Raw genomic sequence first — 114,575 nt, forward strand, 5'->3', positions numbered from 1 at the left:
GCTAAAACCGAATTCCGGCACCGCGGCAGCAGGCCGAATCGAGCGTGTATAAGCTGGCGGCGGACTAATTGTTTTTGGGCCGCGTTTTATTAATTAATAATCGTCTGTCATCGTGAGCGCAGCGAAGGACCTTATCACCGCGGAACAGCTGGCAGTATATCAATGAGTGCAAACGTGATAAGGTCCTTCGCTGCGCTCAGGATGACAGATTTCTGTGGTGCCGCCTACCGCTCCCACCAGCGCGAGTTGAACGGCCCGGTGGCCACGTCTACGCGCTGGCCGGGGGCAGGCAGGAGCAGCGGCACATCCGGTGCGGCCGCTTCGAGGAGGCGCTCCACGGGCTGGCGCCAGGCGTGGAAGGCCAGGTTGAACGTGCCCCAGTGCAAGGGCAGCAGCGGGCCGCCGCCGAGCAGCCGGTGCGCCAGCAGCGCTTGGTCGGGGCCGAGGTGAATGTTAGCCCACTCCGGGTCGGAGGCGCCAATTTCCAGCATCACCAAATCGAAGGGCCCGTAGGCTTCTCCTATCTGCCGGAAGCCTTCTTCGAAGGGGCCCGAGTCGCCGCCGAAAAACACCTTGTGCTGCGGCCCCAACAGGCACCACGAGGCCCAAAGCGTGTTGTTGCGGGTAAGGCCCCGGCCCGAAAAGTGCCGGGCCGGCGTGGCCACCAACGTAAAATCGGGCGCCAGCGCGGCCGACTCCCACCAGTTCATCTCAGTGATGCGGGCGGCGGGCACGCCCCAGCGGCGCAGGTGCGCCCCCACACCCAACGGGCAGAAAAACGGCACGTCGGTTTTCGCCAGAAAGCGAATAGCTCCGGCGTCGAGGTGGTCGTAATGGTCGTGCGAGAGGATGACGGCATCCAACTTGGGCAGCTTGTCCAGCGGCAGCGGCGCGGCGAAAAACCGCTTCGGCCCCATTAGCTGCGAGGGCGAGGCCCGCTCGCTCCACACCGGGTCGGTGAGGATGCGGCGGCCGTCGATTTCGAGCAGCGTGGTGCTGTGGCCCAGCCAGGTGGCGCGCAGGGCATCGGCCGGCACGGGCGCGGCCAGGGTGGCGGCATCGGCCCGGAAAGGGCCGAGCGGGGCCCGGGGCTCCCGCTCGGCTTTCTCAAACAGGTAGCGTTTCAGCAGAGCGCCGTAGCCCGAGGGCGGGCTGACGGACGTGGGCAGGGTGTTGTGATAGATTTTACCGTCGAAGCGGGCCTGAACTTGCATGGAATAGCGGCTGAGCAGAACCTGATTTTAGGGTTCCGTGCGCCCGCAGACGCACGAGCCGGCCGCATATTTTGCCGCCGCTACCGCAGGCGGTAGGCCACTCCCAGCCGCAGCATGCGGGAGTACACCTTCGGGCTGGCCCCTAGCAGGCCGCTCTGGTAGTTCCAGAAACCGTGGGAGTAGCTGGCGTTGAAGCCCAGGCGCTGGTACCACAGCGTGGCATCGGCGCGCAGGCGGGGGTCGATGTGGCCGGCCAGGTGACGGTCCCGGTCGGTGCTCCAGGCGGTGCGGCCGTTGTAGTCGAACGTGCCGCTGCCCTTTTCATGCAGGCCAAAAACGTACGCCACCTCGGGCCCCACCAGGGCGTCTATGCTCAGTGGGCCAGCCGCAAAGCGGTGGCCAAAGCCCACAAAAACCGTCAGGTTCTGGGTTCGCAGGGCCGTGCTGCCGTCGGCGTTGTACAGGCCCCGGTAGGAGCTATAAGCAGGAAATGCCGCCGACAAGCCCGTGATGTTGGTGCGGCTTTGCAGCCACTCATACCCAAGGTCGAAGGCTAGCAGGCCGTTGCGGGCGCCCACCCGCACAGCCCGGGCCCCCAGGGCCAGGCCCGCGCCCCAGCGGCTGCCGTAAGGGCTGTTGGTGTAGCTGGCGCCCGGAAAATCGGAGTAATTGATGAAAGAGGCATTTTGCGCGTCGGCCCCGCCAAAGCGAAACAAGCCGGTGCCGGCCCGGGCCTGCAGCTCAATGTGCTGGGCGGCCACCGGCGCCGCAAAGGTCAGGAGGGGCAGAAGGAGGAGTTTTTTCATGTGCGAGACAACGAGAACCCGGGTTTAAAATAGCCAGCAGGCTACGCACGCCCTGACCGGGTGCCCGGCGCAAAGGTTGCGTAGCCCGCCCGCAGTTTCTCGATGGCTTATTTCAGCAGCCCGCGCACTACGGGCAGGGCTTGCTCGGCCCAGCCGCTCATGTGCGGGCCGGAGTAGTGCAGCCCGTCGCGGGTGAACTGGCGGGCATCGCCGGCTGCGGCCCGGGTGCGGGGTGTGATGTCGACGTAGGCCACGCCGGCCTGGCGGCACTCGTCCTGCGCCACGGCGTTGAACAGGTCGATTTCGGCCCCGATGCGGCCCGGGTCGCGGCCGTCGCGTTGGCCATAGGGCGACTGGCTCCAGTCCGGAATGGAAAGCACCACCACCCGGCCGGGCCGCCCGCCGGCAAAGCCAATGGCCTGCTGCAGCAGCCCCCGAAACTCGGACCGGTACAGGGCCACCGTCTGGCCCCGGTATTGGTTGTTCACGCCAATGAGCAGGGAAACCAGGCCGTAGGTAGCAGGCAGCCGGGCATCGGCAATGGCCGCCTGCAGCTCGGCCGTGGTCCAGCCGGTGCGGGCAATGTAGGTGGGCGCCGCCACCGGCACGCCCTCCGCCGTGAGCCGCGCGGCCAGCTGCGTGGGCCACCGGTCGGCCGCGGCCGCGCCTTCGCCAATGGTGTAAGAATCGCCCAGCGCCAGGTAGGTGAACCCGCCAGAACCAGCGGGCGGCACCGGGGCCACCTCCGGCGTAGTGCACGCTACAGCGCCCAGCAACAAAACCAACAACCAACAAAACCGACGAAACATGAGCGTATTTTTAAGCCACAACCGCGGCATCTACGCCAAGAGTGCCCGCGCCAGATTCCGCAAAGCCCCGGCCCCGAAGCATAAACTCGGAACCGGGGCTTTGCAGATGGAGGGAGGCGCGGGTGGTTAAAAATCGGCTTTTACGCCCAGCGCCAGCGTCAGCAGCTGGCCGAAGCCGAGGCCGCCTTTCTGGTTGTTGAGCCAGCTGGCCAGGTACAAGTCGTTGCTGCCCAGCTCATAATACACCGAAATCTTGCGCGGCTGGCCCGTGGCGGCCACCGGCGGCGCCAAGAACGTGAGCCGGCTGCCCAGCAACGGCCCGTAGCGTGTGTCGGTCGAAAACCAGTAGTAGTCGCTCGAATACTGGCCTTTCAGTTCGTCGTTGAGGGTGCCGTGGGTATAGCTGAAATAAGCCCCCACCGTGAGGGGCACCACCTGAAACTTCTCCCCCACCGGCAGCCGGAACGGCGAATACATGAACTTGAGCGAGGCCAGGCTGAGCGTGGAGCCGCCATATTTCTTGGGCACGTAGCCGATGAGGATATCGGTTTCGAGGCGGTCTTTGGCGAATTCGTAGCCGGCGCCGGCCGCCACCATGCCCAGGCCGCCCCCGGTTTGCAGCACCAGGTGCTTGGGCCGGAACCATTTGCGCTCGGGAGTGCCGGCGGGCGGCGCGTCGGCCGCAGTGGCAGTCGTGGTATCGATGGGTGCGGGGGTTGCCTGGGCTCCCAGAGAGGCCAGCAGCAGGGTCAGGAAGAGAAGCTTTTTCATTAGAACTTGACCCGTTTGATGCGAAACTGCTTGTCGCCCCACACTGTCACCACCATGTAGTGCCGCTCCGAGAAGGCGTCGGAATTCACGTAGGTCACGCCGTCGTTGTAGGGCTGGGTGATGCTGGACGAGTGGTTGTGGCCGTTCATCTCAAACACCAGGTTGGGGGCCTCGGCCAGGGCCCGCACGTAGGGCGTGCGCAGGGCGGGGTCGAAGTCGTCGTTGGTGGGCGGCACGTGGCTGATGACCACCTGGCGGCGGGCGCCGTCGCGGTTGGCCAGTTGCGGGCGCAGCCAGCCCATGTCCGGCGCCGTGCCGTCGAAGTTGTACTCGCGGCCGTTGGTGTCCACCATGATGAACTTGGTGTCGCCGTACACAAAAGAGTAGTTGAAGGCGCCAAAAATGTGGGCGTAGGTGGGCCGGCCATTGCCCACCAGGTCGTGGTTGCCGATGACCGTGACGTAGGGCACGTTCAGGCGGCGCAGGTGCTCGTCGACCCACTGCATCTCGCGGGCCAGGCCGAAGTCGGAAATGTCGCCGGCCACAATCAGAAAGGAGATGCCCTTTTGCTGATTCACACTGGCCACCAGGTCCTTAGCCTCGTCGTAAAACTGTTGCGAGTCGCCGGTGAAGATGAAACGTAGCGTGTCGCCGGCCGCCAGGGGCCGGGCCTGCAGCCGGGCCAGGTTTTTCTCGGTGAGGCTGGTAAATTCTTCGGGGACGCGGTGGTCGTTGGGGCTGAACTCGATGAGGTTGCAGCCCGCCAAGCCCAGCAGCGCCGCCACGGGCGCCACCCGGGCCCGGCGATACAACTTGGAGAGGTAAAGCATAAGCAGGAGGCCTTTCAATGAAAAGCCGATAAAAACCAGAATGAAAACAGAATCAGGACTTGTACCCCCGCCGCCCTGCCAGGGTTCTGGTTTTAATTCTGTTTTAATTTGATTTCAAGCTGATAATTCGCCGCTAAAGCCCAGCCTCGAAGCCCAGAATCACCCCATCACGGCCACCAGGCCCAGGGCGGCCTGCGCCATCCGCTCCTCCCCTGCCAGGCGCACCAGCGGCGCAGCCTCGGCAGCGCTCAGCCCTTTGGTGAAGAGCCGCCACGCCACCTCGGGCGAAAGCGCGATTTCGGCCGTAGGCGCCTCGGCCATGGGCGGCGCCAGCAGCCAGGCGTTGGCGGTTTTCAGCAGCTCCCACGTGCCGCCGGCTTCCGTTTCGATATGCACCCGCACCCGCGTGCCCACCGGTGCTTCCACCGCGCGGTAGGCGTGCGGCAGCCCGCGCAGCAGCGTATCGATGAACGGCCGAAACAGGGCCGGCGTCATCAGTGGCGCGGTCTGGCCCACAGCTTCGCGGATTTGCTGCTGGTGGTGCCACTTCTCGGTGTAGTCGCGGGCGATGTGAAACCAGTTCGGCGACTCCATTTCGCCGGCCCAAGCCACCGACCACGCTGCCGGCGCCCACGGGTCCAGCGTGTGCAGGTAGGCCGTGTATTCGACGCCCGACTGGGCCAGCCACTCCATGAGCACGGCTGGGCTGAGGCGGCGCATGGCCCGCACCCACTCTGCATTCAGGCGGTTGAGGTAGGCCACCATGCCGGCGTAGGAGAAGTCGTCGGGCGTTTCGCCGAAGTAGCCGTCGCGCAGCATCGACAGCGTGCGCAGGTTGCCGTCGAGCAGGTGCGCGGCCACGTCTTTCACCGTCCAGAGCCGGGCCAGGGTGGGGCGCTGCCAGTCCTCGGGCGGCAGACTGCGCAGCAGTTCCAGCAGCAGGCGGTCGAGTTCGGCGAAGAGCGGCAGGGTCTCGATGGGGGCGGGCGGGGACGTCATGCCCAAGTATATCAAAAAGCTGTTAACTGACCAAAACCCGGTCTTACCTACAAGCTCAGCAGCTCGCGGAAGCGCTGCGACTGCTGGCGCGACACCTCCACTACCTCGCCACCGCCGCGCAAGGTCAGGCGCAGGCTGTGGCTGAACCAGGGCTCGACGCCGGCCACAAAGTTCAGGTTGATAATTTGCTGGCGGTTGGCCCGAAAGAATGTTTTCGGGTCGAGGCGGGCTTCGAGCTGGGCCAGCGTGCGCGGGATGAGCGGGCGGTGCTGGTCGAAGTAAATCTGGGTGTAGCTGCCGTTGATTTCGAACAGCCGCACCTCGGCCAACCGCACAAACCAGCACCGCTCGCCGTCTTTCACAAACACCTGGTCTTGCTCGGTGAGGGGTGTGGCGGGCGCGGCCGTTGGCGCGGGCTCCGGGGCCGGGCGGGGCGTCGGGGCCGGCAACTGGGCCCGCACTTTATCGAGGGCGGCGCCCAGGCGCGCTTCCTGCACGGGCTTGAGCAGGTAGTCGAGGGCGTTGACCTCAAAGGCGCGCAGGGCATGGGCGTCGTAGGCGGTGGTGAACACCACGGGGGGCGCCGCCTCCAGCGTGGCCAGCAGCTCAAAGCCCGTTTCGCCGGGCATGTGGATGTCGAGCAGCAGCAAATCGGGCCGCTGGGCGGCGATTTGGGCACGGGCCTCGTCGGCGTCGCGGGCCTCGCCGGCCACTTCCACATCGGGAAAGGCTTCGAGCAGGCGGCGCAGCTCGGCGCGGGCCAGCCGCGAATCATCAACCAACAGCACTCGCATCATGAAGCAGAAAAAAGAGGAGAAAAGTCAGCAACGGATGCCGCACCGGCCACGGATGCAGCTGCGGCAGCAGCTACCGGCAGGCGCAGCGTCGCCAGCACGGCGTCGGCCGCGGCGGGGTCGTTGCCTAAATTGAATTCGGCCGCTGTGCCGAACGCCTGCGCCAGCCGCTCGCGCAGCCCACGCAGCCCCAGCCCCCCACCAGCCGCCGTGGGGGCATCCGGCGCGTAGCGGCCGGTGCTGCGCACCGTGAGGCAAAGCCAGCCGGCGGCATCAAGCTGGGCCGCCACGGCCACAAAGCCGCCCGCCGGCCGCGGGGCCACGCCGTGCTTGATGGCGTTTTCGACCAGCAGCTGCACCGAGAGCGGCGGCAGCTGGGCGGCCCGGGCGGCGGGGTCCACGTCGAGGGTGTAGCGCAGGCGGTCTTCCAGCTGCAGGGCTTCGAGGGCCAGGTAGTCGGCCACGATTTCCAGCTCCTGGCCCAGCGGCACCAGCGGCGTGGCGCTGTGCTGCATCACGTAGCGCAGCAGGTCGGCGAGGTGGGCCAGGGCCTGGCGGGCACGGCCGGGGTCTTCGCTCACCAGGCCGCGGATGTTGTTGAGGCCGTTGAACAGGAAGTGCGGGTTGAGTTGGGCGCGTAGCGTGTTGAGTTCGGCCTCGCGCACGGCGGCCGTCAGGCGCCACTTCTCAATTTCGGCCCGGCGCGAGCGTTGCAGGTAGTGCCAGCCCACGTAAGCCGCCGCCCATAGCGAGAGCAGGATGTTGATGTTTACCACATATATCATCTGCGCACCCCAGCCCTGCGGCCCCTTCCCTGCTGCCTGCGTGGGCAGGAATAAGGTTGACACCAACCCAATCACCAACACGCTGCCCCCAGCTAGCCCCGCGTTGGCTAGCAGCAGCCGGCCCAGCAGGCCCAGAGGCGGCCGGGCCAGCCAGTCGCCGCGCCATATCAATTGGCGCAGTAGGTGCGAGGCGCCCAGGGCCGTGCCCGCAATCAGAAAGCTCATCACGCTGAACACCCAGCTTGGCATGCCGGCCGTGGCGGGCACGAACGCCCGGTAGATAATCAGGTTGAAAAGGGCGTAGAGCGTCCAAGCCAGCGCCTGGGTGCGCCAGTAGTATCGGCTGGGCTGGGGAGCGGAAAGCAGGAGCATGGGTGGTAATGGGAACAGTTAGCGCCGCGTGGCACGAGTACCCCGAAGCTCCTGCTTCGGCTCGCGCCTGCCTCGTTCAACGAACCGAAGCAGGAGCTTCGGGGTACTCGTGCCACATGGCGCTAATAGCCGGGCTACTTCTTCGCCGCGTAGTTGGCCTGCAAAAATGCGTCGGCTTGCTGAAAGAACCAGTCCCGGTCATCGTACATCACGAAGTGCTTGCCGGCCTGCGACATCTCGATGCGGTGCTGCGGCAGCTTGGCGTACTGCGCCTCGAAAATGCCCTTCGTCGAGGCCAGGGTAGCGCCGTAGGGCTGGTAGGCGGCCCAGGTGCCGAGCACCAGCGCGGGCTGCCGCACGGCCCCGAGGTCGGCGCGCAGGTCGGTGGTGTAGAGCTCGTACATGGCCTGGGCCACGCTGGCGGGGTTCGAGGCCTGGCCCCAGCGTGTCACCAGGGCTTGGTGGGCGGTGTCGGTTACCATGGTGGTCACCATCTGGCGCTGCTGGGCCAGGGGCAGCTTACCGGCGCCCATCTGCTGGCGCATGCCCGCGGCCATGGGACGGGCGGCTTCGGCAGTGAGGGCCGGGTTTTGCACGGCAGCCAGGAAGGGCAGCGAATCGAGGATGAGGAGCGGGCCCACAGCGTCGGGCTGCGTGGTGCTCAGCCACAGGCCCATGAAGCCGCCCAGGCTGTGGCCGATGACGGCCGGGCGGTCCAGCTTCTGAGTTTTGATGTAGGTAAGCAGCTGCTCGCGCACGGCGGGCAGGAAATCGGCCGTGGGGGCGCCGGCCGCCGGGGCCGTGCCGCCGAAGCCGGCCAAACTCAGCACGTGGCACTGGTAGCGGCCCTGGTAGCGGGCCACGGTTTCGTCCCACACCGCGCCGGGGCAGGTCAGGCCCGGAATCAGTAGCACGGGCCGGCCCTTGCCCACCACGCGCACCGTGAAGCTGGGGTGGGCGGCGGGGTTATCAGCTACGGCGACACTGGCCGTGCGGGGGGCAGACAGCGCGGCGGCCAAAGCGGGCTGGGCGAAGGAAACGCCGAGCAGCAAGGCGGCGAAAGAGTGGCGGAGGGCAGCGTAAGTCATGGCGTTGGGGAAGTGTTTGGGTTGATTGATGACTCAAACTTCCGCCACCCCTCCCCCACCCCAAAGGCAATTTGGGCGAACGGTGATTTTGCCCCGCGAACGGGCGCAAACCCAGCCGAGCCGCACGCCCCAAAACCAAAATGCCCCGGAGAATGGCTCCGGGGCATTTGTGCGTTTCTCAGGCTAGGCCACCGCCTCACCACGGCATCTTCAGCGCATCTTCCCACTTTGTGAAGGCCCCGAACGGCACCTTGGCCCGGCCGTAGCTCAGCGTGCCGGCCGGAATGGCGCGGGCGGCGGCTTCCACCTGCCGGAAGGCCACTTTGGCCGGCGCATCCGTAAGACCGGAGAACGTGGCGGGAAAAGCCGTAAAGCTGTTTTTCAGCGGGCCACCCATGAGGTAGCGGCCGGTAAGTCGCCAGCCGTCGGCCCCGCGCACAGCCCGGATTTTCATTTGCTCGGGCAAGGTTTCGCCCTCTGCCAGCACACGCGTGGTGAGCAGCCCCCGAGACAGGTCCACCGTGTCGAGCAAGAAGCCGTTGCTTTTCAAATAGGTACTCAGCCCGGCCAGCACCGCGGCCGGCTCGGCCGCGGTTTTCACCAGTATCAGGTTGGCCCGGCTGGTGGGCTCGGCCACCTGCTGAGCGGCGGCCGAGCCCACCAGTATGCCGCTCAGGGCAACGGCCATCGAATAGCTGCGCATTAGCCGATGGCCTGGGCCAGGTCCTCAATCAGGTCTTCGGCGTCTTCAATGCCCACGCTCAGGCGAATGAGCGAATCGCTCAGGCCCGACTTGCGGCGCTGCTCGGCCGGAATGCTGGCGTGCGTCATGGTGGCGGGGTGGCCCGAGAGGCTTTCCACGCCGCCCAGGCTTTCGGCCAGGGTGAAGTACTTGAACTTCTCGAGCACGGCAATGGCATCTTCCTGCTTATCACCCTTCAGCACAAAGGAAATCATGCCGCCGAAGTCGCGCATCTGCTTGGCCGCCACGGCGTGGTTGGGGTGGTTTTCGAAACCGGGCCAGTACACTTTTTCCACTTTGGGGTGCTGGCGCAGGTACTCGGCCACGGCGCGGCCGTTTTCGCAGTGCCGCTGCATGCGGATGTGCAGCGTTTTCAGCCCGCGCAGCACCAGGAAGCAGTCCTGCGGCCCGGGCGTGCCGCCGCAGGCGTTCTGGTAGAAGCTCAGGCGCTGGTGCAGCTCGTCGTCGTTCACCACCAGGGCGCCCATCACGGTGTCGGAGTGGCCGGCCATGTACTTCGTGAGCGAGTACATCACGATGTCGGCCCCCAGGTCCATCGGCGTTTGCAGGTAGGGCGTGCTAAAGGTATTGTCGACGGCCAGCAGGGCGCCGCACTCCTTGGCCACGGCCGCGGCGGCGGCAATGTCAATGACGTTGAGCAGCGGGTTGGTGGGCGTTTCTACCCAAATCAGCTTGGTTTTCTCGCCGGCCACGGCGCGCACGGCTTCCATGTCGTGCATGGGCACGAAGTGGAATTTGATGCCGAAGGGCTCGTACACTTTCGTGAAGAGGCGGTAGCTGCCGCCGTAGAGGTCGTTGGTCGAAATCACCTCGTCGCCGGGCTGCAGCAGCTTCATCACGCAGTCCATGGCGGCCATGCCCGAGGCGAAAGCCAAGCCGTGCTGGCCGTTGTCGAGGGCGGCGAGGGCGTCCTGCAGCTGCGAGCGGGTGGGGTTGTGGGTGCGCGAGTACTCGAAGCCCTGGTTTTTACCGGGCGAGGTCTGCACGTAGGTTGAGGTCTGGTAAATGGGCGTCATGATGGCCCCGGTGGCGGGGTCCGGATGCACGCCGGCGTGGATGGCTTTGGTGGCGAATTTCATGGATGGGATTTTATACACTGATTAACAGTAACTTGTATTTTAATTTTCTGGAAAGTGGGACTAAATTAGGACTAACCAAGTGGGACTAATAACTTGATATTGAATCAACTACTTAACCCCTACGACAATCCCGAAAATGTTCTATAAAGTCAAAGGTATCAGCAAGAAAACAGGGTTAGGAACGGTGTATTGCGTCTTGCGCACGAAAACGGGTGACCGGGTAAGCGAAACAGTGAAAACCACTGGCGTAACTGTTAATCCAGCCCACTTCAATACGAAGACGGGCAAAGTTAGCCAACGTGACACGCTGTATATTGAAAAGAACGAACGGATTCACACCGTTGGCGCTGGCATGGAAGCGGTGGCAAGGGATTTGGATTGGTCTGGCATTGTGCCAACCAAGCAAACAGTGGAACGCGGCATACAGCAAAACGCGGAATTGCCTGCTGTGTTTGATGCTGTGCGCGCTGCAAGGATACGCATTCACGAAGACCAACGCGCCACGCTATTGCTGGATATTCAGGAACTGGAAGCACAGCTTAGCGCTAAGCGCACTACCTTGGAAAAGCTTGAAATTGGTCTTGGCATTCGTGCCAAACCGTTGCAGTTGTCCAAGTTGATTGACCAATACAAAGCAATGAAGGCAGCGCAAGACGTGAAGCCCGGCACGTTGAAAAACTTCACGGTACTGAACAACATCGTAGCGCGGTATGATTCGCAAGCGTTGCTGACAGATATGGGTTTAGACTGGTTCAACGCGTTTCAGACGCATCTTGTGAAGCGCGGGGTTACTAACAAGTCAATCTTGGAAGTAATGGGCAAGTTGAAGACGGTGTTTCGTCACTACGCTAACAAGCATAACATCAGCACTGGATTCCTTGCCGACTTCGTGCCTGTCAAAGACGGTGCCGCCAACGATGTGCTTTTCTTGACCGCTGACCAATTGGCTGAACTGGAAGCGCTGGACATTCCCGCCGCCAACGTTGGTCAAATAGATGTGCGTCGTCAATTCCTATTCGCCGTGGAAACGGGTTTACGACGGTCCGACTACCAAGTAAGCGAATCCAATATCAAAGGGGACGAATTGGTAGTCATTACCACGAAGACGGGCAAGGTGGCGTCTATTCCCTTCACCCAAAAAGCCCGGCAATTGTTTGCAGACGCTAACCACAACTTCCGGCTAATCAAGGAAACACAGTTCAACCAAACGCTGCGGATAATCTGCAAGAAACTGGCTTCCATGCAAGACGATGTTACGAACTACAGCTATGTTGGCGGTGCGACCAAGGAAGAAACGTTGCCCCGCTGGCAATGGATGACAAGCCACGTAGCCCGCAAGACCTACGCCCACAATGCCCTTAGCCGTGGCGCATCAGCTACGGCGGTTGCTGAATGGTTGGCGCACAAGTCCACTGCCATGCTGGACAAGCACTATTCCAATCGGAAGGAACTAGCCCGGCAAGAAGCCTACAAGGTTTTGTAAACCGATAGCCCGCCCACTTCGGGCTTTTTCGTGCCTAATCCAATCAAGCATAATGTAAGAATAAAAAATGTGAAATAATTCTGTCTAATAAGGGCAAACCAAAAACCACTTTGAATATATAATAGTGAAAACCAACCACTATTATGTCCCCAATCACAAAAGCCCCTATTTTAAATTATGTCCTTTGCTTGGACCGCCTTGAAATCATGTTGAAACCCGCCCATGAAGTATTCGCGCCCATGCCGGTCAACTTCAATGCCATTAGCCGTTTAACTGCACTACCGTCTTACAACGTGAACGGTGTTGCTTTAGAAATTGCTTCTAAATGTGAAAATAGTAATTACCACGTTGCCTATAACATTATTATTGATAAGCAACGATTCGGCACCTTACTTCTTGACCGCACCAAATTTTATCACTGCGACAATAACTTATTCAAATTGCAACTAACGAACCATACCTGCTATACGGCATGGCTGCCTAAGCTTCACTTGTTCCTTACGTCATTTCACCTTGAAGTTAATAACATTACTGCGCTTGAAATCAGCATGGACACGAATACGGATATACTGTCCGACTTTTTCCACTACTTCAATCAGCCCGATGTATTTCACTTGGTATCGGGCTTAAAGCCTGCCAGTAATATTGAACGATACGGTGAACTTTACCGTGATGGTTCTACGGTTGATACTTTCTACTTGGGCAAGACCAGCAAGAAAGTCAAGATTTACAATAAGTCACTAGATATTGTCAAGAAAGGCAAGCATTACATTACCGATTATCACAAAGCCAATGGCTTGGACATTGATAGTCAGATATTCCGTTTAGAACTGGCATTGACCAACAACGCATTAAAGCGTTCAACCACTGTTTACAAGCACAAATACAATGGCGAAGAACTATCAGTTTACCAATATGAAAAACTATCTAATAAGGGTGAACCAAAAACCAGCCAATACAATAAACACACCCGAAAAACCAGTATTAATATAACGATTGACGACCTTGCCGATAGCAACAAGCTGTCAGGACTATTGGAATTGTTAATGCCGACCGTGTTGCAATTCAAAATCATGGACAACAAACGCATAAGCCGTTGTACTGATGTTCAATTTGTTAAGTTTAAAACTTTGTCCAACATTCAATATATACATACAACTGATAAAACTAAAAACCGTGATACCAATATGAATAAAAATGCTATTCACCAAAACCTTAAATGCTTTGTAAAGACGAAAGCGCCAGAAATGCAAAAGGCAGCCTTACGCCTTGCCACCGATGCCAACCTTGTTGAATATTATGACCAACTATTAAAGCAACTGCACATTGAATCTAAGCCTGTAGCGCCCATTTTTAAACATAGCCTTTCGTTCTAATAAGGGTAGACCAAAAACCATTAACAAGCAAACAGAAACCAATGATAGGGACCGTTGTGATTGGGGAATTACACCCCTGTCATTGGTATTCTGATTCTGAATAACATTTACCCAAACACTTACCGCAAAGGATGCACCGTAGGTGTAGCAGCCTGTAGCGGGTGGCGACAAGTAACAGAATCTTAGCTTAATTTAGCTACAATGGGCTATTAAGCCACCCAACACCCTAAATATTAAATGTGGGAATATAAAATCCAACTAACCACGGTTCATGGTTTTCCCCGTTGAAATAATTTAGGGGTTAACCTTTCAACCGCTTGACCGCCGTGGGCGTAAAGGCACAGCCCCGCCGTGTTTTGTAGCCACTGGCGTTCAACTTATCGGCAATGACAGCCAGTGTAGCCCCGCCCGATGCCAACAAGTCTATCAGTTGCTTTGCCTGAACATTCGCCTTGTTTGTTTGGGCGTTGATTTGGCGCGTCTGCTGCCCTTTCACCCGCCCTTCGTTAGTCAGGTTGGCAACGTTCCCGAGCGCTTCGCCACGGGCACGTTTTGCGGCTAGTGCGTCCTTTGTCCGTTTGGCAATGGTTTCCCGTTCGTGCTGTGCAATGCTGGCGAATATGCCAATCGTTAACCCATTGGCGTCGGGCATGTCGGCACAGACGAAGTTTACCCCGCTGTCCCGCAAGGTGAAGATGAACGCAGCATTGCGGGACAACCTATCCAACTTGGCAATCAGCAGAACGGCGTTGTTCTTTTTGGCGTGGGTAATGGCAGCGGCTAGTTGTTCGCGGGTGTTGTTCTTCCCGCTTTCCACTTCCACAAATTCCGCCAAGATGTTATCAGCCGACTTGGCATAGGTCAGCACAGCGGCGCGTTGTGCTTCCAGACCTAGCCCGCTGCTTCCTTGTTTGTCCGTTGATACGCGCAAGTAAGTAACATAGCCTTTCATAGATGCTTCGTTGCCCATAGTGCGACAACTGAAACAAAGGTAACAGGATTTATCATTACTGCAACGGTCGTTACTGAAATGATAAATAACCAAGTGACCTACTTCAACGAAGCTAAATCCTTGAATCAATCATGCCTTCAAGTTCTTTAATCCTTCTTTTTAGTTCTTTAGCCCGACGTGAATAATGGTCTGCTTCGCCTTGATTGACTGATTGCGGCACTTTTTGCGCAAGTGAATCAAGGTCTTTGCATATATCAAGAATTTCCTGACCTAGTGGCGTTACGGGTTTCATATATGGGACTTATCAGCGTTCACAGGCAAGGTAAGGGAAAATCCTATTGCCGCCGATTCTATCCGCACGAAGCTTAGTCCACTTATAGTCCCACCATTTTACTAATTTTAGTGGGACTAATACTAACACACCCTAACATTACTTTATGCATTATGCTATAATTCAAGAAATTAACAATTGACAAATTACCACTTTACGCAATTGGTGGCGAATTTCATGGTGGGAGTTTTAAGAGGAATTAGGCCGCGCAGGCCTGCGGCAAAGTTCGGCGTTTAATCGGAAACCAACGGGCCGCCGGAACCGGCCGGCGTGCTTATCTTGCTACGATGTTTTCATTCACCGTTTTACCCTCTTTTCTACTTTTTACTTCCTTTCTATGAAGAAAGCTTTACTCGTGCTGGCTACCCTGGCGGTGCACTTCACCGCCCAGGCGGCCCCCAAACCCCCGATGACGGCTGCCGACTCGGCCGCCCGCCGCACCTTCGTCATCGACTCGCTCAATAATTCGCTGCACTACCAGCAGGGCCACATCACGCTGCCCGGCGGCATCAGTGAACTGCAAGTTCCCCGCGGCTTCCGCTACCTCGACTCGGCCCAGAGCCGCACCGTGCTCACGCGCTACTGGGGCAACCCCGACGGTCGCTCGCTCGGCATGCTCTTCCCCGAGAAAAGCAACCCGCTCGACGACGGCGCCTGGGCCTACGTCATTGAGTACGACGCCTCGGGCCACGTGAAAGACGACGACGCCGACGACATCAACTACGACGACCTGCTGAAGGACATGCGCGAGGACATGGCCGAAGGCAACAAGGAGCGCACTGAGGCCGGCTACCCGGCCGTGACACTGGTGGGCTGGGCCTCGCCCCCCTACTACGACAAAACCAACCACACCCTGCACTGGGCCAAAACCCTGCAATTCGGCGAAGGCGCCGACAACACGCTCAACTACAACGTGCGCATCCTGGGCCGCAAGGGCGTGCTCATCCTCAACGCCGTGGGCGCCTCCAAAGACCTGGCCGCCATCAAGGCCAGCATCCCCGGCCTGCTCAGCGCCGTCACGTTCAACAAAGGCCAGCAGTACACCGACTTCAACCCCGGCCTTGATGAAGTGGCCGCCTACGGCATCGGCGGGCTCATTGCGGGCAAGGTGCTGGCCAAAGTGGGCCTGTTTGCCGTGCTGCTCAAGTTCTGGAAGCTGGGCCTGCTGGCCCTGAGCGGAGCCTGGGCGGCCATCAAGCGCTTCTTCGGCGGCAAGGGCAAGCAGGAAGAGCTGGCGCCCGCCGGCGGCCCCGCCCCCGACCCCGAAACCCCCGGCGAAACACCGGAAGCCTAATCTTCTCGGCGCGGCCGCGCTTTTCACCGTACTTGCAGGGCGAATCCTCGCCGCCACTGGGCGGGGGTTCGCCCTCTTTTATGTTCCGAGTGCTGCGCGAGCTTTTCCAAAAGAATTTTTCCACCCTGCTGCCCATGCTGCTGCTGGTGGTGGTGCCGCTGGTGGGCAGTTCGTCGCTCACCTGGGTGCTGGCCCGCAACCAGCAGCTGCTCGAAAACCTCACCACCGCCCAAAGCCTGCTCTACTTCGCGCTGGTGGGCGTGGCCATGGCCTTTTCGCTGGTCAACACCACGGCCGTGGTGCTCATCACGGGCTTTTACCTGGGCTGGAGCGGCTTTCCGGGCATGGTGGTGGCCTATGCGCTGTCGGCGCTGGTGGGCTACCAGATTGCCACCACCCTCGACCATGGCAAGATGACGGCTTTCATCAGCCACTTCCCCAAGGCCGACGCCGTGATGAAAGAGCTGAAAACCGACAGCTGGCAGCTGATTTTCCTCACCCGGGTGTCGCCCGTCACGCCGTTTGCCCTCATGACGTTCGTGCTGGCCATCATGCGGGTGCGGCTGAAGCCGTTTCTGCTGGCCTCCATTGCCGGCATGCTGCCGCGCAGCCTGTTTTTCTATTGGCTCGGCACCAAAGCCAACGACGTTTTCACGCTGCTGAAGGACCCCGGCACCGGCTCGGCGGGCAAGCTGCTGCTGCTGGCGCTGGTGGCCGCCTCGTTTTTCGGCCTCTACTACCTCTTCAACCAGGCTCTGAAACGCGCTCTGCACAAAAGCGCCGCCGCCAGCATCGAAAAATCTTCGACTGATTCTTAGCCACTTGCTGCCCCAGCTGCAACTTTATTTCTGAAAAATGTGCGCACAGCTTGTGTAGCCGCTTTTTTTCATCCTACCTTTGTGCTCCCAACACGGGAAAAGGGTTGCATAGCTCAATTGGATAGAGCATCTGACTACGAATCAGAAGGTTTAAGGTTCGACTCCTTATGCGACCACAGGAAAGGCCCTCAGCTCAGTGCAGAGGGCCTTTTTGTTTTCATGGGGTACAATCTTGGGTACAAACACTAGCTTTCGACAACCGCCTTACGCATGAGGATGGCCTCCTGGGCAGTTCCACCAGTACCGCCTGCCGGTGGAGTTTGCCCGGGCCGAACCCGACGAGGCGCACGAACGCTCGCCGGAAGGCCGGCCGTTTGGCGGCAGCTCGACTTCCTGCATCTGCGCACCCAGCGCATCCGCTACGCCGTGAAAGACTACTACCGGGCGTTTAGCCAGCGCACTAAGTGGGGCCTCGACGGCCTGCTCTTTGTGGGGGAGCTGAGCGCCTACGAGGCCGACGGGAAAGAACAGTACGCGGTACGTGACCGGCTGACGTACATGGCAGAGGTTGCAGGCAAGCTGGAAGAAGACGTGGCCTGCGTCCAGTATGGACGGCGCGTGCTGGACTGGGTCGAAACAGCCGGCTTTCCCATTCGGACCGCCATGCCCCCCAAAGCCGAGTACATCACCCAGGCCACCTTCCACCTCCCGGCAAATGAGGAACTGCCGGCCGTGCACGGGCACCCGAAGTTTCTGGACAAGCGAGCCGAAATTGCCACCCAGGCCACGGCCTAACTCCTGCCGTCCCGTTCAGTACAGAATGGCTAATTTTTTTAGGCATTATTGCAAATATATTTAGTTTGCTTCTTGCTTTCTTAAAGCCTTTTGGCATCTTTGCCAAGCAGCACAATCCATCGGGTATGTGCTAATCAATCTTCTTCTTTTCCAATGCGACTGAATCTCTACCTGAGCTCGAAGGTCTTGGTGCCTTTCGACTATTTACCAACACTGAAGGGCGCTTTCCATCGTTGGCTGGGTTACGACGATAACCTGCATGATAGCCTCTCCCTTTACTCGCTGTCGTGGTTGCACGGCGGTCGGGCAGAGCGAGGCGGCATTCGTTTTCCAGAAGGGGCTAGTTGGGCCATAAGCGCCCCCGGTCAGGAACTGGTGCACGCGGTAGTAGCCGGAGTAGTGCGCGCTCCCGAAGTTGGCTTGGGCCTGACGGTGCGCGACGTGCGCTTGCAACAGGCACCCGGTTTCGCGTCTGGAGAACAGCCCTTCCGCGTGAGCAGCCCCGTTTTCATTAAACATGAACCCGACAAGGGCCAGCCCGCCGACCACCTCCTCCCCGGCCATCCGTTGGCCGATGAGTTGCTCACCGCTACCCTGCGCCACAAGCTCCGCCAGGCCGGCCTCGACGATGCCGGGGCCGCCGTGCGCTTCGACCCCGCCCACCTTGCCACCGCCAAGTCCAAGCTCTTCCGCTACAAGCAGGTGCAGTGCCGCGGCAGCATCTGCCCAGTGCTGGTATCTGGTTCGGGCGAGCAGATTCAGTTTGCTTGGGAGGTCGGCGTGGGCCACTCAACGGGGATTGGGTGTGGGGCGCTAGTGTAATAATTCTACTTCACCTATTGGCTTTGCATTATGCTTTATATCGTAAAGTACACGGGCCCTTTTGGCTACCTCAAGCCGTGGACAGCGGTGCGCGACGGAGAAACCTACTCGCAGCAGTTTCTCACACCTTCCGTGCTTGAGGGAATGCAGCAGAAGCTAGGGGTAACTAAGATTTTGCGCCATAAGCTCACTTACACCGGCTTGAGTATGCAGCAGGAGCAAACGCACCCGCGCGGGTGGATACACGAGAAGAAAAAGCAGCAGATGACCCGTCCCCGCGCCATCCTGGTACGCGGGGTGATGCTGGCGCCAGAACTGCATTTGGCATTTGCCTCGGCTGAGGAAGCAGAGGTAGCGGCCAGTCAGCACCTGTGCCTCTGCCGCAACGAAGACATCGTGCTGCCCGTGGAGCAACTGACGCTCACAGAAGCAGCGTTTGACCAACTGCCGGGCTTTGAGTTGCGGCCCACGGTGGCGAGTGCACCGGGCGCGTTTCTGGTGGGTTTCAACCGCTTTGCGCAAGGCGCGGCCATGCACGGGCGGCTGGAAATCGTGGGTAATCCCATTCGCCCGGTGGGGCTCATGCAATGAGTACGCGCCCGGAATTGCTGGCCAAAAGCGCCAGCCACGGCGGCGAATTGAGTTTGCTGGCCCACACGCAGCATGTCGTGGCCGTGGCCGAAGCCGTGGCCCGCGCCGTGGGGTTCGATGAACGGTTGGCCCGATTGGGAGCCGCCTTGCACGACTTGGGTAAAGCGCATCCGGCCTTCCAACGCAAGCTGCGACTGAATACGGGGCAGGCCGACCCCAACCCCACTATGCATCGGCACGAGCTGTCTTCGCTGGGATTTTTGCCGCTGCTGCCCCGCGCCGACTGGCCGGCCGTGATTGACATGGTCGTGGCCCACCACAAGCCCATGCAGCAGAAAGATGACTTGTTTGCCAAAGGCATCTTGGACCTGAACGACCGCAGCCGCACCTGGCAGGCCGACCACCTGGCCGGCTGGGAAGAATGGGCGCCGGGGGCGCTGGACGTGCTGGATGCGCTGGATGCGCTGGGCATCGCGACCCGGCCAGTGAGTCGCGCTGAGGCCGAAGAAGCTTTGGCATTCGCGGTGGCGCACTGCGAGGGCAAGCGTAAGAACTGGGCGCCGGGACGGGGCTTGCTGCAAGCGGCCGACCACTTTGCCTCGGCGCTGCAGCACGATGCGGCCGGGCAGTTGAACACGTTGTTTGCCAAGCCGGATTTAAGCTATTTCAACCGCTCCTCGGCGTTGTATCCGCTGTCGCTGCTGGCGGCCGACCAGCCGCAAGCGCACACGCTGGTAGTGGCGCCCACGGGCGCGGGCAAAACGGATTATTTGCTGAGGCGCTGCCGAGGGCGAGTATTTTATACACTGCCTTTCCAGGCCAGCATCAATTCGATGTTTGACCGAATGCGCAAAGCCGATGAAAAATTGCCGTTTGGCGGCTCCATCCGTTTGCAGCACGCCGCCTCGCAGTTAGTCGAAAACCGGGGCGCGGTCGAGAAGCAACTGCAGTCGTTGGTTGGGGCTTCGGTGAAAGTGCTGACACCGCATCAGCTGGCGGCCGTCGTATTCGGCACGCCGGGCTACGAGGCGGTGATGCTGGACGTGCGTGGGGCCGATATTATTCTGGACGAGGTGCATACGTATTCGGCTCAGGCGCAGAGCATGGTGCTGGAAATTGTGGATGCGCTGCGGCGACTGGGCTGTCGGCTGCACATCGGCACCGCCACCATGCCTACGGTGCTCTACCAGGAATTGCTGCACCGCTTAGGCGGACCGGAAGCTGTGGCCGAAGTAGCCCTGCCGCTGCCGACGCTGGATGCATTTGACCGGCACGCCGTGCACAAGATTCCGCGCGATGCCGACGACCCGGCTGCCTGGCCCGCCGCGGCCGATGCGGTGCTGGCTGCTGCAATGGCCGCCGGGGAGAAAGTGCTGGTTATCTGCAACACCGTGCAGGGCGCGCAGCAACGCTATAAAGACTTGCACGAGCTGTTTCCCGACGTCAAGATGCTGTTGCTGCATAGCCGTTTCCGACGCGGCGACCGGGCGGCCCGCGAAAAACGGCTGGAAAAAGAATTCAACTCGCCGAAAGAGCCCGGTCCCTGCCTGGTTGTTTCTACGCAAGTGGTAGAGGTAAGCCTCGACATCAGCTTCGACCGCATGATTACGGAAGCCGCGCCGCTCGATGCGCTGGTGCAGCGCTTCGGGCGCGTAAACCGGCGGCGCACCCCCGAAACCATTGGCCGGCTCAAGCCCGTGCACGTGCTGGCGCCCGGCCCCAGCTGCCTGCCTTACAGCCGGGAAGTGGTGGAAGCCAGCTTCGCGCAGCTGCCCGACCACGGCGAGGTGCTGCGCGAGCGCGACGCGCAAACCAAAATCGACGCCGTGTACCCGGCGCTGCAAATTTCCAGCATCAGCACCCACGTCATCTGGGACGGCGAGCGGTGCAAGCTGCGCGAGCTGTGCAACAACCCGCGGGCCGTGCTGGTCGAGACGCTGGAAATTGAGTCCACGGCCTGCATTCTGGCGGCCGACCGCGCCGCCTACCTCGAAGGCCGCTGGGAAGCGCGCACCCAGCTGGAAATCCCGGTGAGCTGGCGCAGCATGTACGCCCGCAAAAACACCTACGAGCGCCTCGACGTGGGCATGATGCCCTTCGTGGTGCCCGGCAACAAGCACTACGAGGAGCTGGGCCTGCAATTCGAGGAGTACGACATGTTTCTGGAAAACTAACCCCCGCTTCGCTTATGTACACCAGCCACATCGGCCGCCGCTTGCTCAGCCTCTACCACCAGCGCACGGGCGAAGAACTCTCGGCTCGGCAGTTTTTTGAGCAGCGGCTGTACCCGCTGTTTTATGCGCACAAGCGTTTTTTGCAATGGGTGCCCAGTTCGCCGTTTGCTCAAGACTTCAACAAGGACGAAAAAGCTCTCGTAGCACTTGGGGACAGTCCTTATGAGATTAAACTGGGCAAACTTCACAATAAGATTGACAGCGGCTTAGCGCCTGATGCCAGTTTCGTTATCGGCTTTCCGGCGGCGGGCGCGGAAGGCACCACCTCCGGGCAGGTTTCGGGCGTGGGGCCGAAGGTGAGCAGCGAGGAAATCTACTGCTCCTGGATTGGCGGGGCGCTGGGCGTGGGCGTGAGCGGCGGCCTCTCGCTGCTGCTAGATGAAGACGATGTGCTCTGGGCGCTCTACGAAGGCTGGGCGCACTACCGCACCTTTCTGGAGCAGCGGCCGACCATGAAAGGCAATCAGATTGAAACCTGGAACGGCCACTGGCTGGCGCACGCTTTCAGCCCAGAATTCGACCCGGCTTATCCGCTGGATGAGTTCAAAATCGACCTGACCGATACGGCCGGCACGCTGGCCATGCCCACGCGCGAATGGGTGCAGGTGTTGTTTGCCCTCACCCGCCACTACCCGACCCGCGACCTGATGGCCTACGTGTACAGCCTGGCCCAGACCAACCGCACCATCGGCTTCGTGCCGTTGCAATTGCGAGGCATCAATAAGGTGTACGACCTTACGGAGAAGCTTTTCCTCTTTCCAGAAGCCGTGCGCAGCGCCGGGCAAGCCGAGTTGCTACGCCTCTACACCGTGCAGTACGGCTTTGCCCGCGCTTGCCAGATGGGCGCCATTGGGCTGGCCGCCATCGAGCCGGCCAAGCTGCGCGACTACCTGCCCAGCGCCTACGGCCCGGCCAAACCGCCCGCCACGAAGACCGAAGCCGCCGCCATTCAATTTGCTTTTCATCAACTCTGGATTCTCGCCATGCTCAACAACCAGGAACTCTACGATACCGCCGACCGACTGGCAGGCGCGCTCCACCAATTTGCCATCCGCGACATAGGCAAGAATGCGGGCCGAGGCAAAAACAATGTCAATCAGCAAGTTGAACAGGTTTTTGTCAAGCACCGGCCGCTCTTCATCGATAAGCTGAGTGACATGCTGGCGGCCGTGAACGCCGCCTCGCCCTACCGCGATGCCTTCGACGAGGCCGTGCGCCAGGTCATGCTGATGCCGGTGGACAATTTTCCGCTGTTCATCATCCTCACTCGCTTCCGCTACATCGCCCGGCAGAACGAGGGCGTCTTGCCAGCAGGCAACGCCAAAGCAGATACAGCAGCCCCGGCTTTTAAAGATTCGGCTGCTGCCGCCGAGCAAACGCAACTCAACCTTCAGTAATCTTTCAACCTCATTTCCCAGTCCATGAATCCGTACCTCTACTTGCGCGGCCTGCGCCATGCCGAGCACACCGTTTTTGCCGTGCAGGACGGCCAGAAATTCTACACCGACCCGCAGTTCAACGTGCGCCAAGCCTATTCGAGCGGGCAGCAGGTGAAGCGCAGCATCATGGACGCGCTGACCACCGGAATGAACGTGGCCCCGGCGCCCATCACCTTCAACTGGCAAACCAAGAAGGGCAAGAACAACGAAACCCAGTTCGAGCAAAAGGAGCCGTGGTCGCCCTGCGACCCTACGCATATCGACCAGTTGCTGGGCGGCTACATGCGCGCCGAAACGGGCGAGTTCACCATCAAGCGACGCTCGCCGCTCTCAATTTCGGCTATGCGCCCACTGCACCCGCTGCTCGGCGGCCTGGAGCAACAGAAGGAAAACCTGACTTTCGACCGCACCTCGCATCCCGCCAATCACCCCGTGCGGGTGCGTGACGAGAAGGGGAATGAGTTGAGCACGGAGGAAGTAGATGCATTGCTGCTCAGCACCAAGCGCAACCTCCCCAACCGTATCTGGATACCTGACCACACCCGCGCCTCTGGCCTGTTCGTGTACGATGTGGCCGTGGATTTACGCACGCTGTTCTGCGTCTCGACCAACACCTTGGAACCGGAGCTGCACCCCACCAAAATAGCCGAGCTAAAGGAACAAGGCTGGACGGAAAGCCGCAACGTATTCGGTCCCTGCCTGCTGGCCCCGAAGAAAATGCGCGACGACAGCATTCCCGCGCTGGCTCATGCTTTGCTCAACTGGCGCATCACCAGCAACCAAGCCCGCACTTTCAGCCTAATGGAAACCCTAGCCGTAGCCATTTCCGACAACGCCAACCACTTGGCTGGTGCCATTCGCGGCCAACTCCGAGAAGACACCGAGCGTCCCGCTGCTAAGCCCGTGCTCGATGAAACGGCCGGCGCCAAGCTGTACGTTTCGCTGCCCGCTTCGGGCTACATCGCCGGGGCCTACGGGGCCCCTAATTCCCTGGAGCAAGCCAAGCAGGACATTGCTCAGCGGCTCCGCGAATTTAATTACGAAAACCAGACCGTACCTGCTACGTTGTAAAGCAAAAGAGCCGCCCACTGGGCGGCTCTTTTATGCTTCTACCCAATTTCATAGCCGAAGCCAGAGGAGTTATTGGGCCTTACAGCACAAATATACGTCAAAATTGTATAAGATGTTTTCTGATTACGAAAATTTATTTTCGGTTGAGCGAATGAGTCGGTATTTGACAGCAGCCAATGGACAGCAAGAATCGGCCGTGCAGCTGTACCACGCTAACCTGAAGTTATCGGAGGCGCTTTATTCTCCGCTGGCAATGCTTGAAGTGGCACTTCGCAACCAACTTAATCATGCTTTACAGGCACATTTTCAACAGCCTAACTGGTTGATAACTCAACAAGCCGGCTTTATGCGTGACCCTGGATTTCGGTTTCGCAATCCGCGAACGGGGCAGTTGGTGACGAATGATTTTTTGCTGCGCTCAGTGCAGACCGCCGAGAAAAAGCTGCGTGGCCGCGTTACTCAAAGTGCCTTGCTTTCGGAATTAATGTTTGGGTTCTGGACGGAGTTGTTTGACCCGACTCCTTTCCGCATTTTGCAAGGAAAGCCGTTGACCGTATTCGGTCAAAAGCCGCCTTCTATTAAACGAGTTGACATTTTTACCAAACTTACGGAAGTTCGGAAGCTTCGCAACCGGGTGTACCATTATGAGCCCATCTGTCTTCGCCAGCAATTGGCCTGCCTGACCGATTTGCGAATAATTCATGGGTATGTACGAGAATTGAGCAGTTGGCTTGATGCTAATCTGCCAGCTATTATGAATCCGCTCGACCGCTTCGATAGCGTCTGCCAAGTAGTATGCCAGGAGTTGCATTTTGTTCAGCCCTGACCCATGCGCATCACCGGCAAGCACGTCAACTACTACCACATCTGCCACCGCAAGCTGTGGCTGTTTCACAGCGGCATCAGCTTCCAGCAGACGCACGACCACGTGGCAGATGGCACGCTACTGCACGAGACCGCCTACCCACAGCGCGCCCAGCGCTACCGCGAGATTCAGATTGAGGGCATCAAGATTGATTTTTACGACCCGCACGACCGGGTGGTACACGAAATCAAGCGCAGCAACAAGATGGAGCAGGCCAGCATCGCACAGTTGCAATACTACCTGCTGGTGCTGGAGCGCCACGGCGTGGACGGCCCCACCGGCCTGCTGGAATACCCCAAAATCCGCCGCACCGAAACCGTCGTGCTCACCGATGCCGACCGCTTCGCCATCGGGCAGTGGGAAATCGGCATCGAAGCCTTAGTTGCTCAGCCGGTGTGCCTGCCCGTCATCAACAAGCCTTTTTGTAAAAATTGCAGCTACTACGATTTCTGCTATTCCGGTGAGTAGCCGCAGGGCCACCAAGGCTGGAGGCTGCGCCAGTGGTGTAATCTGCTTTTTTTAAGCCATCGCTTATGAAAAAGACCTTCTACCTCTTCAACCCCGGCCGCATGAGTCGGCAGGACAATACTCTCAAGTACACCGCCTACGACGAAGACGGCGCAGATGGCCAAACCCGCTTTCTGCCCATCGAAGACGTAGCCGACCTGTACGTATTTGGTTCGCTCGATGCCAACTCGGCGCTGTATAACTTCCTGGGCAAGCACGGCGTGTCGGTGCATTTCTTCGACTACTACGAGCACTACACGGGCTCCTTCATGGCCAAGGAATACCTGCTGGCCGGCAAGCTGCAAGTGGCCCAGACGGGGCACTACACCAGCCCGAAAAAACGCCTGGTGCTGGCTCGTAAGCTGGTGGAGGGCGCGGCCTTCAACCTGCTCAAAAACCTGCGCTACTACCAGAGCCGGGGCCGACAGGTGGGTGAAGAAATTGCGCAGATTGAGCTGTATGTGGCGGTCCTACCCCACGCTACAAGCGTGGCCGAAATCATGGGCTACGAGGGCAACATCCGCCAGACTTACTACCGCTGCTACGAGCAGCTGGTGAGCGTACCTGGTTTTGGCTTCGGCACGCGCAGCACCCAGCCGCCGCAAAACGAGTTGAATGCGCTGCTCAGCTTTGGTAACATGCTGTGCTACGCGGCCTGCCTGTCCCAGATTTACCACACGCAGCTCAACCCCACCATCAGCTTTTTGCACGAGCCGGGCACGCGCCGCTTTTCGCTGGCTCTGGATTTGGCCGAAATTTTCAAGCCGCTGCTCGTGGACCGCACCATCTTCCGGCTACTCAACAAAAAGGAAATCCAGCCCCGTGACTTCGTGCGCGAGCTCGACGGTTGCTTGCTCAAGGAAACGGGCCGCAAAACCTTTGTGCGTGTGTTTGAAGAACGCCTGAAGGAAACCATCCAGCACCGCCGCCTCAACCGCGCCGTCAGCTACCAGCACCTCATCAAGCTCGAATGCTACAAGCTCACCAAGCACTTGCTGAGCATCGAGGAGTTCCAACCTTTTAAGGCTTGGTGGTAATCCCTTCTTGGCATGTACATTATCCTTGTATACGACGTGAAACAGCAGCGGGTAGGCCGCATGTTAAAACTCTGCCGTCGCTACCTGCACTGGATTCAAAACTCGGTGTTTGAAGGCGAAATCAGTGAGGTCAAGCTCGCGGAGTTGCTGAGCAAGGCCCGTGCCCTACTTGATGAGGAAGAGGACAGCGTCATCCTCTTCAAAAGTCGCACCCAGCAATGGCTGGAAAAGCAAGTTCTGGGCCGCGAACGCAGTCGGTTGGATAATATCTTGTAAGGATGCGCTGGTCGTCGGTCATTCTGCGCTCAGCCATTAAATACCGTGTATATACAGTCCTTCTTCGCAACTCACTGATTATAAAAGTCGTCTAAATACACGGTAAATCAAATAATTGATGAGCGACGACTTATATGTTTTTGTAGAGTTACAAAAAGTGCTTTCTTGGCTTTGTAAGGCGTATAATTATGTGTTAATCGGCGGGCCTCAATCGGACCAGGAGGAATTGAAATGAGGCCGCAGCACCCGCAAGGGGCGCAAGGATAAGAGCCTCAATCGGACCAGGAGGAATTGAAATATCCTGAGCAGCATTTTTTCGGTCGGGGGCTCCGTGGCCTCAATCGGACCAGGAGGAATTGAAATACGGCCAGGGTCGTTGCACTGGTGGCCGTGCCGCCGGCCTCAATCGGACCAGGAGGAATTGAAATAAGTATGAGCTAAAGCAACTGCGCAACGGCTTCTTGCCTCAATCGGACCAGGAGGAATTGAAATAGGCGCAAGCCGACGCGCTGGCCGCCAAAGCCGATGGCCTCAATCGGACCAGGAGGAATTGAAATACGCGGGGCATCTTCGCCGGGGCGCTGGCCCTGCGCGCCTCAATCGGACCAGGAGGAATTGAAATACGGCGGCCGTGCCGGGCGCGATGCCGGTGATAGTGGCCTCAATCGGACCAGGAGGAATTGAAATTGCGGCACAATGGCGAACGTGGCCGCCACGCTCAGGGCCTCAATCGGACCAGGAGGAATTGAAATCCAGTAGCCGGCCTCGCTGGCGGCGGCCGTCACCACGCCTCAATCAGACCAGGAGGAATTGAAATCTGAACCTAACCGAACTCATTGCCAACTGGAAAGCCGCCTCAATCGGACCAGGAGGAATTGAAATCGCACCAACGCCTACGAGCCGGTGCAAATCGGCGTCAGCCTCAATCGGACCAGGAGGAATTGAAATACGGTGTCAATCAATCCCGAGGCCCTGTCCACGCTGGCCTCAATCGGACCAGGAGGAATTGAAATGCGCCCTGAAGCTGGCGCTGAAGGTAGTGCCAGAGGGCCTCAATCGGACCAGGAGGAATTGAAATCCGTTCTGCTTCTTCCGCCCTGGTCCGCACCGGCTAGCCTCAATCGGACCAGGAGGAATTGAAATTGCGCCGCCACGGCTTCAAGGTGGTCATCATGGCCAGCCTCAATCGGACCAGGAGGAATTGAAATGCTGCCCCGGGCCGGCGGTCTACCACGACGATGCCGCCTCAATCGGACCAGGAGGAATTGAAATACGGTCAGGGCCGTTGCGCTGGTGGCCGTGCCGCCGGCCTCAATCGGACCAGGAGGAATTGAAATTACGAAGCCCGCCGTGGTGCGGGCAAACACCGGCGACCTCAATCGGACCAGGAGGAATTGAAATAGCCTTTCCTCTTCCCCGCCTACGAAAAGAACCGGGGCCTCAATCGGACCAGGAGGAATTGAAATACGGTCAGGCCCGTTGCGCTGGTGGCCGTGCCGCCGGCCTCAATCGGACCAGGAGGAATTGAAATGAAGGAGAGCGAGGCTGCATTGTGACGCTGGCCATGCCTCAATCGGACCAGGAGGAATTGAAATCTGGGGCAACTCGCTAAATCTTGATTTAGCTGTTGGCCTCAATCGGACCAGGAGGAATTGAAATTTCATCGAGTTCGGGCGCCGCGGGTCGGTTGCCCAACGCCTCAATCGGACCAGGAGGAATTGAAATCACCTGCCAGGGTTCCGGCAAGCAAAAGGTTTGGGTGCCTCAATCGGACCAGGAGGAATTGAAATCTGACCTACGCCCGCTACCTGGCCGACGGCACCCGCGAGCCTCAATCGGACCAGGAGGAATTGAAATGCAGGCGCGGGGGCCACGGCATTGTCCGGCCCGATGGCCTCAATCGGACCAGGAGGAATTGAAATGGGGCGGACACCCTCGCCCCCTACATCAGCGCCACCGCCTCAATCGGACCAGGAGGAATTGAAATTCGATTACGGACTGGCAGCTCAACGAAACCGGCAAAGCCTCAATCGGACCAGGAGGAATTGAAATGACATCGAGCACCGTCCTCGGCGCTCAGGAAAGGGGCCAGAAACGTGGTGCCTTCTTCCCGGAACGGGCGCAGGATGCGGCACACCACCGGCCACGGCAGGGCCTCGTCGTTGAGAATGGCCGTGAGCTGGGCGCCCGTCAGGCGGTTGCGCACCACGCGCTTGCCGTCGGTGCGCGTCAGCACCCGAAAGGTTTGCTCGATGACCCGTTCGGCGGTGCCCGGCGGCAAGGGCGGCTGGAAGTCCCGGTTGTAGCGGTCGTTGGCTTCGAAGTACAGCTGGTTGGCGTGGGCATCCAGTACGTTGCGCAGGCCGGGGGTGCCGAGCAAAAACTGCTGCTGGTGGGCCGGCAGCGTGGCCCGCCACGCGTCGAACCGCGGCTGGTCGGCCACGGGCAGCGCGTCGCTCAGCCCGCCCACCATGGCGTAGTGCAGCAGGTCCATCTCCTCGCGGCCGTGGTTGGCGGCCAGCCAGATGCGGCGCAGCGCGTGCTGCAGCACCGGCAGCTGGTCCTGGCCCTGCCCAATGTCATACAGCAGGCGCTGCACCAGCCGCTCGCTGATGCGGTTGCCGCTGAGCAGCGCCGGCCCCTTGATGACTTCCTCAAACTCGTGGCGCAGCAGCCGGGGCACAAAGTACTGGCTGGCTCCCACCTGCTCTATCAGCCCCCGAAACTCGGCGCACTGCCCCACAAAGTCGGAGCGCATGGTGCACACTATGTAAATGGGCAGGTTTTGGGCCTGGGCCAGCCGGGCGGTTTCCAGCAGCAGGTTCACCACGGTTTGGGCGGCGGTGTTGGGCTGGTCGCCGTCGTAGTTTTCGGGGTTGGTGAAAAACTCCTCAAACTGGTCCACCACCAGCAGCAGGTTGGCGGCCTGCCGCTGGCGCTGGCGCTGCTTGTCCGTCAGCGGGCCCGCGGGGTGGGTGGCCGGGGGGCACAGCTTCGAGGCCTGGTAGAGCTGCACCAGCGCGGAAAAGCCCTGTTCCAACTCGGTTTCCACAGAGCTGCTGCTGTCCGGCAGCCCGAGCGCCGGGGCCAACGCCTGGGCCAGGTTGCGCAGGGGGCTGCGCTCGGGGCGGAAAGTGGCCACGGCCCAGCGGCTGTAGCGGGCCGGCACAAAGCCGGCCCGCACCTCGGGCAGCATCCCGGCAAACACGAGCGACGACTTGCCGTCGCCCGAGGCGCCGGTTATCATCACAAACCGCTGCTCCATCAGCAGGGCCAGGCACTTGGCGATGTGGCTCTCGCGGCCCCGGAAGTAGATGGCCTCGTCTTCGGTGAAGGTGCGCAGGCCGGTATAGGGACAAATGGGTTCGTCGAGCCCAAACAAAGTCGACGTGGCAGCGGTAAAAACATCCATCGGAGCAGGCATTCAGCGTGTTTGAGAAGCTGTTTGAGGCAGCAGGATTTGAGGATTCGGCAGATGTTGGACGTTGGTTCAAGCTATTCAGGCATTGGCTGCCGTCAGTAGCCGGTCATGTTCCTGGTTGCCCGGTACCCCGGGCCCCACCGCGGCAAATGGCGCTACAGGCTCCCCTTTTTAAGCACGTCTGGCAAGGCATTAACCGCTTCTGCCAACCGCCATTTTCGACGCCGACGTGCTCGCAGCAGCGGCTTCACCTGGCGCCGCTCACGAACGATAAAGTCGGAACTGTACCGCTTCCGTGCCGGAAACGAGGCAGTACCTTCCATGCCCCGCGTTTGCTTTTAACACCTGCTGAAACACGCGTTGTACTTCTTCGCTCACCCCCAAATGAGGCTTGATAATCGTATCGATTTTCGGCCCCTTGTAGCGGTGCATGTGGTTTTGTGCCGGGTCTTCTTCGCCCATCAACAAAATGGGTGTGGGAGAAGCCGACCCACCCACCAACTGATACACCTGTTTCGCGAAGGGCAGGGCCCAGTCGGCGCTGTGCTTGAAATACACCACGGCCAGCTTGCTTTTGGGAATGGCGAGCACCGTCTTCGCCTTGTAGTTTTCTCGGCTGCCGGGCTCAATAGCGACCATGTTTACTTCAAACTTGTCCCTCAGGCGGCCCGCAATGGCGTGCGCCTCCTCGTAATCCAAGGCATTGTAAATGAAGCATAGCCCTGTTTTGTCTGCTACCGTCACGGGCGGCGGGGCGGGCTGCGCGAGGGCATGGCGCAGCTCCTGCACCAGCTGCGGAGCATCGGGCGCGCTGCTGAAGGTGCACTGCGCCGTTAGCTCGTTGCGAATGTGGCCCACGAAAGCGGCCTGCGCTTCGTTGACTGCCACCGACGCGTCGGGGCAGTACCACACAAACTGCCGAAAACCGGGCCGCCTGGCGGCTTGGCGGCAGGCCTCCTGGTAGGCAAACATGGAAAACGACGTAGCCGTTTCTTTCAGGGTTCGGCCAAACTCGTTGCCCAGCAACAGCAGGGAGCAATCGGCCTCGGCCAGGGCGGCCCGGGTTTCGCGCTGGAAAGCGGCCTCGTCGGTGGGGCAGTCGGTGATGGGCACCACGTTCAGCCCGGCGTTGGCACACACCTGCGCCAGTTGCTCGCGGCCGGCCTTTAGAGTCGGCGCCGTCCAGGGCAGAAACACCTTCGGGCCCGTGGGCGCGGCATCGGGCAGGGCAGCGGGCTGCTCAGCCGCCGGCGCAGGCCCGGCCGCCACGGCCGGTATCGGAATGCTCGGTGCTGCAACGCTCGGTGCCGTAACCTCCGGCGCCGCAACGGCCGGCGCAACCTTACTAACCGCAAGCTTCGCAGCCCCCATCAGGTCCTTGACCGAGCGGGCTACCTTGTTGAGCTGGTTGCGGTACAGCAACTTATTGGCGGTGGGAAACGCCGAGTCGTCGTCCCGGACCTGGAGGGGACGGATGACGTCCTGCGCGATATACACGAAATCGATGGAGCGCAGGAAGCCTTCGAGGGTTTGGTACAGCAGCTGTGATTGTTCGTCCTCCAGCTCGTAGGTGCGCAGCGGCAACACCCGGCTGACCTGGCCGCCGCCAGGCAAGTTCAGTTTCAGCCCCAGCGGGCTGCGCTTGGCTTGCTCCAGAAACGGCAGAAACTCGTGCTTCCACGAGTACATGTCCGTTTCACAATACGTTGCTGAAATCAGCGGCATCAGAATCACGGAACTGGCCACGCGGTGGTCGAGGCTGGCCCTGACTTCGTGCGTATCGCTCAGCCCGCCGCTCAAGCTGCGGTCGTAGAAGATGCTGAGCGGCTTGCCGATGTTGGTTATCAGCTCCCGCTGCAGCTTGGGCATGAATTCGGCCATCCACTCCTCGTCGTTGTGCCGGTAGCTGATGAAAATGTCGTATTCAAAACCGGGAATCAGGGAAGCCATGCGGGCGGTAGTAGAACGTGGGTAAATGGTGGGCCGAAACAGTTGCGAGGCGAGTCGCTCTTATCCAGAGCGTAACCAGACAATGCCTATTCATTGAAGCAGTGCCACGTTGCTTCGGGGGCGTCCGGCCCAGAACTGCCGGGGGCGGGGCGTCGGCGGCATGGCGGGCACAGGCCGTCGCAGCACTCGGCATAACCGTTAGCTGCGGCTTGCTTTCCTCCAGCACCGCGGCGCGGCGGGTGGCTTGATTGGGATGCACGGTCAGCTTACCCTGGCACAGGCCGCGCCCTTACGCCAAAGCAGAAGGACGCGGCGGTAAGTGGGCGACTAGCTCACCAGGTCGGCTTCGTGCAGCAGCGTGTAGGCGAATCTATTACCGTTCTTCTTTCTAAAATGCTCGCAAATGCTCAATAATTCGGCATGCTCGGCGGTATAATGAAAAACTTGACAGCCAGCCGACCAATCATTTACATTGGCAGAGATATCCTTGGCATGGTGAATGTTTATTCCAAAGCCACTACCTGTTATCTCTTTTCCACTTTCTTCGGCAGTTACGTTACCATTGTGGTCGCGGTAAATAGTCAACGGGCCTATTTGATGTAATGCCGGGTGATTGTATCCATTTCTTTCAATGAGATGAAAACCGAGTTCATAGGCCTTTGGATACTGCCCCGCTTTTAGAACCGCGCATCCACCTTTGGCTATGGTCTTCTTATCCTGCAACCAGTATGTGCCGGGGCGGGTGGTCACGGGCCAGTGCATTACCCGGTCGTGGCCCGCATCTTTCTTTAGCTGGGCCAGCGCAAACTCGGTATTGGGACCGGGACTGCCATCGGCCACGATGAGCTTGCCATTTTTGTCTTTGTATAGCCACTTCGCTAAGAACTGCTGCTGTTGCATCAGCGGCAAGCCGGGCGGGCAGTCGGGCTGTTTCCAGCAGCAGAAGATTCGGTCTCCGAACGTATTATCCTTATACACAGTGGACCGAATGCCGATGATGTTCACGTCGTCCTCAAACCAGGTATAGTTCTTGATTTTTATTGTGTCTTTCAGAACCGCGGCCGTTATTTCTCTTGAATCCCATATCGGTCCATGAGTATGGAGAGCGCCGTTTGTTGCCAAGCCATTCACTTTGACCTCGACGTTCAAAGCCGCAGGCACGGCAGCGGCGGCTTCCGGCCTCTTCTCGGCCGGCTGCACCGTGGCGGTAACTTCCACCTTCGCGGCCGGAGCGCCATTGGTGTCAGTAGTGGCGGCTGACGCACTCGGCGCTACGGCGGCTGGCGTGCTGGGCTGCGTAGCGGGGGGCTGTGCTGCCGGGGCGGGCGTCGCGGGGCGCTGGGTTTCCGCAGCCTTAGCAGCTTGGGCTGCGGTTTCGGCTTCTTCCGTCGCTTTTTTCTTAGCAGCAGCGGCGGCAATTGCTGCCTTTTCCTCGGCAGTGTAGCTTTTGTACTCGACGTTGGGCTTCCACGCCTGCGCCTCCTGGGTCGTCGCGTCGAAGCGCTTTTCCAGGTCGGCCAGCGCGTTCTTCATTTGCTGCACCCAGCCGTCGAGTTCGGTTTGCAGCACTTTTTCGGTGCTGTCCACCAACAGGTCGATGTTGCGCTGGCGGGCCTTTCCGGCGGGGGGCAGCGCCCGCCACCAGCTCTTGATGTTGTCGAGGTCGGCGGCGGCCTGGTTGAATTTCAGCAGGTTGGACTCCGTTTGCCGGTAATTCAGGAACGTGCCCAGGGCCGTGGCCAGCGGCACCGTCACGGCAATCCAAATCTGCTGATTAATGGCCCCCAGCAGCGTGGTAATGCCGCCAATGACCAGCGTCAGCCAATACAGAATTCGAAACTGACGGTCCAGCTTGTGGGTGCGCTTGCGGAAATACCGCAGCTGGTCTTCCAGGCGCACTTCCACGTAGCGCTCGGGCGGCAGGTACCCAAAGCCGTCGTCGGAACCGGCGGCCCCGTCCATGTAGGGCGGAAACGTGAGGGCTTTGTCGTACTCCCGCAGGTGGGCGCTGTTGGCTTCGCTTTGCATGGTCCGCTTCACGATTTCGCCCATGCGCACGGCCAGCTGCTGCGCCGCATTCCGTTTGTAATCCAGCGCCCGGGACCGGTAAGCGTAAATTTCGCTCTTGAGGGCCTCGGCCCCGGCGCGCAGCACAAACCACTTCGAGCTGGTCTTGAACTTGTAGGCGGCCGCCACCAGCATGGTCAGCACGATGGGCAGGACCACTAGTGTGCAGTATAGCAGCCATTTCCAGTAATCAACCGACGTTTCTCCCTTGGCAATATCCGCCTGCGTTAAGTGGTCGAAGGCCAGATTAAAGGGCTCGGGCTTGTCGCCGTACAGCACGCGCTGCAGCACGGCCAAACCGGCGCCAATCACGCCCAGCACGATGATGCTTATCGTCATGCGGTCGGATTGGCGCTGCTGGCGGTTGGCGTTGAGGTCGTATACCGCAAAATTTTCCCACGCCTGCCGCAGCACATCGTCCGCCGTGCGGTCCGGGCCAACGAGGCTGCCCACCACTTCCGGGAAATTGCTTTGCGAAAGCACGGTAATCTGCCCTTCGGTAATGATTTCCTTGACCGCTTCGCTGCTCGACCCGATTTGGCCGGAGGCCAGCGCATTGGCAATCTCGTCGGCCAAGCCGCCGCTGCCTTGCATCACGGCAAGTGGGATGCCGTTGCGCACGACGGCCAGGGCTTCCTCGGCCATGCACAGCCCCTGGCCCGCGAGCAGGGCCAGCACCGGCACCTGCTCCGTGCGGCCGGACAGGGCCGTGACCACAGCGTGCAGCATGGGCAGCTGGCTGCCCCACTTGTCGCCCGACGGCACCAAAATGAAGTCGGAATGCCAGCCGTCAAGCTGGCGGGGCGGCTCCGGCGTAGCCGCCTGGGCCAGGTGGCCGGGGTAAGAGACCAGGGCTTCGGGGGCCACCCCCAGCAACGATACCTGCGGGGCTTTTTCGGCTTTTCGCTGGTGGAGGGGCACAGTTAGCCAGTTTCGGGTGCCGGTGCTTATCACCACGCTACGGCCCTTGCTGGCCAGCAACGCAAGCAACGGGCGCGCCAGCTGCTCCAGCGCCGGGTCGGCCACCGAGGCTGACTCCGGGGCAGCCCCTATCAGGAGCAAAACAAAATCGCAGGGCTTGACATCCAGAGTATCCAACAGCGCTTCGGCCTGCGCTGGCTCATTGCCAGTGACGAGATTGGCCACATTGCCGTTGGAAAATCTTACTTGCCGAAATGAATCATCCTGGGTAGACGGCATTGAAGTAACTGGTGAAATTTTATAAATAAGCAGTTACAAGATTACAACTATTTAGCTGTTTTTATACAAGCGGTGCTTTTTTTACAAAACACCTGTCATATTAATTCATCCACAATTTATTGACCTTTTAAAACAAAAGCTGACCAACGCGCATCCTATTACAGCAGGGCTTTACGGTGCGCTTTCTGTACTCAAAGCTGAGTGGCCAATGCGCCGGCCGCTGCCCCGTCAGGGCCACCGTGCGAACGGGCGAGTAGCTGAAGGTGTCATCTTGGTCCACCTGTCGCAGGCGGTAGTAAAGCAATGGCGCACCAGCTGGCGATTGGTTGTCAGACAGTTGGCAGCTACGCGGGGGTACTGCTGGTGCCCGCGGCAGCTACCTTGCCAATGGCGGCAAATGCTACTCCACCCACATTGCGCTCTACCTCAAACGAGGCGCTATTTCGCTCCGAGGCTGTGGTTCAGGCCAGCTGCACGGCGGCTTGTTTAGGGGCGGCCGGGGCAGCAAAGGCGGTGAGCTGCACAGGCAGGGGCTGGTGCCTGTCAGGTAGAACTCCGAGAAATGGTCGACCAGAATTACAAGCCGGGCAAGGCCTTAGACTTTGGCCTGGCTGCACATTTCAATCATACATGAAAATAGTTTGCTATTCAATACTAGGCAAGGAGCGTCCGGCGTTGGAGCCCGGCCCCGCATTCCTATGCTTATGAGACCTTACTTATTGTTCGCCGTGTTGCTGCTGACGCACCGCAGCCTTCAGGCAGCCCCTCGGCCGTACCTGGACGTAGTTCCCGCCCTCGCCCAGCGCTTGGTGACCGCCCAGGCCCGGTCCCACGGGCTCGGCGCCGAAGACCTGTTTTTCACGCTTCGTAACCAAACCAGCCAGGAGCTGCGCCTGCGGGTGCCCCCCGGGCTGCACTTTGGCGCCGGCGACCCCGAAGCCCAGGACCTGTTCACGTTTCAGGAACGGCTGCTGGTGCTGGCGCCGGGCGCCAGCGGCACGGTGCGGCTGTGGGGGTTTTGCATGGAGCAGCACGACCACGCCCCGGCGGCCAATTCGGTGTACAGCCTGCGCGGGCTGGCCCCGAACGGGCTGCAACAACTGGGCGACTCATTGCAGAAATACCCGAAGCTGGCCGAACTGTACGGGCAAATGTTCGTGTGGTCGCTCACCGACCACGAACCCCTGCGCGACATCCGGGTGCCGCCCGCCCTGCTGCGCGGCGCCACCAACGTGCTGCGCTACCTGGCCGCCGTGAGCGGGCAGCTAGCCGTGCACGCCCGCAGCGCTACCGACAACCGTCCTTCGGTCAAAGTCTTCTCCAAACGGCTGTTTATCAACTACCACAGCCCCACCCGGCAGGTCACCTCGCTGCGGGTGTATGGGCCCGATGACTGCGAGCGCTACGTGGTGGCCCGCAGCTGGCAGCTGACGCCCGGCGTGATGCGCTACCGCCTGGGGCTGAATACCATTTTGGGCATCGATGAGCTTCCGGAATTTACGGTGCGCCTGCTCGATGCGCAAGGCCACGTGCTGCAGGAAACGAAGGTAAACCAGGCGACGGCGGAGGTTGACATCCCCCCCGTGCAGCTGCCGTTTGCCTTCGCGTTCAGCCTGGCCAAGCCGGTGAAAAACGCGCACCTGCGCGTGCGCCTGACCGACGGCACGTTGGTGGAGGAGCTCAGGCAGCTGCCCTACCTGCCGGCCGGCAACCATCGGTACAACTGGACCTTCTACCACTTGCGGGCAGCCGGCACGTCCTTTGTGGCCCGGCTGGAAGGCGAGGACGGCAAGGTATTCGGCCAACAGCTTATTTCCGCAGCCACGACGCCCTGAGCGCGGGCCGGCCTTTCAGTGGCTTGGAGAAGACCACACCGGCCCGCCGGGACTGCCGTACCCAATTGGAGCTTTTTAACTCTCCCGGCTGCTACTTTAGGGCGGGCTCCCAGCCCTGCGAACCGCCGAAAATGGCTTTCAGCGTGTATTGCCTGGCCCGTTTGGCCGTGAGCTGGTGCGCCCATTTTACCCGGTCTTTGGTATTGGCGCCGGGGCCGCGGGAGTTGAATTCGGCATAGTAGGCCGTCTGCTCGTTGCTGGGGGCGTGCCAGTTGTCCCAGCCGGCGGCAGTGATGTGGGCGCCCATGTCGGTATTGAGAAAAACCGCGTTGGAATGGGGGCGCCAGGGCCGGCCGAGGTAGACCTTGGTGGCTTCAGGCGCGGCCGTGAGGGTGCAGTCGAGGAACACAAAGCCGAACTTCTGGCGCGGCGAGGTGGAAGCCGCGGTGATGTAGGAATTCGTTTTGCTGAAGATGGCGCAATGGTCGAACACGGCCGTGCTGCCGCCGAAAATAAAATCGGTGGTGCCCTCGATGTAGCAGTCCTGGTAGTATTGCCGACTGTTCTCCACGGCCGGAAACAGCGTGTCCTGGTTGCCGAGCATGCGGCAGTGGCGGAAGGTGGCACGGTCGCCTTCCACGTGCAGGGCCACGGCCTGCCCCACCCGCCCGGCCGAGTTCTCGAAGGTGATGTTTTCGGCCGTGAAGTCGTTGGCCTGCACGCGCACCGTGGAGGAACTGTAGGTGCTGTGCTTCTCGGCATCGCCGGAATAGTCGTCAAAGGTGAGGACGACGCCCTCACGGCTTTCGCCCAGCAGCGTAATGTTGGTTTTCTGGGAGGGAATCAGCAGCTTTTCCTTGTAGGTGCCGTTTTTGATGAAAATGGTAGCCGTCACCTGCATAAAATCGCGCACGGCCAGCACGGCCTCCTGCACGGTGCGGTAGTCACCCGAGCCGTCGGCCGCCACCGTCAGGCGGATGGGCACTAGGAAGGTTTCCACCTTGGCAGGCGTTGCCGGGGCGGGCGGGGCCGTTTGGGCAAATGAGTTTTGGCTGGCCAGAAGCAGGCTACCAGCCAATAGAAAGCGGCGAAAATTCATAGCAAAAAATGGGGCAGCCGCTGCCGTGAAGCCGCAGCTAATGAAACGGAGCAGCAAGTAGCGCAACGTGGCGCGAACCAGCCGCGCGGGCCCGGCCAAAAACCTAACTTTGCGCAACGGCCATTGCAGCCGGCTTCCACCAATCCTCCTCCGCTCCCACCCATGACGCCCACCCTCGAAAATTACACCCTCGGCCGCTGGACGCCCGGCGCCACCGCCCCGCAGGAACTCCTCGACGCCAGCACCGGCGAAGTCATTGCCCTGGCCAACACCGGCGGCTTCGATTACGAAGCCATCCTCGACTACGGCCGCCGCGTGGGCAACCCCAAGCTGCGCAAGATGACTTTTCATGAGCGCGGCCGCATGCTCAAGGCCCTGGCCTTCCACCTGCTGGAGAAAAAGGAAATTTTCTACGAGCTGAGCTACCGCTCCGGCGCTACCCGGGCCGATTCGTGGGTCGACATTGAGGGCGGCATCGGCAACCTGTTTGCCAACGCCTCGCTTCGCCGCAAATTCCCCGACAAGCCGTTCTACGTGGAGGGCGAGCCGGTGGGGCTGAGCAAGGGTGGCACCTTCATGGCCCAGCACCTGATGGTGCCGCGCGAGGGCGTGGCCGTGCACATCAACGCCTACAACTTCCCGGTGTGGGGCATGCTCGAAAAAATTGCCGTGAACCTGCTGGCCGGCATGCCCGCCGTGGTGAAGCCCGCCGTGCCCTCGGCCTACCTCACCGAGGCCGTGGTGCGCGAAATCATTGGCTCCGGCATCCTGCCCGAGGGCGCGTTGCAGTTGGTGGTAGGCACCGGCGAGGGCCTGCTCGACCACGTGACCTACCAGGACGTGGTGACCTTCACCGGCTCGGCCGCCACCGGCCGCAAGCTGCGCGCCCACCCGCGCATCCTCGCCGAAGCCGTGCCCTTCACCATGGAAGCCGACTCGCTGAACGCCGCCGTGCTGGGCCTCGACGCCAAGCCCGGCACGCTGGAGTTTGACTTGTTTGTGAAGGAGGTGCGCAAGGAAATGACCGGTAAGTCGGGCCAGAAATGCACGGCCATCCGCCGCATTCTGGTGCCCGAAGACGTGCTAGAAGATGTGCAGATTGCGCTGGGCAAGCTGCTGAAGCAAACCACCATTGGCCACCCGCTGGCCGAGGGCGTGCGCATGGGCGCGCTGGCTGGCCGCGAGCAGCTACAGCGCCTGCGCGAGCAAGTGACGCACCTCGCCAAAAACACGCCCATTGTGTACGGTGACCTCGAAAACGTGGAAATCCTGGGCCAGGACCGCGGCGCCCACGCCGAAAAAGGCGCCTTCTGCTCCCCCATTCTGCTGCTCAACAAGGAGCCGTTCAAGCACCTCGACTCGCACGAAATCGAAGCCTTCGGCCCCGTGGCCACCCTCATGCCCTACCACGACACCGAGGAAGCCGTGCAGCTGGTGAACATGGGCCGCGGCTCGCTGGTGTGCTCCATTGCCACCAATGACCCGCGTACGGCTCAGGATTTCGTGCTGGGCGCGGCCACCAACCACGGCCGCATTCTGGTCATCAACGAGGAAATGGCCAAGGAAAGCACCGGGCACGGCTCGCCCCTGCCCCTGCTCATCCACGGCGGCCCCGGCCGGGCCGGCGGCGGCCAGGAAATGGGCGGCATGCGCGGCGTGGAGCACTTCATGCAGCGCGTGGCCCTACAAGGGTCGCCCAGCATGATTACGGCCATCACGGAGGTGTATCAGCCCAAGGCCAGGCAGATTGAGAAGGACAAGCACCCCTTCATGCACTACTTCGAGGAGTTGGAAATCGGCCAGACTTACACCACGCACAAGCACACCGTGACGGAGGCCGACATCAGCGCCTTCGCCCAGGTGTCGGGCGACAACTTCTACGCCCACGTGGATGCTACCTCGCTGGAAGGCACGCTCTTCACGGGACGCGTGGCCCACGGCTACTACATTCTGAGCAAGGCCGCCGGCATGTTCGTGGACCCGCGCAAAGGCCCCGTGCTGCTCAACTACGGCCTCGACGAGTGCCGCTTCACCAAGCCCGTGTACCCCGGCACCACCATCGGTGTGACCTTGACGGTGAAGGAAAAAATCGGCCAGGAAAAGCGCGACGAAACCGATGTGGCCAAAGGCATCGTGCGCTGGTACGTGGAAGTGACCGACCAAACCAACGAAACCGTGGCCGTGGCCACGATTCTGACGATGGTCAAAAAGAAAAATCAGGAGTAAAGAAGAATAACGTAGGGGCGGGGCTCGCCCCGCCCGTCGTTGAACGGCCAACGTGGGTTTCGTTCAACGACGGGCGGGGGCGAGCCCCGCCCCTACCTCGTTCTAGTTGGCCGCTTCCTGCTTTCGGGCTTTCTTGGCCGAGCCGGCCGCCCGGCGCACCGACGACTGGCGCACCACCAGCGTGGGATGCAACACCAGCTGCTGCAGGGGGCGCGGCGATTCGCTGGCGCGCTGTTTCAGCTCTTCGAGCAGGATGTCGATGACGTTTTTGGCGATGTCTTCCACGGGTTGCGCTATTACTGTGATAGCCGGCGTGTAGAGCCGGAACAGGTCGTGGTCGTCGTAGGAAACCAGGGCCAGGTCGTCGGGGATGCGCAGGCCGAGGCGGGTAATGGCCTCTAGGCCGTAGATGCAGAGGTAGTTGGTAGAGAATATCAGCGCATCACATTGGCGGTGGCCCTCAATGAAAGTCATGAGGTCGGCAATGACGGCTTCGCGGTCTTTGCTCACGGCTACACGCTTCACGGTTTGGGGCACCTGGTGCTCCTGCAGGGCGCGCACGTAGCCGTCGAGGCGGTCCTGCATCTGGGTTTGCTCCGAGTCGGTGGTGACGAAGGCGATGTTGGCGAAGCCCTGCGCCAGCAGGTGCGTGGCGGCCGCGTAGGTGCCTTGAGCGCCGTTTACGACCACGTGATGGGTGGGCAGAGCCGGCAGGTAGCGGTCGAAAAGTACCGTGGGCGTGTGCTCGCGCAGTATCTCGCCCACCTGCTCCTCAATGCCGGCGGCGGGCACCACAATGTAGCCGTCGACGTGCTGCTCCCGAAACATGGAAATGAGCTGCTTGCTGCGTTCGGTGTCGTTGTTGGTGCTGCAGTAGATGATGCGGTAGCCGCGCTCGAACGCCTGCCGCTCGATGAGCGAAGCCACCGTGGAGAAGAAGGGGTTGGCAATGTCTTCCACCACCAGCCCGATGACGTGGGTTTTGCCCGTGCGAAGGCTTTTGGCCAGCTGGTTGGGCTTGTAGCCCACTTCCTGCACGTAGGCCAGCACGCGTTCGGCCACGGCGTCGCTGATGCGGCTCTGCTTGGCTTTGCCGTTTAGCACCAGCGACACCGTGGCAATGGACACTTCCAGGTGGGCGGCGATGTCGCTAATCAGCGTGCGTTTTTTCACCTTTTCGCTCATTTTGGCTTGGGAATAAAGGGCAAAGGTAAAGTTCCTAAAACGATTTGGCCGGCCCACTGGATTTCCGAGCATCTTTGCGAAGCCCCGCGCCGCACCCATGCGCTTACGCAAAACCGGGGCGTAAATGTCGCCTTATTCTGCCGTTTCCTTTGCCCCATCCGCGCCCATCTTCCCCATGGCTTCCATCTCCCCCACCTTCCCCAGCCCGGCCGCTGCCGACTCGGGCACGCCGCGCTACACCACGGCCCTGAGCGCCGTTACTACCCTGTTTTTCCTGTGGGGCTTCATCACCTGCCTCAACGACATCCTCATTCCCTACCTGAAAGCCATTTTCCAGCTGAGCTTCGCCCAGGCCAACCTCATCAACCTGTGCTTTTTCGGGGCTTATTTTTTCATGAGCATCCCGGCCGGGTGGCTGGTGGCGCGCGTGGGCTACAAGCGGGGCATGCTCCTGGGGTTTGCGGTGGCCGCGCTGGGGGCGTATTTGTTTTATCCGGCGGCGGCGCAGCGGGTGTACGGGCTGTTTCTGGGGGCGCTGTTCGTGCTGGCCTCGGGCATCACGGTGCTGCAGGTGGCGGCCAACCCGTACGTGGCCATTCTGGGGCCGGCACGGTCGGCGTCGGCCCGGCTCACGCTCACGCAGGCGTTCAACTCGCTGGGCACCACGCTGGCGCCGCTGCTGGGCAGCGCCCTTATCCTGAGCCATTTGCCCAAGCTGACAACAGCCGCCAGCGCGGCCGCCATCGACGTGACGGCCGTGCAGGTTCCCTACCTCGCCATCGGCACTGCGCTGCTGCTCATCAGCCTGCTGCTGAGCCGCGTGCACCTGCCCCAGATTGAGCCGCCCACCGAGCCGGTGGCCGATGTGGCCGCCGATTCGGTGCGGGCCTGGCACTACCGGCACCTGGTGCTGGGCGTGGTGGGCATTTTTGTGTACGTGGGCGCCGAGGTGGCCATTGGCTCGCACATCGCCAACTACCTGACCCTGCCCGACGTGATGGGCCTCAGCCTGGCCGACGCGGGCCCGCGCGTGTCGCTGTACTGGGGCGGGGCCATGGTGGGGCGCTTTGTGGGCGCCTACGTGCTCAATAAGTTCACGCCGGCCAAAGCACTTGCCTTCAATGCGGTAATGGCGGTGGTGCTGCTACTTATTTCGGTGAATACCACCGGGGCGGTGGCCATGTGGAGCCTGCTGGCCGTGGGTTTGATGAACTCCATTATGTGGCCGGTGATATTCCCGCTGGCCCTGGCCGGCCTGGGGCGCCACACCGAGGCCGGCTCGGGGCTGTTGTGCACGGCCGTGGTGGGTGGGGCGCTGGTTCCCATGCTGTTCGGCGTGGTGGCCGACCACCACGGCCTGCGCGTGGCCCTGCTGCTGCCGGTGCTGTGCTACGCCTACATCGTGTGGTATGGGCTGCGCGGCAGCCGCCGCAATGCCGTGGTATAACCCGGCTGACGCTTGTCCGCTCAGGTTTTGGGGCTATTTTGGGCAAAGTACGCCCGTTGGCCATTGCCGGCAGCGCTGCCTCTCCTTGCGTTTCTAATGCCCTGACCCATGCCTGCAAAAAAACAACAGACGTCCATCCGCGACCTCGCCCAGCAGCTTAACCTTTCCATCTCAACAGTTTCGCGGGCGCTGGCCGACCACAAAGACATCAGCGAAAGCACCAAGCAGCGGGTGCGCGAGCTGGCCCAGCAGCTCAGCTACCGCCCCAATCAGCTGGCCGCCGCCCTGCGCAAAGGCCACAGCAAAACGCTGGGCGTGGTGGTGCCCCACATCAAAGGCTACTTTTTTCCGGCTGTCCTGAACGGCATCGAGAAAGTGGCCACCCGCGAAGGCTTCAACGTGCTCATGTGCCAGAGCAACGAAGACGTGCGGCGCGAGCAGCGCAACATCGAAACCTTCCTCGATGCGCAGGTGGAAGGCATCCTCATCTCGGTATCGGCTACCACGCACGGCGAGGTCCAGCACTTCGAGCAGGTGCGGCGCCAGGGCATTCCATTGGTTTTTTTCGACCGCGTGCCCGAGCTGCCCCAGAGCATGGCCGTCATTCTCGACGATTTTCAGGGCGCCTACCGGGCCGTGGCCCACCTCATTGCGCAGGGCTGCACGCGCATTGCCCACCTGGCCGGCCCCCAGCACCTCAACACCAGCCGCAACCGCTACCTGGGCTACCGCGAAGCCCTGCGCGCCCACGGCCTCGACTACCAGGAAGAATGGACCTACTCGCTGCCCGCTCTCACCCACGAGGCCGGCCGCCTGGGCATGCAGCACCTGCTGGCTCTTGATGCTGGCCTCGACGCCGTGTTTGCCGCCTACGCCATTCCCACGGTGGGCGCCATGGAGGTGCTGCGCGACCAGGGCCGCCGCGTGCCGCAGGACCTGGCCGTGGCCTGTTTCAGCAACGACCCTTTCACGGCCATGACGCAGCCGCAAATCACCGTCATCGACCAGCGCCCTGAGCAAATGGGTGAAACCGCCGTGCGCCTGTTTCTGCAGCTGCTCAAGCGCGGCCCGGCCTACACCCCACCCCACCTCATGCTCAAGCCCGAGCTGGTGATTCGCACCTCCTCGCTGCACCGCTCGCAGGAAAGTCTGGTGCGGTAACGTCGTTTGCCCCGGTCGGACCGGTTGAAGACCCAACGATTTCGTTCGTGCTACGACCGGTCGGACCGCCTAGGGCGGTCGGACCGGAGCAAACGGCAACTTATACTATACCAACTCCTTGCGCAAGCACACACTATTCTCCACGCCGATGTATTGGCCGTAGTTGGGCGTGAATGCATAGCCGCTCTTCTCATAGAGCCGAATGGCTTCGGGCTGCTTTTTGCCGGTTTCAAGCACGCAGGCGGCGTAGCCCAGCTCCCCGGCCCAGCGTTCCAGCTCGGCCAGCACGGCGGGCGCCACGCCGGCGCCACGGTGCGCCGGCTGCACAAACATGCGCTTCACTTCCATCTGATTGGCATCAAATTCTTTGATGGCACCGCAGCCCACGGGGTCGTCGCCCTCGTAGGCCACCACCACGTGGTTGATTTTGTCAATTTTGTTGAATTGGGCATAGAAAGCGTGCTCGGCTCCGTCGCGGCGGGCCAGGTCCTGGTCGAGCAGTTGCACGAGGGCGCGGAAATCAGGGGTTTCGGAGGTGGTGCGAACGAGGCGCAGCATGGCTTTTACTCTGGTAACTGGCGGTTGAAGTGGTTTTTCAGCACGTCGTTCAGCTTTTCCCTGGTCAGCGGCTTGTTCAGGAAGCCGCCGATGTTAAGGCGCTGCACGCGGTCCACGTCCTGCGGGTGCAGCGAGGTGGTGAGCATGACGATGATAATGGCGTCTTTTTCGGGCAGCGGCAATTCGTTGTAGGCTTCGAGGAACTGGAAGCCGTCCATCACCGGCATTTTCACGTCGAGCAGAATCAGGGCCGGGCAGTCGGGCGTGGCCTCGTGGCAATGGGTTTTCACCAGTTCCAGCGCTTCCTGGCCATTCAAAGCCACCAGCAGCTTGTCGGTGATTTCCAGCCGGCTGATGAGCAGCTTGTTGAGGTAGTTGGTCGTTTGGTCGTCGTCGACGAGCAGCGCGCACGAGAGCTTTTGCATGGGTAAATCAGCCGAAAAACGGACGTAGCAAACCGCCCGAAACGGCACGGACTACCGGCTAAAGTACACCCAAAAAGTAGTGCCGCGCCCCAACTCGCTTTGCACCGTGATGCGCCCCCCGGCGTTTTCCACCATCTTCTTCACCATATAAAGCCCAATACCCGAGCCCTCCACGTGGTCGTGGAAGCGCTGGAACATGCCGAACAGCTTCTGCTCGCTCGTGGCGTCGAGGCCCAGGCCGTTGTCCTGCACTTCGAGCACCACGGCCCCGCCCTCGGGGCGGGCGCGCAGGCGCACTTGCGGCACCCGGTCGGGGGCGCGGTACTTGAGGGCGTTCGAGAGCAGGTTGAACACCACCGAGCGCAGGTTTTTTTCCGAAAACATCACCGAAGGGGCGGCCTGCACGTCCACTTCCAGTTCCGCACCAGTGCTTTGCAACAGGGGCTCCAGGTCGAGGCGCACGTCGCGCACCACGGCGGCCAGGTCCACGGGCTCGGTGGGCAGGCCGTGTTCTTTTTGCAGCTTGCTCACGTCGGTGAGCTGCCCGATGGTGCGCTTGAAGCGGTTCACCGATTCCTGCATGAGGTGCAGAATGGGCTGCACGGGCTCGCGCTCGATGATATCGGGCGGCAGCTCCGTCAGCAGCGCATCAAGCAGGCCCTCGATGTTGCTGATGGGCGCCTTGAGGTCGTGGCTGGCGGTGTAGATGAAGTTGTCCAAATCCACGTTCACGCGGGTGAGCTGGGCATTGTAGTCGCGCAGCTCGCGCTGGCCCTGGTCGATGCGCTCCAGGGCCAGCTTGTGTTCGTGAATGTCGGTGTAGGTGCCAATCCACTGCATAATCTCGCCCTGCTCGTTGCGAGAGGGCTGGGCCCGGCCCAGCATCCAGCGGTAGTCGCCGGCGCCGTTGCGGATGCGGCACTCCACCTCGAAGGGCGCGCCGGTGCGCAGGCTTTCGTCCCAGCGGGCCAGGGTGGCGGGGGCGTCGTCGGGGTGCAGGCGCTCGCGCCAGGCCCTCCCGATGCTGGGCCCCTCGCCGGGCGCCTGGCCGATGTAGTCGTACCAGCGGCGGTTGCGGTAGGTGTTGGCGCCGGTGGGGCTCACCGTCCAGGCAATCTGCGAAATGCCTTCCAGCATGCGGCTGGCTTCGGCGGCGGCGCGCTCGCCGGCCAGGCGGGCGGCTTCCTCGCGCTTTAGCTCGGCGTTGGTGCGGTCGAGCAGCTCGTTTTGCTCCTCCACCTGCGCCCGAATGGCCGTGATTTCGCGCTGGGCCGAGAGGTCGGTCACAATCACGGCCAGCGTGGGTGTCTCGTTGAAGCTCAACACGTTCATGCTCACCGAAAACGGCACCAGCGCGCCGTTGCGGGTTTGCAGCGGCAGTTCGCCCTTGCTCTTGCCTTCGGCCCAGCCCTTGAGCAGCAGCCCGGCCCAGTACTCCTGAAACGCCAAGGGCACAAAGGTTTCGAAGGCGCTGCCCATCACCTCGCTCAGGGCGCACTCCAGCAGGCCGGCCAGGCTGGCGTTGCAGTAGAGCACGGTGGCGTCGTCGCTGAGCAGCAGGGCGCCCTCGTTCATCTGTTCGATGAGGGTGCGGTAGCCCTGGTCGGCGCCCTGCAGCGTAAAAATGCGCGGCCCCTCGACACCCTGCACGGCTAGCGCGTCCACGGCCCCGGTCCGGATGGCGTGAATGAGGTCCTGGGCTTCTTCCAGCTGGTAGCGCAGCTCCTCGTTGGCCCGGGCCAGCTCGGCGGCCGTGAGCGGAGTACTACTCATGGTGGGGCGCGTCGTCGGGAGGGGGCGTCAGGCCCAAGGCCTTGAGCACCCGTTCGCGGTCGGAGAGGTCGCCCACCAGCCGGCGCACCAGGCCGGGTTTCAGCTTGATGAGGGTGGGCACGCCGATGAGGTCTTCCTGCTGGGCCAGCGCGGGCTGCTGAAAAATATCCACAATCAGCAGCTCGTAGCGCCCTTTCAGGTACTGCTCGCAGATGTCCTTGATGTTGCGCACGGCGCGCGTCGAGTTCAGTGTGGCCCCCGTGATGTAGAGGTGCAGCACGTATTCGGGGCCGGCCGGCGCGGCGGAAGCGTCCGGAAATTCCGGAAATGGTTCAGGTTCCATCGGCCGTTACTTGCTCAGCATGGGGCGCACGTCGAGGCCCACCAACACCTTTTCTTCGTTCGAGAGGTCGCCGATGATTTTGCGAATGGGCTCGGGCACCTTGCGCACCAGCGTGGGGATGGCCAGAATCTGGTCGCCCTCGGCCAGCTGCGGATTCACCAGCAAGTCAATGACCTCCAGCTTGTAGCGGCCCTTGAGGTGCTGCTCGCAGTAGCGGCGCAGGTTGGCCACGGCCGTCACCGACTTGGGCGTTTGGCCGGCCACGTACAGGCGCAATTCCCAGGTTTCTTCGTCGAGGGGGTCGTTAAAATCTTCAGCCATGGAAAAGGGAATGAAAGCGGAGGCCGGAGGCACCTCCTTCATACGGGTTACTTGCCGGTTTCGCCGGGATTCGGCGCTTTCGGCGCGGGCGGGTTGGCGGAGGCAATGCGCTGCTTGCCGCTGCTGAGGGCTTCGTTGCGGGTTTGCTCGTGGGTGCTGATTTGGCGCAGCTCTTCCTCCACGCTCTCAAACTCGGTGCGCAGGTTGGCAATGTTGGCTTCGAGCATGCGGCGGCGGCGCTCCAGTTCCCGGTCGCGGCGCTCGGCTTCCTGCTGGGCGGCCAGGGTCTGGGCGTGCTCTTCCAGCTGCTGGGTGAGGCGGCTGGCGCCGGTCACGATGCCCGTCGGGCCGAGCACCACGTCGAGCAGCTCAATGCCGCGTTCGGTCACGATGAACTCGCGCACTTGGTTGGAATGGGCCATGCCGCGCGATTTGAGGATGCTCAGGCCGCGGTTGCGCTCGCCCACGCCTTCGAGGTCGCGCACCGAAATCCAGGTATCGACCAGCGACGACACGCCTTCGTCGGTCATTTCCTGCTGCAGGCCGCGCCCGCTCACCAGGGCCGTAAACAGGGCCGTGATGCCATTCACCTTCAGAAAATCGATGAGGCGCGTGAGCATGCTTCGCACCTCCGAAATGTTGCCGACGGTGATGAGGTTGGTGATGGGGTCGATGACCACGGCGTCGGGCTTGAACTCCTTCACCAGGCGGTGCAGGGTCACGAGGTGCTGTTCCAGGCCGTTAAGCGTGGGGCGCGAGGCCTCGATGCGCAGGCGCCCTTCGGCCACATGGTGGTGCAGGTCGATGCCCACCGACGCCATGTTGCGGGTGAGCTGCTGCGGCGATTCTTCGAACGCGAAAAACAGGCAGCGCTGGCCTTTCTGGCAGATTTTGCCGGCAAAGGCGGCGGCCAGCGTGGTTTTGGCCGTGCCGGCGGTGCCGGTGATGAGCACGCTGCTGCCCTGGTAAAAGCCGCGCAGTCCGAACATGTCGTCCAAAGCCGGAATGCCCGACGACACGATGTTGTTCGACACCTCGTGCTCGAGGCGCAGGGAGGTGACGGGCAGCACCGAAATACCGTCCTCGGTTATCAGATAAGGGTATTCGTTGGTGCCGTGGGTGCTGCCGCGGTACTTCACAATGCGCAGCCGCCGGGTGGTAATCTGGTCTATGACGCGGTTGTCGAGCAGAATCACGCAGTCCGATACGTACTCTTCAAGCCCCTGGCGGGTGAGCGAGCCGTCGCCGCGCTCGGCGGTGATGACGGTGGTCACGCCCCGGTCCTTGAGCCAGCGGAACAGGCGGCGGATTTCGGAGCGCAGCACGGCTTGGTTGGGAAAGCCCGAAAACAGCGACTCGATGGTGTCGAGCACCACGCGCTTGGCCCCGATGGAGTCGATGGCGTAGCCCAGCCGGATGAACAGGCCCTCCAGGTCGTACTCGCCGGTTTCTTCAATCTCGGAGCGGTCGACGTGCACGTGGTCGACGCGCAGCAGCTTGCGTTCCTGCAGGTCCTTCAGGTCGAAGCCCAGGGAAGTCACGTTGGCAGCCAGCTCTTCGCCGGTTTCCTCGAAGGCCATGAGCACGCCTGGCTCGTCGAATTCCTGAATGCCGCGCACCAGGAATTCAATGCCCATCAGCGTTTTACCACAGCCCGCGCTGCCGCAAATGAGCGTGGGCCGGCCCTTCGGCAAGCCCCCTTCGGTTATTTCGTCGAGGCCCTCAATGCCGGTGGGCGACTTGGGGAGCTGGGGCAGCGCGGTAGGCTTGGAGAAGGTATTTTCCTGCATGAAAAAAGGGATAACCTAGCAAAGGTAATCGGTGCGGCATGCATAATGGTTTAAGCCGGTGAGACCTCACTACCGTTTCACCTGACGTGACGCCTCACCCCCGGCCCCTCTCCGAAGGGAGAGGGGAGCCAGCCGGTTCATAACCATGCAAGACCGGTGCCCCCTCTCCCCATGGAGAGGGGGTCAGGGGGTGAGGCGTCACGCCTGCGCCGTAATAATATTACCCTACCGGCTGCCCGCCTCGAAATCCATCCAGCCGGCGCGGTGCTCGTCCATCTCCTCGGCGCTGATGCCGTAGGCCGTGCGGGCTTCTTCGGCATTCATCAGGCCCTGGTCCACGGCGTTGAGCACGGCCCACACCTTAAGCTTGCGCTCGGCGTCGGCGTTGCCCTCCGGCTCGGGGCGGCCGTCGGTGTCGAAGTAGTTGGGCTCAAGCTCGCTCATAGACAATGCAAGATAGTTGGATATTCATTAAGCCAGAGTGAAATTTTTGCAATTTCGTTGCGCCGCTTGCCATTATTTCCAGCGGCTGAAAAACCGGTCGAAGGCCGCGCGGCAACCGTCGCTCACGGGCAGGGAACAGCCTGGGCGCGATGAGCGGGTCGGGCCGCTCGAAGTGTACCTGCCGTTTGGCGGCGAGGCGCAAGTGCACGAGACCGATGCAGGCCTGCAGGAAGCAGATTTCTTGGCTCAGGCGCGTAGCCGGCTACTCATATACAGCGCGCAGTGCATCATGCGCAAGAGGTAGTACAGGGCAGCGCCCCGATGGGGCCATCCTAAAAAACGCCACGCAACTCAATTTTTTAAAGCCAGAATAAATGCTTTTACCGACACTTTAAACCAAGTCATCGATAAATAGTCTAAGCGCCACCAGACGCGGCCCATATTTGCTTTCAAGAGGGCTCTTAGATAATTTCGCTGCGAAGTCTACCGGTTCTTGTTCTGATTTTTGCCTTTTGCTTATTCGGTATGTCCGGCTCCAACCGCACTTCTTTTTTTGGCTTTGATGTGGTAAGCAGCGGCTGCGCTGTCTCGCCCGAGGTGACACCCAATGGCCCCGGCCCGCAGCACCACGACCGCGAAACCGGTGGGCAGTTCACCCTCGGCCAGAACTACCCCAATCCTTTTGTGAGCGAAACCACCGTGCCGTTCACACTGCACGCCAACGCCGACGTGCGCCTCGACCTTTTCGACATGATGGGCCGCAAAATGGCCGGCGTGGTGCGCAAGGGCCGCAGCGCCGGCGCCCAAAGCATCAAGCTCAACCTCGACGGCATGGGCCTCGCGGCTGGCGACTACAGCTACCAGCTCGAAGTCACCACCCGCCACGGCGTGTACCGCCAGCGCAAACTCATGACGGCGGAATAGCGCCGGGGTTTGGCAAGTGAAGCCCCCGGAGGCTGGCCGCTGCAGCGGCCAGCCTCTTTTTTTGGGGATTGCATGGGGCGCCACACCAACTCCGGGCGGCCGGTTCTTTTGGGTTAGGCGGCGGCCGGCGTACTTTCGCTGCCGGAGCCGCCGCTCGCGGCGCCCGCTCGCTTTAGCTGCTTTCACTTCCCACCGCGGCCCCGCCGCACATTTCCTTTTTATGGCTGACCAAACCCTTACCGGCCTGCGGGCCGGCGTGCTGCACGGCGACGAAGTGCAGGCGCTTTTCGCCCACGCCAAGGCCAACGCCTACGCCCTGCCCGCCGTGAACGTGACCGGCACCAACACCGTGAACGGCGTGCTCGAAACCGCCAAGGCGGTGAACTCGCCCGTGATGATTCAATTCTCGAACGGCGGCGCCCAGTTCTACGCCGGCAAGTCCTTGCCCAACGACAAGCAGCAGGCCAGCATCGCCGGCGCCATTTCGGGGGCCTACCACGTGCACCAGATGGCTGCCCTCTACGACGTGCCCGTGGTGCTGCACACCGACCACGCCGCCAAAAAGCTCCTGCCCTGGATTGACGGCCTGCTCGACGCCGGCGAGAAATACTACCAGCAGCACGGCCAGCCGCTCTACAGCTCGCACATGCTCGACCTGTCAGAAGAGCCGATTGAGGAGAACATCGAAGTCTGCAAGCGCTACCTCGAGCGCATGGCCAAAATTGGCATGACGCTGGAAATTGAGCTCGGCGTGACCGGCGGCGAGGAAGACGGCGTCGACAACTCCGACGTGGACAGCTCCAAGCTCTACACCCAGCCCGAAGAAGTGGCCTACGCCTACGAGCAGCTGAGCGCCATCAGCCCGCGCTTCACCATTGCGGCGGCTTTCGGCAACGTGCACGGCGTGTACAAGCCCGGCAACGTGAAGCTGCAACCCAAGATTCTGCACAACTCGCAGGAGTTCCTGCGCCAGAAGCACAACATTGAGGAGGCCATGCCCATCAGCTTCGTGTTCCACGGCGGCTCGGGCTCCAGCCGCGAGGAAATCCGCGAGGCCATCAGCTACGGCGCCATCAAGATGAACCTCGACACCGACCTGCAGTGGGCCTTCTGGCAGGGCATCAAGGACAACTACGTGAAGAACGAAGGCTTCCTGCAGGGCCAAATTGGCAACCCCAGCGGCGCCGACTCGCCCAACAAGAAGTACTACGACCCGCGCGTGTGGCTGCGCAAAGGCGAAGAAACCTTCGTGGCGCGCCTGAAAGAAGCCTTCGAGGACCTGAACTGCGTGAACCGCCGCTACTAAGGCGCGGGGCAAGGACGCCTGTCATTGCGAGGCCGTAGGCCGTGGCAATCCGTCCTCTCAGAACCAGACAGGCTCTTTTACCAGAAAGCCCTGGTGCCGCAATGGTGCCGGGGCTTTTTGTTTAACTTATCACATTAGAAGGCTGGTCGCAAAGAGAGGACGGATTGCCACGGCCTGCGGCCTCGCAATGACAGACGCTACGTCGCCTGCCCGCTACTTCCCAATCGAGCCAATCTTGGGCTGAATTTGAATGATGAAGCGCTTGTTGAGCGCCTCCTGGCTGCCGGTGTAGCGCCCGGCGCCGCGGAAGCCGCTACCGGCGGCCACCACTTCCAGGTTGCCGGGGAAGCGCAGGCCGGCCTGCTCCCAGAGGCGAATCACGCTCAGGGCGCGGCTGTAGCTGAGCTGGCGCACGGCGGGCCCGTCAAGGTTGTGCGGGTCGTTCGCGGGGTAGCGCAGGTCTTTGGCAGCGCGTCCCTCCACCACAATGAGGTACTGTACGTTGTCGTCGTTTTTAATCGACTGCATTTCGCGCAGCAGGAAGCGGCCGGCTTTGATGAGCGGCGCCTCGGCATTGCCGGGCAGCACCGCACTCTGGGGCGAAAACGTGACCGGAAATTTCAGCTCGTAGCGCTTGTAGGTGGCGTTGTACTCAAAGTAGTCGCTTTCCAGGCGTTTGAGCGCGGCCTTGATTTCGTCGAGCTTGCGCTTTTCCTGCACCTGCACTTTCAGCTCGGAAATCAGGTGTTCGTTGTCGCGTTGTTTGTCGTTGGCCCGCTTGAAACCGAGCACAAACAGCACGAGCATGATGAGGAACAAGGCCGTCATGAGGTCCACGTAGCTGGGCCAGAAGAAGTCCTTGTCTTTGCTCATAATAGGTTTGGGTAGTAAATAAATTGATTTAGAACGTCATGCCGAGGCGTAGCCGAGGCATCTCGCCCGCGTCGTTGCAACGATTGATTTGCTTAAACGAGCGAGATGCCTCGGCTACGCTCGGCATGACGTTCTATTACGGTCTGTTCCCGCGCTATTTCTTCCCCAGAAAATTCCGCTGGAACCAGTTTGGCTTGGTGAGTTCCTCCAGCACCTTATTAGTCCGGTCCACCTGCTTCAAGAGCTCCTGCTGCACCTGCGAGTCGACCACCAAGCGGCCTTCGAGGCGCTGCATGGCTTGGGCGGTTTGCTGGGCCTGGCGCTCCTGCAGGAGGTTGAGGTCCTTTTGCTGGGCCGGGAGCTGCGTGAATGGGTTGAGGTACTCGGTGATTTTCTGGTAGATGTTGTCCTGGTTGAGGCGGCGGAAGTGCTGCTGCCATTGCTCGTGGGCAGCGCTGGCTTCCTTTTGCAGCTCCTGCAGGCGGCCGTCGAGCTCGGCGTCCATGCGGTGCACGCCCTCGCTCACGCCTTGGCGAATTTGGGCGCCCAGGTCGGCCAGCAGCTTGCCGTGCTGGCTGAAGAAAGCCACCTGTTGGCGCAAGGCATCGTCGTGCTGCTGCAAATACTGTGGCACGCTGGCCAGGCCTTGCTCCAGGGCCGTGAGGCGGTTGAGCAGCGCGCCAATGGTTTGGGCGGCCTCGGTGCTGTGCACCACGGTGGTGTTCAGCGCCTGCTGGTAGCCCAGGAATTTCTCGAAGGTCTGGGCGCTTTCGTCCACCCTATCAAACACCTTGACGGTGGCATTGGCCAACTCCGAGTAGCCAATTTTCTCCAGCTGCTCCAGGAAGCGCTTCTGCACGCTCACGTTCTCAGTGATGCTGGCAATGAGCGGCGTAAACTCGTGAATCTTGCTGAAAAAGTCGTTCTGAATCTGGCTGAAGAATTCGGCGTTGAACGAATCCAGCACCGATTTCAGGTTGCTCATGCCGGCCTGCATGTCCGAGTTCAGCTTGGGCAGCAGCGCTTTTTGCAGGAAGGTGTAGTAGGCGTTTTTCTGCCGGTCGCGCACGGCGCGGGCCTGCTTCAGCAGCTGGTTGCCAGCCAGCGTGAAGGCCAAGCCGAACAAGCTGCCAATCATGGCAATGAGCACCCCGCCCAGGAAGTGCTGCACGTCGCCGTTGCTAAACGAGGTATCCGTGTTCGGATTGGCCGCGACGTCGGCAAACGGGTTGCCCACCAGCGACACCAGGCCGATGATGGCCCCGGTAAAGGTGCCCAGCAAACCTAGGTAGAGCGGCGTGGTTATCTGCGCCTGAATCTCGTCATCCAGAGCCTCAGCGTGGCGTTCGGAAATGTCTTTCAGAATGCCAAAATCGGCCGCCGCGCCGCGGTTGTTCAGCAGGTACTCGTTGGTGTCGGTGATGATTTGGCCAAACTCCGGCGATGTGTTGTTGGCGATGAGGGCGTCGTACTGCACCTCAAAGTTCTTCTCGGGCTGCGCGGCGGTGTAAGGAATGGGTTGCACGCCCACCGCCCCCGCCGCCGGATACATGCCTTGGATGCGCCCGATGAGCAGGCGGTTGCGGAGGAACACCACCGCCTGCCACGCCACCAGGGCCAGGATTAACAGGATTTCGACTAAGAACATAGCTGATATTTACAGCGAAGGTAGAGACGCAATATTTTGCGTCTCGTCGTTGAACGGCCGATGCCACACCGCTCGCAGCATCCAGGCGTCATTGTTCAACGACGAGACGCAAAATACAGCGTCTCTACACCATTTAAAGCTCGTTTTAGCTCAGCGCAATGCCCGCCTTCTGCACCACGTGCCAGGCGTCGTCGCGCTTTTCCAGCTTGCCGGCGGTCAGGTTGGTGATGCTCGTGAACTGCTCCGTGGGCGGCAATTCAAACTGGAAAAACTCCTTCAGCTCGCGCACACCGTTGCCAATGATGCGCGACTGGTCGGCCTGCGGGCTGAAAGAGAATTGCGCCGTAGTAGCTTCCGAGTGCGGCAGCGTGATGAGCAGCGGCATCTGCGGCAGCGGATTGGGGCTGAGCTTGCGGTGCTCGATGCTGGGCACATCGGGGGCCGGGGCGTAGTAGTGCAGCGGACCGTTGCTGGGCGCAACAGCAGCAGCGTCAGCAATAGCCGACGCTTCGGCGGGCGCGGCGGCAGCCTCCGGTGCACTGGCTGCAATCAGCTCCTGAATAGCGGGCGGCGTCGACGTAGGGGCCGCCCACTCAATGGTTTGGCCGGGTTCCAGGGGCTCTTCGCCGGGGTTGGGGGTAGTTGGATTCATAGCGGCGGAGCGGGGGGCAATGGTGGGCCAGGAAGACGCGCGTTCGGCGGAAGGCGCGGTTCTGGAATTGATATTGGGCTTTTTCTTTTTGTCGTTGCGAGCCTGCTTTTCCGGCGTTCGGGAAACCGGCGGCGTGCCCTGCGCCTGGCGCATCGACTGCACCTTGGGCACCTTGCCGCTCGGCTCCGGCGAAGCGGCAGCGGGCGCTTCGGCTGGGGCGCGGGGCACGTTTTCCGCCTTTTTGCGCACCGGTTCAGCCGGCAGGAAATCCACCGCATTGGGTGGAAAGCCCCGACCAGAGCCCGAACGGTGGCGCCGCTTCGGCGTGGAGCTGCGTGCCCACATTCGCGCGCCTAGCACGCCCAGCGCAATGCCACCCAGCACGCCCAGCACCAGCGGCCAGTTCGACGAAGGCGCAGTGGCTACCGGTGCGGGCGTTACTACCGGTTCGGTCGCCGCTGTCGGCCCGGGCGTCGCTACCGGAGCCGGCGCCGCTGTCGGCCCGGCCGAACCAGGCGCCAAGGGTTGCTCCGACGTCGTGGTGGGCTGCGCCCGCACTGCCGGACTGCCCCCGAGGGCCAGCAGGAGCAGCAGTGCCCGCCAGCCCAGGCGGTTAGTTGAGCGGCTGCGCGTCATGAAGCACCTTGGATAGCTCATACAGGGCGTTTTTGAACGGCAGGAAGAACAACGTTTCGGGAATCGTATCGCCGTCGCGCAGCACGTCGGCGTACTGCTGGCGGTAGAGGTTGAAGGAGTCGCCGAGGCTGCGCTCCAGCGTGTTCATCACCAGACCGGGGTCGTTTTTCACGCCCAGGTCGGCCTGCACGCGCTTCAACTCGGGGTCTTCGAGCAGCAGCTTCAGGCAGGCGCGGGCGTTGCTCAGCACGGCCTGCTTGATTTCGTCGGTCACGCCGGCGGCTTCCAAGTGGTGCTCACCTTTATCAGCCTGCGGGTTCTCCGCATCGGGCACAACGCCGACGGGGCGCACCATGGGCGGGTCCTGCGGAATCTGACCGGTGGCGAGCACGCCGCCGTTGGCGGTGGTTTGCTTGGGGTCGTCGGCCAGCTTGATGCGGAAATCGGCCGGTACGGACTGCCCGGTGGCTTTTTCCATGATGAGACGGGCCAGCTTTTCCACCGGCTGCAGGTTAGCCCCCGCCGCCAGCAGGCGCACGTAGAGGCTGCCGCGGCCCGTGAAGCACAGGTAGCGCGGCAGCTGCTGGCCGTTGGCCACCGTCACCTGCGCCACGTGGTAAATCAGCGCCCCGAAGTGCAGGTAGAACAGCACTCGAAGGTGCTCAGCCCGCAACAAACGCTCGCTGAAGCCCAGCAGCTGGTCGTAGTTGAACAGGAAGCTGGCCACGTCCTCGGAGCCGAAATTGTCGGTACTTTCGGCTACCAGCACATACTCGCGGGCCCGGCGGGCGGCGGGCGAAAGCACTGCGCTTTGCACCCCGGCCACGCCGAAGCGCACGAGGCCGTTGTCCTTCGAGCCGCGCACCTCCGCGCCGCCGTCACCCCACAAATCATTGCCGGCGAAGCGGAACGAGGTACTCAGCACCGGCTTGCGGTCGGCGTACAGCAGCACGTCGGTGGTACCGCCGCCGATGTCGATGAAGGCGGCGTTTTCGCCTGGGCCCAGCGTCACAATGTTGCGGCGCGTGAGGTAGTAATACGGCGCCGTCGACTCGACCATGCAAGGCATGGAGGCCGTGGTGTGGAAGACCTCGTGGAACAGCGTGTCCCACTCGCGTTGGTACAGGTTGCGCTGGTAGGTGCTGAAGCTCAGCGGGGCAAACCAGGTGATTTGCGTGGCCGCGAGGTTGCCGCCGTTCAGGGCCACTTTGGCGCGGCACAGCAGCAGTATTTCTTTGAAAAACGCCCGTACGCGGTTGGTGTTGGCAATGTTCAGCGAATTATCCCACTTCAGATTGGTGTGGTAATTCGGCCGGCGCTGTTCCTCGGTGATAATGCCGAACGCCACGTTGATGTTGCCGAGCACGCTCAGTTCCTGGGTGGCGTAGTTGGCGGCCTCGTAAGTCGCGGTGCGGGCCGGGAAGGCATACGGCGAGTTGTCGGCGCCGATGATGGGCGGCACGAACTCGCGTTCCTGGTATTGCTGCCAGCGCTTGATTTGCACGAAGTTGGCCGGGTCGTCGTCGATGCCACGGTACAGGCGCTCGTAGGCGGTGCGGTCGGGCTCGGCGGTGCTCTTTTTCAGCAAAGCCACCGGCGTGTCGGTCAGGCCAAAGCTGAACGGCTTGGGCTCCTGGCCTGGGCTGTCCTGCATGGCCACGTGGGTGTTCGTGGTGCCGAAGTCGATGGCAAAACGGTACTCCTTGGTGCCCTGGCGCACTTCGGGCCAGCGCGGGATGATGAGTGCGCGGCCCTCGGCCGGGGCCGGGTTCAGCACTTCGAGGTAGTCGAAATGAGTGCCGCGCACCTCGTAGTAGGCGCTGCCTTCGTCCTGACTGGTTTTGGGGGTGCGCTCGTAGCGGGTGGCGCTTTGGTCGGTGCCCGTGTCGCTGAGCTGGTGGCCGTTGGCCCAGAATTTCAGGTCGACTTTCTTGGTCACCATGCTCGGGTCGATGTTGTTGGCATCCACCAGCATGACTTTGTAGAAGTCGTTGAACTGCGGCGCGTCGGCCACTTTCACGAAGGGAAACACCGACAGCGCCACGTTGGTCACGCGCAGGCGGCCCACGCCCTCCCCTTGCGGATTGTCATAGTAAGCGCGCTCATAATCTACGTAATCGCCGCCGCTCACCGGCACCCGCAGCCGCACCCGGATGCAGGCCGATTCCAGCTCCAGCGAGAGGTGCTCGGCCAAATCCTGCTGCGTGAAGTAGTCGAAATACGCCGGTTTGATGGGTAGCAACGGCCAATTACTGGGCCGGAAGCCGGGCGCAATCTTCACATTGCCGCTGAAAAACCGCGTCTCGTCCACCTCATAAGGCACAGCCAGCAGGGTTTCTTCCAGCAAGTCGTTCACTGTGAGGTAGGGGTACGGCAGCTCCGGGCCGGGCAACGTGCGTTCCTTCAGCGGCCGGGCATCGGTCAGGGGCACAATGGCACCGCTGTCGGCAAACAGCGTTTCGTTGTAGTACTTCTTGCCAATGGCCTTCAGGCCCGGGCGCAGCACGATGGGCAGCGGCCCGGCCACCCCCGCCCGCGTGGGCCGGATGAAGAGGTCGGAGCCGCGCACGGTGCCTTCGTCGGGGCGCACGCGCAGCAGCACGCCGGCCACGTCAATCTGGTTATTGGAAGCGTCGGTGAGAACCGGGAAATTGCTTAGGCTGGCGGTGCCGTCCATGGCCCATTTCTGCAGCAGGCCGCGGTCGAGGGTATCGCGCACCAGCGGCGCGAGGGTCGTCAGGGCCGGGTCGCCCACGAACTCCTGATACACATAGTCGCGGAAAGCGGCTTCGCGGTTAGCTAGCGGCACATACTGATTGTCAAGATAGTATCCACCGCCCTGTGGGCGCTGCACCGGCAGCGGCCGCACATTCGGCGCGGGGAAAAACAGCGTCAGCGGCGAGGTGCCGCCAATAAGCTGTGGCACGCCGTTGGCCCCAGGGAAGTAAATGAGGTGCATCTCGGTCAGCTTCGCAAAGCGGCCGTCCAGGTACAGGGCCAGCACATCGGCCAGCGGGCGGGTGGCGGGGTTGGCGCGCAGCTTGGCTAGTTCTTCGTCCTTGCGCCAGGCCCGGATTTGCAAGCGCTGGCTGGCCAGCTTGCGCTGGTGGAAGTTGAACACCATTTCCCACACGTCCCAGAAGTGGCTCACCAACTGGTGGTAAACGGAGTCCTGAGCGGCCCCGCCTTGCGTCACAAAGCGCAAAGCCGTCTCCACCAGGTGCATGCGGGCGAAGGGCGAGGGAATCGAAACCGCCACCTTGGCGGCGCGGCCGCCCTGCGGGTCGAGCAGGCGTTCCACTTCGTGGGGGCCAATTTTACCAGTCGGTCCCCAGCCCTCGTGGGTGCTGGAGCCGGTATCGTGCAAACGCAGGATTTTAGCCATGTGTATTGTTAGAAGAGGCGCCAATGGCGGAACCTCACCCCCGGCCCCTCTCCCCAGGAGAGGGGAGCCACGGCAGCGCGGGCGTTGGTTGCAAAAGTCCTCTGGTATTGATTCAAGTTTGTTTTAAGCAGAATAATCGTCAGGCTTCCCTCTCCTGGGGAGAGGGGCCGGGGGTGAGGTTTCGCCGTTAAGAATACTGTAGCTTCTTGTCCAGAATCTCACCCGTCGCGTCTTCAAATGCCTTCACTACCCAGCGCAACGCTTCGTTCTCCGTTGGGTTTTTCAAGGTGTCTTTGCCTACGGCTTTGGTCAGCTCGTCGCGGAAGTAACCGGGCGTGATGCCTTTGCTGAAAATGCCGGTTTCGACCGTCTTGTCGCTCACCATTTTGTTGAAATCCGCTTCGTCGGCGCGGATGGCAGTGTAGCGGCGCTGGTTTACGCCCAGCTCGCGCAGCCACTCGTTGTACTCGCCGAAAAAGTCCGTCAGCTCGCGCAAAGCGCGGTTGTTGCGCAGCTGGGCTGAGAGGTCGCCGGCCTCGTAGTAGGGCGCTTTGGCATCCTCGGGCGTGTGCTTGAGGAAGTAACGGGCGAAGTAGTGCAGCTGGATGAGCGGGCGGGCCACTTCCTGGCGCATGTCGCTGGGCAGCTGGCCGAAGTCGATGTCGGTGCTGTCAGCTTTCAGGCCGTACTCGTGGTAGAGCGGCTGGTTGGCATCGAGCTGGTTGTCGGGCACTTCCATGAAGTGCTGGATGGACAGCGCGCCCAGCATTTCGAGCAGGTGGGCCTGGTTGCGCTGCTCGGCGCGGCCGGGGTGGTTGGCCAGCGGCTGGCCGGGCTGGTCGCCGAGGTAGTACATGGCTTCTAAGCCCTGCAGGTTGTCGGCGTAGTACGACAGCGCGGTTTTCGTCTTCGTAATGAAAGTGTTGGAGTCGATGAAATCCTGGCCGGCAGCTTTCTCGTCGGCCGAGGGGTCAGCTAGCTTGAAGTAAGGCAGCATCACCAGCGCGCCGGCTTTGAGGCGGCGGCGGATTTCGGGATGGGCCAGTGGCGAGTTGGCGTCGCGCAGGTTTTTTACCAGCAGCGGGAAGCCGGCCGCGCCGGTTCCGCCAAAAATGGAGCTGATAAAAAACGCCCGGTCACCGTCCTGCAGGCTCTGGGCGAGGTAGCGCATTTCCTTGGACTGCACCATCGCATTCAGCACCACCGAACCTACGTTGGGCGAGCCGCGGAACCCCACGTCGAGGTTGGCCGCGAGGCTGTCCTGGGTGAACAGCAAATCCACCAACCCCTGGGTTTCCACCGAGAGGTCGTTGTATTTCAGGTAGTCGCGGAAGGGCTGGCTGATGCCGCCGAAGTCGTACACGAAGGAGTCGCGCAGTTCCTCCCCACCGCCGCTGGTGTTGAGGTGAGCCAGCGTGTTCATGGGCTGGCTGAAGAAGCCGGTTTTTTCCTTCTGGCCGTCGCCGTACAGCGCTTCGTGGATGCGGGCGTAGCGTTTGAGCAAGGCCACGGTGCGCGTCACGTCGCCGTTCTGGGTGTCGGGGTCGATGAGGACGGGCACCACCTGGTCGCAGTTCGGAATGCGCACGCCCGAGGCCAGCAACATGGTGAGGGAGCGCAGCACGCGGGCCCCGGTGCCGCCCACGGCAAAGATGAATAGTTTGGACATAGCGTTGAGTGTAGCGCGAAGCTCCAGCTTCGCGTGTCGTTGAACGACTTTAGGAATCCCAATGGCGGCGCTATCAACGCGGCCGATACGCGAAGCTGGAGCTTCGCGCTACATTCTTAAAACGGCCCCACAAAAGGCGTGGTGCGGGCATATGTGCTCCAGCGCTTCAGCAGCACCGACAAAATCAGGAACCACAAGGCTGCTACAATCATGTTCACCACCATAAAGTAGCCCAGGTAGCTGCTCGCTTCGGCGCCGTGGCCCTTGCTGAGGCTGTTGGCCAGAAACACGCCCAAACCGGCGGCCAGGGCCAGCGTCAGGGCCCAGTGCGGCGTGCGGAACATGCCGGTGCGCAGGGCCGAGTTGAACACATAGTAGAAAGCAACAACCAACAACAAGCTCACGCCCAACGTGCTCCAGCCCACGAGTGAAAACAGGTCGGTTTTGTAGAGGCCGTAGTCGGCCGGGCGTTGGCTTTGAAAGATGGAAATAAGCGCCGAGTACAGGCTGGTGAAGAAGGTTTGCATAGGAAAAGGTTAGAGAAGTGAGAAGTGAGATAGGAGAGGTGAGATAAAAACAATGATTGTCTCATATCTCACTTCTCGCCGTCTCATGTCTCTATTTATCGTTTTTGAGTGGAAGCTGAACCGTGAATACGGCGGGTAATGGAGTTGGGTACGATTGACGGACGCCGGTCAGCAGTTGGTCGAGGCCAAACGTGCGGGGGGCGGGCGTATTGTCGTTGGTGGTGCTCCAGGCGGCTACCCAGTCCGGCGTTTCCGGAGCGGGCAGCGAGAGCGTGAGCGTGGCCGTGGGGGCTGCCAGCTTGCTCACCCGCAGGCGCACCACGTGGGTATAAGGCGCCAGCACCGGCTGGCCGCTTTGCTCCTCGTCGGTGAGCGGGCGCACCGAGTTGGGCAGCAGGCTGGCCTGGCCGTTGGGCAGGCGCACTTGCAGATGTTGGGCCAAAAAGGCCGGTTGCTGCCAGGCGGCGGGCAATTCCTTCAAATCCAAGCCCACCGAAAAGTCTACCGGGTCGTCGGAAGGGTTCAGGGTCAGACCGTTGTTTTCGGCATACACGGTGCCGCCGCTCGACTTTAATTTCGGGTCCGTGAGCTTGGTGAGCAGCGGCGCAAAGGCGGGCGTGCTCGTTTTCAGCCCAAAGAAGGCCTGTTGGGCCGGCGCGTTCTTGAACACCTCAGCGGCATAGCGCGCCACCTGCGCGGGCGGCCCAATCACCCACACATAATAAGGCACCTTTTCGCCGTTCAGGGCACGCTTTTGCACGGGCGTTTTCACGGCCGGGAAATAGCTGCCGTAGAAGTGCGAGGTTTCGCCGAACACCGCGACGGCCAGTTGCTGCCGGCTCACGGGCGCGATGGACGTGCGAATGAGGTTGGGCAACTGCGAGAAATCCGACTTGCGGGCCGGGCCATAAATGAAGTCGGAAATCACCACACTCACCTCCTCCCCTGCCTTGGGCCGGTTGAGAATGCCTTCCAGCATCTGCGGCAGCTCGGTGCCGAGGGCAGCCTGGCTCACTTCGCCCTGCACCACGTCGCGCAGCTCCTCAAACTTCACGGGGCGCGGCGCGGCGTTTTCGCAGAGGTAGTACTTGCGCTCGGCCACGGCTCCGTTCACCTGGGTTTCGGTGATGAGGGCGCCGATGCGCTTTTGGAACTCAGTCGCGGGCTTGTCGGCCCCCCCACGCGGCACAAAGCCTTTCATGCCGCCCGAATACTCCAGAAAAACGCTCACGCGCAACGGCGCAGCTTCAGTGGTGGCGGGGGCTTCGGTGGTGGCTTTGCTGGTTTTGGTGGGCTTGCTGGCGGTGGTTTCGGCCGGTTCCGAGTTGCAAGCCGTCAGGAGTGAAACGGTTCCAAAAAATACCCCGGCGAGCCGGAAACGGCGAAACAAACGCGGCACGGGCAAGCCCACGGGAACGGAAATCGGCATAGAATAAGCGCTAGGCGAGGTTTTGGGGCGAAGTATAGGCATTACGCAGCGAACTACCCAGCGGCCGAAAACCACAGGCCCTAAACGCAGCTCCGAGGCCGCTAGTACGGCCAGCCCCTTCACCAAACGCGTTTTCACATTTCTTTGTCAGCAGGCCACACATTGCCAGCTTATTATAAATTGCAGACAGGACTAGCCTCTTTATCAGCAGGTTTTAACCATTGCAAATCATTGTTTTAAATATTGCTACAACATCTGATGCGGCCCATTCAAACCAATGAATTAGGTTTAAGCTGGACTGTTTATTAACATTGCCAGATAGATGTGCTGTTGGTTTTTCCAGGTCTTGTGATGCTATGCACCTTATTGCTCTCCGCGCTGAATACCAAATCACGGTCGACCGGGCCCAAAATCGGATTTTCTACCAAAATTTTGGTCCGATGAGGACCGCCAAGGCCCTGCCCCATTACCGCACCGATTGGGAAACCGCCTTGGCCCAAGTCCGGCCCGGCTTCTGCATCCTCACCGACATGCAGGTGGTGAACGAAAACGGCGGTGCCCTGCTCGACGCGTTTCAGGCCGTGGAGCAGCTCATCGTGCAGCGCGGCGTGACTTTGGTGGCCGAAGTGCACTTTCCCGGCCTGCCCACCCGCCGCCACACCGACGCCGTGACCACCCGTCAGGCCATGCCCGTTGAGTATTTCCTCGATATCTGGGACGCCACCCAGTTCCTCGACGGGCTGCAGCTCCACACCGGCACGGCGGCTTAGCGCCGGCCGAAAACCGTCTTTTAGTGGGGGTTCAGCGGCCAACGATTCCAGCCGCGGCGTTGTTATGAAGCGGGCCCGCGTTGGCGGCCCCGGCCGGTGGCCGTACCTTTGCGCAACGGCCTCCTACGTTGTGGCCGCTTCAAACCCGCTGCCCGGTTAAAGGCACTTTTTACCCTTATGTCCACCCCCATTTCCACCGATATCTGCATCATCGGGGCCGGCCCGGTCGGCTTGTTTGCAGTGTTTGAGGCGGGCTTGCTCAAGCTCCGCTGCCACGTCGTTGATGCCCTGCCGCAGCCCGGCGGCCAGCTCTCCGAGATTTACCCCAAGAAGCCGATTTACGACATCCCCGGCTTCCCCGAGGTGCTGGCCGGCGACCTCGTCGACAATCTGATGAAGCAGATTGAGCCCTTCCACCCCACCTTCACGCTGGGCGAGCGGGTGGAGAGGTTTGAAAAGCTGGACGACGGCTCTTTCCAGCTCTTCACCACCGACGGCACCGAAATCCACTGCAAGGCCGTGGCCATTGCCGGCGGCCTGGGCTCGTTCGAGCCGCGCAAGCCGGCCGTGGAAAACCTGGAGCAATTTGAAGGCGGCCGCGGCGTGCACTACATGGTGCGCGACCCCGAGCACTTCCGCGACAAGAAAATTGTCATCGCCGGCGGCGGCGACTCGGCCCTCGACTGGACCAACTTCCTCGCCAACGTGGCTTCCGACGTGACGCTCGTGCACCGCGGCACCACCTTCCGCGGTGCCGCCGACTCGGCTGAGAAAGTGCAGAAGCTGCACGAGGCCGGCAAAATCAAGCTCGTGCTCAGCTCCAACGTGACGCACCTGCACGGCAACGGCGAGCTCAAGGAAGTGACCATCACCGGCAACGACGGCAAGGCCGAGAAGGTCCCGCTCGACTGCTTCATCCCGCTGTTCGGCCTCACGCCCAAGCTCGGCCCCATCGGCGAGTGGGGGCTGGAAATCGAGAACGACGCGGTGAAAGTGGATACGCTCGACTACAGCACCTCGCTGCCCGGCGTGTTCGCCATCGGCGACATCAACACCTACCCCGGCAAGCTCAAGCTCATCCTCTGCGGCTTTCACGAGGCAGCGCTGATGTGCCAAGGCGCGTTCAAGTACATTTTCCCCGACAAAAAATACACGCTCAAGTACACCACCGTGAACGGAGCACCATCTATGTAAAATGGTAATTAAGTAAATGAGTAAGTTGGCGCCAGCCTTCACTCATTTACTCAATTACTCACTTACCAACTTACCACTTGGAAAACGACATCCGCGTCTACGTCGAGGAAGCCCCCGGCCAACGTACTGAACTAGTGGGCCCCACCGACATGGGCCTCAGCCTGATGGAGCTGCTCAAAGCCAGCGGCTACGACATCATGGCCACTTGCGGGGGCATGGCCCTTTGCGCCACCTGCCACGTGGAGGTGCTGGCCGGCCCCGCCCTGCCCGAGCCCGAAGATGCCGAGCTCGACATGCTCGAAACCCTGCCCGTGGTGCACGAAGGCTCCCGCCTGAGCTGCCAGATTCGCCTCACGCCCCGCACCGACGGGCTGGTGGTGCGCTTGGCTGCCACGGGCGCTTAGGATTTATCTGTCATTGCAAGGGCGAAGCCCGTGGCAATCCGTCTTCACTGAGCGACCAACTCTGATTTGTGACAAAGCTTTTTTCAAAGCGAAAAGCCCCGACACTGCTTAGTGCCGGGGCTTTCTAGTAAAAGGCGTGTCTGGTTTTGTACAGGACGGATTGCTTCGATACGCTCGCAATGACAGGCAAAGACGGAACGCTACGCCCCCGCTGCCAGCCGCTCCCGCATCCGCTCCTTTGCGGCGGCCGATAGCGCGGGGCCCGTCTGTTCGCGGGCTGAAGCGGCCGCCCTGGCCCATTCGGCCATGAGCACGGTTTGCTTGGCGTAGCGCTTGCAGTAGGGGCAGTAGCGCAGGTGCACCCACAGGCTGGCGCGCGGCCCCCATAGCAGGGCGCGGTCGGGCTGCTGGTCGAGCAGGCGGGTAGCGTTTTGGCAGGTAATGAGTCGGAGCATAACGGGGGTTAATTCTTGCCTAAGCCGTGTTTTTCGAGGCAGCGGCGCAGTTGCAGCTTGGCCCGGTGCACCAGCACCCAGTAGTTAGACGCAGTGATGCCCAGCTCCTGACAAATTTCTTCGGCCGATAATTCCTCCACGAAGCGCATGGCAAACACGGCCCCCTGTTGCGCCGGCAGCCGGTCCTGGCAGCGCTGAATAGCCTCGTGCAGTTCCTCCTGCTCCAGCGCGGCATCGGCATTCAGCCAGCTGGCGGGCATTTGCGCATCGGCCCAGTGCCCGGTTTCCAGGTTAAAGAAGTCGGCTTCCGTAGCGCCGCCTTCGCTTATTTGGTCGAGACTGACTTGCTTGGCGCGGGCCTGCCGGCGGTAATGGTCGATGATTTTGCGCCGCAAAATGACGAACAGCCAGGTGCGCTCCGACGCCTCGGCCCGGAAGGTAGCCAAGCCGTCAAGGGCGCTCAGGAAAGTTTCCTGCACCAGTTCTTCGGCCACGGTGGTGTCGCTCACGCGGCTGAGGGCAAAGCGGAAAAGCTCGTCGCCGTAGCGGTCGGGCCACTGCGCCGGAATGGGAACGGATGGGGTCATGCAAGGCGGCGAGGGGCTGGGCCCAACTCGCACCGCAAGATTACGGCGGCCGCCGGGAAAAGGACGCTTCTCACTCCGATAGGGCGGCGGTAGCAACTCCAACAATGTGCCGCGAAGCCACTTCCTGCACCAGCACCACGGCCCGCAAATTCGGCCGTTGCCAAGCAGTGGGCAAAGTCAGCGCTTGGTCGGCGCTAAACGTTCCGTCTGCCCCCACGCGCCCAAGCGGCAGCAGCTGGCGCACCACAGCTGCGTGGCGCAGCAGGCGCCCGGCGTTCTCGCCCCGCCCCACCTGCGACGACAAGCCGCTTTCGGTGATGGCCAGCAGTACTTCTGCCGTGGGCGTGCCGGCGGGCAGGTTCTGCACCCGCACCTCGGCCCGGCCCTGGCGCACGCGCAGGCCCACGGTGGCCTGAGGTGCCTTGGCGGCTTTGGCCACGGTAGCCGCCAGCTCGCCGGTGCGGCTGCCCACCAATTCGTAGCGTCCATTCACCACGGCCTGAGGCGTGTAGGAGCCCGTGCCGAAACCTTGGGCGTACTGGCGCTGGCGCGCGGTGTAGGCCGGCGCGGAAAAAGCGTCTTTCCAGCCCAGCCTGTTCCAGTAATCGACGTGCTCGCCGAGGGCAATAACTTCAACGCCGGGCACGGTTTGAGCGGTTTCCAGGTCGCGCAGGGCCGCATCGGCGCTTGGGCAGCTGGAGCAGCCTTCTGAGGTGAATAATTCCACGATTACCGGCACCCGGCTTGGCTCCGTCGGCACGGGCGTCGCCGGCGTAAGCGATAATAATAGACCGCAAAGCGGCAGCACGAGCAGCAAAGCTGTTTTCATCATCGACGAGGCAAAGCAGCATTATTCCGGCATCATTGCCGAGTTGTTTTGCTAGACGCTGCGCTTTAATCCTCCTTACAGCCAAGCCGTCATCCTGCGCTTTGCCGCTGGCCGCATCTAAAATAAAAAGCCCCCGCAACGGCGAGGGCTTTTTTAGTTACTCTGATGCTTAGTGTACCTTACTGCGCCCGCTTCAGGGGCGACTGTGCGGCGCTGCCGTTCGGGCCGGCTGTGGTGACGGGCACCGGCGCGAAGTTGAAAATTTCTAGTACCACGCGCCAGCCGGCCACGGCTTCGCGCCGCCAGATGCGCAGGTAGCTGCCCTTTTCCTCGGGGTGCTTGGCAGTGGCCATGCGGCGCAGGTCGCCCACCACGTAGCCCAGGTCGCCAGCGGCGGCCAGGTAGCCGGTGGTGGGGGCAAAAATGTAGCTGTCACCGAGGTTTTTCATGTTGGCCACGGCGGCGGCCCCTTGCATCATGGAGAGGCCGGGCCGGTAGAGGCGGGCTTCGGCACTCAGCGACTGCTCGTAGCTGGCACCGGGCTTGGAGAGTTCGGCCGCGGCAAACTTGCGGTCCACGTCCAAAATAATGCCCGACGGGGCCATACTGGGTGTGGCCACGGCCGGCTGCAGGCGCGGCTGGGGCACCGTGGCGGGCTTGGCCGGTGCCGCGCCAATACGCTCGATGCCCATGTCGACGGCAAATTTCCAGGTGCCGTCGGGCTGCTTGCGCCACACGGTCACGTACTCGCCCCCGGCCTGCGGTTGGCCGTCTTTGAGCTGCGTCCAGGGGCCGGTGGTGTAGCCCAGGTCGCCCGACTGGGCCACATCGGCCAAAATGGGGTACCAGCTCAGGCGCGTGGTGGGCTGCACCGGCCGGGCCTGCCACACCTCCTGGGCGCTGACGAGCTTGCCGCCTTCCGCGATAAGCGCCGTGGGGGCGCTATAAGCCAAAAAGGCAGCCTTGGTGCCCGCCTGCATCGCCTGCGCCGCAAAAGAATTTTCGGCATCAATCACCGCCTGGCGGGCCTGCCCCATGCTCACCAACGGCAGCCCGGAGGCCAATAACGCTATAATTGTCAAGGAATTCTTCATAATATACAAGGCTAATGGCTTATCAATAGCTAAGATAGGCACTACGGGATAATCACAATTCTCTGCCAACTTTCATTTGCCCGCTGATGCCGTTCTTGCAGCCGCATTGGCCCCTGGCTGAAACTTTGAGCCACTTTCCGCCGATTCATTTTTCTTGTTTTTATGAAACTAGCCGACCTCACTGCCCGCGCCCGGCGTATCCGCCTCGTTCTCACCGACTGCGACGGTGTGCTCACCGACGGGGGCGTCTATTATTCGGAGCGCGGCGAGGAAATGAAGCGGTTCAACATCCGCGACGGCATGGGCGTGGAGCGCCTGCGCAACCAAGGCATTGCCACGGGCATCATCACGGGCGAGGTATCGCCCTCGGTGCGCACCCGCGCCGCCAAGCTGCGCATCGAGGAACTGCACCTCGGCATCAAGGACAAGCCGGCTTGCCTGCAGGAAATCATGGCCCGCACGGGCCTGCAGGCCGATGAGATTGCCTTCATCGGCGATGATACCAACGACCTTGAAATTCTGGGTTTGGTGGGATTTTCGGCCTGTCCGGGCGATGCCACGTCTTTCGCCCGCGCGGCGGCCGACTTTCATTGCCAGGCCTTTGGCGGCCACGGCTGCTTCCGCGAGCTGGCCGAGTTCATCATTGCCGCCCAGGGCAGCGCCCAGCCGATGGCGGACGATAAAGGAAGTGAGTAGTAGCGGATTGGTGGGGTGACGGATTAGTGGATTGGAATACGATATAATCCACTAATCCACCGCTATTCCGGCAGCAGGCCCTGACTGGCGGCCAGCCGGATGAGGGCGGCCGTGTTGCGCGTCTGGGTTTTGTCCATGATGTTTTGGCGGTGGGTTTCGACGGTGCGCTTGCTGGTGAAGAGCTTGAGGGCGATTTCGGCGTTCGTAAGGCCGGCGGCTACCAGGCCCAGCACCTCCATTTCGCGCTTGCTCAGGCCCAGGGCCACGCGGGCGGCGTCGCCGTCGGCGGGCGTGCCGGTGTAGAGGCGGCCCAACAGCGCCATCCCAATGGCCGAGCACAGAAACGAGCGGCCCGAAGCCACGGTGGCCAAGCCATGCGCAAGCTCACTGACCAGGGCGCTTTTCAGGATGTAGCCGTGGGCGCCGAGGTCGAAGGCGCGGGCCACGTAGTGCTCGTTGCTGAGCTCGCCGCGGGCTAGTACGCGCAGCTGCGGGTATTGGCCGCGCAGGGCGGGCAGCAGCGCCAGGGCGTCGGGGCCGGGCAGGCTCAGGTCGAGCAGCACGACGGTGGAGTTGACGGTGCCAAGTTGGGCCAGGAGTTCGTCGCCGGTGCCGGCTTCGCCCACTACTTCGAGCCCGGGCGCTGCCGCCAAACCGAGGCGCAACACTTCACGCGTGGGCGCGTGGCCGTCGGAGAGAAGCAGGCGAATCATGGTGTAGAAAAGGGCGTAAAAAGAGAAAGCAAAAAGGTCAATCAAAATGAAGCCGACTTTAGTTCGCCAGCCAACAAAATTGGTTGTATGCACCCCGAAATTATAAGCTCAGGCAATCTGAACCCTAAACTCATTAGCAAAAGCCGTATAAATCCCTGGAAAAATCAGCGCTTCATCGGCCGATTTGGTACAAATACGTAGCCGGGTTTGCCGTATAACAGGACGGGGCCAACTTTGTGTTCTGCCACCTGTTCTACGCCTCCCACCTGCCTTCTTTTCCGCTATGACTCGCATTCTTCTGGCCGATGACCACACCATTCTGCGCGATGGCATTCGGGCGCTGCTTTCAACGGCTCCCGACCTGGAAGTGGTAGGCGAGGCCAGCAACGGCGCCGAGGTGCTGACCATGCTCGAAACCATTCCTGCCGATGTGGTGCTGATGGACGTGCAAATGCCCGTGCTCGACGGCTTTGCTACCATGCCCGAGCTGCGCCAGCGCTTCCCGGAAGTGAACGTACTGGTGCTCACCATGCTCGACCACGAAAACTACGTGGCCCGCATGCTGGAGGCGGGGGCCTTGGGATACGTGCTCAAAAACGCCGCCATCACCGAAATCATGTACGCCATTCGAACAGTGGCCACCGGCAGCCCTTTCCTGTGCACGGAAATTGGGCTGGCCATGCTCTACAAGGCCGTGGCCAACACAGGCGGCAGCACTTCATCCGAAGAAATCGGCAGCCACACCGGGGCCGACCTCACGGCCCGCGAGCTGGAAGTGCTCAAGCTCATTGCCGAAGGGCTCACCAACGGCGAAATCGCCGACAAGCTCTTCACCAGCAAGCGCACCATCGAAACCCACCGCCAGAACATCATCGCCAAAACCCAAGCCAAAAACACCGCCGCCCTCATCAAGCTGGCCGTGGGCCGGGGGCTTATTTCATAGTGGTTAGTGGTTAGCTTTAATAGCCCAAAAGCATCTGATACTCACCACTAATCGTTAACCACTAACCACTATAAAAGCCCGCCGATGGCGCTGATGCTCAGGGCCACGATGGCGGTGTTGAAGCTGAAGGAGATGAAGGCGTGGAGCAGGGCGGTGCGGCGCTGCCGCCGGCCGGGGATGGTGACGTCGGCCGTTTGGGCGGCCATGCCAATGGTGAAGGCGAAGTAGGCAAAGTCCAGGTAGTCGGGCTCGGGGTCCTGGCCGGGAAATTCCAGGCCGCCGGTGTCGCCGCCGGCCGCTTCGTCGTTGTCGTAGAAAATGTGGGCGTAGCGCAGCGTGAAGATGGTGTGCACCAGCAGCCAGGCTTCGAATACCGCCGCCATGCTCAGCGCCACATTCAGCGAGAGCCCGCCGGAGCCCAGCCCTTTGGTGGAGCTCAATAGGGCCACCACGCCCAGCAGGCTGGCCAGGGCCGCCACCAGCACAAACCCGAACGCCAGCGCCCGACTAGGGTCTTCGTCGTTGGCCACTTCGCGGATGCGGGCGGCATTGGCCGTGAAAATGGCGGCGGCGATGAGCAGCAGCGTCACGGCGGCGAAGGCGTCCCAGGCGGCCACCCACTGGCTGATGTGGCGGGGGCTGGCCGGGGTGCCGGCCCACGCCAGCGCGCCCAGCGCCAGACCGGCCAGCAGCCGGTAGCGCGCCGAAACGCGGCCCACGCGGTGCACTGCCCGAAAAAGAAAGTTGGAAGAAGTCGTTGGCACGGCGCAAAGTACGGCCGCCGGGGCCGGCCCGCCGAAACTTTTATCCCGGCTAATGCTTCCTTTGTGGCGCCGGCGGCTGCCGGTGTTTTCCACGTTCCGTCTATGAATTCAGCGCCCCTTTCCGGCCTCTACGAGCCCTCGCTCGCCCTCGTCACCGACCTGTACCAGCTCACCATGGCCTACGGCTACTGGCAGCAGGGCCTGCAAGACCGCGAGGCGGTGTTCCACCTCTACTTCCGCAAGGCGCCGTTCCAAGGCGGGTACGCGGTGGCGGCGGGGCTGGCGTTGGCGGTGGACTGGGTGGAGAACCTGCGTTTCTCGGAAGATGACCTGGCTTACCTCGGCAGCTTGCGCGGCAGCAAGGGCGGCGTCATGTTTCCGGCCGAGTTTCTGGAATACCTGCGCCAGCTGAAATTCACCTGCGACATTGATGCCGTGGCCGAGGGCACGGTGGTGTTTGGCAACGAGCCGCTGATTCGGGTGCGTGGGCCGCTGCTGCAAGCCCAATTGCTGGAAACGGCCTTGCTCACGCTCGTCAATTTCCAGACCCTGATTGCCACCAAGGCCGCCCGCATCCGCGAGGCCGCGGGCCCTTCGGACCAGGTGCTGGAGTTTGGCCTGCGCCGCGCCCAGGGTTTCGATGGCGGCCTGGGGGCCAGCCGCGCGGCTTTTTTGGGTGGGGCCGATGCCACCAGCAACGTGCTGGCCGGGCAGCGCTACGGTATTCCGGTGCGCGGCACGCACGCGCACAGCTGGGTGATGTCATTTGGCGATGAAGTTCAGGCGTTTTCGGCCTACGCGCAGGCCTTTCCCGACGACTCGGTGTTTCTAGTCGATACCTACGACACGCTGGAAGGCGTGCGGCAGGCCATTAAGGTGGCCCGCGAGATGCGCGCCAACGGGCACGAGCTGGCCGGCATCCGCCTCGATTCGGGCGATTTGGCCTACCTCAGCCGCGAGGCGCGGGCGGTGCTCGACGAAGCCGGCTTTACGGAAACGCGCATCGTGGCCAGCAACGACCTGGAGGAAAACCTCATCACCAGCCTCAAGCAACAGGGCGCCCGCATCGACACCTGGGGCGTGGGGACCCAGCTCGTGACGGCCTACAACCAGGCCGCGCTGGGCGGGGTGTACAAGCTGGCCGCGCTGCGCAAGGCCGATGACTCGGGCTGGGACTTCACCATCAAGCTTTCGGAGCAGGTGGCCAAAACCAGTGTGCCGGGCATTTTGCAGGTGCGCCGCTACCTGAACGAGTACGGCAAGCCCCGCGCCGACATGCTCTACAACACCGCTGTGCCCCTCCCCGACCAGCTCACCATCATCGACCCGGCCGACCTCACCCGCCGCCTGGCCATCAAGCCCGAAACTAAGTTTCGGGAGCTGCTGGAGCCCGTATTCCGCGCCGGCAAGCGCGTGCTGGACCTGCCCACCCTGGCCGAAAGCCGCGCCCACGCCCAGCGCGAAGTGCAAAGCCTCGACCCCAGCATCCGCCGTTTCCTCAACCCCCACGTGTTTCCGGTGGGCCTGGAGAAAACGCTGTGCGACTACCGCACGGAGCTTATTCTGGAGAAGAAGCCCGTGCGCGGGGCGTAGCGGTTAATTAAGACGAAAAAGCCGTCACGCTGAGCATATGTTCAGCGTGACGGCTTTTTCGTGCCAAGCATTTGCCGGTTCTAATCAAACTCTGGCCAGTTCTCTTCCAGTGCTACGGGTTCCGGCTGTTGCCTGGGTTGCTTCGGCGCGCTGGGGTGGCCCGAGGCGAAAGTCAGCAGCGCAATCACCAAACTGAAAAACACGGCCAGCACCGTCACAAACTGATGCGACACCACGCGGTTGCGGGAAAAAATCAGCAGCACGGCCAGCGCCAGCAGCAACACGTCGGAGGCCACCACCAGTAGGGCATCGCCGGGCCAGTGCATCACCCGAAACACCACGCCCAGAATGCCCACCGTGAGGGTGGCTACCATCACGTAATTCAAGGCATCGGAGGTGCCGGCTTCTGCATTGGCCCGCGCCGTGAAACCCAGCACCGACGCCAGCAAGGCACCAAAGCCGCCCAGCATCAGGGCATTGGCGCCGTACCACCAATGTACTTTAAAGTACACGCCCAAGAGGCCTAGTAGCAGCGCCGCCCCGTTTAGTAGTCGTGGTACATTCATGCCGAGTCGTTGTTGCCAGCCCTAACGGAGCCGGAAGATAAACTATTGCAGCAACCGCCCTACAAACATCATGCACAGCCAGCCTACGGCAGCTTACGCGTAGCGCAGCTCGCCTGCACCCACGCGCAAGGTCACGCCGCTTTCAGCCGTGAGTTGCCCGGCCACCTGCGCCTGGTAGCCGCTGGCTTGCAGCGAGGCTACTACCGCAGCGGCGCTGGCTTCTTCGGTCACGAGGAGCATGCCGGTGCCCATGTTCCAGTAGAGGTAGGCCGTTTCGGCGTCGATGCCGCCGATTTCGCAGAGACGCTGCATGGCGGGCAGGGGCGCAAACAGGTTGTCCAAGACTGCGCCGAGGCCGTTTTTCAGCACCCGCTTGAAGTTGTCGGCCACGCCTCCGCCGGTGATGTGGGCGGCGCCGTGCAGCGGCAGGCCGGCATCGAGCAGGGCCGTGAGGCCCGGCGAGTAGATGAGCGAGGGCGCCAGCAGGGCATCGCCCCAGGTGGCGTACTGGTCGGCATCGGTACCGTCGTAGGGCGCTTCGTGCCAGTTGTCGCCGAAGAGGCGGGTGAGGGTTTTGCGGGCCAGCGAGTAGCCGTTGGAGCGGAACGAGGGCGACTGCAACGCCACCACCGCCATACCGGCCTGGGCGGTGTGCCCGCTCAGAGGCCGCGCCAGGCTGGGGTGCAGGCTGCCGATAGCAGTAGAGCACCAGTTAAAGTTCATGGCCGCGCCGGGCCAGCCGCCGATGCGGTTACCGAGTTCGGCAATTTCGCCGCCGGTGATGGCGATGCCGGCGAAGTTGCAGGCGTCGTGCAGGCCGCGCATCATCTGGTCCACCACTTCGTAGTCGAGGTGGTTCACGTCGATGATGTTGGAGAGGTTGGTGGGCACGAAGCCGGCCACAATGAGGTCGTCGGCGGTCATGGCCACCAGGTCGAAGCCCAGGGTATCGTAGCGGCCGGTGCGCTCGGCCACCTCAATTTTGGTCCCGATGCCGTCGGAGCTGATGCCGAGGCGGGCGTTGCCGAAGCGGATTTCGTTGGCAAAGCCGCCGTCGAGGTCGGGGGCGGCTTCGCCGGGCTTGCCGGCGCGGTTGGCGAAGGTCTTTTTAGCCCAGCCGTAGGCGTTGCGGGAAGCGGCGTTGCCTTCTTCGATGGAATAGCCGGCGGGGTTGTTTTTCGTATCGTTCATGCGGTTGACCCCACCCCCGGCCCCTCCCCTCCGGGAGAGGGGAGCCTGGCGCAGGGCACTCAGGGCAATTGCTTTGGTAAAATCAAAAAAGCCCCTCCCCCAACGGGGAGGGGTTGGGGTGGGGTTAGTGCTCCGTCGGCGCGGGCGCCTTGGCGCTCACCGACTTCTTGTCTTTCTTTTTCTTGTCGCCGCGGTGGCTGGCGCGCTCCTCCTGGATGTGGCGCAGGTAGTGCGTCACATCGCCGGTGGGGTACTTGCCCGAGAAGCAGGCGAAGCAGCTGCCGCCGTGGCCGCGCTCCTCCGAGAACAGCTCGTACAGGTCCTGCAAATCCTGGTAAATCACCTTGTCGGCCTCGATGTAGCGGCAGATTTCGTCCTCCGTGTAGTTGGCCGCAATGAGCTCGGTACTCATGGCCATGTCGATGCCGTAGATGCAGGGCGACACGATGGGCGGCGCGCTCGAAATAAAATAGACTTCCTTGGCGCCCGCCTCGCGCAGCAGCCGCACGATGCGGCGCGACGTGGTGCCGCGCACGATGCTGTCGTCTACGACGGCCACCTTTTTGCCTTCCACAAACTCGCGGATGGGGTTGAGCTTTTTCTTCACCACGTCCTCGCGCCCGGCCTGGGTGGGCACGATGAAGGAACGGCCCATGTGGTTGTTTTTCACCAGCGCCCGGCGGTAGGGCACCCCAATGGCCTCGGCCAGTCCGGAGGCCGAGAAGTAGCCGGAGCTGGGCACGTCAATCACCATATCGGGCTTGAGGCCGGCATCCACCACCTTGCGGGCCAGGATTTTGCCCAGCCGCACCCGCTCCCGCGCCACCAGGCGGCCATGAATCACAGAATCTTCGCGGGCAAAGTAAATCTGCTCAAACACGCAGAACGCCTTGGGCGGCGCCGGCTGGTTTTTGCGGTGCACCTGGAAATTGTTGTCGATGAAAATGGCCTGCCCGGGGCCGACGTTTTCAATGAACTCAAAGTCCAGGTAATCGAAGCAGGTGCTTTCCGACACAAAGGCGTAGACCGGGCCATTGGGCGTATCGCGCCGCCCCAGCGCCAGCGGCCGGATGCCCAGCGGGTCGGTAAACGCCAGCAGGCCGTGCCCGGCAATGACGGTGATGGTGGCATAAGCGCCCTCCACCAGCTCCTGCGTGGTTTCCACGGCGTCGAAAATATCGACTACCGAAATGCGGTCCAGGTCTTTCACGCGCAGCTCCGAGGCGAAGGTGTACATGATAAGCTCCAGGTCGTTGGTGGTTTTAGGCAGCACGTGGTACTTGTCGTGCAGGCGCTTGGCCACGTCGCGAAAGTTGATGACGTTGCCATTGTGCACCATGGCCAGCCCGAAAGGGTAGCTGGTGGTGAAGGGCTGGGCCAGGTCGGAGTCGTTGGCGCCCTGGGTGGTGTAGCGAACGTGCCCGATGCCGATATTGCCTTTCAGCTTCTTCACGTGCTTGGGCTTGAACACGTCATTGACGAGGCCCTGGCCCTTGCAGAGGTGAAATGAGTCGTCGAAGGTGGCGATGCCGGCCGCGTCCTGCCCCCGGTGTTGCAGGGCGGTGAGGCCGACAATCATGTCGCCCACCACGTTATCGGGACCGTGAAAACCTACTATTCCGCACATGGGATGGGGTCGTTATTTTAGTTAAATCAGGTAGGGTGCGGGGCTTGCCCCCGCCCGTCGTTGAACGGCTTTGCCTCATGCTTATGGCGCAGCCGGGCGGGCGGGGGCAAGCCCCGCCCCTACTTCTATCAATTCCGCCAGCGTCCGCGCGTACAGCTTGTGCTCCACGGCCAGCCCGCGGCGCTCCACTTCTTCCAAGGAGTCAGCCCCGCGCAAGTCCACGGTTTGCTGGGCGAGGATGGGGCCGGTGTCGAGGCCTTCGTCAACCAAGTGCACGGTAATTTTGGTTTCGGGCAGCTGGTTTTCAAACGCCCACTCGTAGGCGTGCAAACCTTGGTGCTGCTGGGTGTCGGCGGGGTGAATATTGAGAATACGGCCCGCGAAGGGCTGGATGAAGGCCGGTGATAGGATGCGCATGTAGCCCGCCAGCACCACCAAATCGGGCTGGTATTGCTGAAGCAGCGCGGCTGCTTCGGCATCGAACGCTTCGCGCTTGCGGCCCTGGCTGGGCAGCGAGGCCACCGGACAACCCGCGGCCGCGGCCGCTTCGAGGCCAAAAGCGTCGGGCTTGTTGCTGAACACCACCACTACTTCGGCCAGATTTTTCAGCACACCGGTTTTGGTGGCTTCCACCAGCGCCAGCATGTTGGAGCCCCGACCGGAAAGCAGGATGGCCAAACGCGCCCGCCTTCCCTCCTGCCCTTCGCCGAACGAGAGGACCGACTGCTTAAATTGCTCGAAGGATGACAGGAGCTTCATCAGTTTCAGTTGGGCTTCCGGTCTCAATTTACAACGGTAGCGGTTAGCACCGGCGCGGGGCGCTGGGCAATGTCGGGGCGGAAGTAGGCGCCTTCGAACGTGACGCGGGCGCAGGCTTGGTAGGCGCGGGCAGTGGCTTCCTCCAAATCGTGGCCGTGGGCGGAGAGGACGAGGACACGGCCGCCGTTGGTCACCAGCTCGCCCGCCTCGTTGCGCTTGGTGGCGCCGTGGTAGGCCCGCACGCCAGCCGGCAGGTTGTCGAGGCCGGAGATGGGGAAGCCGGTGGGAAAGCCCGCGGCCGGGTAGCCGCCCGAGGCCAGCACCACGCCCACGAAGGCGCCGGGCCGTTGCTGCACGCCTTGTTTGGCGAGGGTGCCATCCAAAGTGGCCTCAATCAGCGTGAGCAGGCTGCTATCCAAGGCAGGCAGCAGCACTTCGGCTTCGGGGTCGCCGAGGCGCACGTTGTATTCCAGCAGCTTGGGGCCGGTGGGCGTGAGCATGATGCCGAAATACAGGAAGCCGCGGAACTCGAACTGCTCGTTTTGCAGGCCGCGCAGGGTGGGGTCCACGATGTCGCGGCGAATGGCAGCCAGCACGTTGGCATCGGCAAAGGGCACGGGGCAGTAGGCGCCCATGCCGCCGGTGTTGGGACCTTGGTCGCCGGCCAGCAGCTGCTTGTGGTCCTGCGAGGTGGCCAGCAGGCGGATAACGCGCCCATCGGTGAGGCCGATGATGCTGATTTCAGGACCGGTCAGCTTTTCTTCCAGCAGGAAGGAAAACCAGCCCGAATAGCTCGTTTGCAGGTCATCAAACGCCGCTTCGGCCTCTTCCGGCGAGGAGCACACGTACACGCCTTTGCCAGCGGCCAGGCCGTCGTACTTCACCACCACGTGCCCGCCCAGCTCGGCCGCCTTCGCGCGGGCCGCGGCAATGTTGTCGCTCCGAAACGGCCAGGCCTGCGCCGTCGCTACGCCGTGACGGCGCATAAACTCCTTGCTCCACACCTTGGAGCTTTCCAGCCGCGCCGCCGAGCGGGTCGGCCCAAAAACCTGGATATCGGAACCGGCAAAAAAGTCGGTGATGCCGGCCGCCAGCGGCGCCTCCGGCCCCACCACAATCAACCGGGAATCGTGGGCCTGCGCGAAGGCCCGCACGGCCTCAAAATCCAGCGGGTTCACCTCGGGGTGGCTGTTGGGGATGCCGGCGTTGCCGGGCAGCACGTGCACCGTGGCCCCGTCGCGGGTCAGCTTTTCGGCCAGGGCGTGCTCGCGCGCGCCGGAACCGAGGAGGAGAAGAGTTTTAGAGGCTGCCAATGTCTTCTGAACTTAAAATCTATCTTGAATTATGCTCTCTTCTACGCTTACTGAACTCGCTATGAATACCAAGTTGTCATTTTCATGAGGTTCACCCGAGTTTCCGCAAGGGTCAAAAGAGAGGTAATATTTCCCTTCTTCTAGCGTCTTAAAAACAACATCAGAATAACGACTCATAGCAAAATCTTCGCTAATGACAATTCTTTGTACGCCAGCCATATGGATTTTCAGCAGGCAAGGCACCCATTTACCACGAGTAGCTTCTTTGCGAATCAATACTTCTAAAGCAGCTTGCCGAAGCGAAGAATTATTGGCTGTATAATTCACTTCCAGCTTCAGAGAGCATATTTCTCCGTCGTTGAGCGCGTAACCAGCCAATAATTCTTCTACCGTTTTCATTCAGCAGTTTACAGTAACCGCAACTCCTCGTCGGCGGCGCGCAGCTTGGCTTTGGTGGCGAGAATGTCCTTGCTCAGGCGTTCGCGCAGCCGGGGCAGATTCAGGGCGCGCAGAGCGGCTTGGGCGGCGTTTTCGGGGCGCACTGCCAGGCTGGGCGTGCCGCCGGGCATGATGACCGACGCGTTCAGGTTCAGAGCCAGTTCGGCATAGTCCTGATAGGGCGGACATGAAATCACGGGCACGTTCACGTTGGCAGCCAGCGCGCCGCCGTTGCTTGTCACAGCAACGATGACGCCGGGCTCGATGCTGTTGTTCCAAGCCTCAACCATGCCGGCGATGGCTTCATCGTATTGGTAGGCTGAAGTCACGCGCAGTTGAGTGAACACGTCGTAGCCCTCCAACTGCTGGCGGATTTTCTCGCCGTGTTCCTTATAGTCCGGCGAGTCCAACACGATGCTCACCCAGGCGTCCTTAATCAGGCCGGCGGCCACGAGGTTGGCCTGCATGCGGGCGCGGGCGTCCTGGCGGCCGGTGTGGGGCGCGTCAGCGGCGCCGGTTTCGGCCGTGGGCAGGGGCTCGCCCACGATGCGCTCGTAGATGTCGAGGTAGCGGCGGCTGGCTTCCTGGGTTACTTCCGGGGTGAGGGCGCGAGGGTACTGGCCGTCTTTCTTGTTGGCAATGAGCCACTGGCGCACATACTCCTTATCCATCTGCTCGGCCGTTTCGGGGTTCCGGGCGTAGTCCTCCGTGCTCCAGAACCGAGAAGAGTCCGGCGTGTGCATCTCGTCGATGAGAATAAGCTGGCCGTTCAGCAAGCCGAATTCATACTTGGTATCCACCAGAATGATGCCTTTTTCAGCCAGCAGGCGCGAGCCCACGGCAAACAGCATCTGGGCCTTCACGGCCATCTGGTCGTACAGCTCCTTAGTCACCCAACCTTCGCTCACCAAGCTTTCGGGTGTGATTTCGCGGTCCGATTCCTCCTTGGTGGTCGGCGTCACGATGGCCTGCGGGAAGGCTTGATTCTTCGTCAGTCCATCTGGCACCGTCACGCCCGAGAACGTGCGCTGGCCGGCCTGGTAGCCGCGCCACATCGAGCCCGTCAGGTACTGGCGCACCACCATTTCCACCTTGATGGGCTGGGCCTCCTTCACCAGCATGGCGTTGGCATCAACGAGCTTGATGACGTGGTTGGGGATGATGTGCGACGTCTTTTCAAACCAGAAGTTTGCCAAACCGTTCAGCACTGCGCCCTTGTGCGGAATGGCCGTTTCCAGCACCGAATCGAAGGCCGAGAGGCGGTCCGTCACGATGATGAGGCGGTCGCCGCTGGGCGCGCGGAGGCTGTCGCGCACTTTGCCGCGGTGCAGCAGCGGGAGTTGGGGAGAAGCGAAGTGGGTGAGGGTGTTCATTAACTACGTTTCTGGGAGGCTAGTTTTGGGTGGCGAGTTGCACGGTGGGTGCCGCAGCAGCGTGTTTTTCGGCGATGTGCGCCACGATATTCTTGAAAATCTGCAGCCCCTCCCCTTCCTCGCTCGCGTCTGGATTTTGGCGGCGGCGGCGGGCCCAGTCGGGGTGGTTGTAGGCGGCCAGGAAGGCCTCGGGGTGCGGCATGAGGCCGAACACCTGCCCGGTGGGGTCGGTGAGGCCGGCGCAGTTCAGGTCGGCGCCGTTGGGGTTGAGGGGGTATTCGCTGGTGCCGTCGCCGTTGGCGTCGATGTAGCTCAGGCAGTTCAGCCCAGCAGCTTCGATGGCGGCGCGGGTGGCAGCATCGGGCACCACGAGGCGGCCTTCGCCGTGGCGCACGGGCACCTCCAGCTTGTCGATGCCTTTGAGGAAGGGGGTGCGGGCGGCGGGGTTCACGCGGAGCGTCACCCAACGGTCTTCGTAGCGGCCGCTGGCGTTGTGGGTCAGGGTCACTTCGGGGGTCACATCGCCGCCCAGGTTGGGTAGCAGGCCCAGCTTCACCAGCACCTGGAAGCCGTTGCAGATGCCCAGCACAAACTTGCCGTCGGCAATGAACTGCTTGATGTCGTCGAGTAGCGTGCGGCCGTCGGCGCTGGTCTGGCGGTAGCGCAGCTTGTTGGCCAACACCACGCCCGAGCCCAAATCATCACCGAAGGAGAAGCCGCCGGGGAAGTTCAGCACGTCGAAATCGTGGATGCTCACCTGGCCATGTAGCACTTGGTTGAAGTGCACGATGGCGGCTTCGGCGCCAGCCAAGCGGTAGGCAGCCGCAAATTCTTCTTCGCAGTTAATACCGAAGCCGGTCAGCACAAGCGCCCGCACTGTGCCAGCTGCATTGCCCGCATCAGTTTGTGCCTCCGATTGAACTTTATGTGCTCGTTGAGCCGAGTCTTGTGCCATTTCAAAAGTCTTTTGGGCCAATGGAAAAGGGTCTTGTGCTTTTAGAGCGAATTGGAATGGCTGAGGTTGTCGTTTGAAACTACACCAAGTAAATGGTTTACAGGTCCGTTGGTCCAGGCGGCGCGCAGGGCAGCGGTATTGGCCGAAATAACCGTCTTACCGGCGTGGCGCACGGTCAGCTCGCCATCTGATGTCACGATGCCGAGGCGTGAGGCACGCTCGCCGAGCAGTTGCTCGAACGCCACCACGTCTTCCGGCGCCACCGTGGCCAGGAAACGCGAGTGCGACTCCGAGAACAGTTGCGTGGCCAGCGGCAGGCCCGTTTCGGGCAGCTCCACCACCGCCCCGTAGCCGTAGCCGAACGTGGTTTCGGCCAGCGCCACGGCGAGGCCGCCGTCGCTCAGGTCGTGGCAGGACTGGATGAGGCTTTGGTCGTTGGCCTGGCCCACCAAGGTATAGAGCGCCTTGGCTTTTTCGAAATCCACCTTCGGTACATTGGCGCCCAGCTGGCCGTGCAGGGCGTAGAATTCGGAGCCGCCCAGCTCGTCGTGAGTCTCGCCGAGCAGGTACACCACGTCGTCGGCCTGTTTGAAATCGGAGGTGATGGCGCGGCGAACGTCTTCCATCTTGGCCGTCATCGAGTAGAGCACGGTGGGGGGCACCGAAATCTTCACGCCGTCGGCCTTGAAGTCGTTTTTCATCGAGTCCTTGCCGCTGGTAAGCGGGATGCAGTAGGCCGCCGTGGCATCGCGCAGGGCTTCGCACATGCGCACCAGCTTGGCCAGCTTCTGCTTGCCGTCGGGGTTGCCGGCGGGGTCGTACACCGAATCGGGCACGCAGAAGTTGTCGTTCACCGACCAGAAAATGCCGTCGCCGGGAGTCAGGTTCGGGAGCTTCCCTCCCACCGCAATAATCTGGCGCACCGCCTCGTCAAACGAGCCAGCCGACATGTCATAAGCGTCCAAATCGCCGTAGCGCGGCAGAATGCCGTTGCTTACCGCCACGCCTTCCCAGCTCTCGAAATTGAAGCGCACCACGGCCGCATCCTGCGGAGCCTGGCCGGTCGCGCCCATCAAGGGCTTCACAATCGTGCGCCCCTTCACCTCGTGGTCGTACTGGCGAATGACGGACTCGCGCGAGCAGATGTTGAGCGAGCCCAGCAGTTGGGTCAGCGTTTCCGTGTAATCAAGAGAGGAAGGGATTTGGGGTTCGAATCCTTCTGGTTTGGTCCACTCTGCTTCCAGCACCTTGCGGGGCACGCCCTCGTGCAGGAATTCCATATTGAGCCGCGCCACCGGCGCGCCGTCGAAGCGCACGTCTAGGAAACCATCGGCAGTAAAGTAGCCGATATCGGTCAGCTCCACTTCCATTTCCTGGCCCAGCGCCGTGATTTCGGCCATTTTGCCGGGTTCCACCACCAGCGTAAACCGCTCCTGGGACTCGCTCACGAAAATCTCCCAGGGGCGCAGGCCAGGGTACTTCAGCGGCACGCGCTCCAGCTCCACCACCGCGCCGCCGGAGATGCCGGCCAGCTCGCCCACGGACGACGACAGGCCGCCCGCGCCGTTGTCGGTGCTGCACTTCAGCAGGCCGCCGCGGGCCGCCAGCAGCAGGAAATCCATGGCCAGCTTCTGGGTGATGGGCGAGCCGATTTGCACGGCCGTGGCCGGTGCGGTTTCGTCCAGTTCGATGCTCGAAAACGTCGCGCCGTGGATGCCGTCCTTGCCCACCCGGCCGCCGGCCATGATGATGCGGTCGCCGGCGTCAATCTTCTTCTCCCACGAGTCCAACCCGGCAAACTGCATGGGCATCACCGCGCCGGTGCCGCAGTACACCAGCGGCTTGCCGGCGTAGCGGTCATCAAAAACAATCGCGCCGTTCACCGTGGGCACGCCCGATTTGTTGCCGCCGTCCTCAATGCCCTTGCGCACGCCTTCCAGAATGCGGCGCGGGTGCAGCTGCCCGGTCAGCAATTGTCCGTCAAATTCCGGGTTGCCAAAGCACAGCACGTTGGTATTGAACAGCAGCCGCGCACCCCCGATACCGGTGGCCAAGGGGTCACGGTTGTTGCCCAGAATGCCCGTGATGGCCCCGCCGTAGGGGTCGATGGCCGAGGGCGAGTTGTGCGTCTCTACCTTCCACACGAACAGCGAATCGGGGTTGATGCGCACCGCGCCAGCGTTGTCCGAAAACACTTTAATCAGCCAGTCGTTGCCGTTGGCGCGCAGCTGCCGGTCTACTTCCGAAGTGGCGTTTTTAATGTATGTTTTGAAGAGCGAATCAATCTGCTTTTCCTCGCCCGTCTCGGTGTCTTTGTAGTTGATAACGGCCGCAAATTCCTTGTGCTTGCAGTGCTCCGACCAGGTTTGGGCAATGATTTCCAACTCGCAGTCCGTAGGGTCGGCGGGCAGGCCGGCGGCCTGCCGCTCCGCCTGCGTCTCAACGGCGGCGAAGTAGTCGCGCACGGCCCGCATTTCCTCCAGGTTCAGCGCGTAGATGTTGTCTTTCGACAATTGTACGAGCTCCGCGTCGCTCAACCCAGTCAGTGAAACAACCTCCGTAATGGCCTCCGCGCCGCCGCCGGGGCGCGGCGTATAGTCGCGGATGCCATCGGCCACGCGGCCCACTTCCAGCCAGTTGATGAGCTTGTTGCCGAGCAGCTCCTCGGCGAGGCGGCGCAGTTCCGTTTCGGGCAGGTCGTTTTCGAGCAGGTAAAGCTTCTTGCTGAAAATGTGCTGGGTGTGCACGTCCAGCGGCTCGTTTAGGATATCGGCCAAGGCGTTTTGGGCCGAGGTTCCCTCATCGTCGGTCACACCAGGGCGGCGAGCCACCAGGATGTATGTGGCGAAGCCTTCGGCGCCGCTCAGCTCGTTCAGGCGCACGTCGTGCAGCACCGGGTCGGCGAGGCAGCGGGTGGCGAAGTCGCGCAGCTGGGTTTCGCTCAGCGGGTAGCGCACGGTGTAGAGGGCGGCGCTGCGCACGCGGCCGGTGCGGAGGCCGAGGTGGCGGGCGGCGGCTTCGGCCACGCGCTGGCCGTCGCCGTCGTGCTGGCCGGGTTTCAGCGTGAGCTGGATGGTGTGGGTATCGGTCATTTTGGAATGTAGGGGCGGGGCTTGTCCCCGCCCGAATCGTTGCACGATTGCCATCGAACGACTCCGTTCAACGGCGGGCGGGGGCAAGCCCCGCCCCTACTTAGTTAGAACGCTTTCTCCGGCCGGCTGCCGGGCTTCACCACCGGCAGGCCAGCGGCGCACAAAGGGCAGCTCTCCGGCGCATATGTCGCGGCCTGGACCTGTAGCAGCGCAAAATGGGGGAAATCCAGCCCGCCTTTTCCGCCGGTGCGGTCGATGAGCGAGGCTACGGCCAGCACTTCGGCGCCCAGGGCGCGCAGCACCTTGGCTACTTCCTGGGTGCTTTTGCCGGTCGTCACCACATCTTCGGCAATGACCACCCGCTCGCCGGGCTCCAGGGTGAAGCCGCGGCGCAGGGTCATCTGCCCGTCGGCGTCGCGCTCGGTGAAGATGCCGGGCACGCCCAACTGCCGGGCCAGCTCGTAGCCAATCACCACACCGCCCATGGCGGGGCCCACCACCACATCAGGCTGCAAGCCGGCGGCCTGAATCTGGCCGGCCAGCGCGGCGGCAGCCGGCGCGGCCAAATCGGGCCGGCGCAGGAAGCGGGCGCACTGCACATAGGCATCGGAGTGCAGGCCCGACGACAGCCGGAAGTGCCCGCGTAGCAGGGCGTCTTCCTGCCGCAGCTGCTGCTCCAGCAGCTCGGCGTCGAGGGCGATGGGCGAATGGGTGTTGGTGGTCTCAGTCATCTGTTTTAGAAAAACTAACATGCAAAAAGCCGCAGTGAAGCGGCTTTTTGGTTCAGGCGTGGGTTGGGCTCGTCACGGCCCGAAATTCGTTGATTTGCGCTTGCAATTCGCGCGCCGCAGCACCTGCGTCTTTCGCCTGCCAGATGCCGCGCGAGGAGTTTATGAGCAGGCCGCTGCCATCGGCGCGGAGGCCGGCGCGGAGCGTGGCGGCCAGGTCGCCGCCCTGCGCGCCGATGCCCGGCACCAGAAACCACTGCGCGGGGCAAGCGGCGCGCACCTTGGCCACGGCGGCCGGCTCGGTGGCGCCCACCACCAGTCCGATGGTCGATTCGGTCAGCTCCTCGTCCATGAGGCGGGCCAAGCGGGCGGCCCAGTCGCTGATGGAGCCGCCGCGCGTCATGGCGGCGTCCTGCAGGCCGTGCAGGGGCTTGTTGGAAGTTTTAGCGAGCGAGAACACCATCTTGCCGGGCCGTGCAAAGGGCCGAATGGTGTCGTCGCCCATGTAGGGGTTCACCGTCACGGCGTCGGCCCCCACGATGTCGTAGGCGAAGCGGGCGTACTGCTCGGCGGTATTGGCAATGTCGCCGAATTTACCGTCCAGAATCACCGGAATGTCCTGCGGGATGCTGCGCACGGTGTCGCGGAGCATGGCCACGCCGTTTTCACGGCTCAGGAAAAAGGCGAGGTTGGGCTTGAAAGCGGCCGCGTAGGGCGCGGTTTCGGCAATGACTTCGCGCAGCCGCTGGGTGGCTTGGGCGTCATCGCCCGTGGGGTCGAGGCCCACGCACAGCAGGGAGTTAACGGTTTCGACGCGGGTGAGGAGCTTTTGCATAGCGGGGTGCGAAGCGGAGAGTTTGGGTGGGATTTGGAGGAGGAAAGTAGGAGGAGTCTATTCAAAACGTCATGTCTCGGCTGCGCTCGACATGACGTTCTTATTCATCATTTCGCGTTCTGCATCACCTCAGAGGCCAGCCGCGCTGCGAGGCCCGGCGACAGCCATTCGCCGCTGGCCACTTGCACGGCCTGGGCGCCCACGCGCAGGTAGTCCTGCACGTCGCGGAGGGTGAAAATGCCGCCCGTGCCAAAGATGGGCAGCGTCAGTTTCTCGTCATTGGCCAGTTCCCACACGCAGCGCAGCGACAAGGGCCGCAGCGCCTCGCCCGAGAGGCCACCCACCAGCGGCGAGGCGGCAGGGTCGGCGGGCAGGTGCAGCACCTTCAGGGTATTGGTGGCGGCCAGGGCCGTAGCGCCGCCTTCCTGCGCGCCCAGGGCCAGGCCCCGGATGTGCTCGGGCCACGGCGGCAGCTTCACCACCACGGCCGCGTCGGCGCGCAGTTCGTTGCGCACGGCCTCGGTGGCTTCGCGCACGAAGCGGGCCGTCACATCGGCCCCGGAGGCACCGGGCGGCGTGGTGATGTACACTTCGAGGCCCGCGATTTGGTTGCCGGCCTCGCGCTGCAGGTAGCGCGCAATCTTGCGGAAGCCGGGCACGCCCGGCGCTGTGATGCTCACAAACACCGGCACGCCGAAGCGGCGCAGGCGCGGCAGGTGCTCCTGCACCAGCAGTTCGGCGCCTTCGATGCGCAGGTCGGTGCGGTTGAGCAGGGTTTGGTCGGCCACTTGCAGGATGCCTTCGTCGCCGGGCAGGCCGGCGCGGGGCTCCATGGTCACGGTTTTAGTAAAAATCGCGCCCAACTGCTCGTAGCCGGCGCCGTCGAGCTCCCAAGGCGCGGCCGCCAGGCACACCGCATTCTGTAAGGTAATAGCGCCGAGTTTCATATTTTCATATAAGGTTGTGCGGGTGTTCGCCTCGTTCCCGCCTCTCTCCCCAAAGAGAGTGGGCCAGGCGGAGCTTAGCGTCACGCGTTTAGTTAAGAGTAATAGCGGGGGTACTAACTGCGGCAGAATCGAAAGGATAAGGCGTGGCCAGGGCAGGAGTTTTGGGCAGAAAAAAAGCCGCTTCGAAAACGAAACGGCTACACACAAGAAGATAGATGCGGCACGGCGGCCGGGCTGGGCACAAAAAAACCGTTTCGGAAAACCGGAACGGCAACGGGCGAAACACCAGAAAAAGCAGCAGAAAATTCGGCAAAACCGACAGGCGACAAGACCTGCTGGCCTCGTTGCGGAGCGTCGTAGCCGAGCGTTCCGCACTTCATCGTTTGGTTATTGGGGTGAAGCACGATGCAAAATTAACGAAGCGTTACGCCCGGTCAACCTTTGGTAATATTAATTTTTTACTGTGATGTTTTTTCGCCGTTTTGTTTCGACCCTAACTCCCTAATCAGGGCCCTTTTCGCTTGGGCTTTCGACGAATAAAAAACTTCAGCCCTTTGTAACGCATTGCGTTGCAAGCACAAGCCGCCGTAACTTTGACAGCTTTGCCCCTGAAATGCAACCGCCCACTGCAAACAACAGGCAGCAAAAAGGCCCTGAAATACTCGGTATTTCAGGGCCTTTTTGCTTGGCGGGCAGCGTCCTTATCACCGGCGCAACGCATCAGCTAAAAGCCTGCGCACAACCGCAAATCAGCTCGTGGGGCCGGTGTCGACGCGCGCCTCGATGGTGGCCTGCACGGTGCTGTTCACGGCCGAGAGGATGTTGTAGCCGGTGGCCTGCTCAATGGCGTCGACGGTGGTGCGGTAGCCGCTCCAGCTGGAGCTGATGCTGGTGGTGTTGGGCGTGTCGATGGCGATGATGCGCGTGCCGGTGGTCACGCGGCTGGCGTCGGAGCTGCCTTCGGGCAGCACCACTACCACTTTCCAGCAACGGGCCGGCACCGTGATTTTGCCGCTGGCAATGGTGGTGGCGTAGCCGTTCACGCCGGTGCCGCCGCTGCCGTAGCTCCCGCAAATGACGTACAGCTCGTAGCCCTGGCCCACGAGGGTGCGCTCGTAGTTTTCGAGGCCGGCCCAGGTTTGCTGGTTGTTGTTGGCGGCCTGGGGCATCATGTTGGTCATGAGGAAGGTGGCCGAGTTGTCGGCCACCGAGCCGGTGCGGTCGGCCGAGGGGCAGTTGTGGCCGCGGTCGAAGCCCGAGCCGGTGTAGCTGCTGCTCGTGGCCCGGAACCAGCCGCTGGGCAGCGTGGCGTCGGACGCGAAGTTGTCCTGGCGGGGGGTGCTGCCCAGCCAGGCGCTGCTCAAGTGCCAGCTCACCCAGTTGGGCTTGCCCTTGTCGCGGCTATACGAGAGGGCGTACTGGGTTTTGCTCATCAGGTAATTATTGGGCGAGTTGGTGGCGTCGGTCACGGCGCCGCTGGGGTTGCCCATGGCGAGGTGGCTGTCGCGCGTGGCGTCCTGGTTCACGGTGGCGGCGGTGGGCGTTTGGTTGGGCTCCACTTGCTCGGTGCGCGAGCAGGACACGGCCAAGGCCGTGAGCAGCGCCAGGCTGCCAATGCGTAGGAAAGTTTGCTTCATAAAAAAAAGAAAGAAAGTGAGCAGTGGCCGCAAAATTCCGGCGAGGGCAATGCGGCGGCACCATCGCAATGTTACGGTTGCTTTATCATTATCCTGCGTGAGGAAAGCACAAAATTTTGGCATTGACTATCAGCTTTATGGAATGATATTTGAGCATTACATATTGCATTTATTCGAATATCTTTGGCAGCGCCCGAACGGCTGTTCTGAGTTAATTCAAAAGTGTACTTCTCTCCATTTTTTCCACCTTTTCCATCTTTTCACATGCGCAAACGCTTACACCTTTTCTGGATATTGGCCCTACTCGGCCTGTTTTTCGCCAAGCCCGCGGCGGCTTCCCACTTGCAGGGCGGCGACCTGACCTACGTCTCGCTGGGCAGCAACCGCTACCTGGTCACGCTTCATCTCTACCGCGACTGTTCGGGCATCACTCCCAGCCAGTTCACTTTGAGCTGTAAATCGAGTGGCTGCAACGGCCCTGCCACTGTCACGGCCCCGCTTGTGCAAGTGGGCCAGCCGGTGGCGGCGCGCCAGTACTGCGCTACCCTCACGGGCCTTTGCAACGGCACCGTCACCAACACCGAGGCTTACACCTACACCGCCACTGTGACCTTGCCCCCGGCTGCCCAGTGGATACTCAGCACTGAACAGAACGCGCGGCCCGCCACCGCGAATATTGTCGCCGGCGACCTGTACCTGGAAGCCACATTGAATAACCTGCTCCCGCAGGCGGGCACGACCGGGCTACCCATCGTCAACAATTCGCCCATAGCCAGCGTGCAGCCTGCTTTTTTCGTACCGGTGCACCAGCTCACCTCGCTGAGCAACAATGCCTTTGACGTGGACGGCGACTCGCTGGTGTATTCGCTCGAATCGCCACTTCAGGCCTGCAGCACCCCGGCCACCTACAATCCTTACCCGACTAGTTCTATCAGCGTTATCAGCACCAACCCGACGTGCATCTACCAGCCGCTGCCCATCTCGGCGTATAGCCCCACGATGCCTATTATCGTTGATGTAGATACCCTTGGCGCCTGCCCGGTGAAGACGGCCGCTAACCCGCGCTTCTTCTTCGATGCCCGCACGGGCAACATCACCATGCAGCCGGGCCGCTACCTGAGCACCACCAGCGCCAACGGGGATAATAAATACGCAGCAGCCATTAAAATCAGCGAATACCGACGCCTCAACGGCCGCTATGTGCTCGTGGGCACCATGCGGCGCGAGCTGTACTTTATGGTGTACGACTGCGGCACCAACCTCATGCCGGTAGTAGGCCCGCAGGTAACCGTGCAGGCGGGCACGCGCAGCACCGTGCAGGCCCTGGGCCAGGCCATTCCGGTGGTAGCAGGCGAGTCGGTTTCGGTGCTCATCAACGCCACCGACCGCAACGCCGGCCAAGCCCTCGCCCTCACGCTCGACTACAACGCCGTGCCCGGTGCCACCCTGCAAAACCTTGGCAACGGCCAGGCGCGCCTCACCTTCACGCCGGCCCTGGGCACTGTGCCCGGCACCTACCGCGTGGCCGTGACGGCCGAAGACAACGCCTGCCCCATCAAGGGCATGGACACGAAGATGGTCACCTTCAGCGTGGCAGCCAGCAGCCCGCTGGCCGCCCGCGCCAAAACGGCCCTGACCATCGACGCCTATCCCAACCCTTTCACCGACGCGGTACAGTTCCAGCTGGGCACGCCGGGCGTGCAAACCCTGACCATCAGCGACAACCTGGGCCGCGCCGTGGCCACCGTGCGCAGCCAGGCCGATGGCTCGGTGCGCTGGCAGCCGGCCGCAAGCCTGCCCGCCGGCCTCTACCTGGCCCGCACCGCCGACGGCAGCCAGCGCGTGCGCCTGCTGCGCAACGCCGCGCAATAAGCCAGGCTGCTCAGCCTCTCTGCAAGCAAAAAAGCCCTGCCGACGGTGTCGGCAGGGCTTTTTTGCTTGCAGAAAGACAGGTGAAATTAGCGGTTGCCAATCACCAAGCGTTGCGTGGCCAGCTTCTGGCCGGTGGCGTCGCGCAACACTACGTGGTAGAGACCGGGCGCGAGTGCGGGCAGCTGCGGCTGGGCATTGGCAGGCGTGATGGCGACTTGGCCCACCAGCTGGCCCAGCTGCGAGTAAGCCTGCACCAGGCCGCCGGTGGCCGGCAGATTGAGGCCGCGCACCAGCACGGCTTCGGCGCCGGATGCGGGGTTGGGATACACTTGCAGCTGCGGGGTGGCGGCCAGCTTGCCCACCGTCAGCGCCGCCACCGGCGAGTACGTGGTGGTGCCATCCACGTCGACCTGGCGCAGGCGGTAATACAGGAGGTCAACGCCCTGCGCCCCGGCTTCTGCGTCGCGCAGCTTGTAGGTGCGGGCCTGGGTGCTGTTGCCGGCGGCGGCCACCTGGCCCACCGCCTCAAAGGCCGTTTCGGGGCCCTTGGCACGCTCCACCACAAAGTAGCTGCTGTTTTTTTCCGTGGCCGTGGCCCAGGTCAGGTCGGCCGCGCCGTTGTTCCATTTGGCGGCGAAGGCCGTCAGCTCCACGGGCAGCGGCGTGATGACCGAGGGCAGGCCCCCGCTGCGGTCGTCGGCAAAGGCCGTGTATACGGGCAGGCTCGACAGCACCGACAAGCCAGACGTGGCCGTAATCTGCACCGAATTGAAGGCCTGCGTGGTGAGAAACGAGATTTCCTGGCGGCCGTTGGGCAGCAGGTTCACCGAAAGCAGCGAGCTGCCCGAGGCGCTTTCCAGCACGTTGCCGTTGGCATCGTAGGTGGTGAGGGTAAGTTGGTCGAGGGCAGCTGCGTCGAGCAGGCCAGCGCCCGCGCCCACCACCATACCGGCCCGGTTGCCGGCAGCGCCCGTGCCATTCAGGGCCAGCTTCAGGTCGACGGTCGAAAGGGCGGCCGTGGGCATGGCAATGGTGGCAAACGTGTTGGGGTCGTTGTCGGCGGCACCGGCCGGGTTGGTCACGCCGCAAGTACCGTTGATGGCCACGCACACCACAGCGTTTTGCCGCACTTCGTAGGTATTCGAGAAGCCGGGCTGGGTGGGGTCGTTGTCCGACAGCACGTGTGTGGTGCCCTCAAACGCGCGCGGCTCCACGCCAAACCCATAATACAGCCGCAGGTTGTCGAGCGCCGACACCGTGCCCACGCGCTCAATCTTCACCTCATCAAAGGGCAGCGTGGTGGGGAAGCTGACCTGGTATTTGCCATCGGGCAGCGCCCGCAGCTCCAGCAAGCCCGCCCCGGTGACCGACTCGCCGGTGGCCACGCCGTTGCGGTAGGTGCTAATGCGCAGGCCCGACAGCACGTCCAAATCGAGCAGGCCGCCGTTGCCAATCACAAAGCCGGCGTAGTAGCCGGCCGGGGCGGGCCGGGTATCGGCCAGCTTCACCGACAGCGACTGCGCACACGACACGCCCACCGGCGTCACAAACTGCGCGTAGTCGGTCAGGCTGTTGTTCACGGCCTGTTCGGGGTTTTGCACGCCGGCTCCGGCGCACACACTCACCACGCCCACGTTGGAGGTGCTGGCGCCGTAGTATGGCGTGAGCGAAGCAGCCGGCAGGTTGAACTGCGAGATAACGCCCCGGGCCTGCTGCTGCTGAAGCGACGGCACGGCGTAGGCATAGTAAATCCGCAGCTTGAACGAAACCGAGGCCACCCCGCCCACGGTGATGCTGATTTTCGAAAAGGCCCGGTTGGCCACGAACTCCAACTGCGTGGGCCGCTCGTCGCCCGCCAGCAGGTCGCGCACCACGGCGGCCGATACCACGCGCGTTTCCAGGACGTTGTTGCCGGTACCGTAGGTGCGCAGCGTGATGGCACCCAGCGCGTTGAGGTTAATCAGGTTTCGATTGGTGCTCACGTTGGCCACCACAATGCCGGCGCGGTCGCCAATTGCCCCTGTGCCGTTGAACCCCAGGCGAATGCCCGAACTCGAAAGCACGCCAATGGTGGTGTTCAGGGTGGCGTAGTTGGTAAGCGACGCATCGGCTGTCCGCTCCGGATTTTGCACCCCCGATTCTAAAGTGACGGAAGTGAAGGGAATGGTTGTGGAGACGTAAGGGTCGTAGTCTGAATACTGGTTGTTGTTTGAATAAACCGGGAGGCCCGCTGCGGCCGAAACTCCCGCGCGCAGAACCATCGCAGTGGCCAGCACCAGCAGGGCACGGAGCCGGCCGGTGGAATGAAGCATGTGAGTAAAAGCGTGCATGACGTTGAAGAAAAATATTTTAACTAATTGGCACTGTGCCTGCCATCTTCTTGCAATTCCGCGGCCACCACGTGCCAGGCTAGCTGCATGGCTTATTCTCAACTAGATATGAATTGCGCAGCAAGCCGTATCATTCCCAAAACCGGAATATGTTCCTAATTTGAGAAACAAGCCAATTTATTAGCGCAATCCGAACGCAATTTCACTTCGTATATCCCCCATTTTGATGAGCTTTTTGCCCCTAGAGGTATTTATGATGTAATTTTGTAATTATGATTTTTCCAATGTATTAATCGTTCCAGACACCAACTGTTATTCGCTGGGCCATCTTGCACACACCTCTTCATTCCCTAGTTCCATGACATCTACCTTACCATTCAAGATTTTTGTCATTGAAGACAACGAGTGGTATGGCGAGCTGCTGGTGTACCGGTTGAGCCAAAACCCCAACCACAGCGTGCAGCGCTTCGCCACGGCCCGGGCCTGCCTCGACCACCTGGACGAAAAGCCCGATTTCATCACGCTCGACTATTCGCTGCCCGACGCCAAAGGCGAGCAGCTGCTGCGCCAGATTCGGGAGCGCCTGCCCGGCACCGAGGTGTTGGTGGTATCGGGGCAGGAAGACGTGGGCACCGCCGTGAGCATGCTGCGCCAGGGCGCCTACGACTACCTGGTGAAGGACGAAAACACGCTGGACCGCCTCTGGAACATCGTGGGCAAGGTGGAACAGCAAGCCCGGCTGCGCCGCGAAAACAGCCAGCTCCGCCAGCAAATCGGGGCGCGCTACGGGGCCGGGCAGGCCATTCTGGGCGAGCACGCGTCCATTCAGCAAGTGCATTCGCTCATTGCCAAAGCGGCCCGCACCACCATCACGGTGAGCGTGAGCGGCGAAACGGGCACGGGCAAGGAGCTGGTAGCCAAAGCCATTCACTTCCAGTCGAGCCGGGCCGCGCAGCCCTTTGTGGCCGTGAACATGGCGGCCATCCCGCGCGAGCTGGTGGAGAGCGAGCTGTTTGGGCACGAGAAGGGCGCCTTTACGGGCGCGGTGGCGCGCCGCGTGGGCCGGCTGGAAGAAGCCAACGGCGGCACCCTCTTCCTCGACGAAATTGCCGACCTTGACCTGAGCCTGCAAGCCAAGCTGTTGCGCGTGCTGCAGGAGCGCGAGGTGACGCGCGTGGGCGGCAACCAGGCCGTGAGCTTCGACGTGCGCCTGATAGTGGCCACCCACCGCGACCTGCTGGCCGAGGTGCAGGCCGGCCGCTTCCGCGAAGACCTGTACTACCGCCTGCTGGGCTTGCCCATTGCCCTGCCGCCCCTGCGCCAGCGTGGCAACGACGTGCTGCTGCTGGCCGAAGAATTTGTGCGCGACTTCTGCGCCCAGAACAACCTGCCGCCCCGCCTGCTCGCCGACGACGCCCGCGAGCGCCTCAAGGGCCACCCCTTTCCCGGCAACGTGCGCGAGCTGAAGGCCGTGGTGGAATTGGCCGCGGTGCTGGCCGATGGCGAATTAATCAACGGCGACGACCTGCCCTTGCGCGCCGGCCGCACCACCGTGGGCCCGGGCAGCCAGCTGTCGCTGCGCGAGCAAACCACCGCCATTGTGCAAAGCTGCCTCGACGAGATGGAGGGCGACGTGCTGGCCGTGGCCGCCCGCCTGCGCATCGGCAAATCAACCATTTACCGAATGATACAGCAACGGGAACTGCACATAAGCTAACGGGTGCGTAACGCTCCACTATCTTGCTGTTGCAATTCGTTTTGGCCTAGCTTTTTCCCGATGATGCGTCGCCCCCGCTCTCCCCGTCTGGCCCGCCGAAAGGCCGCGCCCAGCACCTGGCGGGCAGCCGAGCGGGCCGCCCGCCGGGCGGGCCCGGAAAATTCCGGCCCCGAGCTGCCCGCCTTTGGCCCGGGCCTGGCCGAGGTGCCGCTGATGTTGTTTGACTACGACGTGCAGCGCCGCCAGCTGCGGCGCTGCAACCCGCACTGCGAATCGGTGCTGGGCTACACCGCGCAGGATTTATTGGCCCTGGGCCCGCGCCTGGCGCCCACGCTGCTGCACCCCGACTCGCAGAAGCAGGCGCAGCTGGGCAACCTGCACACCCTGCTGCACGCCGACCGGCCGCTGAGCTGGGACTGCCGCGTGCGGCACCGCGACGGCAGCTGGCGCTGGCTGCGCCTGCGCCTGCGGGCCAGCGCGCGCAACCCCCTCGGCAAAGTGCTCGAAATCACGGGCAGCGCCGAAGACGTGACCCGCCACCGCGCCGCCGTGGAAGAGCTGCGCCAGAGCCGGCACCTGCTGCGCCAGGTGGTGGACCTGGTGCCGAACCTGATTTATATCTACGACCTGCGCCAGGAGCGCAACGTCTACTCCAACCAGCGCCTGGAGCTGATGCTCGGCTACACCAGCGAAGAGCTGCTGGCTTTTCCGCAGGGCGCCCTGCTGCCTTCCCTGCTTGCCCCCGAGGAGCGGGAGCGGCTGCTGGCGCATTGGAACGATGTAGCACGCCTGCCCGATGGCGAAGTGCTGACCCTGGAATATGCCCTGCAGCACCGCAATGGCACGGTGCGCTGGCTGCGCAGCACCCACACGCCGTTTGCACGGGCCGCCAACGGCGACGTGACCAGCATCATCGGGGTGGCCGAGGACGTGACCGACCGCCGCGCCACCGACGCCCACCGCCGCGCCGCCACCGACCGCCTGGCCGAGCAGCACCGCCTGTTCCGCCAGGTCATCGACGCGCTGCCGCACCCCATCTACCTCAAAGACGGCCACGGCAACTACCAGCTGGCCAACCGGGCCATGGCCGCCCTCTACGGGCTGACGCCGGAAGAATTGGTGCGCTTCGATGCCGGCCACCTGCCCCAACTCAACAGCGGCGACACGGCCCGCTACATCGAGCAGGACCGGCAGGTGCTGGCCACCGGCGAGGACCTGACCGTGGAAGAATCGTACACCGCGCCCGACGGCACGGTGTCGTGGTTCAGCAGCGTGAAACGCCTGTTTGTGCGCGCCGACGGCACCGCCCAGGTGCTGGGCCTCGACAGCAACATCACCGAGCTCAAGCGCACCCAGCAGGCGCTGGAAAAAGCCATTGGCGAAGCCCAGGTGGACGTGCAGGCCAAAGAGGACTTTCTGGCGAACATGAGCCACGAAATCCGCACGCCCCTGCACGGCATTCTGGGACTGACGGGGGTGCTGGCCAAAACCAGCCTCAGCCGCAGCCAGCACGACTACCTGCGCCTGCTGGGCGAGTCGGCCGAGCACCTGCTCACGGTGCTGAACGACGTGCTCACCACCGCCCGCCTCGGCGCGGGCAAGCTGCAGCCCGAAACCACGCCCTTCAACCCCACCGAGCTGTTGGCGGGCTGCGCGGCCTTGCTGCGGCCCCGCGCCCGCGAGAAAGGCCTGCGCCTGCGCATTGAGCGGCCCGCCGCGCTGCCCGAGGTGCTGGGCGACGCCCACCGGCTGCGCCAGGTACTGCTCAACCTGGTAAGCAATGCCATTAAGTTCACCGAAACCGGACAGGTGCGGCTGCGCTGCCGGCGGGTGCCCGCGCCCCTGCGCCACGCCGAGCCCGCCGACACGGTGTGGCTGCAGTTTGTGGTGAGCGACACCGGCCTGGGCATTGCGCCCGACACCCTGGACAAGGTGTTCGAGCCCTTTGCCCAGGCCGCCGCCAGCACCGACCGCGAGTTTGGCGGCTCGGGCCTGGGCCTGAGCATTTCCGAGGGCCTGGTGCGCCTGATGGGCGGCACGCTGCGCGTGAGCAGCGAGCTGCACCAGGGCAGCACGTTTGCCTTCACCCTGCCGCTGCGGCCTGTGCCGGCCGCGGTGCCTCCGCCCGCCCCCGCCCCGGCCGGGCTCAGCGAAACGGGGGCCGGCCGCATTCTGCTGGTCGAAGACAACCTGGTGAACAGCCTGCTGGCCGAAACCGTGCTGCGCAACTGGGGCTTTCAGGTGACGACGGCCGCCAGCGGCCCGGCCGCCATCCAGCTCTTCGAGCACCGGCCCTTCGACCTCGTGCTGATGGACATTCAAATGCCCGGCATGGACGGCGAAACGGCCGCCCGCGCCCTGCGCCAGCACCCCGAGGCCGCCCGGGCGGCCACGCCCATCATTGCCCTCACGGCCCGTGCCCAGGCCGGCGAGGCCGAGCGCCTGATGGGCGCCGGCTTCGACGGCTACCTCTCCAAACCCTACCGCGAAGAACAACTCCTCGAAACCATGCGCGCCGTGCTGGCCCGCCATGCCGCCGCGGCCGAACCCTACTCCGCTTACCAAACTCCTGACCCTATGGCTTCTGCAAAACCCCTCTACGACCTGAGCAACGTGCGCCAGCTGGTGCGCCAGGATGAAACCATTGTGCGCCGCCTGGCCTGGGCCTTCATCGAAACCACGCCCGCCATCCTCACCGCCCTCGACGAGGCCCTGGTGAAGCCCGACTGGGAGGCCGTGGGCGACGCCGCTCACCACCTCAAAAGCTCGCTCGACGGCCTGGGCGTGGAAAGCCTGCGCCACGTCATCCGCGAAATTGAGGCCTACGGCAACGCGGCGCCTGACCCCGCCCACGCCGCCCGGCAGATTGCCCAGGTGCGCGCCGTGACCGAGGAGGTGATGGCCGCGCTGCGCGCCGAATTTCCGGAACAAGCTTAGCGGCCGAAGCCGGCCGCGGCTCTAAATGCCTAAATCTTATTGAAACCTGCCTTCGCCGTTTGGGGTTGAATGCACACACGGTGGCTCCCCGACCGGGGCTGCTTTTTATCCACTTGCTTTTCGTCTAACATTATGTTTCTGTTCATGCTCGGCCTGCTCGTTGTGACGGCCATCCTCGCTTATAGCACCGTTAACGACATCAAGGAAATGCTGACGCCCGCTCCGGTGCGCGTGAAGTAATTTCCAGCCGTTTGGTTAAATAAAAAAAGCAGCCCGAAAGCTGCTTTTTTTATTGTCCTAGCTGAGCCAGCGAGCTGGCGGAGATGCTTAGCGGATGACCAGCTTGCACATCTGGCTGTTGTTGTCGGATTCGAGGCGCACGTAGTAGAGGCCGTTGGCAAACTTGCTCAGGTCGAGCATTTTAGTGTAACGGTCGTTGAGTTCGGTCAGGGTTTCGCGGTACATTACCGAACCGATGACGTTGAGTACGCTCAGCTCTACCTTTTTGCCCTGCTGGTTGTTGATGGTCAGGTGCACGATGCCGGTGCTGGGGTTGGGGTACACCACCAGGGTTTTCTCATCGTTGCCGGGCTTGCTGCCTTGCTGGCCGGGGCGGTGCAGGGGGGCAGCGTCGGCAACGGGCAGCGTGCGCAGCACCGGGCCCAGGCCCAGGCTCAGGCCCGCACACAACAAGAAAGATAGAAAGTAGCGTTGCATCATAATATAGTTAGCGGTGGAAAGACGCGTGAGGCGTAGAGGAGATAACGAGAAATGGTGATTTTAGTTGACAAAGGTAAGGCAGTTAATTTGCCGGCCCACTCTTAATATACAGAAACCTCGATGAATTACGTTGTTTTCGCTTCCGCCGTTCTCATTTTGCCGACCAACTAAGTGGATATTCTCCTGATTGGTGGCGGGCTGGCCGGCCTGGCGGCCTCCCTCGACCTGGCCGGGCGCGGCCACCGCGTGGCGGTGGTGGAGCGCAAGCAGTACCCCTTTCATAAGGTGTGCGGCGAGTACGTGAGCAACGAAGTCCTCCCCTACCTGCGTCGCCTTGGGGCCGACCCGGCGGCGCTGGGCCCGGCCGCCATCACGCAGTTTCTGCTGTCGTCGCCGGGTGGGCGCACCCTCACCGCGCCGCTCGACCTGGGCGGCTTCGGCGTGAGTCGCTACATGCTCGACGATTTTCTGTACCAACAGGCCGTGGCACGGGGCGTTACGTTTTACCTGAAAAGCACGGTAACGGACGTGACCTTTGACACCGAGGCCGACCAGCACGTGGTGGCGTTGGCCGACGGCCGCCAGCTCGCGGCCCGCGTGGTGCTGGGCACCTACGGCAAGCGCGCCAACCTGGACCGGCAGCTGCAACGCGGCTTTTTTGGGCAACGCTCGCCTTACCTGGGTGTGAAGTACCACCTGCGCCTGCCCGGCTTTGCGCGCGACGTGATTGCGCTGCACAACTTCGCCGACGGCTACGCGGGCATCTCGGCCATTGAGGCCGACAAGCTGTGCTTCTGCTACCTCACCACCCGCGAGAACCTGCGCCGCCACGGCAACATCCCGGCCATGGAAGCCGAAGTGCTGGCTCAAAACCCCCGTCTGCGCGAGATTCTGGGCGCGGCGGAGATGCTATACCCGCAGCCGGAGGTGATAAATGAAATTTCCTTCGCGCCCAAGCAGCCCGTGGAAGAGCACATCCTGATGGTGGGCGACGCGGCCGGGCTCATTACCCCGCTGTGCGGCAACGGCATGGCCATGGCCCTGCACGGCGCGGCCCTGGCGGCAGCGGCAGCACACGATTTTCTCACCCAAAAAACCACGCGGGCGGGCCTGGAAGGGGCGTATGCGCGGGCCTGGCAGGCGCAGTTTGGCGCGCGGCTGCGGGTGGGGCGGGCCGTGCAGCGGCTGTTCGGCGGGCCGGTGCTGAGCGAGCTGGTGGTGGGCGGCCTGCGCCACTGGCCGGGCGCGGTGCAAGCCTTGATGCGCCGCACGCACGGCCGGGAATTCTGAGATTTTAGTAGTTAGAAGTAAGTACTGCGCTATCAGATAATATCCCGCTAACGCCACGCGGAATCTCATTACTCACTGCTTCATTCTCACTACTTGCTCAGCCCACGCCAAAAAGTTATTGTCGGGATTTTAGCCAAGCTGCGCGCGAAACTGTTTGTAATCCCGTAAATAGGGCTTGCCAAGGCGCGGAGGGTATTCCGGGCGGCGGCCCTGCCCTCTTTCGCCCGCAATTCCTTTCCGGCATGCCGAGTTATTTAGGTGCCATTGGCACCGCCAATCCTGTCCACCGCATTGCCCAGCCGCAGATAGCCGAGTTCATGGCCGGCGCGCTGGGCTTTGGCGAGGCCGACACGCGCAAGCTGCGGGCGCTCTACCGCGTGTCGGGCATCGAGCACCGCTACTCGGTGCTGCCCGACTACGGCCGGGCCAACGGCGAGTACATCTTCTTCCCGAACACGCCCGACCTGGAGCCCTTCCCCAGCGTGGGCCTGCGCATGGCCGCCTACCGCCGCGAAGCCCTGCCCCTGGCCGTGGAAGCCGTACGCAATAGCTTGAATCAGGTGCCCGATGTGGCCGTGAGCAGCATTACGCACCTCGTGACGGTGAGCTGCACGGGCATGTACGCGCCGGGGCTGGATATTGAATTGGTGCGGGCCCTGGGCCTGCGCGCCGACGTGCGCCGCACCTGCGTGAATTTTATGGGCTGCTACGCGGCCGTGAATGCCGTGAAGCTGGCCGATGCCTTTTGCCAGGCCGACGCCAGCGCTCGGGTGCTCATCGTGAGCGTGGAGCTGTGCACGCTGCACTTCCAGAAAAGCCGGGAGGAAGACCACCTCGTGAGCAACGCGCTGTTTGGCGACGGCGCGGCCGCCTGCCTGGTGCAAGCCGAGCCGCTGCCCAACGACGCGCCCGGCCTGGCCCTGCAGGCCTTTCATTGCGGGCTGGAGCCCGACGGGCACGACGACATGGCTTGGCACATCAACGACTTCGGGTTTGAGATGACGCTGAGCAGCTACGTGCCCAAGCTCATTCAGCGCGGCATCCGCCAACTCACCGATGGGCTATTGGAAAGCCTGCCGGTGCAGCTGGGCGACGTGCGGCACTTCGCCATTCACCCCGGTGGCCGCAAGATTCTGGAAACCATCGAAACCGAGCTGGGCCTGACGCGCGACGACAACCGCCACGCCTACCGCGTGCTGCGCGACTACGGCAACATGTCGTCGGCCACGGTGCTGTTTGTGCTGCGCGACGTGCTGGCCGCCGCCACCCCCGCCGACCACGGCGCGCCGGTGCTCAGTTTCGCCTTCGGCCCGGGCCTGACGATGGAGGCGATGCTGATGCAGTTATCGGGGAGCAGTGAGCCGCTAGCCGATAACAGTGAACAGCTTGCCGTTGCGACGAATCTGCCACAAGAGAAGATGGAGCGGGCTGCAAAACTGATAACCGTTAACTGACAACTGCTCCCTGAGAATGTTTGCAGAACGCGCTTCCGGTCCCGAGCTGATGGACGACCTGACGCTGGCCTCCGACGCCCTGCGCCAGAACCTCGACGAGCTGGAAACCATCAATACCTGGCTGGGCGGCTACGCGCCAGTACTTAACGCGTTGGACCGCCTACGACCGCAGTTTCCGGCCGGCCGGCCCCTGCGCGTGGCCGACCTGGGCAGCGGCGGCGGCGATACCCTGCGGCAGATAGCCCGCTGGGCCCGCAAAAAGAGGGTTGCTGTAGAATTAAGCGGCATTGATGCCAACGAATTCATGCTGGATTATGCCGCTAGTAAAAGTGCAGACTACACTGAAATCAGCTACCGGCAGTTCGATATTTTCTCGCCTGAGTTCCAGGCCCAGCCCTACGATATACTCACGTGCAGCCTGTTTTGCCACCACTTCACTGACGAGGAATTAGTGACGCTGCTGCGGCATTGGCAGCAGCAGGCGCAAGTGGCCGTCGTTATCAACGACCTGCACCGGCACTGGCTGGCCTACCACAGCATCAAGTGGCTGACGCGGCTGCTGGGCGGCTCCTACCTGGTGCAACACGACGCGCCGCTGTCGGTGGCCCGGGCCTTCCGCCGCGCCGACTGGGTGGCACTGCTGGCACGGGCGGGCATCACGCGGTATGAGCTGCGCTGGCGCTGGGCGTTTCGCTGGCAGCTGGTGCTGCTGAAATAAGCGCGGGCGCAGATAAGTCTGGAATCGCATGTTCTTAGTCTGGGATTGCCGATTGTCAGCCACTGAATGGCATCGCCATTATTTTTCTGATAAGCAGCCAAATGAGAATTGAATTTTGCTATCTTGGGCCTATTGTATTTTCTCACTTTCCTCATTCACAGTATGCAACGCACAACTACCCTTCGCCCCGGAGCGCAGCGCCTGAAGCTGCTCTCTCTCTCTCTCTCTCTCTTCCTGCTGATGTGCTGCTTTAGCCGGCCCGTCGCGGCCCAGGACCCGCTCCTGCCGCCGGTCACGGCGCCGAGCTGCGCCAATTCGCCCACCTACAACTACACCATCGGCAACCCGGCTACGGTGACGAATTACGTGGGCAACTACACCTTTCCGGTGGGCAATTACCACGTGGTGGGCACGCTGCACTTCGAGGGTGGCACCGTGACGGTGCAGCCGGGCACCAACTTCTACGTCGACGGGGCCATCACCACGTTCAAGGGCAAGCAGCGGGTGAGCGGCTACGCTTTCGTGTTGGGCAGCGGGGCCCACTTCGTGGCCCAGGAAGCCCTGTTTACGGGCGCCTGCAACGGCAACCTCACACCGCCCACCGTCAGCCTGTGGCAGGGCATCCGGTTTGAGTACGAGCAGCCCGACCAAAGCCTGCAGCTGAAAACCTGCCGGGTGGCCTACGCCGAGTACGGCGTGTACGTGCCGGGCGCCTCGCCCACTAAGCTGTACGCCACGCAATACAACATCGAAGACTGTCGCTTCGAGCAGAACCTCTACCACATCTACGACCAGGGGCAGCGCGACGACCTGCACCACGCCTACCTGACGGGGCTGGGCCTGTACTGCACGCCCAGCCTGCTGGCCCCCTACAAAGCCAACCCCGACGATACCTGGACGCTGGAAGCGCTGCACCTGACCCCCACGGTCACGGGCAGCAACCGGGGCGTGGACCTGTCGAATATTTTTATTGAGGGCGGCATCTACGGCCTGGTGGCCAACCGCCCCGGCCAAGGGCCGCTGGCTTTCGACGGCAACCTGACCATTTCCCGGGCCGTGCGCACGGGCATCTGGCTCGAGAAGCTGGCCGCGCTGGTCAACTTCCCGGTGCACACGCTCATCGGCATGAACACGGGCACCATCAATAGCCGTACCTACCGCACCTACTGGACGCAGGGCCCCGACCCGATGTACGGCCTGGTGGGCAACGGCGTGAGCAGCCCGGTGACGAGTGCCGCCTACGCCACCCTCAACATTGGCGGCAGCAGCGGCGCGGCCACCGACACCACTGCCTCCAAAGCCCAAACCGGCATCTTTCTGAACCAGGCTTACAGCAGCTTCTCCAACCTGACCCTGCGCAACCTCACCTTCGGCCTGAGTTTGAGCGACGGCGCCGGCGACATCGCGGGCAACGTGTTTCAGGGGTGCTGGCACGGCATCCGCATCCGGCCCAACACGGGCGGCTACACCGCCAGCTTCAACATCAGCTGCAATAACTTTCAGGGCTCCAGCGCCGGCACTTCATCGGCCATTCTGGTAGAAGACCAGGCCGTACTGAACCAGCAGGGCGCACCCAATCAGCCACAAGGAAACAAGTTCGACTCGTATCAGAACGGTGACCGTTCGCTGATGAACCGTAATGCGGGAAACAGCTTTATTTATTACCGATATCAGGGCTCAACCGATGAGCTAGCTTCACAAGTAACGGATGGCATTCTACCTGCCCCTAATCAAACAGGCTTTGCGGTTGGCACCAACAGCCCCGTTGCTATTGGTTCGTTCTGCCAGACCACGAAGGGCGTGAGCACCGGCGCGCAGGCCCGGGGCGCTTTGCAAACGGCCTACCTGCAAGCCATCATGGACACGCTGCGGCGGCAGGCCGCGCCCCTGGCGCGGCTGCGCAGCTATCAGGCTGCCATCCGGCAGGAGCTGCTGGTGCAGCAGTCCGACACCGCCGCCCTGGAAGCTTACGTGGGCACGCTGGCCGCCACCAACCCGGATGCCTTTTTCGGCCTGGGCCTCGACCTGCTGGAACAGTACCGGGGCGCGGGCCGGCGGCTGGCCGCCGCCCGGCTGCGCCCGCTGCTGGCCGCCCGGGTGGGCGCCCACCCCGTGGCGGCGGCCCGGCTGGCGCTGTATGACGTGGTGGGCCGCGTGAGCGCCCTAGCGCCCTGGCCCGCCCGGCAGGTGGCCCCGGCCGACAGCGCCGCCCTGCGCCGGGTGGCCCGCACGCCCGGCCCCGCCGCCGAAATGGCCGCTCTCTGGTTCAACTACCTCTACCCCGGCGTGGGCCTGCGGCCGGCCGTGGCCCCGCCCGCCGCGGGCGCCCACCGCGCCGCCGAAACCCTGAGCCCGGCCACCGTGCGCGCCCTCTACCCCAACCCAACCGCCGACCGCCTGCACGTGGAAGCCACCGCCACCGCCCACCCCCAAACCGTGCTACTGCGCCTGACCGACCTGCTGAGCGGCCGGGTGGTGCTGGAAAAGAAATTGCACGCAGACCAGCAAGGCCACTACCAAGCCGACCTTGACGTGCTGGCCTTGAAACCCGGGCAGTACGCCGCCACGCTGTTCGCGGACGGAATGCCTGCTACCACGCAAAAAGTATTGATTAACCGTTAAAGCAATGAGGCCCGGCCGCCACGGCAGGCTGGGCCTTTAGCGGAATAATCATGAGACTATGGATAATTTGTGCCCTGCTGCTAGTCGCAGCAGGTTCACGAGTACATGGGCAGGGAATTGGAAATTGGGAGCGCACGGACTTGTTTGGTAATGTCAATTCCTTGAACGTTTCCAATCAGTACCCCAATTTTTTGATTCAGGACGGGTCTGTTATTGTTTCGGGCGCTGGTTCTGGTCCTGGCTACTGGGCGAAATATACCTTGCGCGGACAATTGCTCTGGCAGCGCAACTTCAATAATGCAGCAGGGGGGTGGGTCGGCTTTCCGTGGCGGAGCGGCTTTTTCGCTTATGGTGCTCTGCCAGCCAATAACAGAATTGGTTACACCGGGCTATACAACTGGGTAACCAGCAATGGGGATACTGTTCGCACTCGCAAAAGCCCGGCATTACGTGTAGACCAATTAGCAACGAGCGCCGCCAGCCGCGACGGGCGTTACTATGTAGCGGGCACGGGCGACAACGGCGGCACGGGGCAGCCCTTGGTGGTGCTGCATTACTCGCTGGCGTGCCTCGACACGGCCGGCACGCTGCGCTGGCAGCGCAACTACCCCAACCCCATCATCCGCATTGGCCCGCAGTTTCCGGCCACCAACGGCTATGCTTACCTGCGGCGCATTGTGGAAGCGCCGCGCCGGGGCTGGTGGCTGATGGGCGACACGCAGCGCGACTCCATCAAATTCCAGCTTTACGCCATTGAGGTCGACTCGGGCGGACGGTTCCGGCGCGCGCGCTGGGTCGAGCCCTTCGGACGGACATCCTTTGTGACGATGTCCGGCTCAGCCCGGGCCCTGCGCCTGCGCGACGGCAGCGGCTACGTGGTGTCGGGCCAGGCCCAGCTGGACTCGCTGGGCGGGCAGGCGCGCACCCACGGCTTCGTGGCCCGGCTCGACACGGCCCTGAACGTGGTCTGGCGCACGCTCATCGACGCCCCGGTGCCGACCGGCGGCTACACCACCACCCTCCGCTACACCAGCGGCGTGCAGGAAGCGGCCGACGGCAGCCTGCGCGTGCTCACCTACGCCACCACGCCCCGCCCGGCGCCCAACGAGTTCGAAGTACTGCACCTGAACGCCCAAGGCCGCCTCACCCGGCGCGACACCTACTGCTCCCAGGTGCTGGCCACGGCCCTGCCCCAGTACTGGCAGCTGCTGCCCGGCGACAGTACCATCCTGGTCAGCGGCCGGGGCCAGCAGCGTGACGCCAGCGGGCGGCTGCTGGCCCAGCCGGCCTGGCTGGCCTACTTCGAGCGGCCCTGCCGCAGCCAGGCCATCCCCGTGGTCACGGCTACCCGCCCGAGGTTGGCGCCCGCGCCCGCGCTGGTGCTCTACCCGCAGCCGGCCTCCCCGGGGGGCGCGGTGCGACTGGTGCCGGCCCGTCCGGCGCAGGGCGCGGCCCCGGTGCTGCTGCTCGACGCGCTGGGCCGCGCCGTGGCCACACTGGCTGCCGCGGCCGTGGCGGGCGAGTGGCAGCTCACGCTGCCGCCCGGGCTGGCCCCGGGGCTCTACGCCCTGCGCGTGCTCGCGCCCGGCCAGTCCGCCGCCACGGCGCGCCTGCTCGTGCAGGCCCCGTAGGCAAACAGTTTTTACAAAAAAGGCCGCCCGGCATTGCGGGGCGGCCTTTTTTTGTTGAGGCTGTTTCTACCGCTCAACCCGCAATAGGACTAGGTTTGTCGTTCCGGTTGTCAGCCCCACACCCCCGCCGCCACCCGAAACGTATTGGCGTGCGCCTCCACGATGTCGGCGATGCGCTCGGAGTAGCCGCCACCCATGCACACCACCACAGGCAACCGGTGCTGGTGGCAGAGACGCAGCACAGTTTCGTCGCGCTGGCGGCAGCCTTCGCGGGTGAGGGCGAGGTAGCCCAGCTTGTCGGTGGCCAGCACGTCGACGCCGGCGAGGTAGAACACGAAATCGGGTTGTACCTCATCCAGCAGGCGCGGAAGCGTGTCGGCCAGCAGCTTCAGATACTGGGCGTCGTCGGTGCCGTCGGGCAGGGGCAGGTCGAGGTCGGACTGCTCTTTGCGGGCGGGGTAGTTGCGGGCGCCGTGCATGGAGAAGGTGAACACGCGCGGCTCGTGCCGGAAAATGGCGGCGGTGCCGTTGCCCTGGTGCACGTCGAGGTCAATGATGAGCACCTGGCGGGCGTGGCCCCGGGCCAGCAGCCAGGCCGCGGCAGCCGCCTGGTCGTTCAGCAGGCAAAACCCTTCGCCCCGGTCGCGGAAGGCATGGTGCGTACCGCCGGCAATGTTGAAGGCCACGCCGTGTGCGAGGGCCCGCTGCGCGCACCCAATCGTGCCGCCTAGGATGGTGATTTCGCGCTCGAACAGCTCCGCCGACCACGGGAAGCCGGTGGCGCGCTCCTCTTGGCGGGTGAGCTTGCCCAGGCGCAGGCGCTGGTAGTAGTCAGCGTCGTGCACGCGTAGAATATCCTCGTCCGGGGGCGGCTGGGCCGTGAAGAAGTCGGCCGGCGTAGCGGTTCCTTCGTGTAAAAGCTGCTCGGGCAGCAGCTCGTATTTCAGCATGGGGAAGCGGTGGCCGGCAGGAAGCGGGTGGGCGTAGTTTGGGGCGAAGGCGATAGATAGCATTATGGGATAATCGGTATAAGGAACGTCATGCAGCGCACAGCGAAGTACCTCGCTCGCCTGCGCCTCTTGTCATCCTGAGCGGAGCGAAGGACCTTCTCACGTTCAAACAGCTTGCAGTAGTTCAAAATAGCGCAACCGTGAGAAGGTCCTTCGCTCCGCTCAGGATGACAGCAAAATGAACTAGTACCACAAGCTAGCTGCTTTGCTGCGCGCTGCATGATTTGTTGCTTCGCATCAATCATTTACTCAGCATTGTTTTCCAACTCAAACCGCTCAAAATCCGCCGTGGCCGTGCTGGGGCCCTCGGCCAGCAGCCCCACGCGCACGCCCCGGTCCCAGGGCGGCAGGTAGGCCCCACTGGTGGCGCCGTCGGCGGGTAGCGGGTTGGTCCAGGTGCGGCCATCGGCGCTGTAGGCGAAGCGGTAGCTGTTGCCGTTACGCACCTGCAGGCGCAGCTGGATGGCAGCAGTGGCGTTGGACGGTAGCGGAGCTTCAGCCAGCAGACGGGGCTGGCCGGCGCGACGCTCCCAGAGCTGCAACCGGCCGCCGCCAGTGGTGAGAGCTAGGGAATTATCAGGGTCGCCGAGAGCCGCGATGCCGGCGGTGGCCCCAGCGGGCAAGGCAGCCGGGTGGAGCAGCGTGGTGGTGGCGGTGTAGCTGGCCGTGAGGGTGTGCCGGCCCAGGGCAGCACCTCCGAAATCGGGCTGGGCACGGAGCTGCAGACGGCCGTTGCTCAGCGCAAACTGCGGCTTGTGCGCCACGGGCCACTGCCAGCTTAGGTCCAGGGCTGTGCCGTTGAACTCATCGACTACGGGGCGGGTGGTTACCGAATTGGCTGTTGCGGTGGGCTCGCTTTGCTGGTTCAAAAACTCGGGCCAGCCGGCGCTATTCCAGTGAAATTCGCTGAGCACGCCTTGGCGGCCCACGTTTTCGGCGCTGCCGGATTGGTAGGCGTGGTGCAGCAGGTACCAGCGGCCGTTACGCTCCACGGCCGTGCCGTGGCCGGGGCAGCTCCAGCGGCTGTTGTTGGTCAGTATCGGATTTTGGGGGCACTTTTCCCAAGGCCCAAGCAGGTTTTTGGCGCGGGCCACGCCGGTGGCGTAGGTGCAGCCGGACCCGCAGCAGCCGTTGGCGGCATAGAAGGCGTAGAAGTAGCCGCCGTGGCGCAGCATGCTCACGCCTTCCACGAGGTTGCCTTCCCATGGCGCAGTGTTGCGAAACAGCTCGGTTTTTTCGCCAATGAGGGCGGTGCGGGCCTCGTTCAGGCGCTGGGCCCAGATGGGCGTAGGCAGCTGCACGCTGTTGCCGTCTTCCTTCCAGACGAGGTAGAGCTGGCCGTTTTCGTCGCGCATGGGAAAAGCGTCGATGGAGCCGTCGGGTTGGGATACCAGGGGGCCGTGGTCGCGGTAGGGGCCTTCGGGGCGGTCGGCGCTGGCCACGCCCACGGCCAGGTTGCCGCCTTTTTGGTGGGCGGTGTAGTAGATGTATGTTTTACCGCCCTCCTGGCTGATTTCGGGCGCCCAGAAGTAGTAGTCGGCCCAGGCTGGCAGTTGGTCGGGGAATACGTAGCCCGCCAGCTGCCAATTGGTGAGGTTCTTCGATTTGAGCAGCGGAAATGCCGGACCCCAGTTCGAGGACGTGGCGGTGGCCCAGTATGTGTCGCCGATTTTGGTCGCCGAAGGGTCGGGGAAGTCGCCGGGCAGCACGGGGTTGGCAATGGCGGCCGGGGCCAAGCGCTGCTGGCAGCCCAGGAGCACGCTGCTGGTCAGCCCCACTCCCGCAATAAGTCGAACAATTGTAGAAAAGAGCATAAAGTAAAATCAAGAAAAACCGGCCGAGAAGCCCTGTCGGCCATTACTTACGTACCGTTGGCTGCTCAGGGCCTGAAACGCTATGGAAGACGCTAGCTGCCAGCCGGGCCGCGCTTGCTTTTCTCAAAAGAATCGGGACCTTTGCGCAAACGTTTTCACACACGCTCCTGCCTATGCATTCCCACCGCTTTTTCCCAACCCGTTTTTCCCTCCCAAAATCGGCTTGCGCCGTGTTGCTTGTTGGCTTGAGCCTGCTGTGGCAGGCCGCCGCAGCTGAAGATATCAAGTCGCCCAACGGCCAGCTTACACTCAGCTTTAACCTGCAGGGCGACGGCGTGCCCACCTACCGCCTCACCTACAAGGGCCGCGACGTTATCAAAACCAGCAAGCTGGGCCTGGACCTGAAAAACGCCACTGCCCTCACCAGCGGCTTTGCGGTGGCCGAGAGCAAGCAGCGCAGCTTCGACGAAACCTGGACGCCGGTATGGGGCGAGGTGAAAACCATTCGCAACCACTACAACGAGCTAGCCGTGACGCTCACGCAGGCCAGCACGGCCCGCAGCATCCGGGTGCGGTTTCGGGTGTTTGACGACGGGCTGGGCTTCCGCTACGAGTTTCCGCGCCAGCCTAAGCTCGACTACTTCACCATCAAGGAGGAGCGCACGCAGTTTGCCCTGGCCGGCGACCACAAGGCCTTCTGGCTGCCCGGCGACTACGACACCCAGGAGTACAGCACCGTGACGTCGAAGCTCTCGGAAGTGCGCGGGCTGATGAAATCGGCCGTGACGGGCAACGCCTCGCAGACGCCCTTCTCCCCCACCGGCCTGCAAACGCCGCTCATGCTCAAAAGCCCGAGCGGGCTTTACATCAACATCCACGAGGCGGCGCTGATTGACTACTCCTGCATGCACCTCGACCTGGACGACAAGAACTTCGTGCTGGAGTCGCACCTCACGCCCGACGCAGTGGGCGACAAGGGCCTGATTCAGACGCCAGCGCAGTCGCCCTGGCGCACGGTGATTGTGAGCGACAAGGCGGGCGACATCTTGGAATCGAAACTGGTGCTGAACCTGAACGAGCCTACCAAGTTCAAGGACGTGAGCTGGATTAAGCCGGTGAAGTACGTGGGCGTGTGGTGGGAGATGATTACGGGCAAAAGCACGTGGTCGTACACCAACCAGGACAACATCAAGCTCGATTCCATCGACTACACTAAGGTCAAGCCCAACGGCACGCACGGCGCCAACACGGCCCACGTGAAGGAGTACATCGACTTCGCGGCCAAGCACGGCTTCGACGCGGTGCTGGTGGAGGGCTGGAACACCGGCTGGGAAGACTGGTTCGGCAAGCACAAAGACTACGTGTTCGACTTCGTGACGCCCTACCCTGATTTCGACGTGGCCGGGTTGCAGCAGTATGCCGCCAGCAAGGGCGTGAAGATGATTATGCACCACGAAACCTCGGGCTCGGTGCGCAACTACGAGCGCCACTTGGATGCCGCGTTTGACTTCATGAACAAGTACGGCTACGACGCCGTGAAAACCGGCTACGTGGGCGACATCGTGCCCCTGGGCCACCACCACTACGACCAGTGGCTGATTAACCACTACAATTACGTACTGGAAAAAGCCGCCGAGCACAAAATCATGGTGAACGGGCACGAGGCCGTGCGCCCCACCGGCCTGGCCCGCACCTACCCCAACCTGATTGGCAACGAGGCCGCCCGCGGCACCGAGTACGAGTCCTTCGGCGGCAACAACGCCGACCACACCACTATTCTGCCCTTCACGCGCCTCATCGGCGGGCCGATGGACTACACGCCCGGCATTTTCCAGACGCGCATCAGCACCTTCAATCCGGCCAATAAGTCCTTCGTGCACAGTACGCTGGCCCGCCAGCTGGCGCTGTACGTGACCATGTACTCGCCCCTGCAGATGGCGGCCGACATGATTGAGCACTACAACGAGCACCTCGACGCCTTCCAGTTCATCAAGGACGTGGCCGTGGACTGGGACGACTCCCACGTGCTCGAAGCCGAGCCCGGCGACTACATCACCATTGCCCGCAAGGCCAAGGGCAAAAGCAGCTGGTTCATCGGCAGCACCTGCGACGAGAATGGCCGCACCTCGAACGTGAATTTCAGCTTCCTGGAACCCGGCAAAAAGTACACGGCCACCATCTACGCCGACGCCAAAGACGCCCACTACGAGAATAACCCGCAGGCCTACGCCATCCGCAAAATGACGGTGACGCGCAAGAGCAAGCTGGCGCAATACTGCGCGCCGGGCGGCGGCTACGCCATCAGCGTGATGCCGCAGTAAATAGTCGCAGCCAGGTTCTTTATAAGAAGCGCCGCTAGTCTCATCACGAGGCTGGCGGCGCTTTCTGTTCAATACCTGTTACGGCTCGTTATTCTTGCACCAGCACATCATAACGCAGCCATACGAGGCCCTCGGGCAGCTGCTCCACGTGTTTCAGGCGCAGCTGAGTGGCGGGGCCAGGCTCGTCGCCCTGTTCGAAAACGGCCGCCGAACCAGCCGCACCGTCGACGACAGGATACTGCAACAGGCTTATTTCATCAACCAAGCCGGTCCGCAGCAGGGAGCCGTTGACGTGGCCGCCGCCTTCGAGCAGAATGGTTTCGATGGGAAATTGCTGGCTGAGCTTGTCGAGCACCAGCTTGAAATCCAGCTCCTGCGCGCCGCCGAAAATGTAGGACACGCCCACGCGGCGCAGGTAGGCCAGGTATTCGTCACTGACCTGCTCCGAAACGACGCTGATGATATGGTCGTCGTCGATGTGGCCGGACTCCCAGCCCAGCTTGCCGTGCGCGTCGATGGCAATGGCAAAGGAGGTGGCGGCTTTATCGGCGATGAAATCGTGGCGGTCGGGCACGGTGGCGCCGGGCTGCAGGTCGGGCTGAAGGCCGTCGGTGAAGTCTTTTTCGAATGTGACGCGGCCGCAGAGCCAGGCTTGGGAAGTAAAGCGGGCGGCAGTGGTTTCGTAGGCCTTGGTGTTGGGGCGCGGGCCCCAGCGCTGCGTGATGATGCGGCCGTCGAGGGAGGCCATCATGTGGCAGATGACGTGTGGTTTCATGCGGAAAGAAACAGATGTATTGAAAGAAAGCAGCGAGTTGCTGACGGTTCGGTACGGGGCAGCGCGAGTGGGCGTTGCGGGTGCAAAGGCAGCGGTTTGGCTTTTACCAGAAGCTGTTTGACTGCTGTTTTTCGCCCAGAAAAGAGGCTGAAGACCTTTGCGCTACGTAACCCATCTTTCCATAACTTGTTACTCTCTCACGGCCGGACCCGCCGGCGCGCCGGGCCCCTCCCCGTATTCCCGATTAGCTATGAACGCAGAACCCGAACAAGAAAGACCCCGTGACGACTCGCGGCGCACGTTCCTCAAGCAGTCGTCGCTGCTCACGGCCATGGCCCTGGTGCCCGGCCCGGTGGTGTCGGCGGCCGAGGCCAAGCTCGACGAACGGGTGGCCGAATCCATCGAGAAAGTGCCGCTGAGCCTGAAAGTGAACGGCAAGAAATACAAGCTCGCGGTGGAGCCCCGCACCACCCTGCTCGACTTGCTGCGCGAAAACCTGCACCTGAACGGCACCAAAAAAGGCTGCGACTACGGCCAGTGCGGCGCCTGCACCGTGCACGTTGAAGGCCAGCGCGTGAACAGCTGCCTGAGCTTCGCGGTGATGCACGACGGCCAGGAAATCACGACCATTGAAGGCTTGGCCAACGGCGACAAGCTCCACCCCATGCAGGAGGCGTTTGTGAAGCACGACGGCTTTCAGTGCGGCTACTGCACGCCCGGCCAGATAATGAGCGCCGTGGCTTGCGTGCGCGAAGGCCACGCCGGCTCGGAAGGAGAAATTCGGGAATACATGAGCGGTAACATTTGCCGCTGCGGGGCCTACAGCAACATTGTGGCCGCCATTCAGGACGTGAAGCAGGGAGGGCAAAAAGTATGAACCAGTTCCAATACGTGCGGCCCACCAAGCAGCAGGCCGCCATCGACGTGGTGGCTAAGGACGCCAACGCCGCCTTCATCGCCGGCGGCACCAACCTCGTCGATTTGATGAAGCGCGGCGTGATGACGCCCCAGAAGCTGGTCGACATCAACCGCCTGCCGCTGCGCCAGATTGAGCGCGCCGGCAGCGGCCTCCGCATCGGCGCGCTGGCCCTGAACTCGGCCGTGGCCGACGACCGGCTGGTGCGCGAGAAGCATCCGCTGCTGGCCCTGGCCCTCAACGCCGGCGCCAGCCCGCAACTGCGCAACATGGCCACCGTGGGCGGCAACATGCTGCAGCGCACCCGCTGCCCCTATTTCTACGACACCACCATGCCCTGCAACAAGCGCCAGCCCGGCTCCGGCTGCGGCGCGCTCGAAGGCATCAACCGCATGCACGCCATCTTCGGCTTTTCGGATAAGTGCATTGCCGTGCACCCCTCCGACATGAGCGTGGCCCTCGTCGCCCTTGATGCCACCGTGCTGCTCAGCGGCCCCAAAGGCGACCGGAAGCTGGCCTTTGCCGACTTCCATCGCCTGCCCGGCGACACGCCCCAGCGCGACACCAACCTGGAACCCGGTGAGCTGATAACGGCCGTGGAAATCCCAGACAGTCCCTTCACCAAGCACGTGCACTACCAGAAAGTGCGCGAGCGGGCCAGCTACGCCTTCGCCCTGCTATCGGTCGCCGCGGCGCTGGATATGGATGGCAACACCATCAAGGCGGCGCGACTGGCCATGGGCGGCGTGGCCCACAAGCCCTGGCGCCTCGCGGCGGCCGAGCAGGCGCTGGTGGGCCAGCCCGCCACGGAAGAAACCTTCCGCCAGGCGGCGGCCGTGGCCATGCAGGGCGCCAAAGCCTTCAAGCACAACGAATACAAGCTGCGGCTTGGCCCCAATGCCATTGTGCAGGCCCTGAAAACAGCAGCAGCGGCTTAAAAAACTCATGCCGAGCGGAGCAACGCAGGGGGCTTACATCGCCTGCCTGGCTCCCCCTCTCCTTTGGGAGAGGGGGCCGGGGGGTGAGGCGCCCACCAGAACGAATCGGTAAAAATGCTGCGCTCTGCATGACGTTCTTTTTCAGCATTTCTTCTCTCCAGATATGAAAACTCCAGAAAAGCACATCGGCAAGCCGATGAACCGGGTGGACGGCCGCCAGAAAGTGACCGGCGCGGCCACTTACTCGGCCGAGTACGAGCTGCCGGGCCTCGTGTACGGCGTGCTGGTGGGCAGCACCATTGCCAAGGGCCGCCTCACGGGCATCGACACCAAGGCCGCCGAGCGGGCGCCGGGCGTGCTGGCCGTCGTCACGCACCTAAACGCGCCCAAGACGCCGGGCAGCAAGCCAGTGGGCAAAGACCCCTCGCAGCCCCAAACGGTGGGCAGCGCCCTGCGCATTTTCACCGACGACCAGATTCGCTTCAACGACCAGCCCATTGCCGTGGTGGTGGCCGACACGCTGGAGCGCGCCCGCTTCGCTGCCCGGCTGGTGAAGGGCCAGTATGCCCAAGAAAAGCACCAGACCAACCTGGAAGCCAACAAGCCGCAGGCCTTCCTGCCCACTTCGGCCAAGAAAAACCCGAAGTCGCCGATGAACGACTACCAGCGCGGCCAGGCCGATGCCTACAAAACCGGCGCCATCAAGCTGGAGCAGGAATATGTGATTCCGACCGAGGTGCACCACCCCATGGAATTACAGGCCATCACGGCACACTGGGAGGCGCCCGACCGCCTCACGCTTTACGACAAAACCCAGGGCACCATGGCCACCCGGCGCGATTTCGCCAAGGAATGGGGCCTGCCCGAAGAGAATGTGAAGGTGATAGCCACCTACGTGGGCGGCGCGTTTGGCAACGCGCTGCACAGCTGGCCGCACGAGTCGGCCGCCATTATTGCCGCTAAAGTGGTAAACCGCCCGGTAAAGCTGATGCTGACCCGCGAGCAGATGTTTACGATGGTGGGCTACCGGCCGCACACCTGGCAGAAGGTGGGCATGAGCGCCACGCCCGACGGCAAAATCACGGCCATCACCCACGAAAGCATCGGCCAGACATCTACCTACGAGGAGTTTACGGAGTCAACGTTGGCCCAGACGCGGATGATGTACGAGTCGCCGAATCTGACCACGCGCTACCGCCTGGCGTCCCTCAACGTGGGCTCGCCCATCTGGATGCGCGGGCCGGGCGAGGCCACCGGCGCCTTCGCCCTCGAATCGGCCATGGACGAAATGGCTTACCTGCTGAAGCTCGACCCGCTGGAATTTCGCCTGCGCAACTACACCGAGAAAGACCCCGAAAATGGCAAGCCCTGGAGCAGCAAGTTTCTGAAGGAATGCTACCAGTTGGGCGCCGAGCGCGTGGGCTGGAACCAGCGCAAACTGGCGCCCGGCGCCGTGCGCGACGGCGACTGGCTGGTGGGCTACGGCATGGGCGTGGGCACCTTCGGGGCGCA

General features: G+C 62.2%; 96 protein-coding genes, 1 tRNA gene, 1 pseudogene and 1 CRISPR repeat array (1 of these 99 cut by a window edge). Of the genes and pseudogenes, 41 read left to right on the plus strand and 57 right to left on the minus strand.

The window, feature by feature from the left end; genetic code table 11:
- Positions 1-224 precede the first annotated feature (224 nt).
- From MTP16_RS00785 to MTP16_RS00835, 11 genes are all read right to left on the minus strand, one after another.
- Entirely contained in the window at positions 225-1,214 is a 990-nt protein-coding gene (locus MTP16_RS00785; RefSeq protein ID WP_243515036.1) for an MBL fold metallo-hydrolase, read from the minus strand.
- An 80-nt stretch (positions 1,215-1,294) separates the two neighbouring features.
- Entirely contained in the window at positions 1,295-2,020 is a 726-nt protein-coding gene (locus tag MTP16_RS00790) for a hypothetical protein (RefSeq protein ID WP_243515039.1), read from the minus strand.
- A gap of 107 nt (positions 2,021-2,127) precedes the next feature.
- Complete coding sequence (locus MTP16_RS00795) at positions 2,128-2,829, minus strand: SGNH/GDSL hydrolase family protein (RefSeq protein ID WP_243515043.1); 702 nt, start codon at positions 2,827-2,829, stop codon at positions 2,128-2,130.
- Between the two features lie 126 nt (positions 2,830-2,955).
- On the minus strand, positions 2,956-3,600 hold the full coding sequence (locus MTP16_RS00800) for a hypothetical protein (RefSeq protein ID WP_243515046.1): 645 nt from the start codon (positions 3,598-3,600) through the stop codon (positions 2,956-2,958).
- Positions 3,600-4,430 (minus strand): metallophosphoesterase family protein, encoded by an 831-nt coding sequence (locus MTP16_RS00805; RefSeq protein ID WP_243515049.1) that lies wholly within the window; start codon positions 4,428-4,430, stop codon positions 3,600-3,602. The genes MTP16_RS00800 and MTP16_RS00805 overlap by 1 nt, the downstream gene beginning before the upstream one ends.
- A gap of 159 nt (positions 4,431-4,589) precedes the next feature.
- Positions 4,590-5,429: a maleylpyruvate isomerase N-terminal domain-containing protein gene (locus tag MTP16_RS00810; protein WP_243515051.1), complete on the minus strand. Its 840-nt coding sequence runs from the start codon at positions 5,427-5,429 to the stop codon at positions 4,590-4,592.
- Positions 5,430-5,476: 47 nt separating this feature from the next.
- On the minus strand, positions 5,477-6,223 hold the full coding sequence (locus tag MTP16_RS00815) for a LytR/AlgR family response regulator transcription factor (protein ID WP_243520126.1): 747 nt from the start codon (positions 6,221-6,223) through the stop codon (positions 5,477-5,479).
- Positions 6,223-7,380: a sensor histidine kinase gene (locus MTP16_RS00820; RefSeq protein ID WP_243515053.1), complete on the minus strand. Its 1,158-nt coding sequence runs from the start codon at positions 7,378-7,380 to the stop codon at positions 6,223-6,225. The genes MTP16_RS00815 and MTP16_RS00820 overlap by 1 nt, the downstream gene beginning before the upstream one ends.
- A 134-nt stretch (positions 7,381-7,514) precedes the next feature.
- The gene (locus MTP16_RS00825; protein WP_243515054.1) at positions 7,515-8,468 is read right to left on the minus strand and encodes an alpha/beta fold hydrolase; all 954 of its coding nucleotides are present in this window, start codon (positions 8,466-8,468) and stop codon (positions 7,515-7,517) included.
- Between the two features lie 196 nt (positions 8,469-8,664).
- Positions 8,665-9,156: a hypothetical protein gene (locus MTP16_RS00830; protein ID WP_243515055.1), complete on the minus strand. Its 492-nt coding sequence runs from the start codon at positions 9,154-9,156 to the stop codon at positions 8,665-8,667.
- 14 nt (positions 9,157-9,170) lie between these two features.
- Complete coding sequence (locus MTP16_RS00835) at positions 9,171-10,310, minus strand: cystathionine gamma-synthase (RefSeq protein WP_243515056.1); 1,140 nt, start codon at positions 10,308-10,310, stop codon at positions 9,171-9,173.
- A gap of 136 nt (positions 10,311-10,446) precedes the next feature.
- Here MTP16_RS00835 and MTP16_RS00840 point away from each other — a divergent pair, with 136 nt between their 5' ends.
- Complete coding sequence (locus MTP16_RS00840; RefSeq protein ID WP_243515057.1) at positions 10,447-11,793, plus strand: tyrosine-type recombinase/integrase; 1,347 nt, start codon at positions 10,447-10,449, stop codon at positions 11,791-11,793.
- Positions 11,794-11,936: 143 nt separating this feature from the next.
- Positions 11,937-13,169, plus strand: coding sequence for a hypothetical protein (locus tag MTP16_RS00845; protein ID WP_243515058.1), 1,233 nt, complete (start codon positions 11,937-11,939; stop codon positions 13,167-13,169).
- Positions 13,170-13,470: 301 nt separating this feature from the next.
- Here the strand turns inward: MTP16_RS00845 and MTP16_RS00850 are convergent, their stop codons facing one another.
- Positions 13,471-14,139 carry a recombinase family protein gene (locus tag MTP16_RS00850; RefSeq protein WP_243515059.1) on the minus strand — a complete coding sequence of 223 codons (669 nt, stop codon included), beginning with the start codon at positions 14,137-14,139 and terminating at the stop codon, positions 13,471-13,473.
- 94 nt (positions 14,140-14,233) lie between these two features.
- Positions 14,234-14,413, minus strand: coding sequence for a hypothetical protein (locus MTP16_RS00855; protein ID WP_243515061.1), 180 nt, complete (start codon positions 14,411-14,413; stop codon positions 14,234-14,236).
- A 376-nt stretch (positions 14,414-14,789) separates the two neighbouring features.
- Here MTP16_RS00855 and MTP16_RS00860 point away from each other — a divergent pair, with 376 nt between their 5' ends.
- From MTP16_RS00860 to cas2, 13 genes are all read left to right on the plus strand, one after another.
- Positions 14,790-15,746 carry a DUF2167 domain-containing protein gene (locus MTP16_RS00860; RefSeq protein ID WP_243515064.1) on the plus strand — a complete coding sequence of 319 codons (957 nt, stop codon included), beginning with the start codon at positions 14,790-14,792 and terminating at the stop codon, positions 15,744-15,746.
- An 80-nt stretch (positions 15,747-15,826) separates the two neighbouring features.
- Positions 15,827-16,564 carry a TVP38/TMEM64 family protein gene (locus tag MTP16_RS00865; RefSeq protein ID WP_243515066.1) on the plus strand — a complete coding sequence of 246 codons (738 nt, stop codon included), beginning with the start codon at positions 15,827-15,829 and terminating at the stop codon, positions 16,562-16,564.
- Positions 16,565-16,666: 102 nt separating this feature from the next.
- Positions 16,667-16,740 (plus strand) — tRNA-Arg (locus tag MTP16_RS00870).
- A gap of 100 nt (positions 16,741-16,840) precedes the next feature.
- The gene (locus MTP16_RS00875; RefSeq protein WP_317244086.1) at positions 16,841-17,359 is read left to right on the plus strand and encodes an ABC-three component system protein; all 519 of its coding nucleotides are present in this window, start codon (positions 16,841-16,843) and stop codon (positions 17,357-17,359) included.
- Between the two features lie 153 nt (positions 17,360-17,512).
- Complete coding sequence (gene cas6 / locus MTP16_RS00880; protein ID WP_243515071.1) at positions 17,513-18,181, plus strand: CRISPR-associated endoribonuclease Cas6; 669 nt, start codon at positions 17,513-17,515, stop codon at positions 18,179-18,181.
- 30 nt (positions 18,182-18,211) lie between these two features.
- Positions 18,212-18,772: a hypothetical protein gene (locus tag MTP16_RS00885; RefSeq protein WP_243515073.1), complete on the plus strand. Its 561-nt coding sequence runs from the start codon at positions 18,212-18,214 to the stop codon at positions 18,770-18,772.
- The gene (cas3, locus tag MTP16_RS00890) at positions 18,769-20,946 is read left to right on the plus strand and encodes a CRISPR-associated helicase Cas3' (RefSeq protein ID WP_243515074.1); all 2,178 of its coding nucleotides are present in this window, start codon (positions 18,769-18,771) and stop codon (positions 20,944-20,946) included. The genes MTP16_RS00885 and cas3 overlap by 4 nt, the downstream gene beginning before the upstream one ends.
- Before the next feature lie 14 nt (positions 20,947-20,960).
- Complete coding sequence (locus MTP16_RS00895; protein ID WP_243515076.1) at positions 20,961-22,403, plus strand: hypothetical protein; 1,443 nt, start codon at positions 20,961-20,963, stop codon at positions 22,401-22,403.
- 24 nt (positions 22,404-22,427) lie between these two features.
- Entirely contained in the window at positions 22,428-23,516 is a 1,089-nt protein-coding gene (locus MTP16_RS00900; protein WP_243515078.1) for a CRISPR-associated protein Cas7, read from the plus strand.
- Between the two features lie 112 nt (positions 23,517-23,628).
- Positions 23,629-24,342: a hypothetical protein gene (locus MTP16_RS00905; RefSeq protein ID WP_243515080.1), complete on the plus strand. Its 714-nt coding sequence runs from the start codon at positions 23,629-23,631 to the stop codon at positions 24,340-24,342.
- Between the two features lie 3 nt (positions 24,343-24,345).
- Entirely contained in the window at positions 24,346-24,849 is a 504-nt protein-coding gene (gene cas4 / locus MTP16_RS00910; protein WP_243515082.1) for a CRISPR-associated protein Cas4, read from the plus strand.
- A gap of 65 nt (positions 24,850-24,914) precedes the next feature.
- Positions 24,915-25,925 (plus strand): type I-B CRISPR-associated endonuclease Cas1b, encoded by a 1,011-nt coding sequence (cas1b, locus tag MTP16_RS00915; protein ID WP_243515083.1) that lies wholly within the window; start codon positions 24,915-24,917, stop codon positions 25,923-25,925.
- A gap of 12 nt (positions 25,926-25,937) precedes the next feature.
- Positions 25,938-26,201, plus strand: a complete 264-nt coding sequence (cas2, locus tag MTP16_RS00920; RefSeq protein WP_243515084.1) for a CRISPR-associated endonuclease Cas2 — start codon at positions 25,938-25,940, stop codon at positions 26,199-26,201.
- 204 nt (positions 26,202-26,405) lie between these two features.
- Positions 26,406-28,253: direct repeats of the CRISPR family, unit length 29 nt; unit sequence GCCTCAATCGGACCAGGAGGAATTGAAAT.
- A gap of 451 nt (positions 28,254-28,704) precedes the next feature.
- On the opposite strand, the pseudogene MTP16_RS26055 reads toward cas2, so the two are convergent.
- The 3 genes and pseudogenes from MTP16_RS26055 to MTP16_RS00935 form a co-directional block, all read right to left on the minus strand.
- A pseudogene (locus tag MTP16_RS26055) lies at positions 28,705-29,625 on the minus strand (nSTAND1 domain-containing NTPase); the annotation flags it as partial.
- A 258-nt stretch (positions 29,626-29,883) separates the two neighbouring features.
- Positions 29,884-31,572, minus strand: coding sequence for a TIR domain-containing protein (locus tag MTP16_RS00930; RefSeq protein WP_243515086.1), 1,689 nt, complete (start codon positions 31,570-31,572; stop codon positions 29,884-29,886).
- A 327-nt stretch (positions 31,573-31,899) separates the two neighbouring features.
- On the minus strand, positions 31,900-34,785 hold the full coding sequence (locus MTP16_RS00935; protein WP_243515087.1) for a DUF4231 domain-containing protein: 2,886 nt from the start codon (positions 34,783-34,785) through the stop codon (positions 31,900-31,902).
- Between the two features lie 758 nt (positions 34,786-35,543).
- On the opposite strand from MTP16_RS00935, the gene MTP16_RS00940 reads away from it, so the two are divergent.
- Complete coding sequence (locus tag MTP16_RS00940; protein ID WP_243515088.1) at positions 35,544-36,674, plus strand: hypothetical protein; 1,131 nt, start codon at positions 35,544-35,546, stop codon at positions 36,672-36,674.
- Between the two features lie 91 nt (positions 36,675-36,765).
- Here MTP16_RS00940 and MTP16_RS00945 read toward each other — a convergent pair whose 3' ends face one another.
- Positions 36,766-37,773, minus strand: a complete 1,008-nt coding sequence (locus MTP16_RS00945; protein WP_243515090.1) for a pectinesterase family protein — start codon at positions 37,771-37,773, stop codon at positions 36,766-36,768.
- Positions 37,774-37,935: 162 nt separating this feature from the next.
- Between MTP16_RS00945 and paaZ the strand changes: the two genes are divergently transcribed.
- A complete protein-coding gene (gene paaZ, locus MTP16_RS00950) occupies positions 37,936-39,999 on the plus strand; it encodes a phenylacetic acid degradation bifunctional protein PaaZ (protein WP_243515092.1) in 2,064 nt (687 codons plus the stop codon).
- A 102-nt stretch (positions 40,000-40,101) separates the two neighbouring features.
- On the opposite strand, the gene MTP16_RS00955 is transcribed toward paaZ, so the two are convergent.
- Positions 40,102-41,184 (minus strand): LacI family DNA-binding transcriptional regulator, encoded by a 1,083-nt coding sequence (locus MTP16_RS00955; protein WP_243515094.1) that lies wholly within the window; start codon positions 41,182-41,184, stop codon positions 40,102-40,104.
- 175 nt (positions 41,185-41,359) lie between these two features.
- Between MTP16_RS00955 and MTP16_RS00960 the strand changes: the two genes are divergently transcribed.
- Both MTP16_RS00960 and MTP16_RS00965 read left to right on the plus strand, forming a co-directional pair.
- Positions 41,360-42,631, plus strand: coding sequence for a sugar MFS transporter (locus tag MTP16_RS00960; protein ID WP_243515096.1), 1,272 nt, complete (start codon positions 41,360-41,362; stop codon positions 42,629-42,631).
- Positions 42,632-42,739: 108 nt separating this feature from the next.
- Positions 42,740-43,792 carry a LacI family DNA-binding transcriptional regulator gene (locus MTP16_RS00965; RefSeq protein WP_243515098.1) on the plus strand — a complete coding sequence of 351 codons (1,053 nt, stop codon included), beginning with the start codon at positions 42,740-42,742 and terminating at the stop codon, positions 43,790-43,792.
- Between the two features lie 105 nt (positions 43,793-43,897).
- On the opposite strand, the gene MTP16_RS00970 is transcribed toward MTP16_RS00965, so the two are convergent.
- The 7 genes from MTP16_RS00970 to MTP16_RS01000 form a co-directional block, all read right to left on the minus strand.
- Entirely contained in the window at positions 43,898-44,350 is a 453-nt protein-coding gene (locus tag MTP16_RS00970; protein ID WP_243515100.1) for a GNAT family N-acetyltransferase, read from the minus strand.
- 5 nt (positions 44,351-44,355) lie between these two features.
- Complete coding sequence (locus MTP16_RS00975; RefSeq protein WP_243515103.1) at positions 44,356-44,775, minus strand: response regulator; 420 nt, start codon at positions 44,773-44,775, stop codon at positions 44,356-44,358.
- Between the two features lie 51 nt (positions 44,776-44,826).
- Positions 44,827-46,548 (minus strand): sensor histidine kinase, encoded by a 1,722-nt coding sequence (locus tag MTP16_RS00980; protein ID WP_243515106.1) that lies wholly within the window; start codon positions 46,546-46,548, stop codon positions 44,827-44,829.
- A complete protein-coding gene (locus tag MTP16_RS00985; protein WP_243515109.1) occupies positions 46,541-46,891 on the minus strand; it encodes a circadian clock KaiB family protein in 351 nt (116 codons plus the stop codon). The genes MTP16_RS00980 and MTP16_RS00985 overlap by 8 nt, the downstream gene beginning before the upstream one ends.
- Before the next feature lie 6 nt (positions 46,892-46,897).
- Positions 46,898-47,212, minus strand: a complete 315-nt coding sequence (locus MTP16_RS00990; RefSeq protein ID WP_243515111.1) for a circadian clock KaiB family protein — start codon at positions 47,210-47,212, stop codon at positions 46,898-46,900.
- A 47-nt stretch (positions 47,213-47,259) separates the two neighbouring features.
- Positions 47,260-49,002, minus strand: a complete 1,743-nt coding sequence (kaiC, locus tag MTP16_RS00995) for a circadian clock protein KaiC (protein ID WP_243515113.1) — start codon at positions 49,000-49,002, stop codon at positions 47,260-47,262.
- Between the two features lie 225 nt (positions 49,003-49,227).
- Complete coding sequence (locus tag MTP16_RS01000) at positions 49,228-49,446, minus strand: DUF1153 domain-containing protein (protein ID WP_243515114.1); 219 nt, start codon at positions 49,444-49,446, stop codon at positions 49,228-49,230.
- 37 nt (positions 49,447-49,483) lie between these two features.
- Here MTP16_RS01000 and MTP16_RS01005 point away from each other — a divergent pair, with 37 nt between their 5' ends.
- The 3 genes from MTP16_RS01005 to fbaA all read left to right on the plus strand — a co-directional run bounded on the left by MTP16_RS01005 (position 49,484) and on the right by fbaA (position 51,676).
- The gene (locus tag MTP16_RS01005) at positions 49,484-49,750 is read left to right on the plus strand and encodes a hypothetical protein (protein ID WP_243515115.1); all 267 of its coding nucleotides are present in this window, start codon (positions 49,484-49,486) and stop codon (positions 49,748-49,750) included.
- Positions 49,751-49,971: 221 nt separating this feature from the next.
- A complete protein-coding gene (locus tag MTP16_RS01010) occupies positions 49,972-50,370 on the plus strand; it encodes a T9SS type A sorting domain-containing protein (RefSeq protein WP_243515116.1) in 399 nt (132 codons plus the stop codon).
- Between the two features lie 220 nt (positions 50,371-50,590).
- On the plus strand, positions 50,591-51,676 hold the full coding sequence (fbaA, locus tag MTP16_RS01015; protein ID WP_243515117.1) for a class II fructose-bisphosphate aldolase: 1,086 nt from the start codon (positions 50,591-50,593) through the stop codon (positions 51,674-51,676).
- Between the two features lie 213 nt (positions 51,677-51,889).
- On the opposite strand, the gene MTP16_RS01020 is transcribed toward fbaA, so the two are convergent.
- The 7 genes from MTP16_RS01020 to MTP16_RS01050 all read right to left on the minus strand — a co-directional run bounded on the left by MTP16_RS01020 (position 51,890) and on the right by MTP16_RS01050 (position 62,495).
- A complete protein-coding gene (locus MTP16_RS01020) occupies positions 51,890-52,549 on the minus strand; it encodes a hypothetical protein (protein WP_243515118.1) in 660 nt (219 codons plus the stop codon).
- Positions 52,550-52,703: 154 nt separating this feature from the next.
- Entirely contained in the window at positions 52,704-54,197 is a 1,494-nt protein-coding gene (locus tag MTP16_RS01025) for a hypothetical protein (RefSeq protein ID WP_243515119.1), read from the minus strand.
- A 145-nt stretch (positions 54,198-54,342) separates the two neighbouring features.
- Positions 54,343-55,485, minus strand: a complete 1,143-nt coding sequence (locus MTP16_RS01030) for a hypothetical protein (protein WP_243515121.1) — start codon at positions 55,483-55,485, stop codon at positions 54,343-54,345.
- Positions 55,463-58,870, minus strand: a complete 3,408-nt coding sequence (locus MTP16_RS01035) for an acetate and sugar kinases/Hsc70/actin family protein (protein ID WP_243515122.1) — start codon at positions 58,868-58,870, stop codon at positions 55,463-55,465. Before MTP16_RS01035 ends, MTP16_RS01030 begins: the two co-directional genes overlap by 23 nt.
- Positions 58,871-59,057: 187 nt before the next feature.
- Positions 59,058-60,539, minus strand: a complete 1,482-nt coding sequence (locus MTP16_RS01040; RefSeq protein WP_243515123.1) for a hypothetical protein — start codon at positions 60,537-60,539, stop codon at positions 59,058-59,060.
- A 116-nt stretch (positions 60,540-60,655) separates the two neighbouring features.
- A complete protein-coding gene (locus MTP16_RS01045) occupies positions 60,656-61,066 on the minus strand; it encodes a hypothetical protein (protein ID WP_243515124.1) in 411 nt (136 codons plus the stop codon).
- Positions 61,067-61,157: 91 nt separating this feature from the next.
- Entirely contained in the window at positions 61,158-62,495 is a 1,338-nt protein-coding gene (locus tag MTP16_RS01050; protein WP_243515125.1) for a hypothetical protein, read from the minus strand.
- Positions 62,496-62,935: 440 nt separating this feature from the next.
- Between MTP16_RS01050 and MTP16_RS01055 the strand changes: the two genes are divergently transcribed.
- The 3 genes from MTP16_RS01055 to MTP16_RS01065 all read left to right on the plus strand — a co-directional run bounded on the left by MTP16_RS01055 (position 62,936) and on the right by MTP16_RS01065 (position 64,863).
- Positions 62,936-63,265: a hypothetical protein gene (locus MTP16_RS01055; protein ID WP_243515126.1), complete on the plus strand. Its 330-nt coding sequence runs from the start codon at positions 62,936-62,938 to the stop codon at positions 63,263-63,265.
- Positions 63,266-63,442: 177 nt separating this feature from the next.
- Complete coding sequence (locus MTP16_RS01060; RefSeq protein WP_243515127.1) at positions 63,443-64,459, plus strand: NAD(P)/FAD-dependent oxidoreductase; 1,017 nt, start codon at positions 63,443-63,445, stop codon at positions 64,457-64,459.
- 77 nt (positions 64,460-64,536) lie between these two features.
- On the plus strand, positions 64,537-64,863 hold the full coding sequence (locus MTP16_RS01065; protein WP_243515128.1) for a 2Fe-2S iron-sulfur cluster-binding protein: 327 nt from the start codon (positions 64,537-64,539) through the stop codon (positions 64,861-64,863).
- A 200-nt stretch (positions 64,864-65,063) separates the two neighbouring features.
- Here the strand turns inward: MTP16_RS01065 and MTP16_RS01070 are convergent, their stop codons facing one another.
- From MTP16_RS01070 to MTP16_RS01080, 3 genes are all read right to left on the minus strand, one after another.
- Positions 65,064-65,318, minus strand: a complete 255-nt coding sequence (locus MTP16_RS01070; RefSeq protein WP_243515129.1) for an anti-sigma factor family protein — start codon at positions 65,316-65,318, stop codon at positions 65,064-65,066.
- A gap of 8 nt (positions 65,319-65,326) precedes the next feature.
- Entirely contained in the window at positions 65,327-65,905 is a 579-nt protein-coding gene (locus tag MTP16_RS01075) for a sigma-70 family RNA polymerase sigma factor (protein WP_243515131.1), read from the minus strand.
- Positions 65,906-65,975: 70 nt separating this feature from the next.
- A complete protein-coding gene (locus MTP16_RS01080; RefSeq protein WP_243515133.1) occupies positions 65,976-66,632 on the minus strand; it encodes a DUF1223 domain-containing protein in 657 nt (218 codons plus the stop codon).
- Between MTP16_RS01080 and MTP16_RS01085 the strand changes: the two genes are divergently transcribed.
- Positions 66,619-66,789: a hypothetical protein gene (locus MTP16_RS01085; RefSeq protein WP_243515134.1), complete on the plus strand. Its 171-nt coding sequence runs from the start codon at positions 66,619-66,621 to the stop codon at positions 66,787-66,789. The two genes, MTP16_RS01080 and MTP16_RS01085, sit on opposite strands and share 14 nt — an antisense overlap.
- A gap of 124 nt (positions 66,790-66,913) precedes the next feature.
- Here MTP16_RS01085 and MTP16_RS01090 read toward each other — a convergent pair whose 3' ends face one another.
- Positions 66,914-67,828 (minus strand): DUF4440 domain-containing protein, encoded by a 915-nt coding sequence (locus tag MTP16_RS01090; protein ID WP_243515135.1) that lies wholly within the window; start codon positions 67,826-67,828, stop codon positions 66,914-66,916.
- 162 nt (positions 67,829-67,990) lie between these two features.
- Between MTP16_RS01090 and MTP16_RS01095 the strand changes: the two genes are divergently transcribed.
- Positions 67,991-68,524, plus strand: a complete 534-nt coding sequence (locus tag MTP16_RS01095; protein WP_243515136.1) for a KdsC family phosphatase — start codon at positions 67,991-67,993, stop codon at positions 68,522-68,524.
- A 62-nt stretch (positions 68,525-68,586) separates the two neighbouring features.
- Here the strand turns inward: MTP16_RS01095 and MTP16_RS01100 are convergent, their stop codons facing one another.
- Positions 68,587-69,237 (minus strand): LuxR C-terminal-related transcriptional regulator, encoded by a 651-nt coding sequence (locus tag MTP16_RS01100; protein ID WP_243515137.1) that lies wholly within the window; start codon positions 69,235-69,237, stop codon positions 68,587-68,589.
- Positions 69,238-69,520: 283 nt separating this feature from the next.
- On the opposite strand from MTP16_RS01100, the gene MTP16_RS01105 reads away from it, so the two are divergent.
- Positions 69,521-70,180 carry a response regulator gene (locus MTP16_RS01105; RefSeq protein ID WP_243515138.1) on the plus strand — a complete coding sequence of 220 codons (660 nt, stop codon included), beginning with the start codon at positions 69,521-69,523 and terminating at the stop codon, positions 70,178-70,180.
- A 68-nt stretch (positions 70,181-70,248) separates the two neighbouring features.
- Here the strand turns inward: MTP16_RS01105 and MTP16_RS01110 are convergent, their stop codons facing one another.
- Positions 70,249-70,944, minus strand: coding sequence for a DUF1345 domain-containing protein (locus tag MTP16_RS01110; RefSeq protein WP_243515139.1), 696 nt, complete (start codon positions 70,942-70,944; stop codon positions 70,249-70,251).
- Positions 70,945-71,046: 102 nt separating this feature from the next.
- Here MTP16_RS01110 and MTP16_RS01115 point away from each other — a divergent pair, with 102 nt between their 5' ends.
- Entirely contained in the window at positions 71,047-72,537 is a 1,491-nt protein-coding gene (locus tag MTP16_RS01115; protein WP_243515140.1) for a nicotinate phosphoribosyltransferase, read from the plus strand.
- A gap of 80 nt (positions 72,538-72,617) precedes the next feature.
- Here the strand turns inward: MTP16_RS01115 and MTP16_RS01120 are convergent, their stop codons facing one another.
- The 14 genes from MTP16_RS01120 to MTP16_RS01185 all read right to left on the minus strand — a co-directional run bounded on the left by MTP16_RS01120 (position 72,618) and on the right by MTP16_RS01185 (position 87,998).
- A complete protein-coding gene (locus MTP16_RS01120) occupies positions 72,618-73,103 on the minus strand; it encodes a hypothetical protein (RefSeq protein WP_243515141.1) in 486 nt (161 codons plus the stop codon).
- 93 nt (positions 73,104-73,196) lie between these two features.
- A complete protein-coding gene (locus MTP16_RS01125; RefSeq protein ID WP_243515142.1) occupies positions 73,197-74,294 on the minus strand; it encodes an AIR synthase-related protein in 1,098 nt (365 codons plus the stop codon).
- A 124-nt stretch (positions 74,295-74,418) separates the two neighbouring features.
- Positions 74,419-75,921: an amidophosphoribosyltransferase gene (purF, locus tag MTP16_RS01130; protein WP_243515143.1), complete on the minus strand. Its 1,503-nt coding sequence runs from the start codon at positions 75,919-75,921 to the stop codon at positions 74,419-74,421.
- Positions 75,922-76,002: 81 nt separating this feature from the next.
- Positions 76,003-76,680 (minus strand): phosphoribosylglycinamide formyltransferase, encoded by a 678-nt coding sequence (gene purN, locus MTP16_RS01135; protein WP_243515144.1) that lies wholly within the window; start codon positions 76,678-76,680, stop codon positions 76,003-76,005.
- 23 nt (positions 76,681-76,703) lie between these two features.
- Positions 76,704-77,993, minus strand: a complete 1,290-nt coding sequence (gene purD, locus MTP16_RS01140) for a phosphoribosylamine--glycine ligase (RefSeq protein WP_243515145.1) — start codon at positions 77,991-77,993, stop codon at positions 76,704-76,706.
- A 12-nt stretch (positions 77,994-78,005) separates the two neighbouring features.
- The gene (locus MTP16_RS01145; RefSeq protein ID WP_243515147.1) at positions 78,006-78,392 is read right to left on the minus strand and encodes a hypothetical protein; all 387 of its coding nucleotides are present in this window, start codon (positions 78,390-78,392) and stop codon (positions 78,006-78,008) included.
- An 8-nt stretch (positions 78,393-78,400) separates the two neighbouring features.
- Complete coding sequence (locus tag MTP16_RS01150) at positions 78,401-79,804, minus strand: phosphoribosylaminoimidazolesuccinocarboxamide synthase (RefSeq protein WP_243515148.1); 1,404 nt, start codon at positions 79,802-79,804, stop codon at positions 78,401-78,403.
- Positions 79,805-79,823: 19 nt separating this feature from the next.
- Positions 79,824-80,681: a phosphoribosylformylglycinamidine synthase subunit PurQ gene (locus MTP16_RS01155; protein WP_243515151.1), complete on the minus strand. Its 858-nt coding sequence runs from the start codon at positions 80,679-80,681 to the stop codon at positions 79,824-79,826.
- Positions 80,682-80,800: 119 nt separating this feature from the next.
- Complete coding sequence (locus tag MTP16_RS01160; protein ID WP_243515153.1) at positions 80,801-83,851, minus strand: phosphoribosylformylglycinamidine synthase subunit PurL; 3,051 nt, start codon at positions 83,849-83,851, stop codon at positions 80,801-80,803.
- Between the two features lie 104 nt (positions 83,852-83,955).
- On the minus strand, positions 83,956-84,582 hold the full coding sequence (gene pyrE, locus MTP16_RS01165) for an orotate phosphoribosyltransferase (RefSeq protein WP_243515155.1): 627 nt from the start codon (positions 84,580-84,582) through the stop codon (positions 83,956-83,958).
- 52 nt (positions 84,583-84,634) lie between these two features.
- Positions 84,635-85,414, minus strand: a complete 780-nt coding sequence (pyrF, locus tag MTP16_RS01170; protein WP_243515157.1) for an orotidine-5'-phosphate decarboxylase — start codon at positions 85,412-85,414, stop codon at positions 84,635-84,637.
- A gap of 107 nt (positions 85,415-85,521) precedes the next feature.
- Positions 85,522-86,361 (minus strand): dihydroorotate dehydrogenase, encoded by an 840-nt coding sequence (locus MTP16_RS01175; RefSeq protein WP_243515159.1) that lies wholly within the window; start codon positions 86,359-86,361, stop codon positions 85,522-85,524.
- Between the two features lie 197 nt (positions 86,362-86,558).
- Positions 86,559-86,765, minus strand: a complete 207-nt coding sequence (locus tag MTP16_RS01180; RefSeq protein WP_243515161.1) for a hypothetical protein — start codon at positions 86,763-86,765, stop codon at positions 86,559-86,561.
- A 345-nt stretch (positions 86,766-87,110) separates the two neighbouring features.
- Positions 87,111-87,998 carry a DNA/RNA non-specific endonuclease gene (locus tag MTP16_RS01185; protein ID WP_243515163.1) on the minus strand — a complete coding sequence of 296 codons (888 nt, stop codon included), beginning with the start codon at positions 87,996-87,998 and terminating at the stop codon, positions 87,111-87,113.
- A gap of 264 nt (positions 87,999-88,262) precedes the next feature.
- Here MTP16_RS01185 and MTP16_RS01190 point away from each other — a divergent pair, with 264 nt between their 5' ends.
- Positions 88,263-89,870: a T9SS type A sorting domain-containing protein gene (locus tag MTP16_RS01190; protein ID WP_243515165.1), complete on the plus strand. Its 1,608-nt coding sequence runs from the start codon at positions 88,263-88,265 to the stop codon at positions 89,868-89,870.
- A gap of 86 nt (positions 89,871-89,956) precedes the next feature.
- Here the strand turns inward: MTP16_RS01190 and MTP16_RS01195 are convergent, their stop codons facing one another.
- On the minus strand, positions 89,957-92,182 hold the full coding sequence (locus MTP16_RS01195; protein WP_243515166.1) for a T9SS type A sorting domain-containing protein: 2,226 nt from the start codon (positions 92,180-92,182) through the stop codon (positions 89,957-89,959).
- 376 nt (positions 92,183-92,558) lie between these two features.
- Here MTP16_RS01195 and MTP16_RS01200 point away from each other — a divergent pair, with 376 nt between their 5' ends.
- Together MTP16_RS01200 and MTP16_RS01205 are read left to right on the plus strand one after the other, a co-directional pair.
- Positions 92,559-93,917 (plus strand): sigma-54-dependent transcriptional regulator, encoded by a 1,359-nt coding sequence (locus MTP16_RS01200; protein ID WP_243515167.1) that lies wholly within the window; start codon positions 92,559-92,561, stop codon positions 93,915-93,917.
- Between the two features lie 60 nt (positions 93,918-93,977).
- Complete coding sequence (locus tag MTP16_RS01205) at positions 93,978-96,854, plus strand: PAS domain-containing protein (protein ID WP_243515168.1); 2,877 nt, start codon at positions 93,978-93,980, stop codon at positions 96,852-96,854.
- 327 nt (positions 96,855-97,181) lie between these two features.
- Here MTP16_RS01205 and MTP16_RS01210 read toward each other — a convergent pair whose 3' ends face one another.
- Positions 97,182-97,574, minus strand: a complete 393-nt coding sequence (locus MTP16_RS01210; protein WP_243515169.1) for a T9SS type A sorting domain-containing protein — start codon at positions 97,572-97,574, stop codon at positions 97,182-97,184.
- A 171-nt stretch (positions 97,575-97,745) separates the two neighbouring features.
- Here MTP16_RS01210 and MTP16_RS01215 point away from each other — a divergent pair, with 171 nt between their 5' ends.
- The 5 genes from MTP16_RS01215 to MTP16_RS01235 all read left to right on the plus strand — a co-directional run bounded on the left by MTP16_RS01215 (position 97,746) and on the right by MTP16_RS01235 (position 105,289).
- Positions 97,746-98,864 carry an NAD(P)/FAD-dependent oxidoreductase gene (locus MTP16_RS01215; protein WP_243515170.1) on the plus strand — a complete coding sequence of 373 codons (1,119 nt, stop codon included), beginning with the start codon at positions 97,746-97,748 and terminating at the stop codon, positions 98,862-98,864.
- A 242-nt stretch (positions 98,865-99,106) separates the two neighbouring features.
- Complete coding sequence (locus MTP16_RS01220; protein WP_243515171.1) at positions 99,107-100,318, plus strand: type III polyketide synthase; 1,212 nt, start codon at positions 99,107-99,109, stop codon at positions 100,316-100,318.
- A gap of 16 nt (positions 100,319-100,334) precedes the next feature.
- A complete protein-coding gene (locus MTP16_RS01225; protein WP_243515173.1) occupies positions 100,335-101,036 on the plus strand; it encodes a methyltransferase domain-containing protein in 702 nt (233 codons plus the stop codon).
- Between the two features lie 162 nt (positions 101,037-101,198).
- Positions 101,199-103,658 (plus strand): T9SS type A sorting domain-containing protein, encoded by a 2,460-nt coding sequence (locus MTP16_RS01230; protein ID WP_243515177.1) that lies wholly within the window; start codon positions 101,199-101,201, stop codon positions 103,656-103,658.
- 545 nt (positions 103,659-104,203) lie between these two features.
- Entirely contained in the window at positions 104,204-105,289 is a 1,086-nt protein-coding gene (locus MTP16_RS01235) for a hypothetical protein (protein ID WP_243515178.1), read from the plus strand.
- Positions 105,290-105,399: 110 nt separating this feature from the next.
- On the opposite strand, the gene MTP16_RS01240 is transcribed toward MTP16_RS01235, so the two are convergent.
- Positions 105,400-106,302, minus strand: coding sequence for a histone deacetylase family protein (locus tag MTP16_RS01240; RefSeq protein ID WP_243515180.1), 903 nt, complete (start codon positions 106,300-106,302; stop codon positions 105,400-105,402).
- 242 nt (positions 106,303-106,544) lie between these two features.
- The gene (locus tag MTP16_RS01245; protein WP_243515182.1) at positions 106,545-108,113 is read right to left on the minus strand and encodes a family 43 glycosylhydrolase; all 1,569 of its coding nucleotides are present in this window, start codon (positions 108,111-108,113) and stop codon (positions 106,545-106,547) included.
- 173 nt (positions 108,114-108,286) lie between these two features.
- Here MTP16_RS01245 and MTP16_RS01250 point away from each other — a divergent pair, with 173 nt between their 5' ends.
- Complete coding sequence (locus MTP16_RS01250) at positions 108,287-110,434, plus strand: glycoside hydrolase family 97 protein (RefSeq protein ID WP_380286786.1); 2,148 nt, start codon at positions 108,287-108,289, stop codon at positions 110,432-110,434.
- Positions 110,435-110,522: 88 nt separating this feature from the next.
- On the opposite strand, the gene MTP16_RS01255 is transcribed toward MTP16_RS01250, so the two are convergent.
- The gene (locus MTP16_RS01255; protein WP_243515188.1) at positions 110,523-111,209 is read right to left on the minus strand and encodes a dihydrofolate reductase family protein; all 687 of its coding nucleotides are present in this window, start codon (positions 111,207-111,209) and stop codon (positions 110,523-110,525) included.
- Between the two features lie 250 nt (positions 111,210-111,459).
- Here MTP16_RS01255 and MTP16_RS01260 point away from each other — a divergent pair, with 250 nt between their 5' ends.
- From MTP16_RS01260 to MTP16_RS01270, 3 genes are all read left to right on the plus strand, one after another.
- Entirely contained in the window at positions 111,460-112,086 is a 627-nt protein-coding gene (locus tag MTP16_RS01260) for a (2Fe-2S)-binding protein (protein ID WP_243515190.1), read from the plus strand.
- Positions 112,083-113,063 carry an FAD binding domain-containing protein gene (locus MTP16_RS01265; protein ID WP_243515191.1) on the plus strand — a complete coding sequence of 327 codons (981 nt, stop codon included), beginning with the start codon at positions 112,083-112,085 and terminating at the stop codon, positions 113,061-113,063. The genes MTP16_RS01260 and MTP16_RS01265 overlap by 4 nt, the downstream gene beginning before the upstream one ends.
- A gap of 163 nt (positions 113,064-113,226) precedes the next feature.
- Positions 113,227-114,575, plus strand: partial view of a xanthine dehydrogenase family protein molybdopterin-binding subunit gene (locus MTP16_RS01270; RefSeq protein WP_243515192.1) — the 5' portion only. 889 nt of this gene lie beyond the right edge of the window; the window shows 1,349 of its 2,238 coding nt (coding positions 1-1,349); the start codon lies at positions 113,227-113,229; its stop codon lies beyond the right edge, outside the window.

The organism is Hymenobacter monticola (assembly GCF_022811645.1).
GTDB classification, from domain to species: Bacteria; Bacteroidota; Bacteroidia; order Cytophagales; family Hymenobacteraceae; genus Hymenobacter; species Hymenobacter monticola.

Excerpts from the sequence above, each read along its gene's own strand:
- MTP16_RS00785 (WP_243515036.1), bottom strand. The coding sequence starts at position 1,214 with ATGCAAGTTCAGGCCCGCTTCGACGGTAAAATCTATCACAACACCCTG.
- MTP16_RS00790 (WP_243515039.1), bottom strand. The coding sequence starts at position 2,020 with ATGAAAAAACTCCTCCTTCTGCCCCTCCTGACCTTTGCGGCGCCGGTG.
- MTP16_RS00795 (WP_243515043.1), bottom strand. The coding sequence starts at position 2,829 with ATGTTTCGTCGGTTTTGTTGGTTGTTGGTTTTGTTGCTGGGCGCTGTA.
- MTP16_RS00800 (WP_243515046.1), bottom strand. The coding sequence starts at position 3,600 with ATGAAAAAGCTTCTCTTCCTGACCCTGCTGCTGGCCTCTCTGGGAGCC.
- MTP16_RS00805 (WP_243515049.1), bottom strand. The coding sequence starts at position 4,430 with ATGCTTTACCTCTCCAAGTTGTATCGCCGGGCCCGGGTGGCGCCCGTG.
- MTP16_RS00810 (WP_243515051.1), bottom strand. The coding sequence starts at position 5,429 with ATGACGTCCCCGCCCGCCCCCATCGAGACCCTGCCGCTCTTCGCCGAA.
- MTP16_RS00815 (WP_243520126.1), bottom strand. The coding sequence starts at position 6,223 with ATGCGAGTGCTGTTGGTTGATGATTCGCGGCTGGCCCGCGCCGAGCTG.
- MTP16_RS00820 (WP_243515053.1), bottom strand. The coding sequence starts at position 7,380 with ATGCTCCTGCTTTCCGCTCCCCAGCCCAGCCGATACTACTGGCGCACC.
- MTP16_RS00825 (WP_243515054.1), bottom strand. The coding sequence starts at position 8,468 with ATGACTTACGCTGCCCTCCGCCACTCTTTCGCCGCCTTGCTGCTCGGC.
- MTP16_RS00830 (WP_243515055.1), bottom strand. The coding sequence starts at position 9,156 with ATGGCCGTTGCCCTGAGCGGCATACTGGTGGGCTCGGCCGCCGCTCAG.
- MTP16_RS00835 (WP_243515056.1), bottom strand. The coding sequence starts at position 10,310 with ATGAAATTCGCCACCAAAGCCATCCACGCCGGCGTGCATCCGGACCCC.
- MTP16_RS00840 (WP_243515057.1), top strand. The coding sequence starts at position 10,447 with ATGTTCTATAAAGTCAAAGGTATCAGCAAGAAAACAGGGTTAGGAACG.
- MTP16_RS00845 (WP_243515058.1), top strand. The coding sequence starts at position 11,937 with ATGTCCCCAATCACAAAAGCCCCTATTTTAAATTATGTCCTTTGCTTG.
- MTP16_RS00850 (WP_243515059.1), bottom strand. The coding sequence starts at position 14,139 with ATGGGCAACGAAGCATCTATGAAAGGCTATGTTACTTACTTGCGCGTA.
- MTP16_RS00855 (WP_243515061.1), bottom strand. The coding sequence starts at position 14,413 with ATGAAACCCGTAACGCCACTAGGTCAGGAAATTCTTGATATATGCAAA.
- MTP16_RS00860 (WP_243515064.1), top strand. The coding sequence starts at position 14,790 with ATGAAGAAAGCTTTACTCGTGCTGGCTACCCTGGCGGTGCACTTCACC.
- MTP16_RS00865 (WP_243515066.1), top strand. The coding sequence starts at position 15,827 with ATGTTCCGAGTGCTGCGCGAGCTTTTCCAAAAGAATTTTTCCACCCTG.
- MTP16_RS00875 (WP_317244086.1), top strand. The coding sequence starts at position 16,841 with ATGGCCTCCTGGGCAGTTCCACCAGTACCGCCTGCCGGTGGAGTTTGC.
- cas6 (WP_243515071.1), top strand. The coding sequence starts at position 17,513 with ATGCGACTGAATCTCTACCTGAGCTCGAAGGTCTTGGTGCCTTTCGAC.
- MTP16_RS00885 (WP_243515073.1), top strand. The coding sequence starts at position 18,212 with ATGCTTTATATCGTAAAGTACACGGGCCCTTTTGGCTACCTCAAGCCG.
- cas3 (WP_243515074.1), top strand. The coding sequence starts at position 18,769 with ATGAGTACGCGCCCGGAATTGCTGGCCAAAAGCGCCAGCCACGGCGGC.
- MTP16_RS00895 (WP_243515076.1), top strand. The coding sequence starts at position 20,961 with ATGTACACCAGCCACATCGGCCGCCGCTTGCTCAGCCTCTACCACCAG.
- MTP16_RS00900 (WP_243515078.1), top strand. The coding sequence starts at position 22,428 with ATGAATCCGTACCTCTACTTGCGCGGCCTGCGCCATGCCGAGCACACC.
- MTP16_RS00905 (WP_243515080.1), top strand. The coding sequence starts at position 23,629 with ATGTTTTCTGATTACGAAAATTTATTTTCGGTTGAGCGAATGAGTCGG.
- cas4 (WP_243515082.1), top strand. The coding sequence starts at position 24,346 with ATGCGCATCACCGGCAAGCACGTCAACTACTACCACATCTGCCACCGC.
- cas1b (WP_243515083.1), top strand. The coding sequence starts at position 24,915 with ATGAAAAAGACCTTCTACCTCTTCAACCCCGGCCGCATGAGTCGGCAG.
- cas2 (WP_243515084.1), top strand. The coding sequence starts at position 25,938 with ATGTACATTATCCTTGTATACGACGTGAAACAGCAGCGGGTAGGCCGC.
- MTP16_RS00930 (WP_243515086.1), bottom strand. The coding sequence starts at position 31,572 with ATGGCTTCCCTGATTCCCGGTTTTGAATACGACATTTTCATCAGCTAC.
- MTP16_RS00940 (WP_243515088.1), top strand. The coding sequence starts at position 35,544 with ATGAGACCTTACTTATTGTTCGCCGTGTTGCTGCTGACGCACCGCAGC.
- MTP16_RS00945 (WP_243515090.1), bottom strand. The coding sequence starts at position 37,773 with ATGAATTTTCGCCGCTTTCTATTGGCTGGTAGCCTGCTTCTGGCCAGC.
- paaZ (WP_243515092.1), top strand. The coding sequence starts at position 37,936 with ATGACGCCCACCCTCGAAAATTACACCCTCGGCCGCTGGACGCCCGGC.
- MTP16_RS00955 (WP_243515094.1), bottom strand. The coding sequence starts at position 41,184 with ATGAGCGAAAAGGTGAAAAAACGCACGCTGATTAGCGACATCGCCGCC.
- MTP16_RS00960 (WP_243515096.1), top strand. The coding sequence starts at position 41,360 with ATGGCTTCCATCTCCCCCACCTTCCCCAGCCCGGCCGCTGCCGACTCG.
- MTP16_RS00965 (WP_243515098.1), top strand. The coding sequence starts at position 42,740 with ATGCCTGCAAAAAAACAACAGACGTCCATCCGCGACCTCGCCCAGCAG.
- MTP16_RS00970 (WP_243515100.1), bottom strand. The coding sequence starts at position 44,350 with ATGCTGCGCCTCGTTCGCACCACCTCCGAAACCCCTGATTTCCGCGCC.
- MTP16_RS00975 (WP_243515103.1), bottom strand. The coding sequence starts at position 44,775 with ATGCAAAAGCTCTCGTGCGCGCTGCTCGTCGACGACGACCAAACGACC.
- MTP16_RS00980 (WP_243515106.1), bottom strand. The coding sequence starts at position 46,548 with ATGAGTAGTACTCCGCTCACGGCCGCCGAGCTGGCCCGGGCCAACGAG.
- MTP16_RS00985 (WP_243515109.1), bottom strand. The coding sequence starts at position 46,891 with ATGGAACCTGAACCATTTCCGGAATTTCCGGACGCTTCCGCCGCGCCG.
- MTP16_RS00990 (WP_243515111.1), bottom strand. The coding sequence starts at position 47,212 with ATGGCTGAAGATTTTAACGACCCCCTCGACGAAGAAACCTGGGAATTG.
- kaiC (WP_243515113.1), bottom strand. The coding sequence starts at position 49,002 with ATGCAGGAAAATACCTTCTCCAAGCCTACCGCGCTGCCCCAGCTCCCC.
- MTP16_RS01000 (WP_243515114.1), bottom strand. The coding sequence starts at position 49,446 with ATGAGCGAGCTTGAGCCCAACTACTTCGACACCGACGGCCGCCCCGAG.
- MTP16_RS01010 (WP_243515116.1), top strand. The coding sequence starts at position 49,972 with ATGTCCGGCTCCAACCGCACTTCTTTTTTTGGCTTTGATGTGGTAAGC.
- fbaA (WP_243515117.1), top strand. The coding sequence starts at position 50,591 with ATGGCTGACCAAACCCTTACCGGCCTGCGGGCCGGCGTGCTGCACGGC.
- MTP16_RS01020 (WP_243515118.1), bottom strand. The coding sequence starts at position 52,549 with ATGAGCAAAGACAAGGACTTCTTCTGGCCCAGCTACGTGGACCTCATG.
- MTP16_RS01025 (WP_243515119.1), bottom strand. The coding sequence starts at position 54,197 with ATGTTCTTAGTCGAAATCCTGTTAATCCTGGCCCTGGTGGCGTGGCAG.
- MTP16_RS01030 (WP_243515121.1), bottom strand. The coding sequence starts at position 55,485 with ATGACGCGCAGCCGCTCAACTAACCGCCTGGGCTGGCGGGCACTGCTG.
- MTP16_RS01035 (WP_243515122.1), bottom strand. The coding sequence starts at position 58,870 with ATGGCTAAAATCCTGCGTTTGCACGATACCGGCTCCAGCACCCACGAG.
- MTP16_RS01040 (WP_243515123.1), bottom strand. The coding sequence starts at position 60,539 with ATGTCCAAACTATTCATCTTTGCCGTGGGCGGCACCGGGGCCCGCGTG.
- MTP16_RS01045 (WP_243515124.1), bottom strand. The coding sequence starts at position 61,066 with ATGCAAACCTTCTTCACCAGCCTGTACTCGGCGCTTATTTCCATCTTT.
- MTP16_RS01050 (WP_243515125.1), bottom strand. The coding sequence starts at position 62,495 with ATGCCGATTTCCGTTCCCGTGGGCTTGCCCGTGCCGCGTTTGTTTCGC.
- MTP16_RS01055 (WP_243515126.1), top strand. The coding sequence starts at position 62,936 with ATGAGGACCGCCAAGGCCCTGCCCCATTACCGCACCGATTGGGAAACC.
- MTP16_RS01060 (WP_243515127.1), top strand. The coding sequence starts at position 63,443 with ATGTCCACCCCCATTTCCACCGATATCTGCATCATCGGGGCCGGCCCG.
- MTP16_RS01070 (WP_243515129.1), bottom strand. The coding sequence starts at position 65,318 with ATGCTCCGACTCATTACCTGCCAAAACGCTACCCGCCTGCTCGACCAG.
- MTP16_RS01075 (WP_243515131.1), bottom strand. The coding sequence starts at position 65,905 with ATGACCCCATCCGTTCCCATTCCGGCGCAGTGGCCCGACCGCTACGGC.
- MTP16_RS01090 (WP_243515135.1), bottom strand. The coding sequence starts at position 67,828 with ATGAAGAATTCCTTGACAATTATAGCGTTATTGGCCTCCGGGCTGCCG.
- MTP16_RS01095 (WP_243515136.1), top strand. The coding sequence starts at position 67,991 with ATGAAACTAGCCGACCTCACTGCCCGCGCCCGGCGTATCCGCCTCGTT.
- MTP16_RS01100 (WP_243515137.1), bottom strand. The coding sequence starts at position 69,237 with ATGATTCGCCTGCTTCTCTCCGACGGCCACGCGCCCACGCGTGAAGTG.
- MTP16_RS01105 (WP_243515138.1), top strand. The coding sequence starts at position 69,521 with ATGACTCGCATTCTTCTGGCCGATGACCACACCATTCTGCGCGATGGC.
- MTP16_RS01115 (WP_243515140.1), top strand. The coding sequence starts at position 71,047 with ATGAATTCAGCGCCCCTTTCCGGCCTCTACGAGCCCTCGCTCGCCCTC.
- MTP16_RS01120 (WP_243515141.1), bottom strand. The coding sequence starts at position 73,103 with ATGAATGTACCACGACTACTAAACGGGGCGGCGCTGCTACTAGGCCTC.
- MTP16_RS01125 (WP_243515142.1), bottom strand. The coding sequence starts at position 74,294 with ATGAACGATACGAAAAACAACCCCGCCGGCTATTCCATCGAAGAAGGC.
- purF (WP_243515143.1), bottom strand. The coding sequence starts at position 75,921 with ATGTGCGGAATAGTAGGTTTTCACGGTCCCGATAACGTGGTGGGCGAC.
- purN (WP_243515144.1), bottom strand. The coding sequence starts at position 76,680 with ATGAAGCTCCTGTCATCCTTCGAGCAATTTAAGCAGTCGGTCCTCTCG.
- MTP16_RS01145 (WP_243515147.1), bottom strand. The coding sequence starts at position 78,392 with ATGAAAACGGTAGAAGAATTATTGGCTGGTTACGCGCTCAACGACGGA.
- MTP16_RS01150 (WP_243515148.1), bottom strand. The coding sequence starts at position 79,804 with ATGAACACCCTCACCCACTTCGCTTCTCCCCAACTCCCGCTGCTGCAC.
- MTP16_RS01160 (WP_243515153.1), bottom strand. The coding sequence starts at position 83,851 with ATGACCGATACCCACACCATCCAGCTCACGCTGAAACCCGGCCAGCAC.
- pyrE (WP_243515155.1), bottom strand. The coding sequence starts at position 84,582 with ATGACTGAGACCACCAACACCCATTCGCCCATCGCCCTCGACGCCGAG.
- pyrF (WP_243515157.1), bottom strand. The coding sequence starts at position 85,414 with ATGCAAAAGCTCCTCACCCGCGTCGAAACCGTTAACTCCCTGCTGTGC.
- MTP16_RS01175 (WP_243515159.1), bottom strand. The coding sequence starts at position 86,361 with ATGAAACTCGGCGCTATTACCTTACAGAATGCGGTGTGCCTGGCGGCC.
- MTP16_RS01185 (WP_243515163.1), bottom strand. The coding sequence starts at position 87,998 with ATGAAGCAAACTTTCCTACGCATTGGCAGCCTGGCGCTGCTCACGGCC.
- MTP16_RS01190 (WP_243515165.1), top strand. The coding sequence starts at position 88,263 with ATGCGCAAACGCTTACACCTTTTCTGGATATTGGCCCTACTCGGCCTG.
- MTP16_RS01195 (WP_243515166.1), bottom strand. The coding sequence starts at position 92,182 with ATGCTTCATTCCACCGGCCGGCTCCGTGCCCTGCTGGTGCTGGCCACT.
- MTP16_RS01200 (WP_243515167.1), top strand. The coding sequence starts at position 92,559 with ATGACATCTACCTTACCATTCAAGATTTTTGTCATTGAAGACAACGAG.
- MTP16_RS01205 (WP_243515168.1), top strand. The coding sequence starts at position 93,978 with ATGATGCGTCGCCCCCGCTCTCCCCGTCTGGCCCGCCGAAAGGCCGCG.
- MTP16_RS01210 (WP_243515169.1), bottom strand. The coding sequence starts at position 97,574 with ATGATGCAACGCTACTTTCTATCTTTCTTGTTGTGTGCGGGCCTGAGC.
- MTP16_RS01220 (WP_243515171.1), top strand. The coding sequence starts at position 99,107 with ATGCCGAGTTATTTAGGTGCCATTGGCACCGCCAATCCTGTCCACCGC.
- MTP16_RS01225 (WP_243515173.1), top strand. The coding sequence starts at position 100,335 with ATGTTTGCAGAACGCGCTTCCGGTCCCGAGCTGATGGACGACCTGACG.
- MTP16_RS01230 (WP_243515177.1), top strand. The coding sequence starts at position 101,199 with ATGCAACGCACAACTACCCTTCGCCCCGGAGCGCAGCGCCTGAAGCTG.
- MTP16_RS01240 (WP_243515180.1), bottom strand. The coding sequence starts at position 106,302 with ATGCTATCTATCGCCTTCGCCCCAAACTACGCCCACCCGCTTCCTGCC.
- MTP16_RS01245 (WP_243515182.1), bottom strand. The coding sequence starts at position 108,113 with ATGCTCTTTTCTACAATTGTTCGACTTATTGCGGGAGTGGGGCTGACC.
- MTP16_RS01250 (WP_380286786.1), top strand. The coding sequence starts at position 108,287 with ATGCATTCCCACCGCTTTTTCCCAACCCGTTTTTCCCTCCCAAAATCG.
- MTP16_RS01255 (WP_243515188.1), bottom strand. The coding sequence starts at position 111,209 with ATGAAACCACACGTCATCTGCCACATGATGGCCTCCCTCGACGGCCGC.
- MTP16_RS01260 (WP_243515190.1), top strand. The coding sequence starts at position 111,460 with ATGAACGCAGAACCCGAACAAGAAAGACCCCGTGACGACTCGCGGCGC.
- MTP16_RS01265 (WP_243515191.1), top strand. The coding sequence starts at position 112,083 with ATGAACCAGTTCCAATACGTGCGGCCCACCAAGCAGCAGGCCGCCATC.